This window comes from Citrobacter sp. Cu233 (assembly GCF_030332225.1).
Classification (GTDB): domain Bacteria; phylum Pseudomonadota; class Gammaproteobacteria; order Enterobacterales; family Enterobacteriaceae; genus Citrobacter.
Genome location: NZ_JAOWIF010000035.1, coordinates 115,344 through 230,686 on the forward strand (window position 1 = coordinate 115,344; position 115,343 = coordinate 230,686).

Annotated in this window: 108 protein-coding genes, 1 tRNA gene and 1 other RNA gene (2 of these 110 cut by a window edge); 62 read left to right on the forward strand and 48 right to left on the reverse strand. The window is 52.6% G+C overall.

All coding sequences use genetic code 11. The features are described from left to right. On the reverse strand, positions 1 to 625 hold the 5' portion of the coding sequence (gene ftsE, locus OGX95_RS14085; RefSeq protein WP_137381973.1) for a cell division ATP-binding protein FtsE. Its footprint begins 44 nt before the window's first position; only the first 625 of its 669 coding nucleotides appear in the window; its start codon is at positions 623 to 625; the stop codon falls past the left edge of the window. 2 nt (positions 626 to 627) lie between these two features. Continuing rightward, positions 628 to 2,160, reverse strand: coding sequence for a signal recognition particle-docking protein FtsY (gene ftsY / locus OGX95_RS14090; RefSeq protein WP_286629871.1), 1,533 nt, complete (start codon positions 2,158 to 2,160; stop codon positions 628 to 630). A 275-nt stretch (positions 2,161 to 2,435) separates the two neighbouring features. On the opposite strand from ftsY, the gene rsmD reads away from it, so the two are divergent. Together rsmD and OGX95_RS14100 are read left to right on the forward strand one after the other, a co-directional pair. Continuing rightward, the gene (rsmD, locus tag OGX95_RS14095; RefSeq protein ID WP_271455556.1) at positions 2,436 to 3,032 is read left to right on the forward strand and encodes a 16S rRNA (guanine(966)-N(2))-methyltransferase; all 597 of its coding nucleotides are present in this window, start codon (positions 2,436 to 2,438) and stop codon (positions 3,030 to 3,032) included. Next, positions 3,022 to 3,297, forward strand: a complete 276-nt coding sequence (locus OGX95_RS14100; protein ID WP_286629873.1) for a DUF1145 family protein — start codon at positions 3,022 to 3,024, stop codon at positions 3,295 to 3,297. The genes rsmD and OGX95_RS14100 overlap by 11 nt, the downstream gene beginning before the upstream one ends. A gap of 84 nt (positions 3,298 to 3,381) precedes the next feature. On the opposite strand, the gene OGX95_RS14105 is transcribed toward OGX95_RS14100, so the two are convergent. Further along, positions 3,382 to 3,741 (reverse strand): DUF2500 domain-containing protein, encoded by a 360-nt coding sequence (locus OGX95_RS14105; RefSeq protein WP_286629874.1) that lies wholly within the window; start codon positions 3,739 to 3,741, stop codon positions 3,382 to 3,384. Between the two features lie 141 nt (positions 3,742 to 3,882). On the opposite strand from OGX95_RS14105, the gene OGX95_RS14110 reads away from it, so the two are divergent. Next, positions 3,883 to 4,509 carry a lysoplasmalogenase gene (locus OGX95_RS14110; protein WP_286629875.1) on the forward strand — a complete coding sequence of 209 codons (627 nt, stop codon included), beginning with the start codon at positions 3,883 to 3,885 and terminating at the stop codon, positions 4,507 to 4,509. Positions 4,510 to 4,584: 75 nt separating this feature from the next. Further along, complete coding sequence (zntA, locus tag OGX95_RS14115; protein ID WP_286629876.1) at positions 4,585 to 6,783, forward strand: Zn(II)/Cd(II)/Pb(II) translocating P-type ATPase ZntA; 2,199 nt, start codon at positions 4,585 to 4,587, stop codon at positions 6,781 to 6,783. 94 nt (positions 6,784 to 6,877) lie between these two features. Here the strand turns inward: zntA and tusA are convergent, their stop codons facing one another. Next, entirely contained in the window at positions 6,878 to 7,123 is a 246-nt protein-coding gene (gene tusA / locus OGX95_RS14120) for a sulfurtransferase TusA (RefSeq protein ID WP_003827551.1), read from the reverse strand. A gap of 168 nt (positions 7,124 to 7,291) precedes the next feature. Here tusA and OGX95_RS14125 point away from each other — a divergent pair, with 168 nt between their 5' ends. Beyond that, positions 7,292 to 7,957, forward strand: coding sequence for a 7-cyano-7-deazaguanine/7-aminomethyl-7-deazaguanine transporter (locus tag OGX95_RS14125; RefSeq protein ID WP_005121575.1), 666 nt, complete (start codon positions 7,292 to 7,294; stop codon positions 7,955 to 7,957). A 72-nt stretch (positions 7,958 to 8,029) separates the two neighbouring features. After that, positions 8,030 to 8,587 (forward strand): DcrB family lipoprotein, encoded by a 558-nt coding sequence (locus OGX95_RS14130; protein ID WP_286629878.1) that lies wholly within the window; start codon positions 8,030 to 8,032, stop codon positions 8,585 to 8,587. 3 nt (positions 8,588 to 8,590) lie between these two features. On the opposite strand, the gene OGX95_RS14135 is transcribed toward OGX95_RS14130, so the two are convergent. Next, positions 8,591 to 9,808 (reverse strand): MFS transporter, encoded by a 1,218-nt coding sequence (locus tag OGX95_RS14135; protein ID WP_286629880.1) that lies wholly within the window; start codon positions 9,806 to 9,808, stop codon positions 8,591 to 8,593. Positions 9,809 to 9,941: 133 nt separating this feature from the next. On the opposite strand from OGX95_RS14135, the gene OGX95_RS14140 reads away from it, so the two are divergent. The 21 genes from OGX95_RS14140 to nikR all read left to right on the forward strand — a co-directional run bounded on the left by OGX95_RS14140 (position 9,942) and on the right by nikR (position 27,601). Continuing rightward, a complete protein-coding gene (locus OGX95_RS14140) occupies positions 9,942 to 10,988 on the forward strand; it encodes an AI-2E family transporter (protein WP_202037518.1) in 1,047 nt (348 codons plus the stop codon). Between the two features lie 451 nt (positions 10,989 to 11,439). After that, positions 11,440 to 11,817: a hypothetical protein gene (locus OGX95_RS14145; RefSeq protein ID WP_122973906.1), complete on the forward strand. Its 378-nt coding sequence runs from the start codon at positions 11,440 to 11,442 to the stop codon at positions 11,815 to 11,817. Between the two features lie 68 nt (positions 11,818 to 11,885). Beyond that, positions 11,886 to 12,947: a methyltransferase gene (locus OGX95_RS14150; protein WP_286629882.1), complete on the forward strand. Its 1,062-nt coding sequence runs from the start codon at positions 11,886 to 11,888 to the stop codon at positions 12,945 to 12,947. A gap of 40 nt (positions 12,948 to 12,987) precedes the next feature. Then, entirely contained in the window at positions 12,988 to 13,710 is a 723-nt protein-coding gene (locus OGX95_RS14155; protein WP_286629883.1) for a beta-ketoacyl synthase chain length factor, read from the forward strand. After that, positions 13,707 to 14,522, forward strand: coding sequence for a lysophospholipid acyltransferase family protein (locus tag OGX95_RS14160; protein ID WP_286629884.1), 816 nt, complete (start codon positions 13,707 to 13,709; stop codon positions 14,520 to 14,522). The genes OGX95_RS14155 and OGX95_RS14160 overlap by 4 nt, the downstream gene beginning before the upstream one ends. Further along, positions 14,503 to 14,760, forward strand: coding sequence for a phosphopantetheine-binding protein (locus OGX95_RS14165; protein WP_048213596.1), 258 nt, complete (start codon positions 14,503 to 14,505; stop codon positions 14,758 to 14,760). The genes OGX95_RS14160 and OGX95_RS14165 overlap by 20 nt, the downstream gene beginning before the upstream one ends. Before the next feature lie 12 nt (positions 14,761 to 14,772). Next, positions 14,773 to 15,024, forward strand: coding sequence for an acyl carrier protein (locus tag OGX95_RS14170; RefSeq protein WP_005121566.1), 252 nt, complete (start codon positions 14,773 to 14,775; stop codon positions 15,022 to 15,024). Between the two features lie 6 nt (positions 15,025 to 15,030). Continuing rightward, positions 15,031 to 15,612 (forward strand): COG4648 family protein, encoded by a 582-nt coding sequence (locus OGX95_RS14175; RefSeq protein WP_040231686.1) that lies wholly within the window; start codon positions 15,031 to 15,033, stop codon positions 15,610 to 15,612. Then, positions 15,609 to 16,970, forward strand: coding sequence for an AMP-binding protein (locus OGX95_RS14180; RefSeq protein WP_286629885.1), 1,362 nt, complete (start codon positions 15,609 to 15,611; stop codon positions 16,968 to 16,970). Before OGX95_RS14175 ends, OGX95_RS14180 begins: the two co-directional genes overlap by 4 nt. Then, positions 16,957 to 17,310: an ApeI family dehydratase gene (locus OGX95_RS14185; RefSeq protein WP_286629886.1), complete on the forward strand. Its 354-nt coding sequence runs from the start codon at positions 16,957 to 16,959 to the stop codon at positions 17,308 to 17,310. The genes OGX95_RS14180 and OGX95_RS14185 overlap by 14 nt, the downstream gene beginning before the upstream one ends. Further along, positions 17,301 to 18,992, forward strand: coding sequence for a glycosyltransferase family 2 protein (locus OGX95_RS14190; RefSeq protein ID WP_286629887.1), 1,692 nt, complete (start codon positions 17,301 to 17,303; stop codon positions 18,990 to 18,992). The genes OGX95_RS14185 and OGX95_RS14190 overlap by 10 nt, the downstream gene beginning before the upstream one ends. 3 nt (positions 18,993 to 18,995) lie before the next feature. Beyond that, complete coding sequence (locus OGX95_RS14195; protein WP_045448568.1) at positions 18,996 to 19,418, forward strand: acyl-CoA thioesterase; 423 nt, start codon at positions 18,996 to 18,998, stop codon at positions 19,416 to 19,418. Continuing rightward, positions 19,415 to 20,020, forward strand: coding sequence for a LolA family protein (locus OGX95_RS14200; RefSeq protein ID WP_286629888.1), 606 nt, complete (start codon positions 19,415 to 19,417; stop codon positions 20,018 to 20,020). The genes OGX95_RS14195 and OGX95_RS14200 overlap by 4 nt, the downstream gene beginning before the upstream one ends. Further along, a complete protein-coding gene (locus OGX95_RS14205; protein WP_286629889.1) occupies positions 19,989 to 22,307 on the forward strand; it encodes an MMPL family transporter in 2,319 nt (772 codons plus the stop codon). Before OGX95_RS14200 ends, OGX95_RS14205 begins: the two co-directional genes overlap by 32 nt. Continuing rightward, the gene (locus tag OGX95_RS14210; protein WP_286629890.1) at positions 22,304 to 22,972 is read left to right on the forward strand and encodes a DUF3261 domain-containing protein; all 669 of its coding nucleotides are present in this window, start codon (positions 22,304 to 22,306) and stop codon (positions 22,970 to 22,972) included. Before OGX95_RS14205 ends, OGX95_RS14210 begins: the two co-directional genes overlap by 4 nt. Position 22,973: 1 nt before the next feature. Continuing rightward, complete coding sequence (locus OGX95_RS14215) at positions 22,974 to 24,143, forward strand: beta-ketoacyl-[acyl-carrier-protein] synthase family protein (RefSeq protein ID WP_286629892.1); 1,170 nt, start codon at positions 22,974 to 22,976, stop codon at positions 24,141 to 24,143. Beyond that, complete coding sequence (locus tag OGX95_RS14220; protein WP_286629894.1) at positions 24,140 to 24,616, forward strand: hotdog family protein; 477 nt, start codon at positions 24,140 to 24,142, stop codon at positions 24,614 to 24,616. The genes OGX95_RS14215 and OGX95_RS14220 overlap by 4 nt, the downstream gene beginning before the upstream one ends. Continuing rightward, positions 24,613 to 25,344, forward strand: coding sequence for a 3-ketoacyl-ACP reductase FabG2 (locus OGX95_RS14225; protein ID WP_286629895.1), 732 nt, complete (start codon positions 24,613 to 24,615; stop codon positions 25,342 to 25,344). The genes OGX95_RS14220 and OGX95_RS14225 overlap by 4 nt, the downstream gene beginning before the upstream one ends. Continuing rightward, entirely contained in the window at positions 25,341 to 26,570 is a 1,230-nt protein-coding gene (locus OGX95_RS14230; protein WP_048213607.1) for a beta-ketoacyl-ACP synthase, read from the forward strand. The genes OGX95_RS14225 and OGX95_RS14230 overlap by 4 nt, the downstream gene beginning before the upstream one ends. A gap of 1 nt (position 26,571) precedes the next feature. Further along, positions 26,572 to 27,150 (forward strand): 4'-phosphopantetheinyl transferase AcpT, encoded by a 579-nt coding sequence (acpT, locus tag OGX95_RS14235; RefSeq protein ID WP_286629897.1) that lies wholly within the window; start codon positions 26,572 to 26,574, stop codon positions 27,148 to 27,150. 49 nt (positions 27,151 to 27,199) lie between these two features. Next, positions 27,200 to 27,601, forward strand: a complete 402-nt coding sequence (gene nikR, locus OGX95_RS14240; protein ID WP_005121550.1) for a nickel-responsive transcriptional regulator NikR — start codon at positions 27,200 to 27,202, stop codon at positions 27,599 to 27,601. Positions 27,602 to 27,616: 15 nt separating this feature from the next. Here nikR and OGX95_RS14245 read toward each other — a convergent pair whose 3' ends face one another. The 5 genes from OGX95_RS14245 to OGX95_RS14265 all read right to left on the reverse strand — a co-directional run bounded on the left by OGX95_RS14245 (position 27,617) and on the right by OGX95_RS14265 (position 33,541). Then, positions 27,617 to 28,741, reverse strand: a complete 1,125-nt coding sequence (locus tag OGX95_RS14245) for an ABC transporter permease (protein ID WP_286630081.1) — start codon at positions 28,739 to 28,741, stop codon at positions 27,617 to 27,619. Next, positions 28,741 to 31,488 (reverse strand): ribosome-associated ATPase/putative transporter RbbA, encoded by a 2,748-nt coding sequence (gene rbbA / locus OGX95_RS14250; RefSeq protein ID WP_286629898.1) that lies wholly within the window; start codon positions 31,486 to 31,488, stop codon positions 28,741 to 28,743. The genes OGX95_RS14245 and rbbA overlap by 1 nt, the downstream gene beginning before the upstream one ends. After that, positions 31,485 to 32,552: an HlyD family secretion protein gene (locus OGX95_RS14255; protein WP_286629899.1), complete on the reverse strand. Its 1,068-nt coding sequence runs from the start codon at positions 32,550 to 32,552 to the stop codon at positions 31,485 to 31,487. Before OGX95_RS14255 ends, rbbA begins: the two co-directional genes overlap by 4 nt. A gap of 351 nt (positions 32,553 to 32,903) precedes the next feature. Beyond that, positions 32,904 to 33,137 carry a hypothetical protein gene (locus OGX95_RS14260; RefSeq protein ID WP_286629901.1) on the reverse strand — a complete coding sequence of 78 codons (234 nt, stop codon included), beginning with the start codon at positions 33,135 to 33,137 and terminating at the stop codon, positions 32,904 to 32,906. A 185-nt stretch (positions 33,138 to 33,322) separates the two neighbouring features. After that, positions 33,323 to 33,541, reverse strand: coding sequence for a putative quinol monooxygenase (locus OGX95_RS14265; protein ID WP_286629902.1), 219 nt, complete (start codon positions 33,539 to 33,541; stop codon positions 33,323 to 33,325). A gap of 304 nt (positions 33,542 to 33,845) precedes the next feature. Here OGX95_RS14265 and OGX95_RS14270 point away from each other — a divergent pair, with 304 nt between their 5' ends. The 4 genes from OGX95_RS14270 to OGX95_RS14285 all read left to right on the forward strand — a co-directional run bounded on the left by OGX95_RS14270 (position 33,846) and on the right by OGX95_RS14285 (position 38,915). Then, positions 33,846 to 35,135 carry an MFS transporter gene (locus OGX95_RS14270; RefSeq protein ID WP_048213619.1) on the forward strand — a complete coding sequence of 430 codons (1,290 nt, stop codon included), beginning with the start codon at positions 33,846 to 33,848 and terminating at the stop codon, positions 35,133 to 35,135. Continuing rightward, the gene (locus OGX95_RS14275) at positions 35,107 to 36,132 is read left to right on the forward strand and encodes a zinc-binding dehydrogenase (protein WP_286629903.1); all 1,026 of its coding nucleotides are present in this window, start codon (positions 35,107 to 35,109) and stop codon (positions 36,130 to 36,132) included. The genes OGX95_RS14270 and OGX95_RS14275 overlap by 29 nt, the downstream gene beginning before the upstream one ends. Before the next feature lie 20 nt (positions 36,133 to 36,152). Then, entirely contained in the window at positions 36,153 to 37,337 is a 1,185-nt protein-coding gene (uxuA, locus tag OGX95_RS14280; RefSeq protein ID WP_286629904.1) for a mannonate dehydratase, read from the forward strand. 105 nt (positions 37,338 to 37,442) lie between these two features. Further along, positions 37,443 to 38,915 (forward strand): fructuronate reductase, encoded by a 1,473-nt coding sequence (locus tag OGX95_RS14285; RefSeq protein WP_286629905.1) that lies wholly within the window; start codon positions 37,443 to 37,445, stop codon positions 38,913 to 38,915. Positions 38,916 to 38,925: 10 nt separating this feature from the next. Here OGX95_RS14285 and OGX95_RS14290 read toward each other — a convergent pair whose 3' ends face one another. Beyond that, positions 38,926 to 39,597, reverse strand: a complete 672-nt coding sequence (locus tag OGX95_RS14290) for a FadR/GntR family transcriptional regulator (RefSeq protein WP_286629906.1) — start codon at positions 39,595 to 39,597, stop codon at positions 38,926 to 38,928. A 143-nt stretch (positions 39,598 to 39,740) separates the two neighbouring features. After that, positions 39,741 to 40,934 (reverse strand): BaiN/RdsA family NAD(P)/FAD-dependent oxidoreductase, encoded by a 1,194-nt coding sequence (locus tag OGX95_RS14295; protein ID WP_286629907.1) that lies wholly within the window; start codon positions 40,932 to 40,934, stop codon positions 39,741 to 39,743. Between the two features lie 229 nt (positions 40,935 to 41,163). Here OGX95_RS14295 and pitA point away from each other — a divergent pair, with 229 nt between their 5' ends. Then, on the forward strand, positions 41,164 to 42,663 hold the full coding sequence (pitA, locus tag OGX95_RS14300; protein ID WP_286629908.1) for an inorganic phosphate transporter PitA: 1,500 nt from the start codon (positions 41,164 to 41,166) through the stop codon (positions 42,661 to 42,663). Positions 42,664 to 42,727: 64 nt separating this feature from the next. On the opposite strand, the gene uspB is transcribed toward pitA, so the two are convergent. Then, entirely contained in the window at positions 42,728 to 43,063 is a 336-nt protein-coding gene (uspB, locus tag OGX95_RS14305; protein WP_003023371.1) for a universal stress protein UspB, read from the reverse strand. Positions 43,064 to 43,457: 394 nt separating this feature from the next. Here uspB and uspA point away from each other — a divergent pair, with 394 nt between their 5' ends. Together uspA and dtpB are read left to right on the forward strand one after the other, a co-directional pair. After that, complete coding sequence (gene uspA / locus OGX95_RS14310; protein ID WP_003023368.1) at positions 43,458 to 43,895, forward strand: universal stress protein UspA; 438 nt, start codon at positions 43,458 to 43,460, stop codon at positions 43,893 to 43,895. A 281-nt stretch (positions 43,896 to 44,176) separates the two neighbouring features. Next, the gene (gene dtpB, locus OGX95_RS14315) at positions 44,177 to 45,649 is read left to right on the forward strand and encodes a dipeptide/tripeptide permease DtpB (protein WP_286629909.1); all 1,473 of its coding nucleotides are present in this window, start codon (positions 44,177 to 44,179) and stop codon (positions 45,647 to 45,649) included. Positions 45,650 to 45,736: 87 nt separating this feature from the next. Here dtpB and OGX95_RS14320 read toward each other — a convergent pair whose 3' ends face one another. Beyond that, positions 45,737 to 46,240, reverse strand: coding sequence for an RrF2 family transcriptional regulator (locus OGX95_RS14320; protein ID WP_286629910.1), 504 nt, complete (start codon positions 46,238 to 46,240; stop codon positions 45,737 to 45,739). Between the two features lie 231 nt (positions 46,241 to 46,471). Here OGX95_RS14320 and OGX95_RS14325 point away from each other — a divergent pair, with 231 nt between their 5' ends. After that, positions 46,472 to 47,671 (forward strand): NAD(P)/FAD-dependent oxidoreductase, encoded by a 1,200-nt coding sequence (locus tag OGX95_RS14325; RefSeq protein WP_286629912.1) that lies wholly within the window; start codon positions 46,472 to 46,474, stop codon positions 47,669 to 47,671. A gap of 42 nt (positions 47,672 to 47,713) precedes the next feature. Here the strand turns inward: OGX95_RS14325 and rsmJ are convergent, their stop codons facing one another. Next, positions 47,714 to 48,463 carry a 16S rRNA (guanine(1516)-N(2))-methyltransferase RsmJ gene (gene rsmJ, locus OGX95_RS14330; protein WP_286629913.1) on the reverse strand — a complete coding sequence of 250 codons (750 nt, stop codon included), beginning with the start codon at positions 48,461 to 48,463 and terminating at the stop codon, positions 47,714 to 47,716. Positions 48,464 to 48,471: 8 nt separating this feature from the next. Then, entirely contained in the window at positions 48,472 to 50,514 is a 2,043-nt protein-coding gene (gene prlC / locus OGX95_RS14335; RefSeq protein WP_286629915.1) for an oligopeptidase A, read from the reverse strand. 213 nt (positions 50,515 to 50,727) lie between these two features. On the opposite strand from prlC, the gene OGX95_RS14340 reads away from it, so the two are divergent. Continuing rightward, the gene (locus OGX95_RS14340; protein ID WP_286629916.1) at positions 50,728 to 51,570 is read left to right on the forward strand and encodes a 23S rRNA (adenine(2030)-N(6))-methyltransferase RlmJ; all 843 of its coding nucleotides are present in this window, start codon (positions 50,728 to 50,730) and stop codon (positions 51,568 to 51,570) included. Positions 51,571 to 51,674: 104 nt separating this feature from the next. After that, a complete protein-coding gene (gorA, locus tag OGX95_RS14345) occupies positions 51,675 to 53,027 on the forward strand; it encodes a glutathione-disulfide reductase (protein ID WP_137351200.1) in 1,353 nt (450 codons plus the stop codon). Positions 53,028 to 53,123: 96 nt separating this feature from the next. Here gorA and OGX95_RS14350 read toward each other — a convergent pair whose 3' ends face one another. Then, positions 53,124 to 54,287: a mandelate racemase/muconate lactonizing enzyme family protein gene (locus OGX95_RS14350; protein WP_286629917.1), complete on the reverse strand. Its 1,164-nt coding sequence runs from the start codon at positions 54,285 to 54,287 to the stop codon at positions 53,124 to 53,126. A 183-nt stretch (positions 54,288 to 54,470) separates the two neighbouring features. On the opposite strand from OGX95_RS14350, the gene OGX95_RS14355 reads away from it, so the two are divergent. Next, a complete protein-coding gene (locus OGX95_RS14355) occupies positions 54,471 to 55,397 on the forward strand; it encodes a LysR family transcriptional regulator (RefSeq protein WP_286629919.1) in 927 nt (308 codons plus the stop codon). 65 nt (positions 55,398 to 55,462) lie between these two features. On the opposite strand, the gene OGX95_RS14360 is transcribed toward OGX95_RS14355, so the two are convergent. Further along, positions 55,463 to 56,857, reverse strand: coding sequence for a cytochrome-c peroxidase (locus tag OGX95_RS14360; RefSeq protein WP_286629921.1), 1,395 nt, complete (start codon positions 56,855 to 56,857; stop codon positions 55,463 to 55,465). A 426-nt stretch (positions 56,858 to 57,283) separates the two neighbouring features. On the opposite strand from OGX95_RS14360, the gene OGX95_RS14365 reads away from it, so the two are divergent. Continuing rightward, positions 57,284 to 58,933, forward strand: a complete 1,650-nt coding sequence (locus OGX95_RS14365; RefSeq protein ID WP_286629922.1) for an alpha,alpha-trehalase — start codon at positions 57,284 to 57,286, stop codon at positions 58,931 to 58,933. Between the two features lie 38 nt (positions 58,934 to 58,971). Here OGX95_RS14365 and OGX95_RS14370 read toward each other — a convergent pair whose 3' ends face one another. Next, complete coding sequence (locus tag OGX95_RS14370; RefSeq protein WP_286629923.1) at positions 58,972 to 60,561, reverse strand: STY4199 family HEPN domain-containing protein; 1,590 nt, start codon at positions 60,559 to 60,561, stop codon at positions 58,972 to 58,974. Between the two features lie 179 nt (positions 60,562 to 60,740). On the opposite strand from OGX95_RS14370, the gene OGX95_RS14375 reads away from it, so the two are divergent. Together OGX95_RS14375 and OGX95_RS14380 are read left to right on the forward strand one after the other, a co-directional pair. Continuing rightward, complete coding sequence (locus tag OGX95_RS14375) at positions 60,741 to 61,280, forward strand: GNAT family N-acetyltransferase (RefSeq protein WP_286629924.1); 540 nt, start codon at positions 60,741 to 60,743, stop codon at positions 61,278 to 61,280. Positions 61,281 to 61,366: 86 nt separating this feature from the next. Further along, positions 61,367 to 61,717 (forward strand): glycoside hydrolase family protein, encoded by a 351-nt coding sequence (locus OGX95_RS14380; protein ID WP_286629925.1) that lies wholly within the window; start codon positions 61,367 to 61,369, stop codon positions 61,715 to 61,717. Positions 61,718 to 61,735: 18 nt separating this feature from the next. Here OGX95_RS14380 and OGX95_RS14385 read toward each other — a convergent pair whose 3' ends face one another. Together OGX95_RS14385 and OGX95_RS14390 are read right to left on the reverse strand one after the other, a co-directional pair. Beyond that, the gene (locus OGX95_RS14385) at positions 61,736 to 62,338 is read right to left on the reverse strand and encodes a helix-turn-helix transcriptional regulator (RefSeq protein ID WP_286629926.1); all 603 of its coding nucleotides are present in this window, start codon (positions 62,336 to 62,338) and stop codon (positions 61,736 to 61,738) included. 367 nt (positions 62,339 to 62,705) lie between these two features. Next, positions 62,706 to 63,464 (reverse strand): SDR family NAD(P)-dependent oxidoreductase, encoded by a 759-nt coding sequence (locus OGX95_RS14390; protein ID WP_286629927.1) that lies wholly within the window; start codon positions 63,462 to 63,464, stop codon positions 62,706 to 62,708. Between the two features lie 119 nt (positions 63,465 to 63,583). Between OGX95_RS14390 and OGX95_RS14395 the strand changes: the two genes are divergently transcribed. The 3 genes from OGX95_RS14395 to OGX95_RS14405 all read left to right on the forward strand — a co-directional run bounded on the left by OGX95_RS14395 (position 63,584) and on the right by OGX95_RS14405 (position 67,175). Further along, a complete protein-coding gene (locus tag OGX95_RS14395) occupies positions 63,584 to 64,483 on the forward strand; it encodes a LysR family transcriptional regulator (RefSeq protein WP_286629928.1) in 900 nt (299 codons plus the stop codon). Positions 64,484 to 64,553: 70 nt separating this feature from the next. Then, positions 64,554 to 65,555 carry an inner membrane protein YhjD gene (gene yhjD, locus OGX95_RS14400; protein ID WP_286629929.1) on the forward strand — a complete coding sequence of 334 codons (1,002 nt, stop codon included), beginning with the start codon at positions 64,554 to 64,556 and terminating at the stop codon, positions 65,553 to 65,555. Positions 65,556 to 65,852: 297 nt separating this feature from the next. Next, positions 65,853 to 67,175: an MFS transporter gene (locus OGX95_RS14405; RefSeq protein WP_286629930.1), complete on the forward strand. Its 1,323-nt coding sequence runs from the start codon at positions 65,853 to 65,855 to the stop codon at positions 67,173 to 67,175. Between the two features lie 82 nt (positions 67,176 to 67,257). Here OGX95_RS14405 and OGX95_RS14410 read toward each other — a convergent pair whose 3' ends face one another. Both OGX95_RS14410 and pdeH read right to left on the reverse strand, forming a co-directional pair. Then, complete coding sequence (locus tag OGX95_RS14410) at positions 67,258 to 69,318, reverse strand: AsmA family protein (RefSeq protein WP_286629931.1); 2,061 nt, start codon at positions 69,316 to 69,318, stop codon at positions 67,258 to 67,260. A gap of 76 nt (positions 69,319 to 69,394) precedes the next feature. After that, positions 69,395 to 70,162 carry a cyclic-guanylate-specific phosphodiesterase gene (pdeH, locus tag OGX95_RS14415; protein WP_202037473.1) on the reverse strand — a complete coding sequence of 256 codons (768 nt, stop codon included), beginning with the start codon at positions 70,160 to 70,162 and terminating at the stop codon, positions 69,395 to 69,397. A 227-nt stretch (positions 70,163 to 70,389) separates the two neighbouring features. Here pdeH and kdgK point away from each other — a divergent pair, with 227 nt between their 5' ends. Next, a complete protein-coding gene (kdgK, locus tag OGX95_RS14420) occupies positions 70,390 to 71,319 on the forward strand; it encodes a 2-dehydro-3-deoxygluconokinase (RefSeq protein ID WP_286629932.1) in 930 nt (309 codons plus the stop codon). An 87-nt stretch (positions 71,320 to 71,406) separates the two neighbouring features. On the opposite strand, the gene OGX95_RS14425 is transcribed toward kdgK, so the two are convergent. The 3 genes from OGX95_RS14425 to hmsP form a co-directional block, all read right to left on the reverse strand. Further along, on the reverse strand, positions 71,407 to 72,900 hold the full coding sequence (locus OGX95_RS14425) for a M16 family metallopeptidase (RefSeq protein WP_286629933.1): 1,494 nt from the start codon (positions 72,898 to 72,900) through the stop codon (positions 71,407 to 71,409). 222 nt (positions 72,901 to 73,122) lie between these two features. Then, a complete protein-coding gene (gene dctA, locus OGX95_RS14430) occupies positions 73,123 to 74,409 on the reverse strand; it encodes a C4-dicarboxylate transporter DctC (protein ID WP_048213643.1) in 1,287 nt (428 codons plus the stop codon). A 157-nt stretch (positions 74,410 to 74,566) separates the two neighbouring features. Continuing rightward, positions 74,567 to 76,573 (reverse strand): biofilm formation regulator HmsP, encoded by a 2,007-nt coding sequence (gene hmsP / locus OGX95_RS14435; RefSeq protein ID WP_137382034.1) that lies wholly within the window; start codon positions 76,571 to 76,573, stop codon positions 74,567 to 74,569. A gap of 387 nt (positions 76,574 to 76,960) precedes the next feature. Between hmsP and megL the strand changes: the two genes are divergently transcribed. Continuing rightward, the gene (gene megL, locus OGX95_RS14440) at positions 76,961 to 78,157 is read left to right on the forward strand and encodes a methionine gamma-lyase (RefSeq protein WP_286629934.1); all 1,197 of its coding nucleotides are present in this window, start codon (positions 76,961 to 76,963) and stop codon (positions 78,155 to 78,157) included. Between the two features lie 118 nt (positions 78,158 to 78,275). Beyond that, positions 78,276 to 79,574, forward strand: a complete 1,299-nt coding sequence (locus tag OGX95_RS14445; protein WP_271440394.1) for an SLC5/6 family protein — start codon at positions 78,276 to 78,278, stop codon at positions 79,572 to 79,574. 33 nt (positions 79,575 to 79,607) lie between these two features. Here the strand turns inward: OGX95_RS14445 and OGX95_RS14450 are convergent, their stop codons facing one another. From OGX95_RS14450 to dppB, 5 genes are all read right to left on the reverse strand, one after another. Beyond that, positions 79,608 to 80,810: a sigma-54 interaction domain-containing protein gene (locus OGX95_RS14450; protein WP_286629938.1), complete on the reverse strand. Its 1,203-nt coding sequence runs from the start codon at positions 80,808 to 80,810 to the stop codon at positions 79,608 to 79,610. A 176-nt stretch (positions 80,811 to 80,986) separates the two neighbouring features. Then, entirely contained in the window at positions 80,987 to 81,991 is a 1,005-nt protein-coding gene (gene dppF / locus OGX95_RS14455; RefSeq protein ID WP_043018667.1) for a dipeptide ABC transporter ATP-binding subunit DppF, read from the reverse strand. Next, entirely contained in the window at positions 81,988 to 82,971 is a 984-nt protein-coding gene (gene dppD / locus OGX95_RS14460; protein WP_286629939.1) for a dipeptide ABC transporter ATP-binding protein, read from the reverse strand. Before dppD ends, dppF begins: the two co-directional genes overlap by 4 nt. Positions 82,972 to 82,981: 10 nt before the next feature. Beyond that, positions 82,982 to 83,884: a dipeptide ABC transporter permease DppC gene (gene dppC, locus OGX95_RS14465; RefSeq protein WP_137382040.1), complete on the reverse strand. Its 903-nt coding sequence runs from the start codon at positions 83,882 to 83,884 to the stop codon at positions 82,982 to 82,984. Positions 83,885 to 83,893: 9 nt separating this feature from the next. Then, positions 83,894 to 84,913 carry a dipeptide ABC transporter permease DppB gene (dppB, locus tag OGX95_RS14470; RefSeq protein WP_286629940.1) on the reverse strand — a complete coding sequence of 340 codons (1,020 nt, stop codon included), beginning with the start codon at positions 84,911 to 84,913 and terminating at the stop codon, positions 83,894 to 83,896. A 17-nt stretch (positions 84,914 to 84,930) separates the two neighbouring features. Between dppB and OGX95_RS14475 the strand changes: the two genes are divergently transcribed. Continuing rightward, positions 84,931 to 85,080: a hypothetical protein gene (locus OGX95_RS14475; RefSeq protein WP_286629941.1), complete on the forward strand. Its 150-nt coding sequence runs from the start codon at positions 84,931 to 84,933 to the stop codon at positions 85,078 to 85,080. Here OGX95_RS14475 and dppA read toward each other — a convergent pair whose 3' ends face one another. From dppA to OGX95_RS14515, 8 genes are all read right to left on the reverse strand, one after another. Beyond that, on the reverse strand, positions 85,081 to 86,688 hold the full coding sequence (dppA, locus tag OGX95_RS14480) for a dipeptide ABC transporter periplasmic-binding protein DppA (RefSeq protein WP_286629942.1): 1,608 nt from the start codon (positions 86,686 to 86,688) through the stop codon (positions 85,081 to 85,083). Then, positions 86,603 to 86,839 carry a hypothetical protein gene (locus tag OGX95_RS14485; protein ID WP_286630086.1) on the reverse strand — a complete coding sequence of 79 codons (237 nt, stop codon included), beginning with the start codon at positions 86,837 to 86,839 and terminating at the stop codon, positions 86,603 to 86,605. Before OGX95_RS14485 ends, dppA begins: the two co-directional genes overlap by 86 nt. 209 nt (positions 86,840 to 87,048) lie before the next feature. After that, positions 87,049 to 87,348 (reverse strand): hypothetical protein, encoded by a 300-nt coding sequence (locus OGX95_RS14490; protein ID WP_286629943.1) that lies wholly within the window; start codon positions 87,346 to 87,348, stop codon positions 87,049 to 87,051. A 102-nt stretch (positions 87,349 to 87,450) separates the two neighbouring features. Next, positions 87,451 to 87,583: non-coding RNA, RtT sRNA (locus tag OGX95_RS14495), on the reverse strand. Positions 87,584 to 87,617: 34 nt separating this feature from the next. Then, positions 87,618 to 87,694: transfer RNA gene (locus tag OGX95_RS14500), tRNA-Pro, on the reverse strand. Between the two features lie 90 nt (positions 87,695 to 87,784). Beyond that, positions 87,785 to 89,476, reverse strand: coding sequence for a kdo(2)-lipid A phosphoethanolamine 7''-transferase (gene eptB / locus OGX95_RS14505; protein ID WP_286629944.1), 1,692 nt, complete (start codon positions 89,474 to 89,476; stop codon positions 87,785 to 87,787). A gap of 210 nt (positions 89,477 to 89,686) precedes the next feature. Continuing rightward, positions 89,687 to 90,889, reverse strand: a complete 1,203-nt coding sequence (locus OGX95_RS14510; protein ID WP_286629945.1) for an L-lactate MFS transporter — start codon at positions 90,887 to 90,889, stop codon at positions 89,687 to 89,689. Between the two features lie 251 nt (positions 90,890 to 91,140). Then, the gene (locus OGX95_RS14515) at positions 91,141 to 91,842 is read right to left on the reverse strand and encodes an autotransporter outer membrane beta-barrel domain-containing protein (protein WP_286629946.1); all 702 of its coding nucleotides are present in this window, start codon (positions 91,840 to 91,842) and stop codon (positions 91,141 to 91,143) included. A gap of 159 nt (positions 91,843 to 92,001) precedes the next feature. Between OGX95_RS14515 and tag the strand changes: the two genes are divergently transcribed. Beyond that, positions 92,002 to 92,571, forward strand: a complete 570-nt coding sequence (tag, locus tag OGX95_RS14520) for a DNA-3-methyladenine glycosylase I (protein WP_271456073.1) — start codon at positions 92,002 to 92,004, stop codon at positions 92,569 to 92,571. Then, positions 92,561 to 93,001 (forward strand): N-acetyltransferase, encoded by a 441-nt coding sequence (locus OGX95_RS14525; RefSeq protein WP_286629947.1) that lies wholly within the window; start codon positions 92,561 to 92,563, stop codon positions 92,999 to 93,001. Before tag ends, OGX95_RS14525 begins: the two co-directional genes overlap by 11 nt. Here OGX95_RS14525 and OGX95_RS14530 read toward each other — a convergent pair. After that, a complete protein-coding gene (locus OGX95_RS14530; protein ID WP_286629948.1) occupies positions 92,970 to 95,303 on the reverse strand; it encodes a molybdopterin guanine dinucleotide-containing S/N-oxide reductase in 2,334 nt (777 codons plus the stop codon). The genes OGX95_RS14525 and OGX95_RS14530 overlap by 32 nt on opposite strands. A 159-nt stretch (positions 95,304 to 95,462) precedes the next feature. Between OGX95_RS14530 and OGX95_RS14535 the strand changes: the two genes are divergently transcribed. From OGX95_RS14535 to ghrB, 6 genes are all read left to right on the forward strand, one after another. Then, complete coding sequence (locus tag OGX95_RS14535; RefSeq protein WP_003827397.1) at positions 95,463 to 96,125, forward strand: OmpA family lipoprotein; 663 nt, start codon at positions 95,463 to 95,465, stop codon at positions 96,123 to 96,125. Between the two features lie 173 nt (positions 96,126 to 96,298). Then, positions 96,299 to 97,315: a LacI family DNA-binding transcriptional regulator gene (locus OGX95_RS14540; protein WP_286629949.1), complete on the forward strand. Its 1,017-nt coding sequence runs from the start codon at positions 96,299 to 96,301 to the stop codon at positions 97,313 to 97,315. A gap of 100 nt (positions 97,316 to 97,415) precedes the next feature. Further along, entirely contained in the window at positions 97,416 to 98,165 is a 750-nt protein-coding gene (locus OGX95_RS14545) for a sugar phosphate isomerase/epimerase family protein (RefSeq protein WP_286629950.1), read from the forward strand. A gap of 3 nt (positions 98,166 to 98,168) precedes the next feature. Continuing rightward, complete coding sequence (locus OGX95_RS14550; protein WP_286629951.1) at positions 98,169 to 99,107, forward strand: sugar kinase; 939 nt, start codon at positions 98,169 to 98,171, stop codon at positions 99,105 to 99,107. A 63-nt stretch (positions 99,108 to 99,170) separates the two neighbouring features. Continuing rightward, positions 99,171 to 100,451 carry an MFS transporter gene (locus OGX95_RS14555; RefSeq protein WP_040231622.1) on the forward strand — a complete coding sequence of 427 codons (1,281 nt, stop codon included), beginning with the start codon at positions 99,171 to 99,173 and terminating at the stop codon, positions 100,449 to 100,451. A 22-nt stretch (positions 100,452 to 100,473) separates the two neighbouring features. After that, a complete protein-coding gene (gene ghrB, locus OGX95_RS14560) occupies positions 100,474 to 101,448 on the forward strand; it encodes a glyoxylate/hydroxypyruvate reductase GhrB (protein WP_286629952.1) in 975 nt (324 codons plus the stop codon). Positions 101,449 to 101,508: 60 nt separating this feature from the next. On the opposite strand, the gene OGX95_RS14565 is transcribed toward ghrB, so the two are convergent. After that, entirely contained in the window at positions 101,509 to 102,219 is a 711-nt protein-coding gene (locus tag OGX95_RS14565) for a DUF3053 domain-containing protein (protein WP_048213663.1), read from the reverse strand. Positions 102,220 to 102,599: 380 nt separating this feature from the next. On the opposite strand from OGX95_RS14565, the gene OGX95_RS14570 reads away from it, so the two are divergent. From OGX95_RS14570 to cueP, 3 genes are all read left to right on the forward strand, one after another. After that, positions 102,600 to 102,890: an HTH-type transcriptional regulator gene (locus OGX95_RS14570; RefSeq protein ID WP_048213664.1), complete on the forward strand. Its 291-nt coding sequence runs from the start codon at positions 102,600 to 102,602 to the stop codon at positions 102,888 to 102,890. 280 nt (positions 102,891 to 103,170) lie between these two features. Further along, positions 103,171 to 103,383: a transcription antiterminator/RNA stability regulator CspE gene (gene cspE, locus OGX95_RS14575; protein WP_000014594.1), complete on the forward strand. Its 213-nt coding sequence runs from the start codon at positions 103,171 to 103,173 to the stop codon at positions 103,381 to 103,383. Positions 103,384 to 103,567: 184 nt separating this feature from the next. Continuing rightward, the gene (gene cueP, locus OGX95_RS14580) at positions 103,568 to 104,107 is read left to right on the forward strand and encodes a copper-binding periplasmic metallochaperone CueP (protein WP_286629953.1); all 540 of its coding nucleotides are present in this window, start codon (positions 103,568 to 103,570) and stop codon (positions 104,105 to 104,107) included. 66 nt (positions 104,108 to 104,173) lie between these two features. On the opposite strand, the gene glyS is transcribed toward cueP, so the two are convergent. The 3 genes from glyS to OGX95_RS14595 all read right to left on the reverse strand — a co-directional run bounded on the left by glyS (position 104,174) and on the right by OGX95_RS14595 (position 107,568). Next, the gene (gene glyS, locus OGX95_RS14585) at positions 104,174 to 106,243 is read right to left on the reverse strand and encodes a glycine--tRNA ligase subunit beta (RefSeq protein ID WP_286629954.1); all 2,070 of its coding nucleotides are present in this window, start codon (positions 106,241 to 106,243) and stop codon (positions 104,174 to 104,176) included. Positions 106,244 to 106,252: 9 nt separating this feature from the next. Next, entirely contained in the window at positions 106,253 to 107,164 is a 912-nt protein-coding gene (glyQ, locus tag OGX95_RS14590) for a glycine--tRNA ligase subunit alpha (protein WP_001168551.1), read from the reverse strand. Between the two features lie 95 nt (positions 107,165 to 107,259). Next, entirely contained in the window at positions 107,260 to 107,568 is a 309-nt protein-coding gene (locus tag OGX95_RS14595) for a YsaB family lipoprotein (RefSeq protein WP_271448740.1), read from the reverse strand. A 170-nt stretch (positions 107,569 to 107,738) separates the two neighbouring features. Here OGX95_RS14595 and OGX95_RS14600 point away from each other — a divergent pair, with 170 nt between their 5' ends. After that, on the forward strand, positions 107,739 to 108,734 hold the full coding sequence (locus tag OGX95_RS14600; protein WP_286629955.1) for an acyltransferase: 996 nt from the start codon (positions 107,739 to 107,741) through the stop codon (positions 108,732 to 108,734). Here the strand turns inward: OGX95_RS14600 and yiaB are convergent. The 3 genes from yiaB to xylA all read right to left on the reverse strand — a co-directional run bounded on the left by yiaB (position 108,731) and on the right by xylA (position 112,115). Continuing rightward, positions 108,731 to 109,096 (reverse strand): inner membrane protein YiaB, encoded by a 366-nt coding sequence (gene yiaB, locus OGX95_RS14605; RefSeq protein ID WP_286629956.1) that lies wholly within the window; start codon positions 109,094 to 109,096, stop codon positions 108,731 to 108,733. The two genes, OGX95_RS14600 and yiaB, sit on opposite strands and share 4 nt — an antisense overlap. A 169-nt stretch (positions 109,097 to 109,265) precedes the next feature. Beyond that, positions 109,266 to 110,720, reverse strand: coding sequence for a xylulokinase (gene xylB / locus OGX95_RS14610; protein ID WP_286629957.1), 1,455 nt, complete (start codon positions 110,718 to 110,720; stop codon positions 109,266 to 109,268). A gap of 72 nt (positions 110,721 to 110,792) precedes the next feature. Then, positions 110,793 to 112,115 carry a xylose isomerase gene (gene xylA, locus OGX95_RS14615; RefSeq protein ID WP_286629958.1) on the reverse strand — a complete coding sequence of 441 codons (1,323 nt, stop codon included), beginning with the start codon at positions 112,113 to 112,115 and terminating at the stop codon, positions 110,793 to 110,795. Positions 112,116 to 112,473: 358 nt separating this feature from the next. Here xylA and xylR point away from each other — a divergent pair, with 358 nt between their 5' ends. After that, positions 112,474 to 113,652, forward strand: a complete 1,179-nt coding sequence (xylR, locus tag OGX95_RS14620; protein WP_286629959.1) for a D-xylose utilization transcriptional activator XylR — start codon at positions 112,474 to 112,476, stop codon at positions 113,650 to 113,652. A gap of 90 nt (positions 113,653 to 113,742) precedes the next feature. Here the strand turns inward: xylR and OGX95_RS14625 are convergent, their stop codons facing one another. After that, complete coding sequence (locus OGX95_RS14625; protein ID WP_061066797.1) at positions 113,743 to 114,567, reverse strand: protein bax; 825 nt, start codon at positions 114,565 to 114,567, stop codon at positions 113,743 to 113,745. A 316-nt stretch (positions 114,568 to 114,883) separates the two neighbouring features. On the opposite strand from OGX95_RS14625, the gene malS reads away from it, so the two are divergent. Continuing rightward, positions 114,884 to 115,343: the beginning of an alpha-amylase gene (malS, locus tag OGX95_RS14630; RefSeq protein WP_286629960.1), read on the forward strand. Its footprint extends 1,571 nt past the window's final position; the window shows 460 of its 2,031 coding nt (coding positions 1-460); the start codon lies at positions 114,884 to 114,886; its stop codon lies off the right edge, out of view.

Sequence of the window (115,343 nt, forward strand, 5' to 3'; positions counted from 1 at the left end):
CAAGCTGCCGATAAGAACGACGGGAGATCAGCCCAATATCGTGCGTCGCCATTAATACCGTTACCCCGACGCGATTAAACTCTTCGAACAGACGCAGGATCCCTTCTGATAGTGCATCGTCAAGGTTCCCCGTCGGTTCATCCGCCAGCAGTACTGCAGGCTTGTTCACCACCGCGCGGGCGATGCCCACACGCTGCTGTTCACCGCCGGAGAGTTGAATCGGGAAGTTCTTCGCTTTGTCCAACAGTCCGACCTTATCCAGTGCCGCCGACACGCGGCGACGAATATCGTCACCGCTGGCACCCGCAATGATCAGTGGGATTGCCACATTGTCGAAGACGGTTCTGTCCATCAACAGGTGGTGATCCTGAAAAATCATGCCGATCTGGCGACGCAGAAACGGCACTTCACGGTTTTTCAAACGGCTGATGTCGTGCCCGCTGAAGTAGATCTTCCCGGCACTGGGCCGTTCAATTCCACAGATCAGCTTCAGCAGGGTACTTTTACCCGCGCCGGAGTGGCCGGTCAGAAACGCCATCTCGCCAGGCTGCATATGGAATGTGACTCCTTGCAGCGCTTGTCTCCCACCGAGATAGGCCTTGCTGACATGTTCAAAGCGAATCATTGTTAATCCTCTCGGGCAAAAAGTGCCTCTATAAAATCGCCCGCTTTAAACGGACGTAAATCCTCGATACGTTCGCCCACACCGATATAGCGGATAGGGATGCCAAACTGATCGGCAACCGAGAAAATGACCCCGCCTTTCGCCGTTCCGTCCAGCTTGGTCAGGGTGATACCGGTTAAACCCACCGCTTCATGGAACAGTTTGGCCTGGCTTATCGCATTCTGCCCGGTACTGGCATCGATAGTCAGCATAACTTCATGCGGTGCATCAACGTCCAGCTTCTTCATCACACGAACGATTTTTTTCAATTCTTCCATCAGGTGCGATTTGTTCTGCAAGCGACCCGCGGTATCAGCAATCAGTACGTCTACGTTTCGCGCCTTCGCCGCCTGAATAGCGTCAAAGATAACGGAGGCAGAATCCGCACCGGTGTGCTGAGCAATGACCGGAATATTGTTACGCTGACCCCAGACCTGCAACTGCTCTACTGCCGCTGCACGGAAGGTATCGCCCGCTGCCAGCATCACTGATTTACCCTGCTGCTCAAACTGACGCGCCAGCTTGCCAATGGTGGTGGTTTTACCCACGCCGTTAACGCCAACCATTAAGATAACAAATGGCGTTTTACCCTCAACATTCAGCGGTTCATCAACTTTAGCCAGAATCTCGCCCATCTCATCTTTCAGCAGGCCGTACAACGCTTCTGCATCTTTGAGCTGCTTGCGGCTGGCGCCTTCTGTCAGATTTGCAATGATCTTGCGGGTTGTTTCTACGCCCACATCGGCGATCAGCAGTTGCTCTTCCAATTCTTCAAACAGATCATCGTCGATCTTTTTACCGCGGAACAGACTGATAAATCCGGAACCGAGGTTTTCTTTTGTTTTCAGAAGGCTACGTTTCAGGCGCGCAAAGAAACCTTCTTTCGTCGGTTTTTCCTGCTCCTGCACAGCGTCTTCTACTACGGCCTCTTCTGCTGCTGACGTGTCTTCAGCAGGCTCAACAATCGCGGCATCTTCAGCAATTTCGTCCACCGCTTCAGCTGCCAGCGCCTGTGCTTCCAGCTCTTCATCCGTTAGCTGTGGCTCGTTTTCAGCTTCTTCTTCAACTGCCTCAACAATTTCAACGGTTTCCGCTTCAGCCTGCCACTCTTCTGGTGAAACGTCTTCGGCTTTAACCTCTTCCGGCAGCGGTAATTCTTCGTGTTCGGTCACTGCCGCGGGTACCGGTGTTTCCACGATTGATTCAACAACCGGTTCAACGTTCGGTTGCTGTTGCTGAGCAACAGGTTCTTCTTCAGGCTGCAGTTTTTCAATTTCCGCAACCTGTTCAGTGACTTCCACGACTTCGGCAGCAAAGGCTTCCGTTTCCGCCTCGCTATGCGTTTCCTGCGCGCGTGACGGCTCATCAACGACGGTAGCTTCTTCAGTAACCGGTTGTTGCTCTTCGTTTTTTAGTTCTGTCTCGTTTTCCGGTGCCTGCTCTTTTTGACCAAAGCCCAGCCAGGAAAAAAAGCCACGTTTTTTCTCTTTCGCCATTTGCGACTACACTCCCCCGCTGTTGCTTCATGGCACAGCGTCAACGCTATGTACATAGCAGCTAAAAAAATGATGAAATAGTCTATCACTTATACCCAATGAATTTCGAGTTACGTCAAGGCGGCAAGCGTACGAATCCCGATGAGCTTACTTTAGTAAGTGATTCGGGTGAGTAAGTGCAGCCAACGAAGAGGTAACTTGAAAGGCGACGGGTTAACTTAACTCACATCACCGCCTGGAATGACATGCTATAGGCGGATTGAGCAATAATAGAAATGAAAAAACCGAATCACTCAGGCAGCGGTCAGATCCGCATTATTGGCGGACAATGGCGAGGCCGTAAACTCCCGGTTCCGGACAGTCCGGGTCTACGCCCAACGACCGACCGTGTGCGCGAAACGCTGTTTAACTGGTTGGCCCCGGTGATGGTCGATGCCCGTTGCCTTGATTGCTTTGCCGGAAGCGGCGCGTTGGGTCTGGAAGCACTCTCCCGCTATGCGGCAGATGCCACGCTTCTGGAGATGGATCGCGCGGTTTCGCAGCAGTTACAAAAAAATCTTGCCACGCTGAAGGCAACACATGCCCGTGTTATCAACACCAACACCCTGACGTTTTTAGCCCAGACGGGTACACCGCATAACGTGGTGTTTGTTGATCCACCGTTTCGCAAAGGATTACTGGAAGAAACATTAACACTTCTGGAAACTCGTGGCTGGCTGGCAAACGAAGCGTATATTTACGTTGAAAGCGAAGTCGAAAACGGCCTGCCTGCGGTTCCGGTTAACTGGTCGTTGTACCGCGAAAAAGTGGCAGGGCAGGTTGCTTATCGCCTGTATCAACGTGAAGCACAAGGAGAGCAACATGCTGATTAATCTGGGACGTCTGTTAATGCTGTGTGTCTGGGCATTCCTGCTACTGAATATTTTCCAACCGTTCCCACGTCCGCTCAATATCTTCGTCAATGTGGCGCTGGTGTTTATGGTGCTGATGCACGGCATGCAGTTGGCGCTGCTGAAATCAACCATGCCGAAAGATGGCCCACAAATGACCCGCGGCGAGAAAATCCGTATTTTCCTGTTTGGCGTATTTGAACTGCTGGTCTGGCAGAAGAAGATTAAGAACCAGTTGAAGAAATAATTGTGCTCACTTTGCCCGGTATCGCGTAGCGCGCCGGGACGACACAACCTGTAAGCCGCCATCCGGCATCAGCCAAATGAAACCTTAACGTTCAGCCGTAAAATCAACAAAACGCGAACCCTTATAGCTCAGTGTGCCTTTGTCGCCAACCGTTAACGCATGATACTGCTGGGCATCAAGACGAAACGTCTGCTCCAGGCCGCCGCTTTGCGGTCTGAAGCTGGCTTCATAGCGCATACTGGTGCCCGCTGGCGTAACGTCCTGTTGACGTGAACGCCGGTCATTTAGCGGCTTTTCTCGCTTATTACTCACCACCACCCTTTTTTGTACCAACGGTGCAGCATCATTTTCCGCTTTTTCCCGCCGCTGCTGGACAAAGCGAAACGACGCGGCAATAACGATTAAGACAATGATCACAATAAAAAAAAGGGGTGGCTTACTCATATTATTAACCCATCAGAAAATGCGGAAATAAGCATACCTTGCCTGTTATGGTGTTGTCATCTGGCGGTATCGGACTCTACACTGGTCAATAGAGCCGTAAGCACCCCGCTTACGAAAAAATAACGAATTCAAGGAACTAAGATGCTTTGGTCGTTTATCGCTGTTTGTCTTTCCGCATGGTTATTCGTGGATGCTTCCTATCGTGGGCCCGTCTGGCAACGCTGGGTCTTTAAACCCCTGACGTTATTGCTCCTGCTGCTGCTGGCCTGGCAGGCGCCAATGTTTAACGCTATCAGCTATCTGGTACTGGCCGGCTTGCTTGCCTCGCTGCTGGGTGATGCGTTGACGCTATTGCCACGTCAACGTCTGTTGTACGCCATTGGCGCGTTTTTCCTGTCACACCTGCTGTATACCATTTACTTCGCCAGCCAAATGACGCTGTCGTTCTTCTGGCCTTTACCGCTGGTGCTGCTGGTGTTAGGTGCGTTGCTGATCGCCGTGATCTGGACACGTCTGGAAGAACTGCGTATCGCCATATGTACCTTTGTCGGTATTACTCTGATGATGGTCTGGATGGCAGGTGAACTGTGGTTCTTCCGCCCGACGGCTCCGGCGCTGTCAGCATTTTTGGGGGCCTCATTACTGTTCATTGGCAACTTTGTCTGGCTGGGGAGCCATTACCGTTACCGCTTCCGCGCGGATAACGCGATTGCTGCTGCTTGCTACTTCGCCGGGCATTTCCTGATTGTTCGTTCACTGTATCTTTAAAAACCCTTGACTCTGGAGTCGACTCCAGAGTGTATCCTCCGGTTAATACGAAATGATTATCGACCGGAGGATGCCATGTCGACACCAGAGGCCAATGGCAAAAAAGCCCCACAGTTTTCTTCATTCAAGCTCACGCCTGCACCGCAGAAAGCTGATGACTGCTGCTGTGAAGGCAGTTGCTCAACCCCACCCCCCGTTTCTGCAACCGTAATAGGTACTCGCTATTCCTGGAAAGTCGCAGGCATGGATTGTGCGGCCTGTGCGCGTAAAGTCGAAAATGCGGTCCGCCAGGTCAGCGGCGTTAACCAGGTTCAGGTTTTGTTCGCTACCGAAAAGCTGGTGGTGGATGCCGGTTCCGATATCCGCCAGCAAATTGAAAGCGCAGTGCAGAAGGCCGGCTACACCCTGCGTGATGAGCAGGCGCCAGAAGAAGCTCCCGAATCACGGTTTAAAGAAAATCTGCCACTGATTTCATTGATTATCATGATGGCCATCAGTTGGGGACTGGAGCAGTTCAATCACCCCTTCGGCCAGATAGCATTTATCGCCACCACACTGGTGGGTCTGTACCCCATTGCACGTCAGGCGCTGCGCCTGATGAAGACCGGTAGCTACTTTGCCATTGAAACGCTGATGAGCGTCGCCGCCATCGGGGCATTGTTTATCGGTGCAACGGCGGAAGCGGCCATGGTACTATTGTTGTTTTTAATTGGTGAGCGCCTGGAAGGATGGGCTGCCAGCCGTGCCCGCAAAGGGGTCAGTGCGCTAATGGCGCTGAAGCCGGAAACCGCCACGCGCCTGCGTAACGGCGAGCGTGAAGAGGTTGCCATTAACGCCCTCCAGCCAGGCGACATCATTGAAGTTGCCGCCGGAGGACGTTTACCCGCCGACGCTAAACTGGTTTCTGGTTTTGCCAGCTTTGATGAAAGTGCATTGACGGGTGAATCTATTCCTGTTGAGCGGGCATTGGGCGAAAAAGTCCCGGCAGGTGCCACCAGCGTAGACCGCCTGGTCACTCTCGAAGTTCTCTCTGAGCCAGGTGCCAGCGCGATTGACCGGATTTTGAAACTGATTGAAGAGGCCGAAGAGCGTCGCGCCCCTATTGAGCGTTTTATTGATCGCTTCAGCCGGATTTATACCCCGGCCATCATGGCGATTGCCTTGCTGGTCACGCTCGTACCGCCGCTGCTGTTTGCCGCTTCCTGGCAGGAATGGATTTATAAAGGACTAACGCTGCTGCTGATCGGTTGCCCGTGCGCACTGGTTATTTCAACCCCTGCCGCAATCACTTCCGGATTAGCCGCAGCGGCGCGTCGCGGGGCGCTCATCAAAGGCGGTGCCGCACTGGAACAGTTGGGCAGAGTCACACAGGTCGCGTTTGATAAAACCGGCACCCTGACCGTCGGTAAACCGCGCGTCACGGCTATTCATCCGGCAAGTGGGGTAGACGAAGCCGAACTGCTGGCGCTGGCGGCTGCAGTTGAACAAGGCGCAACGCATCCACTGGCCCAGGCCATTGTCCGTGAAGCACAAACGCGTGAACTGAGTATTCCGCTGGCGACAGAACAGCGTGCGCTGGTCGGTTCAGGGATTGAAGCACAGGTAAACGGCGAACGCGTACTGATTTGCGCGGCGGGCAAACAGCCTGCAGAAGCCTTTGCCGGGCAGATAAGCGAACTGGAAAGCGCAGGCCAAACCGTGGTGCTGGTCCTGCGTAACGATGCCGTACTCGGCGTACTGGCCTTACAGGACACACTACGCGACGATGCCCGCACCGCCATCAACGAGCTGAATCAGCTCGGTGTGAAAGGGGTGATCCTGACCGGCGACAATCCCCGTGCGGCAGCCGCTATTGCCGCTGAACTGGGGCTTGAATTCAAAGCGGGGCTATTACCGGAAGACAAGGTACGGGCCGTGACCCAGCTCAACCAACTGTCACCGCTGGCGATGGTTGGCGATGGGATCAACGACGCACCGGCAATGAAAGCCGCCACCATCGGCATTGCCATGGGTAGCGGAACCGATGTTGCACTGGAAACCGCCGATGCTGCCCTGACACATAACCGTCTTCGTGGTCTGGTGCAAATGATCCAACTGGCGCGCGCAACCCACGCCAATATTCGACAAAATATTGCGATTGCGTTGGGTCTGAAAGGGATTTTCCTGGTTACCACGCTGCTGGGGATAACCGGATTGTGGCTGGCAGTACTGGCAGATACGGGGGCAACGGTGCTGGTGACCGCCAACGCGCTACGCTTATTACGTAAAGGATAATGTGTGTGCCGGATGCGGCGTTGCCTTATCCGGCCTACAGGTAACACAGTCTTTGTCGCCCGGATAAGCGCTAGCGCCATCCGGCATGACAAGATTACTGGCCTTTGCGCACCAGATAGCGGTATGGCAAAGAGTCGGTCTCTTTTGCCACCAGCTCATGCTCCATAAAAGTACAGAAGCCGGGAATATCGCGGGTTGTCGCCGGATCGTCTGCAACAATCAGCAGCGTCTCACCGGCCTGCATGCCGCGCACGGTTTTACGCACCATCATGACGGGTTCCGGGCAGCGCAGCCCCTGCGCATCAAGAGTATGGTCGGGAGAAGTAAACAGATCGCTCATCGTAGTCTCATTCATACAAAAACGGCGTTATTTTACGCTCTGTTGTGGCGTAAGCCAATCAGGTTAACGATTGCGTGAAAAACAACCATTGCAATGTGTTTTTAAAGCAGTATCATGCGACGGTTTTTTATTGGGTTCCCTCACCCCATCCAACAAAAAGGTCACAATATGACTCCGTTTACACAAAATCAGCGCGTAAAAGCGTTGTTCTGGCTATCGCTATTTCATCTGCTGGTGATCACCTCCAGCAACTATCTGGTGCAGCTTCCGATCTCCATCTTTGGTTTTCATACCACCTGGGGCGCGTTTAGCTTTCCGTTTATTTTCCTCGCCACCGATCTGACCGTGCGTATCTTTGGCGCACCGCTGGCAAGACGTATCATCTTTGCCGTGATGGTTCCTGCGTTGCTGATCTCGTATGGCGTGTCTTCACTGTTCTATATGGGCTCCTGGCAAGGTTTTGATGCACTGCTGCACTTTAATCTGTTTGTCGCCCGTATCGCCGCCGCCAGTTTTATGGCTTACGCACTAGGACAAATTCTGGATGTGCACGTCTTTAACCGCCTGCGTCAGAACCGTCGCTGGTGGCTCGCGCCTACGGCCTCAACGCTGTTTGGCAACATCAGCGATACGCTGGCATTCTTCTTTATCGCCTTCTGGCGCAGCCCGGATGCCTTTATGGCCGAGCACTGGATGGAAATCGCGCTTGTCGATTACTGTTTCAAAGTGCTGATCAGTATTATTTTCTTCCTGCCAATGTATGGCGTGTTGCTGAATATGTTGCTGAAAAGACTGGCAGATAAATCTGAAATCTCTGCATTGCAGACGAGTTAAAGGTTCATTTTCCGAGTTGTGATAAGATGGACGAATGAGCCGTTATGGCCGTTTATCGAAAGGAAGAAGTCAATGCGCAATCTGGTTAAATATGTCGGTATTGGCCTGCTGGTTATGGGGCTTGCGGCCTGTGATAATAGCGATACAAAAGCGCCAGCCGAAGGTGCTGCTGCAGAAAGTAACGCAGCCGGACAACCGGTCAGCCTGCTGGACGGCAAACTCAGTTTTTCCCTGCCGGCAGACATGACCGATCAGAGCGGCAAGCTGGGCACTCAGGCCAACAACATGCACGTTTATTCTGATGCAACGGGCCAGAAAGCGGTGATTGTGATTGTCGGCGACGATACCAGTGAAGACCTGACCGTGCTTGCAAAACGCCTGGAAGACCAGCAGCGTAGCCGTGACCCGCAGCTGCAGGTGATCACTAACAAGTCAATTGAGCTGAAAGGCCACACGCTTCAGCAGTTAGATAGCATCATTTCAGCGAAAGGCCAGACTGCCTACTCCTCCGTGGTGTTGGGCAAAGTGGACAACCAACTGCTGACGCTGCAAATCACGCTGCCTGCTGACGATCAGCAGAAAGCACAGACAACGGCAGAAAACATCATTAACACGCTGGTTATCCAGTAATCGTTAAGACGATGATACGGCCTCCGCAGATTCCTCCGGGGGCCGTTTTTTTAACCTCCAGGTCAGCAATAACGCCACCGCCACCAGCCCTGCGGCCGCCAGATAGATAACCGGTACACCCGCCCATGTCATCACCAGTCCCGCCAAAGGCCCGGTGACACCCAGCGACAAATCCATAAATACCGTATAGGTTGCCAGTGCCGCGCCCTGATTCTGCTGCGGGACCGCTTTTACCGCTACCACACCCAGCGCCGGGAAGACCAGCGAGAACCCTGCGCCGGCCAGCAGAACGCCAATTTTCGCCATCCACGGCATGGAAGCCATGCCCACCAACAGCAACCCAACAATTTCGACGCTAAAGCAGATCATCGCGACATTCAGCCCGCCTAACCGGTTGATGCCATTTGGGAATAGCAGACGAGTACCGACAAACGTGCAGCTAAATAGCGTCAGCGCAAATGCCGCGCCGTCCCAGCCTTTCGCGTCGTAAAACAGGGTAATAAACGTGGCAATCACCCCAAAGCCGGCAGAGGCCAACGCCAGTGCCATACCGTACAGCCAAACCCGCCCAAGCACCGCGCGAAACGGTAACGGCTTGCCCTTGCCGGCCTTCACTGCCGGACGCGGAAGCGCCAGCAATATTGCCAGCAGCGCCACGGCCATCACGGTCAACGCCAGTCCCTGTAAGCCACCCCAGGCGTAACACAGCACCCCCAACGGCGCACCGATCGCCATCGCCCCATAGGTGACGATACCGTTCCATGAAATCACCCGTCCAATGTGCATTGAGCCAACCACCCCAACGCCCCACAATGTAGAGCCGGTCCCGGCAAAACTTTGCCCGATACCCAGAATCACGCGCCCCAGGCACAGCAGTAATAAACTGGCCAGCGGCCAACCATGAGAGCTCCCTGCCAGCAAATAGCCCAGACCACTCAAAAAACAGCCGCACAGCCCAAATACCACAATCTTCTTCGGCCCCAGTAAATCGGCATATCGACCGGCATGAGGGCGGCTCAACAACGTCGCGAAGTATTGCAGGCTGATAACCAGCCCGGCCCAGAAGGCGCTAAAGCCCATCACATCATGGACATAGCCAGGCAAAACCGCGAGCGGCAGGCCGATGGTCAGATAGCTGGCGAAGTTAAACATCACCACGGAGACAATGCGCAGATTGAGGCGCAATCCGCTTAGCGTCGGTTCAGCGACGGGTTCGGGCATGGAGGGTCACCACATATTCACAACAGTGTTTCATTTCTACCATGTTGCAGCCCAGAAATCAGTAACCAGATTAGGAATATCGGCAGCAAGCCAGCCGCTACACTTAATGCAAAAATGCACACAGGAAGAAGACATGACAACCATCCAGCCTGACAAAACAGGTTTGCACATTTTGCTTAAACTGGCCGCGCTGGTGGTGATCCTCGCGGGTATACACGCCGCAGCCGATATTCTTGTGCAGCTACTGCTGGCCCTGTTTTTCGCCATTGTGTTGAACCCCCTGGTCACCTGGTTTATTCGTCGGGGAATCCGTCGCCCGGTTGCCATTACGCTGGTGGTCGTCGTGATGCTCATCGTCCTTACCGCGCTGGTGGGTGTCCTGGCGTCGTCGATCACAGAATTCATGGCCATGCTGCCCAAGTACAATAAGGAGCTGACGCGCAAAGTCCTGTATCTGCAAGAGATGGTGCCCTTTCTGAATTTGCATATGTCGCCAGAGCGCATCCTGCAACGTATCGATTCCGACAAACTCATGACCTTCACGACCACGCTGATGACCAGCCTTTCCGGTGCGATGGCAAGTGTCGTTTTGCTGGTGATGACGGTGGTCTTTATGCTGTTTGAGGTACGTCACGTCCCCTATAAAATGCGCTTTGCGCTGAACAATCCGCAGATCCATATTGCGGGGCTGCATCGGGCATTAAAGGGCGTATCTCACTATCTGGCACTGAAAACGTTGCTCAGCTTATGGACTGGCGCCATCGTCTGGCTGGGGTTGGCGCTAATGGGCATTCAGTTTGCTCTGATGTGGGGCGTACTGGCCTTCCTGCTCAATTATGTGCCCAATATAGGCTCGGTTATTTCCGCCGTGCCGCCGATGATTCAGGCGTTGCTGTTCAATGGCCTTTACGAATGCGTGCTGGTCGGCGCGCTGTTTTTGGTGGTGCATATGGTAATTGGCAATATCCTTGAGCCGCGTATGATGGGGCATCGCCTGGGATTGTCGACGCTGATAGTTTTCCTCTCCCTGCTGGTATGGGGATGGCTGCTCGGTCCCGTGGGTATGTTGCTCTCCGTACCGTTAACCAGCGTGTGTAAAATCTGGATGGAAACCACCACCGGTGGCAGCAAACTGGCCATTTTGCTTGGTCCCGGCAGACCCAAAAGTCGGCTACCCTGAAAAACTACCAACCGAGGTAGTTCTTACACGACCATTAAACTGGTATAAGCGTAGATATATATGCTGATTTGCCATAAATAAGATAATGAAAATAAGTTCATTATCTTATTTAAGCAAACACATTAATTTCATGAATTAAATATATAAAACAATAATTTTCAAAAATCATTTAACTCAAACTAACCCTCTATATTTAAAGGTCATTTCCATTGATATCGTTTGCCAGACAACCTATACTTATCATCGACGATGGTGACGCAGACTTACCGTTGCAGAAAGTCATAGAATATTATAATCAATTAACTCTATCATCTTGCTATCAACCTTGTGAAATAGACCATAAATTTAGCTTAAATAAAATCACAGGTGATGCAGGGTGATCATTATTTCGCAACTTATTATTAAACACGTATAAACAGTACCTTGAGAGGGAGTTTTAATGAAACAGTATATTAAGTGGTTTGCGGCCATTGCCGTTGTCGGTGCGCTGGCGGGATGTGCACGTACTGCACCGATCGATCAAGTTCACACCAGCGTGAGCGCGGGGCACACTCAGGATCAGGTTAAAACCGCGATTCTGAAAGCGGGCATTCAACGCCAATGGGTCATGTCTGAAGCAGGTCCTGGAGTCATTAAAGCACGCCAACAAACCCGCGATCATGTGGCTGAAGTCCGTATCACTTATACCGCCACCAGCTATGACATTAAATACGACAGCAGCCTTAACCTGCAGGCTTCTGGTGGAAAAATTCATAAAAACTACAACCGCTGGGTACGCAATCTGGATAAAGACATCCAGCTCAATCTGTCAGCCGGTGCCAATCTGTAATTACGCCTAAAGTCGGGCCGAAAAGGCCCGATACTCTTACTTTCTGCCATTTAACAGGTTGTCCCCACATGTACGAACAGGATTCGCTTAGCGCACTGGATGCCATTACTGAAGCACAACGTATCGCATTTGCCCCTATGCTTTTTCAAACCGCGTTGTGTCTGCGAAATGCGGGAGTACTCACCTGGCTGGACAAGCAAGGTAAACGCGGCGCCACGCTCGACGAAATTACCGAGAACAGCACCATCAACGAATATGCCGCCAGCATCCTGTTGGATATGGGGTTAAGTGGGCGAATCATTACCCACAAAGAAGGATATTATTACCTCGCTAAAGTCGGCCACTTCCTTTTACATGACACGATGACGCGTGTGAATATGGATTTCACCCAGGATGTTTGTTATCAGGGACTGTTCTATCTGGAGAATGCGCTGAAAGAAGGAAAACCCGCTGGATTAAAAATTTTTGGCGACTGGCCAACAATCTATCCTGCACTGTCGCAATTACCACTGGCTGCGCGTGAAAGTTGGTTCGCTTTCGATCATTACTATTCAGATGGCGCATTTGATGCCGCATTGCCATATGTATTCGCCAGCGCCCCTGCAACCCTGTACGATGTCGGCGGAAATACCGGGAAATGGGCATTACGTTGTTGTCAACATGATGACAATATTGCAGTCACTCTATTAGATTTGCCGCAACAAATTGCACTTGCCCGCGAAAATATCGAAAATGCGGGATTATCCCATCGCATAAATTTCCATGCTGTGGATATGCTTAGCGACTCGCCTTTACCCGCAGAGGCAGATATCTGGTGGATGAGCCAATTTCTGGACTGTTTTTCCCCGGAACAAATTATCGCCATACTGAGCAACATTGCTCGGGTGATGAAACCGGGCGCGAAGCTGTGCATTATGGAACTGTTTTGGGATGCCCAAAAATTTGAAGCGGCCTCATTTAGCCTGAATGCGTCTTCGCTTTATTTTACCTGTATGGCGAATGGCAACAGCCGCTTCTACAGCGTTGAGAAGTTTTATCACTATCTGAAGCAGGCAGGTTTTCAGGTAGATGAACGCCACGACAACTTAGGTGTTGGGCATACTTTATTGATATGTCAGAAGAAAAAATAAGAAACAATCGGAACAACCGATTTACCGCGGATACGCGTTGATGAAATTTGCACTCAACATTATCGACTGGCAGGCCAAGGCGCCAGGATTAAGCGAAACAGAACAGTGGCATGAATGGTCACGGTTTTCGCACGCCATCGATCCCACCGCGCCATTGGCTAAACTCAGCGAGTTACCGATGATGACGGCTCGCCGCCTCAGCTCCGGTAGCAAACTGGCCGTCGATTGCGGGCTGGCGATGTTACGCCGTCATGATATCGATGCCGTGTTATACACCAGCCGCCATGGTGAACTGGAGCGTAACTACAGGATCCTGCACGCCCTTGCGACTGAGCAGGCACTCTCACCGACCGATTTTGCCCTCTCTGTGCATAACTCTGCTGTGGGAAACCTGACCATCGCCGCGAAAAAACCGATTGTCTCCTCCTCGCTTTCTGCTGGCAGGGATACGTTCCAGCAGGGGCTATGCGAAGTCATGGGGCTGTTGCAGGCGGGATATCAGCGCGTATTGATGGTCGATTTTGACGGTTTTCTGCCCGAGTTTTATCATCCACAGTTGCCGCCTGATATGCCGACATGGCCGTTTGCCGTCGCGCTGGTTATTGAATCCGGTGATCGCTGGCAATGCGAAACCCGTCCATACCGCGCGCAAGGTGAGACGCCATTGCCACAAAGCCTGTTGTTTTTACAACATTATTTGCAAGATACCGAGGCGTTTACCCTACCAGGCGAACGCGTACAGTGGCAGTGGAGTCAGGGATGAATACGATGATCCTGCGGCTTAATTGGGTATGGCGACTGGTGATGACCGGTTTTTGCTTTGCCCTGTTTGGCCTCGGCGGACTACTCCTTTCTACGATCTGGTTTAACGTATTGCTCATCGCAGTATGGGATAAAGCCCGACGTCGGCGTATCGCCAGACGCAGCATTGCTGCCAGTTTTCGCCTCTTTTTAACGGTGGCAAAGCGACTTGGCGTGCTGGATTACCAGATTGAAGGACGAGACATTTTACGCAACGAACAAGGGTGCCTGGTCGTCGCCAATCACCCGACGCTCATCGACTACGTGCTACTGGCTTCGGTCATGCCAGAAACCGACTGTCTGGTGAAAAGCGCATTACTAAAAAACCCGTTTCTCGGCGGCGTAGTCCGGGCAGCAGATTATCTGATTAACAGTCAGGCTGATGCGCTGTTACCCGCGTGCCAGCAACGTCTGGAACAAGGCGACACCATTTTAATTTTCCCCGAGGGAACCCGTACACGCCCCGGAGAGGAAATGACGTTACAGCGTGGTGCGGCGAATATCGCCGTACGCTGCAGCAGCGATTTACGCATCGTAACCATAAACTGCAGCGAACAAATGCTGGATAAAGAAAGCAAATGGTACGACGTCCCATTGATAAAGCCCATGTTTACCATTTCAGTACATGAGCGGGTTAAGATCGACCAATTTTACGACGCAAATTCACAAGAACCGGCGCTGGCAGCAAGGCAGTTGAACCGGCATCTTTTGCTTCAATTACAACCAGGTACTTTACCTTCTTCAGGAATTAATGATGCAAGCGCTTTATCTTGAAATCAAAAATCTCATTATAACGACATTGAATCTCGACGAACTGACAGCTGACGATATTGATACCGAAGCGGCACTCTTTGGCGATGGCTTAGGTCTGGACTCAATCGACGCCCTGGAGCTGGGTCTGGCGGTGAAAAACGAGTATGGCGTGGTCCTCTCAGCAGAGAGCGAAGAAATGCGTCAGCACTTCTTCTCCGTCGCCACACTGGCATCGTTCATTCACGCGCAACGTGCCTGAGGATAGTCCGTTATGACCGAACAAAAAGCCATTTACGAAGAAGTCTCCTCACTGCTGGTCAAGCTGTTTGAAGTCGACCCGCAGGACATTAAGCCTGAGGCGCGCCTGTACGAAGATCTGGAACTCGACAGCATCGACGCCGTCGACATGATCGTGCATCTGCAAAAGAAAACCGGTAAGAAAATCAAGCCGGAAGAGTTCAAAGCAGTACGCACCGTACAAGATGTCGTCGACGCGGTAGAACGTCTTCTCAAAGAAGCGTAATTCACCGTGTCGGGCACTCGCTCGCTGCCAGTCGTACAACTGCTAACAGGCCTACTGTTGTTGGCCTGGCCGTTTTTGATCTGGTTTGGCCTTGCGCATAACAGTCTGCACTGGTTGCTACCGTTGATGGCGCTACTCCTTTTTTTACGCTTTCGCCAGACCCGGCGACAGGCGGGGCCGTTGCGCGTCGTGACACAGGTCGTGGCGGTTGCAGGTATCACTTTGTGCATTGCCAGTTATCTGCTCAAAACGCATCAGCTGCTGCTGTTTTACCCGGTAGTGGTAAACGGCGTCATGCTGTCGGTATTTGGTGGATCTCTGTGGTCCGCGATGCCCATTGTTGAACGCCTGGCGCGGCTGCGCGACCCCAATCTGCCCGAGGCAGGCGTACGCTACACTCGCCGTGTGACACAAATCTGGTGCGCCTTTTTCATCATCAATGGCAGCGTTGCGCTCTTTACCGCACTGAATGGCGATATGACCCTGTGGACGACCTGGAACGGTATGGTTTCCTATCTGCTGATGGGAACATTGATGGCCGGCGAGTGGTTAGTTCGCCAACTGGTGATAAAACGAGATACCCAATGAAGCAGCCCCTCACACTTGCTCAATGGCTCTGTGACCCACGTCCGAACGACGTTCCTGTGGCGTGGCAGGAAGAGCATACCTGGACGCTTGGTCATCTGCGCCACGATGTGGCCCAGTTGATGACGTACCTGCAGCAGCAGGAAGGTGAGCGCTGGGCATTGTGCTTCGAAAACAGCTATTTATTTATCGTCGCGCTACTGGCCACGCTACATGCTGGCAAAACGCCAGTGATCCCAGGACATTGTCGCGTTTCGTTGTTAAACGAGCAGCATAGGCTGTTTGACGGGGTACTGAGCGATAAAGCGCTGGAGTGGCAGGGAACGCTGCGAGTGGTCAGTTCTGCCATGACCCCCGTGACCCACGACATCACGTTTCCGGCAATACGCAGCGACGCCTTTGTGGAGCTGTTCACTTCCGGTTCGACCGGCCAGCCGAAACGCGTGATCAAACCGATCGCTCGCCTGGACAGCGAAGCGGCATTGCTCGCGACGCGCTTTGCCGATCGTCTGGCAGGTTGCCGGGTGGTCGCGTCAGTGGTTCCGCAACATCTGTACGGTCTGACGTTTCGTATCTTCTTGCCGATGGCCTTAGGTCTGCCGCTGCACGCGGCAATGCTTTGGTATGCCGAACAACTGGCGGCATTGAGCCATGAGCATCGGTATGCGTTTATCAGCAGTCCGGCGTTTCTGAAACGCCTCGACCACCACCTGACACCGCCGCCAGTCGAACTGATTCTGTCTGCGGGCGGTATGCTACCCTGGCAGGACGTCACACAGGCTGCTGACTGGCTGAATGTCTGGCCCGATGAGATCTACGGCAGCACTGAAACCGGAATCCTTGCGTGGCGTTATCGCCATCAAGATGATGTGGCATGGCTGCCTTTCCCCGGCGTCAGATTTCAGCCAGAAAATGACGCGTTTCGCGTATTTTCACCGCTAATTGCCGCTGATGATGGCCTGTTGCTGGATGATATTCTGCAATTTACTGAAAACGGTCAGTTTCGCCTGATGGGCAGGCGTGGACGAGTCGTTAAGATTGAAGAGAAACGCATTTCACTCAGCGAAGTGGAGCAACGCTTGCTGGCGCTGGACGGTATCTGTGACGTCGCAGCATTGCCGGTCTCACGCGGGGGGCGCCAGGGCGTTGGCGTCCTGCTGGTACTGGATGACAAAGCCCATCAACGCTGGCTCGAGTGCGGAGGAAAACCGCAAGAACTGACCTGGCGCCGTTCGCTGTTGCCCTGGCTGGAACCGGTCGCCGTTCCCCGCTACTGGCGGGTGATTGATGAGATTCCGGTCAACAGTATGAACAAGCGTGTCTATGCGCAATTACAGGAGTTATTTCATGAAACCCCATGAAATCGAGCGCCATCAGGCACAGCCTCAACAGGCTGAGATTGTTTTACATCTCGACCCTTCGCTGTTTTGGTTCAGCGGGCATTTTGCCGTGCAGCCACTACTGCCAGGCGTTGCACAGCTGGATTGGGCGATGCATTACGCCACCACGTTGCTGGTCCCTGGCTGGCGTTTTCACAGTATTCAGAACGTGAAGTTCCAGTCACCGCTATTGCCCGAAACCACCGTCACCCTGAGTCTGAGCTGGCAGGAAGAACGTCAGATGCTCTCTTTTAGTTACCAGCGCCACGACGGTGACGCGCGCCATACCGCCAGCAGCGGGAAGATTCGGTTATGCCGCTGACATTTTCCCCGTGCGTGTTGATCCCCTGCTATAACCACGGTGCGATGATGTCGGGCGTATTGGATCGTCTTCAGCCGTTCAATCTCCCCTGCATTGTGGTGGACGATGGCAGCGACAAGACCACACGAGATGAACTGGCACGCCTGGCGGCAGAATACTGCAATCTGACGTTAATTCGCCTGCCGGTCAACGCAGGCAAAGGCGCGGCGGTGATTAGCGGAATACAGGCGGCAGCAGATGCCGGGTTCAGTCATGCCGTGCAGGTCGATGCCGACGGGCAGCATGCCATTGAAGATATTCCCAGGCTGCTTGCATTGGCAAAAGAACATCCGACAGCGCTAATTTCCGGGCAACCGATTTACGATGATTCTGTTCCTCGCTCGCGCCTGTACGGACGCTGGGTAACCCACATCTGGGTGTGGATAGAAACACTCTCGTTGCAGCTAAAAGACAGCATGTGCGGCTTCCGGGTGTATCCGGTGGCACCGACACTGCAACTGGCGCAGCGCGTGACGCTCGGCAAACGGATGGATTTTGATACCGAAGTGATGGTGCGCCTCTACTGGCAAGGCAACACCAGCTATTTTATCCCAACGCGAGTCACCTATCCGCAGGACGGGCTATCCCATTTCGACGCGCTCAAAGACAATCTGCGCATTTCATTAATGCACACTCGCCTGTTTTTTGGCATGTTGCCACGCATCCCCTCCCTGCTTTTTCGTCGTTCATCAACACACTGGGCGCAGCAGCAGGAAGTCAAAGGGCTGTGGGGAATGCGTCTGATGCTGCTGGTCTGGCGTTTACTGGGTCGCAAAGCCTTCTCCCTGCTACTGTATCCGGTAGTCGGCGTTTACTGGCTCACCGCATCAACTGCCCGAAAAGCCTCTCAGAGCTGGATTAGCCGCGTACGGGCGCAACTGATCACACGCCGGATGCCAGTACCGTCAAACCTGACCAGTTATCAGCACTTCCTGCGTTTTGGCGGTGCGATGCTGGATAAGATTGCCAGTTGGCGCGGTGAACTGCACGTCGGCCGCGATGTTGTTTTTGCACCAGGCGCAGAAGAGACGCTAAATATCAGCGACCCGCGAGGAAAACTGCTGCTGGCTTCGCATCTGGGCGACGTCGAAGCCTGTCGGGCACTGGCCCAGCTACAGGGCAGTAAAACAATCAATGCGTTGGTATTTAGCGATAACGCCCAACGCTTTAAACAAATCATGGAAGAGATGGCCCCGCAGGCTGGGTTAAACCTGCTTCCGGTGAACGATATCGGCCCGGATACCGCCATTCTGCTCAAAGAGAAACTGGATCGTGGCGAATGGATAGCCATCGTCGGCGATCGCATCGCAGTCAATACCCAACGAGGCGGCGAATGGCGTGTCTGCTGGAGCCGCTTTATGGGGCAAGTTGCGCCATTCCCACAGGGCCCGTTCATTCTTGCGTCTATTTTACACTGCCCGGTGGATCTGATTTTCGCCCTGCGCCAGCAGGAGAAGCTCCATATCCACTGCGAACCGTTTGCTGACCCGTTGCTCTTGCCACGCGCCACCCGACAACAGGCATTACAAAATACCGTCGATCGCTACGCCAAACGCCTTGAGCACTATGCACTTCAGTCGCCACTCGACTGGTTTAACTTTTTCGATTTCTGGCAACTGCCGGACACCAAAGACAAGGAGTAAAGGGTGCTTAACGATCCCCGCTTTACGGCTGAAGTCGAGCTGACTATTCCGTTTCACGACGTCGATATGATGGGTGTAGCGTGGCATGGCAACTACTTCCGCTATTTCGAGATTGCCCGTGAGGCACTGCTGAACCAATTCGATTACGGTTATCGGCAGATGAAAGAATCAGGCTATCTGTGGCCAGTGGTCGACACCCGGGTAAAGTATCGCAATGCCCTGACTTTCGAGCAGCGTATCCGTGTACGCGCCCAAATTAAAGAGTTCGAAAATCGCCTGCGTATCGGCTACGAAATTTTTGATGCTGAAACAGGGAAACGCGCCACAACAGGCTACACCATCCAGGTCGCCGTAGACGAAAAAAGCCGTGAACTGTGCTTTGTCAGCCCCGATATTCTGTTTGAACGGATGGGAGTGACACCATGAGATTATGGCCATTGCTCCTGCTGCTCGTCAGCCCTTTCGTCAGCGCTCTGACGCTCGATGCCCTGCAACAGCGTTTTACCGAACAACCGGTGGTTCGCGCCCACTTCGATCAAACCCGGACGATAAAGGATCTGCCGCAGCCGCTGCGATCTCAGGGCAAAATGTTGATCGCCCGCGACCAGGGTTTGTTATGGGACCAAACAGCTCCGTTCCCGATGCAGTTGCTACTGGACGACAAACGGATGGTTCAGGCGATTAACGGTCAACCACCGCAGACCATCACCGCGGAGAATAACCCGCAAATGTTCCAGTTTAATCATCTGCTACGGGCGCTATTCCAGGCAGATCGTAAGGTGCTGGAACAAAACTTCCGCGTGGCGTTTGCAGACTTAGGGGACGGTCGCTGGACGCTACGCCTGACACCAATCACCACACCGCTGGATAAGATTTTTGCGACGATTGATTTAGCCGGAAAGACCTACCTGGAGAGTATTCAGCTCAATGATAAGCAGGGCGATCGCACCGATATCGCGCTTTCCCAACACCAACTCACGCCAGCGCAACTGACCGATGACGAACGCCAACGCTTTGCCGCCCAGTAAACGCCCCACGCTGTTATGGGGAGCCGCCTGCCTGATTCTGCTGGGCATCTTGCTGGCGCTGCTACCTCAGGCCCGGCTTAACAGCAGCGTGCTGGCAATGTTGCCAAAACAGACACTGGGGGCCATCCCTCCGAGTCTGAACGAGGGTTTTATGCAGCGCCTTGACCGGCAATTGGTCTGGCTGGTGAGCCCCGGTAAACAACCGGACCCGATGGTGGCGCGCGACTGGCTGGCTCTACTGCAAAAATCTCACGCGCTGGCCGAGGTAAAAGGCCCGATGGATGCCAACAGCCAGCAGGCCTGGGGGGCTTTCTTCTGGCAACATCGTAACGGCCTGATAGATAAAGACACCCGCGCCCGTCTGCAAAACGGCGGCGAAGCGCAGGCTCAGTGGATTCTGTCCCAACTTTACTCTGCGTTCTCCGGCGTTAGCGGCAAAGAGCTACAAAACGATCCCCTCATGCTGATGCGCGGCTCGCAGTTGGCCATGGCTAAAAATGGGCAGCGTTTACGCCTGATGGACGGTTGGCTGGTCACTCAGGACGAGCAAGGCAACTACTGGTATCTGTTACATGGCGAGCTGACCGGCTCATCGTTTGATATGCAACAGACGCACCAATTGGTCACCACGCTGAATACGCTGGAAGGTGAGCTCAAAGCCCACTATCCGCAGGCGCAACTGCTGTCTCGCGGGACGCTTTTCTACAGCGATTACGCCAGCCAGCAGGCGAAACAGGATATCTCGACCCTCGGCATAGCGACCGTGATCGGGGTGCTCCTGCTCATCGTGGCCGTGTTTCGTTCGCTACGTCCGCTGCTGCTGTGCCTGATTTCAATTGGTATTGGCGCGCTGGCGGGAACCGTCGTCACGCTGCTGATTTTTGGCGAGCTCCATCTGATGACGCTGGTGATGAGTATGAGCATCATCGGTATTTCCGCCGACTATACGCTCTACTATTTGACCGAGCGGATGGTGCACGGTGCAGAAACATCGCCATGGCAAAGCCTTGCCAAAGTACGCAATGCCCTGCTCCTGGCACTACTGACCACCGTGGCAGCTTATCTGATTATGATGCTGGCCCCCTTCCCCGGTATTCGCCAGATGGCGGTATTCGCGGCGGTGGGTCTGAGTGCCTCGTGTTTGACCGTCATTTTCTGGCACCCATGGCTGTGTCATAAGTTGCCGGTGCGCCCGGTTCCGGCAATGGTACTCATGCTACGCTGGCTTGCTGCCTGGCGGCGGAATAAGAAATTATCCGTTGGCCTGCCGGTGGCTCTGGCGTTGTTCTCACTGGCAGGCATGGCGACGCTACGCGTAGACGATGATATCTCCCAGTTACAGGCGCTGCCGCAGGGCATTCTCGCTCAGGAAAAAGCGATTACCGCTCTGACCGGGCAAAGCGTCGACCAGAAGTGGTTTGTCGTGTACGGAAAATCCGCGCAACAAACGCTGGAGCGACTGGAAGCCTTTACTCCCGCGCTGGAAGAGGCAAAAAAAGACGGCTTACTCAGCGGATATCGCACCATTCCGTTAAATTCGCTCGCCCGGCAGCAGCAGGATCTCACCCTGTTAAAAGATGCCGCGCCCGCCGTCACACAGGCCTTAAACAGCGCCGGACTGGTAACGGTGAAACCCGATCTTAGCGCCATGCCGGTCACCGTCGATGCCTGGCTTGCCAGCCCGGCCAGTGAAGGTTGGCGCTTGCTGTGGCTGTCGCTGGCGGACGGCGAAAGCAGCGTACTGGTTCCCGTTGAAGGAGTGAAACAAAGTGATGCTTTAAACACACTCAGCACGAAATATTCCGGCGTTGCGTGGGTGGATCGTAAGAGCAGCTTTGACAATCTGTTTGCCCTTTATCGCCATATTCTGACTGGCTTGCTGTGTGTTGCACTGACGGTAATTGCCTGTGGTGCCATGATTCGACTTGGCTGGCGTAAGGGCTTAATTAGCCTGGTACCCTCAGTGTTATCTTTAGGTTGTGGTCTGGCGGTACTGGCCCTGAGTGGTCATGCACTCAACTTGTTCTCGCTGCTGGCATTGGTGCTGGTACTGGGGATTGGCATTAACTACACGCTGTTTTTCAGTAATCCACGCGGTACGCCACTGACGTCGCTACTGGCTATCACGCTGGCGATGATGACCACGCTCCTGACGCTCGGCATGCTGGTCTTTAGCGCCACTCAGGCAATCAGCAGTTTTGGCATTGTGTTAGTGAGCGGTATTTTCACTGCATTTATGCTGTCACCGCTGGCGATGCCAACGAAAAGAGAGAAGAAAAAACGATGAGTAAACCGATATTTCGTTGGTTGAGTGGGCTTTTGCCGGATGGCGGCATTGCCGGCCAACCTCAGCACATCAATGGTAGGCCGGATAAGCGCAGCGCCATCCGGCGGGGCCTGCTCGTCGCCACGTTGCTGCTGGCCGGATGCGGCCACTCGCAGCCAGAACAGAAAGGCCGCCCGCAAGCCTGGTTAGAGCCGGGCGCACGTGTGACGCTACCTGCTCCGGGAATTTCTCCCGCAGTGAATTCACAACAGCTGCTGACCGGAAGTTTTAACGGCAAAACTCAGTCGCTGTTGGTCATGCTTAATGCTGATGATAAGAAAATCACACTGGCCGGGTTGTCATCAGTTGGCATTCGCCTGTTCCTCGTGACGTACGATGAAAAAGGATTGCACACCGAACAATCGATCATCGTTCCGCAACTGCCGCCTGCCAGTCAGGTGCTGGCTGACGTGATGCTCAGCCATTGGCCAATTAGCGCCTGGCAACCGCAATTACCTCAAGGCTGGACGCTTGTCGATACGGGTGATACACGTGAACTGCGCAATAGCCGCGGCAAACTGGTCACGGAAATCACGTATCTGAATCGAAAAGGAAAACGCGAACCGATCAGCATTGAGCAGCACGTTTTTAAATACCACATCACCATTCAATACCTGGGTGACTGAGATGATCTACATTTCTGCCGTTGGCATGATTAACGCGTTGGGCAATAACACCGATGAAATCGCAGCCAACCTCACACGTGGCATAGCGCCGGGAATGCGCCCGCGCGCGAACTGGCTGCAAGGACATCCACCCGCCGTATTAGCAGGCGTAGACGGTGAGCTGCCCGCGATCCCTCAGCAATTTAGCGCACATCGTTCGCGCAATAACCAGCTACTGCTGGCAGCACTGGCACAAATCCAGCCACAGGTGGACGACGCTATCGCCCGGTTTGGCCGCGATCGTATTGCTGTCGTTCTCGGTACCAGCACCTCCGGTCTGGATGAAGGTGACGTTCACGTTGATCTGATGCTCAACGACAAAGAGAGCACCGACTGGCGCTACCCGCAGCAGGAACTGGGCGATCCGTCGCGTTTTCTTAGCCACTGGCTGGCGCTGGATGGCCCGGCCTTTACGCTCTCAACCGCCTGCTCGTCCAGTGCACGGGCTATCATGAGCGGGCGTCGCTTAATCGAATCTGGTCTGGTGGATATTGCCATTGTCGGCGGTGCCGATACGCTAAGTCGGATGCCCATCAACGGTTTCCACAGTCTGGAATCGCTCTCCCCAACGCGATGTCAGCCGTTTGGCCGCGACCGCAATGGGATCACTATCGGCGAAGGTGCCGCATTGATGGTATTAACCCGCGAGCCACAGCCCATTGCGCTCCTGGGCGTCGGCGAATCCAGCGATGCGTACCATATTTCGGCTCCCCACCCGCAGGGAGAAGGTGCCATTCGCGCTATAGGCCAGGCGCTTAACGACGCAGGAATGACACCGGAACACGTGGGCTATATCAATCTGCACGGAACGGCCACTCCGCTAAATGATCAGATTGAGTCCAGCGTCGTGAGCACACTATTTGGCGACACGGTCCCATGCAGTTCGACCAAACACCTGACCGGGCACACGCTGGGCGCTGCAGGGATCACCGAAGCAGCGATCAGTATGCTGATTCTGCAACGCAACCTGCCGCTGCCACCGCAGGATTTTAGCCAGTCGCCGCGCGATGAAACATTGCCACCCTGCGGCATCATTGCACAGCCGCAGCCGCTGACTCGTCCGGTAATCTTATCTAACTCGTTCGCCTTCGGCGGTAATAATGCCAGCATCCTGCTCGGGAGAATCTCATGAGCCACTATTTATCTCCGGGCGATTATTTACCGCATGATGCGCCGATGCTGCTCCTTGAAGAGGTCGTCAGTGTGGCGGACGAAACCGCCACCTGCCACGTGACGGTATCAGCAAACAGCGTACTGGCCCCTTTCCTCGACCCTGATGGCAATCTGCCCGGCTGGTTCGCACTGGAATTAATGGCGCAGACCATTGGTGTCTGGTCTGGCTGGCACCGCCAGCAACACGGTCAGGCGAGTATTGCGTTAGGTATGGTGCTGGGCGCACGCGAGTTAGTCTGTGCTGCGGGTGTTCTGCCTGCCGGGAAGATGCTGAGCATTCATGTCAAATTGCTGATGCAGGATGCACGATTCGGTAGCTTTGAATGCGTCATTCAGGCAGACAACAAGACGCTGGCAACCGGTCGCGTCAACACCTTCCAGCCGACAGCAGAAGAAATTAACACGCTATTTCAACAAGGAGCGTCCACATGAGTCGTTCAGTTTTAGTTACGGGTGCCAGCAAAGGTATCGGTCGCGCCATCGCCAGACAACTGGCGGCAGACGGCTTTGTGGTCGGCGTGCACTATCATCGCGATGCGCAAGGTGCACAAGACACGCTGGAGGCTATCCTCGCCGCTGGCGGCGCAGGGCGTCTGTTGACGTTTGACGTTGCCAATCGCGAGCAGTGCCGTGAAGTACTGGAGCACGATATTGAGATTAACGGCGCATGGTACGGCATTGTCAGCAACGCCGGGGTGACGCGTGATGCCGCCTTCCCTGCGCTCAGCGATAACGACTGGGATGCGGTGATCCACACCAACCTCGACAGCTTTTACAACGTCATTCATCCGTGCATTATGCCAATGATTAGTGCACGCCAGGGGGGACGTATCATCACACTGTCTTCGGTTTCCGGCGTGATGGGCAACCGCGGTCAGGTTAATTACAGTGCAGCAAAAGCCGGTATTATTGGCGCCACCAAAGCGCTGGCCATCGAACTGGCAAAACGCAAAATTACCGTAAACTGCATTGCACCGGGACTGATTGATACCGGGATGATCGAGATGGAAGAAGCTGCATTGAAAGAAGCGATGTCGATGATCCCCATGAAACGGATAGGTCAGGCTGAAGAAGTGGCCGGGCTTGCCAGTTATTTAATGTCGGATGTGGCGGGCTATGTCACTCGCCAGGTGATTTCCATCAATGGAGGGATGTTATGACACGTCGCGTCGTGATTACAGGCATGGGCGGCGTCACCGCCTTTGGGGAAAACTGGCAGGATGTCTCCGCCAGGCTATTGGCGTATGAAAATGCGGTACGCAAAATGCCGGAGTGGCAGGTTTATGACGGACTGCACACGCTGTTGGGCGCGCCAATCGACAACTTCACGCTGCCGGAACACTATACCCGCAAACGCATTCGCGCCATGGGCCGCGTGTCGCTGATGTCCACTCGCGCATCAGAACTGGCGTTAGAACAAGCCGGACTGATTGGCGATCGGGTACTGACCAACGGTGAAACCGGAATAGCATACGGTTCCTCCACAGGCAGCACCGGGCCAGTGAGTGAGTTTGCGACCATGCTGACCGAGAAGCATACCAATAACATCACCGGCACGACCTACGTGCAAATGATGCCGCACACCACTGCCGTTAACACTGGATTGTTTTTCGGCCTGCGTGGGCGAGTCATCCCGACCTCCAGCGCCTGCACCTCCGGTAGCCAGGCAATTGGTTACGCATGGGAAGCCATCCGACACGGTTATCAAACGGTGATGGTTGCCGGCGGTGCAGAAGAACTGTGCCCTTCTGAAGCCGCCGTATTTGATACGCTGTTCGCCACCAGCCAACGCAACGACGAACCGAAAACCACCCCCTCCCCATTTGATGAAAAACGCGATGGTCTGGTCATCGGGGAAGGTGCAGGTACGCTGGTGCTGGAAGAGTTGGAACACGCCAAAGCACGCGGAGCAACGATTTACGGTGAAATCGTCGGCTTTGCCACTAACTGCGATGCTGCCCATATCACCCAGCCACAGCGTGAGACAATGCAGATTTGCATGGAAAAATCGCTGAGCATGGCCGGTATTAGCGCCCGGGATATCGGCTATATTTCAGCGCACGGTACCGCAACCGATCGTGGCGATATTGCAGAAAGTCAGGCGACTGCCGCAATTTATGGTGATAATGTGCCGCTATCCTCGCTTAAAAGCTATTTTGGGCATACCCTTGGCGCTTGTGGCGCACTGGAGGCCTGGATGAGTCTGCAAATGATGCGTGAAGGCTGGTTTGCGCCTACGCTGAATTTGAGTCAGCCAGATGCCAATTGTGGCGCGCTGGATTACATTATGGGTGAAGCCCGCAAGATTGATTGCGAGTTTTTGCAGAGCAATAACTTTGCGTTTGGCGGCATCAATACTTCTATCATCATCAAACGTTGGCCGTGATATGTACCGGATCGTTCTGGGGAAAGTTTCTGATTTAAGCACCGGCGTACTGCCTCATGCTCTCTATGAGCAGGCACCGCAGGGTGCTCGCCGCGCACGCTGGCTGGCGGGCCGCGTGCTGCTTTCCCATGCCCTTTCGCCATTGCCTGATATCGTCTACGGTGAGCAAGGAAAACCGGCCTTTTCAGCCGACACGCCGCTGTGGTTCAATCTTAGCCACAGCGGTGATGACATTGCTCTGCTGCTTAGCGACGAAGGGGAAGTGGGCTGTGATATTGAAGTCGTGCGCCCGCGCGAAAACTGGAAGACGCTGGCGAATACGGTGTTCAGTCTTGGGGAACATGCCGAAATCGAAGCAGAACATCCGGACCACCAACTGGCGACTTTCTGGCGCATCTGGACGCGCAAAGAAGCCATCGTTAAGCAGCGTGGCGGCAGTGCCTGGCAAATTGTCAGCGTCGATAGCACTACGCTGACAACCTCGCTCTCTGTCAGCCAGTGCCAGCTCGAAACACTGAGTCTGGCCGTGTGCACGCCAACGCCATTTACCCTGACAGCCGACGCCGTGCAGAGGCTGTAACTCCCGCATTCCCTGTGCGCCGAGGCGCGACATGAAAGGTTAACTGCAGATGCAACGAGTCACCATTACTCTCGATGACGATTTACTGGAAACGTTGGACAGCCTGAGCCAGCGCCGTGGTTACAACAACCGTTCTGAAGCGATTCGCGATATTTTGCGTGGAGCGCTGGCGCAGGAAACGACCCAGGAGCATGGCACTCAGGGCTTCGCGGTACTCTCGTATGTTTATGAACATGAGAAGCGTGATTTGGCCAGCCGCATTGTGTCGACGCAGCACCATCACCATGATTTGTCGGTCGCTACGCTACACGTTCACATCAACCATGACGACTGCCTGGAAATCGCCGTTCTGAAAGGTGATATGGGCGATGTTCAGCATTTTGCCGATGATGTGATTTCCCAGCGCGGCGTACGTCATGGTCATTTGCAGTGCCTGCCGAAAGAAGAGTGAGCCCTGCAATGATGTTTACGCCATGGTACCAATCGTCTTTCTGAAACGCAGCAAGGCTATCAGGAAGAACGCGCTGCCGATCGCCAGTAACGTCAGGAACTGTGGCCAGACAATATCCAACCCGGCGCCGCGATAGAGTATCGCTTGCGCGAGACTGACAAAGTGGGTGGTCGGCATGGTTAGCATGATGTCCTGCACGGCCTGCGGCATACTTTCACGCGGCGTAGAGCCCCCTGAGAGCATCTGTAACGGCAACAGCACCAGAATCATCAGCAATCCCAGTTGCGGCATCGACCGTGCCAGTGTCCCCATAAAAATACCGATCGACGTCGTCGCAAACAGGCTCAGCGCCACACCCAGCATAAATAGTGGTATCGAGCCTTCAATCGGCACGCCGAGTACCCCTTTCACCATCAACATCAGCGACAACCCGGAAACAACCAGCACCACCAGCCCCATCGACCAGATTTTTGCCATCATGATTTCAAACGGTGTCACCGGCATCACCAGCAGGTGCTCTATCGTCCCGTGCTCACGTTCGCGGATCAGCGCCGACCCGGTGAGCACAATCGCCAGCATGGTAATGTTGTTGATAATTGCCATCACCGCCCCGAAGCGGGCAGGCTCCAGATTAGGGTTAAAGCGCATGCGCATTTCCAGTGCCACCGGCGGTTCAGTGTTGTCACGGTAACGCGCCACAAAGCTGTTTACTTCGCCACTGATGATATTCTGGATATAACTGTTGCCAGTAAACGCCTGACTCATTCGCGTGGCGTCCACGTTAACCTGAATATCCGGCTGTCGTCCTGCCAGCACATCGCGCTGAAAATCAGGTGGAATATTCACAGCAAAGGTATAGCGCCCGGCATCCAGACCGGCATCCATTTCATCGGCAGTGATCATCTCCGGCGGTAAAAACCACGGGCGATAAAAGCTGTTCACAATTCGGTTCGACAGCTGCGACTGGTCCATATCGGCGATAGCAATCGGCGCAAGATGCAGCGAACCCGGCAGGACGGTGGCGGAAGAGTAAACTGATACCGTGAAAGCGAAAACAATCAGCGTCAGCATCGCTTTGTCGCCCAGCAGGCTGCGCAACTCTTTGATACCAAGATTATAAATATTGCGTAATCGGCGCATCATCCCTCCTGTTTTTTCAGCAGTAATACGCTCAGACCGATCACCACCGGAATGGCGATTGCCAACGGGATAAACAGCTGCCACAGATCCATCAGATCCAACGCTTTAGAGAACGTTCCACGCGCAATGGTCAGAAAATGACTGGTCGGGTAAATTTCACCAATCCAGCGGCCCGGCCCTTCCAGCGAAGCCACCGGGTCGATCATCCCAGAAAACTGCGTTGCCGGGATCAGCGTGATAATCGCGGTACCAAAAATGGCGGCGATCTGGCTTTTCATAAACGTGGAGATTAACAGCCCCAGTCCGGTAGCAATGGTGACGTACAGCAGCGCGGCCAGCGTCAGGGTTAAAAAACTCCCCTTATGCGGCACGCCGAACACAAACACCGACAACGCGCACAGCAGCAGGAAGTTAAGCATCCCCAGCACGATGTACGGCAACTGTTTGCCGAGTAAAAACTCACTACGGGTGGTAGGAGTAACGTACAGGTTGATAATCGATCCCAGTTCTTTTTCGCGCACCACGCTGAGTGCGCTGAGCATGGAAGGGATCATCATCAACAGCAGCGGGATCACCGCCGGAACAATCGCCGGCAGGCTCTTCACATCCGGGTTATAGCGATAACGCGTTTCAATGGTCATCAGCCCGTTTTGCCCGCTGGCGTTGGGTTGACGCGCCATCACATCCTGCAGCCAGGTCTGGTGCATTGCCTGTACGTAACCCCTTACCGTTTCGGCCCGGCTCGGCATCGCGCCATCAACCCAGACGCCAATCTTAACCGGCGTTCCGCGCGCGATATCGCGGCCAAAGTTGGGTGGGATTTCTATTGCCACCGCCACTTCGCCCGAGCGCATACGCTTGTCCAGCTCGTCATAGCTGGTGAGCGGCGGCTGCTCGATAAAATAGCGCGATCCCGCCAGATTCAGCGTCCACGCCTGGCTGCTGACGGTCTGGTCACGGTCGAGTACGGAGAAACGCAAGTTTTCCACATCCATGCTGATGCCGTAACCCATGATCAGCATCAGGATCACCGTACCCATCAGCGCCAGCGTTGAACGCACCGGGTCGCGCCGCAGCTCCAGCGCTTCACGCCGGCTGTAGCTGAACAAGCGCCGCAGGCTAAAACCCTGGCGTGGCGGCTGACTGTGTTCATGCACCACCGGGGCAGCCGCTTGCGAAAGCGTCGTTTCCGGTGCCGGGCCCGCTGCTTCCTGTAGCCAGGAGATAAACGCCTCTTCCAGGTTGGCTGCGCCACGCTGCTTCACCAGTTCCTGCGGCGTACCGCTGGCGAGCACTTTTCCGGCGTGCATCAGCGACATACGGTCGCAGCGCTCCGCCTCATTCATAAAGTGGGTAGAAATAAAAATGGTCACTTTATCCTGGCGCGACAGATCGACCATCAGTTGCCAGAACATATCTCTCGCCACCGGATCAACACCGGAAGTCGGTTCGTCGAGAATCAACATTTCCGGGCGATGAATCACCGCCACGGCCAGCGACAGGCGCTGACGAATCCCCAGCGGTAAGGCACCAGGCAGCACATCGTCAACATCGGTCAGCGAAAAGCGTTCGCTCATCTCTTGCACGCGCCCGGGGATTTCCGCTTCGGGGATATGGAACAGCCGTGCATGAAGCTCAAGGTTTTGCCGCACGGTCAGCTCGCTGTAAAGCGAAAACGCCTGCGACATATAGCCCACCCGACGGCGGGTATCGATATTCTTCGGGTCAACCGCTTGCCCAAACAACCACGCCTCACCTTCGCTTGCGGGCAGCAGCCCGGTGAGCATCTTCATGGTGGTGGATTTACCGCAGCCGTTGGAGCCGAGAAAACCGAAGATCTCCCCGCGGGGAATGCGAAAGTTAACGTGGTCAACAGCGACGAACTTGCCGAAGCGCATGGTCAGATCTTTCGCCTCAATGGCGACCTCTTCCTGCTCAGCGTGATACGGCGGGATCACCACCGGTTTATGCGCCTGACGCTGGGCTTCGGGTAACAGCGCGATAAACGCCTGCTCCAGCGTATCGCTGGTGGTTTGTTCGCGTAGCTGCTGCGCGCTGCCGGTGGCCAATACCTCACCCGCGTTCATCGCCACCAGCCAGTCGAAGCGCTCGGCTTCTTCCATGTACGCGGTGGCGACCAGCACGCTCATATTGGTCTGACGCTGGCGAATGCTGTTAATCAGATCCCAGAACTGGGCACGTGACAGCGGGTCTACCCCCGTGGTGGGTTCATCAAGAATGAGCAATTCCGGGTCGTGGATCAACGCACAGCACAGCCCCAGTTTTTGTTTCATCCCGCCCGAGAGTTTCCCGGCAGGGCGGTCGCGAAACGGCGCCAGCCCGGTGCTGTTCAGCAGTTCGGTAATCCGTGCTTCACGCTCCGCTTTGTCATGGCCAAACAACCGTGCAAAGAAATCGACGTTCTCATACACCGACAGGGTGTGGTACAGGTTTTTACCCAGCCCTTGCGGCATCCAGGCAATACGCGGGCAGACATCACGACGATGCTTCGGGTCACGCATGTCGCCACCCAGCACCATCACGTTACCCTGTTCAATCACCCGCGCACCGGAAATAAGCGACAGCAGGCTCGATTTTCCGACGCCATCCGGCCCAATCAGCCCCACCATACAGCGGGCGGGGATATCCAGCGTGATATTGTTCAGCGCGACCGTTGTCCCGTAATGCTGACTCACGCCGTCAAGGTGCGCCACGGGAGGAACGGGAACCAGCGCCAGATGCGTCATTGCGGCAACCTCACCACCAGGGAGTCAGGCCAGGCGCGACGTTCATCCAGACGCACCCAGGCCATGCCCGGCAGGCCGGTTTTCACGTACTCCAGGTGCTGCTGTAACAGCTCCGGCGGGATACGCGCTTTCACGCGGAACATCAGTTTTAGCCGCTCATCACTGGTTTCAACCGTTTTCGGCGTAAACTGCGCGACGCTGGCGACAAAGCTGATGGTTGCCGGAATACGCAGATCCGGCGCGGCATCCAGCACCAGTCGCGCTTCACCGCCAATCTTCAGCAGGCCAGCCTGTTCGGTCGGCAAGAAGAACGTCATATAGACATCGCTGAGATCGACCATATTCAGCACGCGCCCGCCTGCTGACAGCACCTCGCCCGGTTCAGCCACGCGGTACTGCACGCGCCCGTCGCGCGGGGCTTTAAGCTCGCTATCATCGATATCTGCTGCAATGCGTCGTTCGGTAGCCTGTGCAGCTTCGACCCGGGTTTGTGCCTGGATAATACTGGTGCGGGCGGCTTCAATCGCAGCTTTCGCGGCAGAGACCTGTGCTTTTGCCGATTCCAGCGCAGCACGCGCGCTTTCAGCAGCGGCCCTGTCGTCATCCAGTTGTTGCTCAGACACCGCACCACGCTGGGACAGTGAACGGGAGCGCAGGTGGCGTTTAGAGACCGACTGCAGCTCTGCTTCACGCTGTTTGACTACCGACTGCGCGGCCCGCATTTCACTTTGCCGTTGTTCCAGCAGCGCCCGTGCCGCCGCCACCGCACTTTCCGCTTCTTTGATTTGCGCGACCGCTTCCAGTCGCTGCTCGTGCAGCACGCGGGTATCCATTTTCGCCAGCACCTCGCCCTGACGGACAAACTGCCCTTCCGACACGAGGATCGTATCAATACGTCCGGCAATTTTGGTGGCGATATCCACTTCAGTGGCTTCAATTCTGCCGTTGCTGGCTGCAAACCCTTCAGGTATCCCCGCAGGACGTAGCATCCACCATGCTATCGCGGCCACCACCACCAGGATGCCCGCTCCCCACCACACCAAATGACGCTTAAACTTATCCATATTCGACCCGCCGTAATCCCTGTTATCAAACGATGCGTGTCACAAAACCCACTGAACAGCTATTCAGTGAGAGATTCCATCCGGGATGAGAAGGAATGAAAAACGATGGCCAAAGAGCGGACAGGCGTTAAGGCAACGCTTACCGCGAAGGAAGTGAATGACGAAAATGCTGTGAAATCGGGTAGTAATGTTGTCATCATCAGCGTTCCTGGCCGGAAATGAAACACGCATACTCATAACTGCTATCTATTGAATACTAACACCTGGATTCGATATGTCTATTCGGTTGTTCTCGCGATGTCATCGACCAAAACAGTGTCCGGCAATCCGCTCGCCGGACACCTATAGTGCTTAAAAAGCTTGCTGATAAAGTCGCAACGCATCGCCTTCAGTAAGCGTCACAGGATTGTTATCCAGTAAACGGGTCTGTTGCATGGCATCCTGAGCCAATATCGCCAGTGTTTCAGCAGGTATATCGACATCGCGCCACCTTTTCAGTGCACCAGATTCAGCAATAATGCGTACCATCGCAGCAATAAATATCGCGGCTGAATAATCTCCCCAGCTCGGGATGCTCCCGCCCACTCGACGATAATTTCCGGTACAGTTGAAAACGTAAAATCCTTCATGACATTGTTCATTGATGTACTCCTGGTAGTAAAAATGGCCAGCGTTTAACTACGCGGTGCATCGGCATGAGTGAGAAAGCTTTTCACCTCTTTACGCTCAAGCAACGGATTGATAATCCCAACGCCAATACGTTGAAAATGCTACGTTTGTCGATGAAGCTCGAGGCCCTCAGGACAACGATAGGTTTCAACAATAACGAAGCGGTCGTCGTCTTCTGTCGAGCGGAAAAACGTATAGGTGATGTTTTCAGGTTCGTTACGCGTCGCCTCTGCCAGCAGTCTGAGCACATCATTGACCTTGTCCCCCGTTCCCTGACGAGAAAAGTAATGTGCAATAACAAAAAGTTGTGAATTCTCCATAGCCGGGCTCCCGGAAGCCTGATGCCACTATCGGCGGCAACACATTTCGGTCAGCCTGTACGACGCTATTGCAATATCCACCCAAAATAGGTGTTGAATACGAAGTTCGCTTTTATCCTAAATTTCACCGTTAACAACAAAAACCTTAAAATTCATAAATATATACCCACTCACATTTGAACATGATTATTTAAAGCGCTAATTTTTCGTTATGTTGATCACATTCACATCAAAATAATGGTGATCTTAAAATAGGTTTTAAATATTGTGGTCAGGCCGCTAGACCACAATAAGAGGATATATCATGAAAAGAAAAACAATGGGATGGCTTATCGTTTTTCTTCTTTTTATAGTTTACATGCTTAACTATATGGATCGTTCAGCATTGTCGATCACCGCTCCACTCATCGAAAAGGAATTAGGATTCAATGCTGCTGAGATGGGTATGATATTCAGCGCATTCTTTGTTGGTTATGCACTATTTAACTTTATCGGTGGCTGGGCCAGTGACCGATTTGGCCCCAAAACAGTATTTCTGGTCGCCGCATTACTCTGGTCAGTATTTTGTGGGATGACCAGTCTGGTTACTGGCTTATGGACTATGCTGGCTGTTCGCGTATTATTCGGCATGGCTGAAGGGCCGGTCAGTGCTGCAGGTAACAAAATTATCAACAACTGGATTTCGCGTAAAGAATCTGCCACTGCTATCGGTATTTTCAGCGCTGGATCGCCGTTGGGTGGCGCAATTTCCGGTCCGGTAGTTGGCCTGCTGGCTCTTTCATTAGGCTGGCGTCCGGCATTCGGTATTATTTTCCTGTTTGGTTTAGCCTGGGTATTACTTTGGTATTTCATTGCCAGTGATAAACCCTCAAAAAGTAAACACCTTGCCCCGGAAGAACGGGTCGATTTTGAAAACCATGATGACATCATTTTAGCGGATGACGGTAAAGCGATGCCTTCTCTCGGCTACTACATGAAGCAGCCGATGGTGTGGGCAACGACGCTGGCCTTCTTCAGCTATAACTACATACTCTTTTTCTTCCTGACCTGGTTCCCAAGCTATCTGAACCACTCGCTACATCTTGATATTAAAGAAATCAGTATTGCAACCGTGATTCCTTGGGTGATTGGTGCAATCGGCATGGTATTGGGTGGCGTATGCTCTGACTTTATCTATCGGGTAACGGGCAATGCCCTGCTTTCTCGCCGTCTCATTCTCGGTGTTTGCCTGGCTGGAGCGGCAATCTGTGTGGCGGTTTCTGGAACGGTTACCACTATCGGCAGTGCCGTTGGACTGATGTCAGTCTCGTTATTCCTGCTGTATTTGACTGGTCCTATTTATTGGGCAGTTATTCAGGATGTCGTGCACAAAGATAAAGTGGGTAGCGTCGGTGGCGCCATGCATGGGCTGGCAAATATATCCGGAATTATTGGCCCTCTGGTCACCGGATTTATTGTTCAGTTCAGCGGTAAATATGATTACGCATTCTATCTGGCTGGTGCTATTGCGATTGTTTCCAGCTGTCTGGTATTCGTATTTGTCAAAAATAAAGGATTAAAAACAAATGAAAGTCAAAGCTGTCTACATCAATAAACCTGGTGAAATTGAAACCCGTTGGGTTGATTATCCAGAAAAGAAAGATAATGAAGTATTAATAAAAGTTGATGCTGCTGGAATATGTGGCTCTGATATAGGTGCATTTCGCGGCACTAATCCCCTGGTGACCTATCCACGTATTATTGGACATGAAGTCACTGGTATTGTTATTAAACAAGGCAATGGCATGCCAGAAAATATTAAGGAAGGTGACCGCGTTATTGTTGATCCTTATATTTATTGTGGTCATTGCTATCCCTGCTCAGTGGGGAGAACAAATTGCTGTGAAAACCTGAAGGTCATTGGCGTACATATTGATGGTGCGATGCAGGAGGTGGTTGCTCACCCCGCGCATTTGATTCACAAAATCCCGGATGACGTCGCCACTGAGATGGCTCCGTTGGCTGAACCACTGACGATCGCACTGCATGCGCTACATCGCGCCAAACTGACGGCCGGGGAGCATATCGCCATTATTGGAGCCGGTGCGATTGGTCTGATGGCAGCATTGAGCGCATTGCGCTACGGTGCGACGCCAATTCTGATCGATATCGTGGACGAACGACTTCAGTACGCAAAATCGCTGGGTGTGCCTTACGTCATCAATCCGTCGAACACCCAGGTTGTTGAGGCGATAAAAGATATCACGCAAGGGACGATGGCGCAGGTTGTCGTCGAAGCATCTGGTGCCAACAGTGCAATTCGCGAAACGCTGGATCTTGCTTCGTTTGCGGGTCGTATTGCTTTCACCGGCTGGCCAAAACAGGAGACATCGTTACCCACTAACCTGATCACGTTTAAAGAGTTGGATCTGCGCGGATCACGTACCAGTGCTGGCGAATTCGAAGAAGCGTTACAGATGCTGGCTACGCTGAACATTAATCCTGCGGATGTCGTCAGCAAGGTGGTGAATATTGATGATGTGCCTGACGCCGTGAAGGAACTCGATCAATACCCGGAACGCTATCTGAAGATCAATGCGACCTTTCATTAATTTTTCCAGGAGATAAAGCGATGGAACAAACCTGGCGTTGGTATGGCCCGAACGATCCCGTGTCGTTGTCCGATGTTCGTCAAGCCGGTGCAACGGGTGTGGTCACTGCGCTGCACCATATTCCAAACGGTGAAGTCTGGTCCGTAGAAGAAATTCTCAAACGCAAAACGATCGTGGAAAAAGCCGGTCTGGTCTGGTCGGTCGTGGAAAGCGTGCCGATCCATGAAGACATCAAGACCCACACGGGCCAGTACGATCTGTGGATCAAGAATTACCAGCAGACGCTGCGCAATCTCGCCCAATGCGGCATCTTTACCGTGTGCTACAACTTTATGCCGGTTCTGGACTGGACCCGTACCGACCTGGAGTATGTGCTACCGGACGGTTCAAAGGCTCTGCGCTTTGACCAGATTGAGTTTGCCGCCTTTGAACTGCATATCCTCAAGCGTCCCGGTGCGGAAGCGGACTACAGCGCGGAGGAAATTGCACAGGCTCACCAGCGTTTTGCGAAGATGAGCGAAGAGGACAAAGCCCGGCTGACGCGAAATATCATTGCAGGTCTGCCTGGTGCCGAGGAAGGCTATACGCTGGACCAATTCCGTCGCCACCTTGCAACCTATAAAGATATCGACAAAACGGCCTTACGGGAAAATTTCGCCAGGTTCCTGAAAGCCATTATCCCGGTAGCGGAAGAAGTGGGTGTACGCATGGCGGTTCATCCGGACGATCCACCGCGCCCAATTCTGGGCCTGCCGCGCATCGTTTCTACTGTAGAAGATATGCAGTGGATGGTGGATACCGTAAACAGTAGCGCCAACGGTTTTACGATGTGTACAGGATCTTACGGCGTACGCGCAGACAACGATCTGGTGGATATGATCAAACAGTTCGGCCCGCGGATTTACTTTACGCACCTGCGTTCCACTCAACGCGAAGAGAATCCCAAAACCTTCCATGAGGCGGCGCATCTTTCCGGGGATGTCGATATGTACAGCGTCGTGAAAGCGATAGTCGAAGAAGAACAGCGACGTAAAGCTGAAGGCAATGCCTCACTCATCCCCATGCGACCAGACCATGGTCATCAAATGCTTGATGATCTGAAAAAGAAAACCAATCCAGGGTATTCCGCTATTGGTCGCCTTAAAGGCCTGGCTGAAGTACGCGGCGTTGAACTGGCTATCCAGCGCGCCTTCTTCAATCAGTAACCACATTGCCGCATGGTATCCCCGCCATGCGGTTTTTCACTTTCAGTCAGGACCGGTCTTTGATAGCGCATTATCAAAGAAGATCATCAATGACAGGAGTTTGTCATGGACAAGAATCTCGCCACCGCCCAGGTTTCCACCCCACGCCCGCGCTGGGATCGTTCACGCCTCGTTTCGCGTATCGTACATCTTGGTTGCGGTGCTTTTCACCGCGCTCATCAGGCACTCTATACACATCATTTGCTGGAGAGCAGTGACAGCGACTGGGGTATCTGTGAGGTCAACCTGATGCCTGGAAATGATGCCACACTGATTCAAAACCTGAAGGCGCAGGATCTGCTGTACACCGTTGCCGAGCGCGGAGCACAAACTACAGAGCTTAAAATTATTGGCTCGATGAAAGAAGCGCTGCATCCTGAATTTGACGGCTGTGAAGCCATTATCCACGCAATGGCACGTCCAGAAACTGCCATCGTTTCGCTGACCATCACCGAAAAAGGATATTGCACAGATGCCGCCAGCGGCGAGCTGGATCTGAATCATCCGTTTATCCAGCACGACATGGCTCACCCACAGTCCCCCAAATCAGCAATTGGTTATATCGTCGAAGCCCTCGCACTACGCCGCCAGCAGGGATTGAAGGCTTTTACTGTGCTGTCCTGCGACAACGTGCGAGAAAATGGCCACGTCGCAAAAACCGCTGTTCTGGGTTTAGCCGCCGGGCGCGATCCGCATCTGGCTGAGTGGATTGCCGAACAGGCAACGTTCCCATGCACGATGGTAGACCGCATCGTTCCGGCAGCAACAGAAGAGACGTTAGCGCAAATCGCTGAACAGCTTGGGGTAGATGATCCCTGTGCCATTGCCTGTGAGCCGTTCCGTCAGTGGGTGATTGAAGATAACTTTGTAAATGGACGCCCGGACTGGGATCGCGTGGGCGCACAGTTTGTAGCAGATGTGGTGCCATTTGAGATGATGAAGTTACGCATGCTCAACGGCAGCCACTCTTTCCTGGCCTACCTTGGTTATCTGGGCGGTTATGAAACGATTGCCGATACGATGACCAACCCGGCGTATCGCAACGCTGCGCTGGCTTTGATGCTCAATGAACAAGCGCCGACGCTGTCGATGCCGGAAGGAACAGACCTTGCGGGTTATGCAGAGCTGCTGATCGCACGCTTTACTAATCCATCACTGAAGCACCGAACCTGGCAAATTGCGATGGATGGCAGCCAGAAATTACCGCAACGCTTGCTGGACCCCATTCGATTCCATCTGAAAAAAGGCGAAGACGCTCGCCATCTGACGTTGGGAGTCGCCGGTTGGATGCGCTACATCAGCGGTGTGGATGAACAAGGTCATCCGATTGAGGTGATAGATCCGCTGTCAGCACAGTATCAGGCTATTTATCAACAGTATCCATCAATAGAAGAACGTGTCCGGGCGCTGTTAGCAATTGACACTATCTTTGGGCGAGACCTTTGCGATAACGCAGACTTTATCGAACGCGTAACCGCTGCCTGTCAGCAATTGCACAGCGTAGGCGCACGTGCAGCGGTAGCCGCGCTAAGCCAATAGCGTGGTGTTATTAAAGACCCACGATCTGTCTGACATAGGCCAGGTGTTCCAGCGATTTTTGGTAAGCACCGTCAGCATCAGCCTGGCGGATCGCATCCACAATCGCTTTATGCTGTGTATTCATGCTGGTTAATACATCCCGATTGCCGGAACGTTTGTCCAGTCCGGCATACGGGATGTTAACGCGCTGTTCCCACAGCATTCGCGACATATCAAGCAGTACACGGTTCTGGCTGGCTTCTGAAACTGTTAGATGGAATTGCTTATCGAGGGAATAAAAACCATGCACATTGTTTTCGCTAATGGCCTTTTCCATGCTGAGATGCAGTGTTTCAAGCTGGCTAATTAGATCCTCTTTCCCGGCCTGCGCAGCAAGACGCGCACAATGGCTGTCGACCAACTCACGCGAATAGAGGATTTCTTCAATCGTATAATCACTGGTGGAATGCTTTTTATCAGCAACAATCACACCATTACCTGACTGGATGGTGATCCATCCGGAAATCTCCAGCACAATCAGCGCTTCTCTGAGCGATGCGCGACTTACACCGAGTTGCTTTGCCAGCTCACGTTCGGGTGGTAAGAAGCTTCCCGGCGGAAAAATACTATCATTGATGAGCTTAATGATGAGATTGGCTATCTTTTGATAGAGCCGCTCCTGTTTTACCTCAGGAATAACCATGTGTCTCCCGTTCTCTTATCTGTGCGATTTTTAACTGATTTATCATATCATTCCTGGAGTTAAGAAACGCACGTCAGAGTCAGTTCATGTATCACACATCACTATGATATTTTTTCTTATCGTGTGCAGACAGCGTCTTTCACTTATTCAGACACCAAATCCTGTGCACATGCCCAGGCGCTCGACCACGCCCACTGGAAGTTATACCCACCCAACCAGCCGGTGACATCCATCACTTCACCAATAAAGTACAGCCCTGGCACTTTGCGGGCTTCCATCGTACGCGAAGACAGTTCGTTGGTATCCACACCCCCCAGCGTGACCTCCGCTGTGCGATACCCTTCGGTACCGTTCGGCTGCACCCGCCATTCAGTAAGCGTCTCCACCAGCGTTTGCTGATCGCGTACGTTAAGTTGTTTCAGCGTCACATCCGGGATTTGCCCTAATTGCTGCAGACATTCCACCAGACGTTTCGGCAACTGCATCGCTAACGTGTTCTTTAAGCTCTGATTTGGATGTACGCTTCGTTGTTCGTCGAGAAAGCTCGCAAGGTCAACATCCGGCAACAAATTAATGCTGACAAATTCGCCGGGCTGCCAAAAACTGGAAATCTGCAAAACGGCCGGGCCTGAGAGCCCACGGTGCGTAAAGAGCAGGTTTTCACGAAATACGGTACCGTCTTCAGCGGTGATAACAGAAGGAACAGACACGCCAGAGAGTACCTGAAGCTGCTCCAACAGTGGCTTATGCAACGTAAAGGGCACCAGGCCTGCGCGCGTCGGCAACACCTTCAGTCCAAACTGCTCGGCAATTTTATAACCAAACGGCGTTGCCCCCAGACCCGGCATAGAAAGTCCACCGGAGGCAATCACCAATTTCTTTGCACCGACCGTCATCCCGTTCAGCTCCAGAATGAAGCCGTCATCATCTCGTGCGACGCTCAGGACTTCGCTACGTAACCGCATCGTAACGTTACCTTTTTCGCACTCGGCAACCAGCATATCGACGATTTGTTGGGCCGAATCATCGCAGAACAGCTGACCGAGCGTTTTTTCGTGCCAGGCAATACCGTGTTTACCTACCAGATCGATAAAGTCCCACTGCGTATAGCGAGCCAGCGCCGATTTGCAAAAATGCGGGTTTTGACTCAAATATGCGGCCGGTTCCACATAAAGATTGGTAAAGTTGCAGCGCCCTCCGCCGGACATGAGGATCTTACGTCCAGGCTTTTTACCATTATCAATCAGCAGTACTTGACTGCCTGCTTGCCCTGCCTGCGCGGCACAGAACATACCCGCTGCGCCAGCGCCTATAATAACGGTATCAAACCTTTCCACGTTGCGATCCTCTCTAAAAAGCGGGCGTGAATTGTAAAGATTCCTCAGTGGTCGCACCAGCACCAAACCACCAATAATAGGTATTTGTCTGAATTCTATAAGATAATTCTTTAGTGGTGTAAAACAAAGCAGGAGACAAATCAAAAAAACTCTATATTTCACTTTGCCCGCGCCGCCAAAGTCACTGATAATGCGCCGCGTTCATGTCCTCAAAATGGCGTAACGTCCTATGCTACATTTGTTTGCTGGCCTGGATTTACATACCGGGCTTTTACTATTGCTTGCTCTGGCTTTTGTGCTGTTCTACGAAGCAATTAACGGCTTCCACGATACAGCCAATGCTGTCGCAACCGTGATCTATACCCGTGCAATGCGTTCGCAATTGGCGGTGGTCATGGCTGCGTTGTTCAACTTCTTTGGTGTTTTGCTGGGTGGTCTCAGCGTAGCGTATGCCATCGTGCATATGCTACCAACGGATCTGCTGCTCAACATGGGTTCTTCACATGGCCTCGCCATGGTGTTCTCTATGCTGCTGGCGGCAATTATCTGGAACCTCGGTACCTGGTACTTTGGTCTGCCTGCATCCAGCTCCCACACGCTGATTGGCGCGATCATCGGTATTGGCTTAACCAATGCGTTGATGAACGGGACCTCAGTGGTGGATGCACTTAACATCCCGAAAGTACTCAATATTTTCGGTTCGCTGATCATTTCCCCTATTGTCGGTCTGGTGTTCGCAGGCGGTCTGATCTTCTTGCTGCGTCGTTACTGGAACGGCACCAAGAAGCGGGCGCGTATTCACCTGACGCCAGCAGAGCGTGAAAAGAAAGACGGTAAGAAAAAGCCGCCGTTCTGGACGCGTATCGCGCTTATCCTCTCCGCTATCGGTGTGGCGTTCTCCCACGGTGCGAACGATGGTCAGAAAGGTATTGGTCTGGTCATGCTGGTACTGATTGGCGTTGCGCCTGCAGGCTTCGTGGTGAATATGAATGCTTCTGGTTACGAAATTACACGTACCCGTGATGCTATCAATAACGTCGAAACCTACTTCCAGCAGCGTCCTGATCTGCTCAAACAGGCGACTGGCGTTGATCAGTTGGTTCCGTCTCCGACGGAAACGGCGACAACGACACCGGCAGAGTTCCATTGTCACCCGGCAAATACCATCAACGCGCTTGAGCGTGCGAAAGGTATGCTGGCGAACCTGGAAACCTACGACAAGTTAAGCGTTGAGCAGCGTAGCCAGCTGCGTCGCATTATGCTGTGCATTTCTGATACGACCGATAAAGTCGTGAAACTGCCTGGCGTAAGCAGCGACGATCAGCGACTGCTGAAGAAACTGAAAACCGACATGCTGAGCACCATTGAGTATGCTCCAGTCTGGATTATCATGGCTGTTGCTCTGGCTCTGGGCTGCGGTACGATGATTGGCTGGCGTCGCGTGGCGACCACTATCGGTGAGAAAATCGGTAAGAAAGGTATGACCTATGCTCAGGGGATGTCGGCACAGATGACTGCCGCAGTCTCTATCGGTCTCGCCAGTTACACCGGTATGCCTGTTTCCACCACTCACGTTCTCTCCTCTTCTGTTGCAGGGACGATGGTTGTTGACGGTGGCGGTTTGCAACGTAAAACGGTAACCAGCATTCTGATGGCCTGGGTCTTCACCCTGCCAGCAGCGATTATCCTTTCCGGGGGGCTGTACTGGCTCTCCCTGAAGCTAATCTAAGCGCATGCACAGTAAAAAAGCGGGTCAGGAAACTGACCCGCTTTTTTTATATCTGTCGTAAAAATCAGTGCCAGATAATCAGCGCGACCATACTGATTAACACCAGCCCACATAACGCGCTGGTAAGGATGAACTGACCGCGAACCCGCTCACAGCGGCGAATAAACTCATCGTCATGATGATCACGGTAACGCTGAGCGTAGATATACCACACCAGACGCATCTGCTTGTTAGGTTGCCCATGCGAGGTAAAAAAACCGCCCCCATCGACATACTGGTAAAGTAATGGATCGCAACCACGAAGTACCACTAACAGTGCGCGTAGCGAAGAAAAATAACGCGCCATATTAACAATGCAAACGACACATAAAGCCCAGAATAACGCAATGGTGCTTATCATATCTCCTCCCCGGCGACCCGCCCACAGAACTCCTTTCCGGGACTACCGCTCCCCGATACCCTGCCAAACCATTCAGTGAAGAGTACAACTGAAACCGCTCGTGTTAGTGTCACGCATCCGAGCGCCTCTCTAAATAGTGTAGGAGATTAGTTAATTTTTTTGCCAGAAGGTTAATCACTATCAATGCAATTAACTAAAAAATTTGTTTAACTACTTGGCAAGCAAGGCGGATTGACGGATTATCCCGGTCGCTATAATGTAAGGATAGTCCTTAAAAGGTACGTTTTTACGACTGGGCTAGCCCCGCGCACAAAGTTCGCAGGACGCGGATGACGCGGCGGCAGAATGAACGCCAGCAGGCTAGTCATCGACAACTTATGGAAGGAGTAACACTATGGCTTATAAACACATTCTTATCGCGGTTGATCTTTCTCCAGAAAGCAAAGTTCTGGTTGAAAAAGCGGTCTCTATGGCGCGGCCTTACAATGCGAAAGTCTCCCTTATCCACGTTGACGTAAACTATTCCGACCTGTACACCGGGCTAATCGACGTGAATCTGGGCGACATGCAGAAACGCATTTCTGAAGAAACCCACCACGCGTTAACCGAGCTGTCCACCAATGCAGGCTACCCTATCACCGAAACCCTGAGCGGTAGCGGCGACCTGGGCCAGGTTCTGGTCGATGCCATCAAAAAATACGACATGGATCTCGTCGTTTGTGGCCACCACCAGGATTTCTGGAGCAAACTGATGTCCTCCGCGCGTCAACTGATCAACACCGTTCACGTCGACATGTTGATTGTTCCGCTGCGTGACGACGAAGAAGCATAAAATGCTTGCTGCCGGGGAATAACCCGGCCCGCTGCAAACATTAAAGCCTGTAAACGCCCGCCTGTGCGGGCGTTTTTGTTTTTGTTATTTGGGCACAATTAGTACATCAATCCAACAAACAAATCATAATTAGTGTGATCAACTAATTGGATCGAAAACTATCTCTATAATAATCTACCCTTACGGCTAATCGCCGCAGTCTATAACAAAATAAGACTTTTTCGGCGCGTTTAACAATACGCGTTCATACTTTTCGGGATGGCTTTGAAAGGCGAAGGAATATGAATACTACTGCACCTACGGGCTTGCTGCAGCAACCTCGTCCGTTCTTCATGATCTTCTTTGTGGAATTATGGGAACGATTTGGCTATTACGGCGTTCAGGGCATCCTGGCGGTATTTTTTGTTAAGCAACTCGGATTCTCTCAGGAACAGGCATTTGTCACCTTTGGCGCGTTTGCTGCATTGGTATACGGCCTGATCTCCATCGGCGGCTATGTCGGCGACCATCTTTTAGGTACCAAACGCACGCTGGTGCTCGGCGCTATCGTGCTGGCACTTGGTTACTTCATGACCGGGATGTCACTGCTCAAGCCCGACCTGATTTTTGTCGCACTGGGTACCATTGCCGTGGGTAACGGACTGTTTAAAGCCAACCCGGCAAGCCTGCTGTCAAAATGCTATCCCCCGAAAGACGCACGTCTGGACGGTGCTTTTACCCTGTTTTATATGTCGATCAACATCGGTTCGTTGTTGTCACTGTCGCTGGCACCGGTGATTGCCGATAAGTTTGGCTACGCCGTTACCTATAACCTGTGCGGTGCCGGGCTTATCGTTGCGCTACTGGTCTACTTTGCCTGCCGTGGAATGGTAAAAAATATCGGCTCTGAACCCGATCATAAGCCGCTGAATTTCCGTAACCTGCTGTACGTGCTGGCCGGTACGGTAGTGATGGTATTCATCTGCGCCTGGCTGATGCACAACGTGCAGGTTGCCAACCTGGTGCTGATCGTCCTGTCGATTGCCGTGACTATCATCTTCTTCCGCCAGGCATTCAAACTGGATAAAACCGGGCGCAACAAGATGTTCGTGGCCTTTATCCTGATGCTGGAAGCGGTGGTATTCTACGTGCTGTATGCACAGATGCCGACATCACTGAACTTCTTTGCCATCAATAACGTGCATCATGAAATTCTCGGTATTACCATCAACCCGGTGAGTTTCCAGGCGCTGAACCCGTTCTGGGTGGTACTGGCAAGCCCGGTGCTGGCCGCGATTTATACCCGTCTGGGTAACAAAGGCAAAGACCTGACCATGCCGATGAAGTTTACGCTTGGCATGTTCCTGTGCTCACTAGGCTTCCTGACTGCCGCCGCAGCCGGAATGTGGTTTGCCGATGCTCAGGGTTTGACGTCTCCGTGGTTTATCGTGCTGGTTTATCTGTTCCAGAGTCTGGGTGAGCTGCTGATTAGCGCCCTGGGACTGGCAATGGTCGCCGCGCTGGTGCCACAACACCTGATGGGCTTTATTCTTGGGATGTGGTTCCTGACACAGGCAGCAGCCTTCCTGATGGGGGGTTACGTCGCAACGTTTACAGCAGTACCGGAAAACATTACCGATCCACTCCAGACGCTGCCTATCTACACCAACGTGTTCAGTAAGATCGGCCTGGTGACCCTGGCAGTAACGGTGGTGATGGCGCTTATGGTGCCATGGCTGAACCGAATGATTAATACGCCAAGTACCGAACAGTAATACACCGTGCCGGATAGCGGCTATTGCCTTATCCGGCCTGCGTTCAATATGCCCGGTACGCCTTGCGCTATCGGGCATTTCCAACCGTTACCCTTTGCGCGCGTTTATCCACTCCTGCACTTCCACCACGAAGGTATCTGGCGCTTTGCGGTACATCTTACGTGCCAAATCCAGAATGGTATGCTGGCCAAGCGCTTCTTCCATGCGCTGTTGCGCCATGTCCATTACCGAACGCACACCGCAAATGCCTTCACAAGCCCACTCCGGCGGATGCTCCTCAAAAACGGCTAAACGCTGGCGAATTTCACGACATTCAAAAATACGCTTCTCACCATCTATGGCATTGACCACATCCAGCACGGTGATGTCTTCCGCGGGTTTGGCCAACTGGAACCCACCGCCCTTACCCTCGATACTGCGCACCAGACCGGCTTTCGACAGACGAGTGAAGATTTTTGCCAGATAGTCATACGGAACGCTTTGTAGTTCGGCGATTTCTCGCACGCTCATATCCCGCGCGTCGCCTTTGCTGTCGACCATACACATCAGGCTATGGATGCCGTACTCAACCCCGGAACTGTAAAATGCCATTTATTATCTCAGCCAAAATGAATCTGAGTTTATTGTAGCTTTTTCATCTAAGGCATTCCAGAGAACAGAGTAATCCCGCATGAGAATAAAAATATAAATAGATACTTATCAAGTAGATAATAAAAAATAACGACACAATAATGAAAAAAGGATCAGGATCGCATTGCAATCCATAACTACGACCAATAAAATCCGAGTAAATACATCGTAGTCACCAGTGAGATAACACTAATGCAAAAACAAATTCTGATCGTGGGTGCCGGTTTTGCCGGTATGTGGGCAGCATTGAGCGCCGCACGCCTGGCGGATAAAAACCAGCAGGCCATTGATATTACGGTGATTGCGCCACAGCCAGAGTTGCGTGTACGCCCGCGTTTTTATGAAAGCGCGGTCAACACGCTGGTCGCCCCGCTGCAACCGTTATTCGACGCCACCGGCGTTAACTTCCTGCAAGGTCACGTTGAGCAGATCCTCCCGGCCTCTAAAGAAGTCAGCTGGAAAGACGTCAACGGTGAAACCCATTTGCGCCATTACGACCGCCTGGTACTCGCCAGCGGTAGCCATGTCGACCGCAATAGGATTACTGGTGCTGCCGAACACGCTTTCGACCTCGATCAGCTGGAAAGCGCTGCTGTACTGGAACAACACCTGAAAGATCTGGCACACCGACCGGAAAGTGACGCGCGCAACACCGTAGTGGTCTGCGGCGGCGGTTTTACCGGTATCGAAATGGCGCTGGAATTACCGGGCCGTCTGCGCGATATTCTCGGCGCCGATGCTAAGACCAGAGTTGTCGTAGTTGAACGCGGTGCACAGCCGGGCGCACGCTGGAGCCAGGAGCTGCGGGATGTCATCGCAGAGGCATCAGCCGAACTTGGCGTTGAATGGCGGGTGAATACGGAAGTGGAGTGCGTGGATGCGTCCGGCGTAACACTAAAAGATGGGCAGATGATTGCATCAGAAACCGTTATCTGGACGGTCGGCGTGCAGGCGAACGGCTTAACGGCACAGATCGACGCCCCACGCGATCGTCAGGGCCGTCTGCATGTGAATGCAAATCTTCAGGTTGTGGGTCATGAGGATATCTATGCGACGGGTGATGTTGCCTACGCCGCCACCGATGACAAAGGCAATCACGCCTTAATGACCTGCCAGCACGCTATTTTATTGGGCAAATTTGCCGGTAACAACGCCGCAGCCAGCTTGCTAAACGTTGCGCCACTGCCGTACCGTCAGGAAAACTACGTCACCTGTCTGGATCTCGGCGCGTGGGGTGCGGTGTATAGCGAAGGCTGGGATCAGCAGGTGAAACTGACGCGTGCAGAGGCGAAAAAGCTGAAGGTATCAATTGTCAGTGAATTGATATATCCACCGAAGGCTGACAAGGCCATAGCGTTTGAGATTGCCGATCCGCTGGCTCCTTTTGTGTAGTCGAATCGCCGGATGTGGCTAACGCCTCATCCGGCCTGGAAACTACGCAGTACCCGCATAAATATCAAACCGGTGCCCTTTGGTCACCACCGCATTGGGCGTCGCCACATCCGCGAGCGGCGGTGCGTAATCCGGGCGTTTCACCACGACACGTTTAGTCGCCAGCTGACGTGCTGGCATCAACAAACCATCGGCGTCTAAATCAGGCCCCACCAGCGACTGAAACACGCGCATCTCTTTTTTCACCAGCGCGCTTTTCTGCTTATGTGGAAACATCGGGTCGAGATACACCACCTGCGGGCGCGGCGTGATATCGGTCAACGCCGTCAGACTGGACGCATGGATCAGTTGTAACCGCTCCTGCAGCCACAGCCCGATTTCCGGATCGGCGTAACCACGGGCCAGACCATCGTCGAGCAGCGCCGCCACCACTGGGTTGCGCTCCAGCATCCGTACGCGGCAGCCAACGGAGGCCAGTACAAACGCATCGCGCCCCAGCCCGGCTGTCGCATCGACTACATCCGGCAGATAATCGCCTTTAATGCCGACAGCCTTTGCCACCGCTTCGCCTCGTCCACCGCCAAACTTACGCCGATGGGCCATCGCCCCGCCGACAAAATCAACGAAAATGCCGCCGAGCTTAGGTTCATCGCGTTTGCGCAGTTCCAGATGCTCCGCTGTCATCACCAGCGCCATCAGATTGTCTTCATCGTGTTCCAGCCCCCAGCGGGCAGCAAGAACAGATAAGGCGCCGTCTCCGGCGCCTGTTTCATCAAGTAAGCAGATTTTCACGCGAATAATCAGCCTTTAATCCCGTAATGCTCCAGCATCGCATCCAGTTGCGGCTCGCGGCCACGGAAGCGTTTGAACAGCGTCATTGGCTCCTCAGAACCCCCACGAGTCAGGATGCTGTCCAGGAACGACTGTCCGGTTTCGCGGTTGAAAATCCCCTCTTCTTCAAAGCGAGAGAACGCGTCAGCCGCCAGCACGTCAGCCCACAGATAGCTGTAGTAACCCGCTGCGTAGCCGCCCGCAAAAATATGGCTGAAGGCATGCGGGAAACGGCCCCATGTCGGCCCTGGCACCACAGCAACCTGCTTTTTAATCTCTGCCAGGGTTTCAAGGATTTTCGCCCCCTGCTGCGGGTTAAACTCAGCGTGCAGACGGAAATCAAACAGGCCGAATTCCAGCTGACGCAGAATAAACAGCGCCGCCTGGTAGTTTTTCGCCGCCAGCATTTTATCCAGCAGTTCTTTCGGCAGCGGTTCACCGGTTTCATAGTGACCGGAGATAAACGCCAGCGCTTGTGGCTCCCAGCACCAGTTCTCCATAAACTGGCTCGGCAGTTCGACGGCATCCCATGGCACACCGTTGATACCGGAAACGCCGGCCGTTTCGATACGGGTCAGCATGTGGTGCAGGCCGTGACCAAACTCATGGAACAGGGTGATCACTTCATCGTGGGTGAACAACGCCGGTTTACCGTTCACCGGACGGTTGAAGTTACAGGTCAGATAAGCGACCGGTTTTTGCAACGTGCCGTCGCTTTTACGCATCTGGCCGACACAGTCGTCCATCCACGCCCCGCCGCGTTTGTTTTCGCGAGCGTAGAGGTCAAGATAGAAGCTGCCACGCAGCTCGTTGTTTTCATCGTACAGTTCAAAGAAGCGAACTTCCGGATGCCAGACGTCTACGTCAGTACGCTCTTTGGCGGTGATGCCGTAAATGCGCTTAACCACTTCAAACAGGCCGTTAACCGCTTTGTTTTCCGGGAAGTAAGGACGCAACTGCTCGTCGCTGATGCTGTAAAGGTGCTGTTTTTGCTTCTCGCTGTAGTACGCGATGTCCCACGGCTGCAGCTCATCAATGCCAAATTCAGCTTTTGCGAAGGCGCGCAACTGAGCCAGCTCTTTTTCGCCCTGCGGACGCGCACGTTTGGCCAGATCCGTCAGGAACTCGAGCACCTGCTGCGGGTTTTCCGCCATTTTCGTGGCGAGAGATTTAAAGGCGTAGCTTTCAAAGCCCAGCAGTTGAGCCAGTTCGTGGCGCAGCGCGAGGATCTCTTCCATTATCGGGCTGTTATCCCATTTGCCCGCGTTTGGCCCCTGGTCAGATGCGCGGGTGGAATAAGCGCGGTACATCTCTTCACGCAGAGCCTGGTTGTCGCAGTAGGTCATCACCGGCAGGTAGCTCGGGATGTCCAGCGTCAGCAGATAACCTTCCTGCTCTTTGGCTTCGGCCTGAGCTTTAGCGGCAGCCAGCGCACTTTCCGGCATCCCGGCAAGCGCAGATTCGTCGGTGACGAGTTTGGTCCAGCCCATGGTCGCATCAAGCACGTTGTTGCTGTACAGGTTACCCAGTTCAGACAGACGGGTCGCGATTTCGCCATAGCGCTGTTGTTTTTCTTTCGGCAAGCCAATGCCAGACAGCTCAAAATCACGCAGTGCGTTATCGACCGCTTTTTTCTGTGCGGTGTTCAGGGTGGCGTAATGATCGCCATCGCGCAGGTCGCGGTAGGCTTTGTACAGCCCCTCATGTTGCCCAACCCAGGTGCTGTATTCAGACAGCAGCGGCAGCGTTTGTTCGTAGGCTTCGCGCAGCTCCGGGCTGTTTTTCACCGAATTCAGGTGGCTGACCGGAGAGAAAATACGTCCCAGGACATCGTCCACTTCCGCCAGTTGCTGGCAGAGATTTTCCCAGGTATACGGCGCGCCCTGCGCAACCACTCGTTCAACGTTTTCGCGGCAATCGTTTAGCGCCTTAGTTACAGCGGGCACGACATGCTCAGGCTGAATTTTAGAAAACGGGGGCAGTTCGAAGGGAGTCAGCAATGGATTGGTCATTAGCGCGGTCCTGTTGAAAAGAGTGAATGAAGCGCGTATCCGGCGCTGTGCATATTATTTGTAGAATGGGGTTAAGTGTAGAGGATTTCAATGCCAGGCGTTGCGCTTTCGCGGCAGTGACGACTTTTCTGTATACTGTGGCGATACGCTCTATTTTCGCCCGATTGCACGCCGCTTTCGGGCCTACGTTTATAACCTGGAACACGTTTACCCATGCTCAGTTATCGCCACAGCTATCACGCTGGCAACCACGCCGACGTCCTCAAACATACGGTTCAGAGCCTGATCATCGAGTCGCTCAAAGAGAAAGAAAAACCGTTTCTCTATCTGGACACCCATGCCGGGGCTGGCCGTTATCAGCTGAGCAGTGAACATGCCGAGCGCACAGGTGAATACCTGGAAGGCATCGCCCGTATCTGGCAACAGGACTCCCTCCCGGCGGAGCTGGAACCCTATATTTCTGTCGTGCAGCATTTCAACCGGAGTGGTCAGTTGCGCTACTACCCGGGTTCTCCGCTGATTGCCCGCCAGTTATTGCGTGAGCAGGACAGCCTGCAATTGACAGAACTGCACCCGAGCGATTTTCCGCTACTGCGTTCCGAGTTCCAGAAAGACGAACGTGCGCGCGTCGCTAAAGCCGACGGTTATCAGCAGTTAAAAGCAAAATTACCGCCGGTTTCCCGTCGCGGATTGATCCTTATCGATCCCCCATACGAAATTAAATCCGACTATCAGGCCGTCGTCACCGGCATCAGCGAAGGTTACAAACGTTTCGCAACCGGTACCTATGCACTGTGGTATCCGGTAGTCCTGCGTCAGCAAATCAAACGTATGATTCATGATCTGGAAGACACCGGCATTCGTCGCATCCTGCAAATTGAGCTGGCGGTTCGCCCGGACAGCGATCAGCGCGGTATGACGGCTTCCGGCATGATTGTGATTAACCCGCCGTGGAAGCTGGAACAGCAGATGAACAACGTCCTGCCGTGGCTACACAGCAAACTGGTTCCGGCAGGAACCGGGCACACTTCCGTCAGCTGGATCGTGCCGGAGTAATCGCAGCCATCGGTGGAACCTTTTAATTTCAGGTATACAATCGCGAATATTTTGGCGGATGGCATAACGCTTCTCCGCCCTACAATGAACATGAAGGAGCGGTCATGACCAAGCACTATGATTACATCGCTATCGGCGGCGGCAGCGGCGGAATTGCCTCCATTAACCGTGCGGCAATGTACGGCCAGAAATGCGCACTGATTGAAGCCAAAGAGCTAGGCGGCACTTGCGTCAACGTTGGCTGCGTACCGAAGAAAGTGATGTGGCATGCCGCGCAGATCCGCGAAGCTATTCATATGTATGGCCCGGATTATGGTTTCGACACTACTATCAATAAGTTCGATTGGGATAAACTGATCGCCAGCCGTACTGCCTATATCGATCGCATTCATACCTCTTACGATAACGTGTTGGGTAAAAATAACGTCGATGTCATTAAAGGCTTTGCCCGCTTCGTTGATGCGAAAACCATTGAAGTGAACGGTGAAACGATCACTGCCGATCATATTTTAATTGCGACCGGCGGCCGCCCAAGCCATCCGAACATTCCGGGTGTGGAATACGGCATCGACTCCGACGGTTTCTTTGAGCTGCCAGCACTGCCGAAACGCGTGGCGGTCGTTGGCGCAGGCTACATCGCCGTTGAACTGGCTGGTGTGATTAACGGCCTGGGTGCAGAAACACATCTCTTTGTGCGTAAACACGCACCGCTGCGTAGCTTTGACCCGATGATTGTCGAAACACTGGTTGAAGTGATGAACACGGAAGGCCCAACTCTGCATACCCACGCTATTCCAAAAGCCGTGGTTAAGAATGCAGACGGCAGCCTGACTCTGCAACTGGAAGATGGTCGTAGCGAAACGGTAGATTGCCTGATCTGGGCGATTGGTCGTGAACCGGCAACCGACAACTTCAACCTGGCTGCAACGGGTGTGAAAACCAACGAAAAAGGGTACATCGTTGTTGATAAATACCAGAATACCAGCGTTCCTGGTATTTATGCGGTCGGCGATAATACCGGTGCCGTTGAACTGACGCCAGTTGCGGTTGCTGCAGGCCGTCGTCTGTCCGAACGTCTGTTTAATAACAAGCCGGACGAGCATCTGGACTACAGCAACATTCCAACCGTAGTCTTCAGTCATCCACCAATTGGTACTGTAGGGTTAACCGAGCAGCAGGCACGCGAACAGCACGGTGATGATCAGGTAAAAGTGTATAAATCATCGTTTACCGCGATGTATACCGCTGTGACCTCTCACCGCCAACCGTGCCGCATGAAGCTGGTCTGCGTGGGGCCAGAAGAGAAGATTGTCGGTATTCACGGCATCGGCTTTGGCATGGACGAAATGCTACAAGGCTTCGCGGTGGCACTGAAAATGGGCGCGACTAAGAAAGATTTCGACAACACCGTAGCGATCCACCCAACTGCGGCTGAAGAATTCGTCACCATGCGTTAAGCGCACACGTGTAGAAAGATTGCGATCGCGACTCACTACACGCTCAAACAACGCCCCTCCGGCAACCAGAGGGGCGTTACATCATCTCAGCCAGCGCTATTCAGCCAACGCACGCATCTCTTTAATCAGGTCTGATTTCCCCTCAAAACCAATGCCCGGCAGTTCAGGCATGACGATATGACCGTCCTCCACCGTCACAGAATCCGGGAAACCGCCGTACGGCTGGAACAGGTCCGGGTAACTTTCATTGCCGCCCAGGCCAAGACCCGCCGCAATGTTCAGCGACATCTGGTGGCCGCCATGGGGTATGCAGCGTGATGGAGACCAGCCAAACTGCGCAAGGACATCCAGCGTGCGCAGGTATTCGACCAGACCGTAGGAAAGCGCGCAGTCAAATTGCAGGTAATCGCGATCCGGGCGCATGCCGCCATAACGCAGCAGGTTACGCGCATCCTGATGAGAAAAGAGGTTTTCACCGGTCGCCATTGAGCCTGGGTAAAATTCAGCCAGTGCAGCCTGCAAGGAATAATCTAGCGGGTCGCCCGCCTCTTCATACCAAAACAACGGGTATTCACGCAGCATTTTGGCGTAGGCAATACTGGTTTCCAGATCAAAACGACCATTGGCGTCGACGGCCAGGCGTGCTTCATCACCAATTTCGGCGAGTACCGCGTCAATTCGCCGGCGGTCTTCATCCAGCGATGCTCCGCCGATTTTCATTTTAACCACGTTATAGCCGCGATTCAGGTAGCCTCGCATTTCCTGACGCAACGCGCTCAAGTCTTTACCCGGATAATAGTAACCGCCCGCTGCGTAAACAAAGACGCGCGGGTTGGCCTCAACGCCCTTCATCTCAGCCAGCAGATGAAACAACGGCTTGTTGGCAATTTTGGCGACAGCATCCCAAATGGCCATATCCAGCGTGCCGACGGCGACCGAACGCTCGCCATGCCCCCCCGGCTTCTCGTTACTCATCATGACGTCCCAGATTTTATGCGGATCCAGGTTATTACCTTTGGTATTCAGCAGGCTTTCTGGAGCAGCTTCCAGAATGCGGTTACGGAAGCGCTCGCGGATCAATCCCCCCTGACCATAACGACCATTAGAGTTAAATCCGTATCCCACAACGCGGCGTCCCTCTATTTCAACATCAGTCACAACAGCCACCAGGCTGGTTGTCATCTTGCTAAAATCGATATAGGCGTTACGAATAGGGGAAGCGATGGGTTTAGTTATTTCTACAACATCGAGGATACGCATGTTTTCTCCGGCGGGTTCTTAGTCAGTTGTGCTCGCACTTACGCGCCTGTAAAAAGTGATAACTCATGCCGGTTTATTATTGGCATAATGCACGCAGGAAGCATTTAAGGACGCCATCGTCCTGTCTTTTTCCATCTTAAGCAGTGCTCATCTGCTGATCTAATGCCAAAGAGGCTGGCTGTAATGCAAAATCGGCATCACCTGGAACTCACCTGGCTTGAAGACTGCATTGCGCTGGCGCAGTCACTCAATTTCTCCCGGGCAGCCGCTTCCCGATATGTGACGCAGCCCGCATTCAGTCGGCGCATTGTCTCGCTGGAAGAGTGGCTTGGAACGCCGATTTTTGAGCGCAACCGCCGTGGCGTCAGCCTGACTCGTGCAGGGGAAGTGTTCGTCGCTCAGGTACCCGAACTGATCCGGGCGCTTTACACCCTGAGAAATGAAACCATTGAAGCAGCAGGAAATACCCGACCAGATGTTATTTTCTCTGCAACACACTCCCTGTCGTTTTCATTTTTTCCGGCGCTGATGCGTAATAACGAAAAAATCGCCCGTTTCGGCTCATTTCGCCTGCTATCCGACACGCTCAGCGCCTGTGAACGGATGATTGAAAAAGGGGATGCTCAGTTTCTGCTGTGTTATTACCACCCTCACATGCACATCAACCTTGAGCAGACGAAATATCTCAGCGTCCGCCTTGGACGAGAAATATTATTGCCCTACTCAAAATGCGCTCCCGGCGCTCCTCAGCCGCTCTGGCAGGCAACGGGGGGCAAAAAATTTCCGTTTCTCTCCTTTTCTGCAGAATCCGGTCTGGGGAGGATCCTCTCGAACACGTCTCCGGTGAATCATGCCCGACGCGGTATGGACATCGCCTTCACCGCCGATCTGGCCGCCACGCTGCTGGCGATGGTCAAAGCCGGGGACGGTATTGCCTGGCTACCGGAAAGTCTGGCGGCTCCGGACGTTCAGGCCGGGACAATCGTCGTTGCGGCCCCGCAACAGAGTGGATTATGGGTACCCATTGATATCAGACTGTTTCGACCTGCGGCCAGGATGTCCAGGGCAGTGGAAGAATTGTGGGAAATATTCGTAGGTGAGCAGATATAACCGACGGCCAGGTAAAGGAAAATTATCCAGCCTGCAAAACGTGTCAGGCTGGATAGGGGGAATTATTATTTACCCTGCATATATGGCGTATACACCCCGTTAAGACTTTCAAGGAATGCCACGATATCGTCGATATCTTTCTGCGGCAGTTCTTTACCCACCTGATAACGCAGCATCAGTTTCACCGCGCCATCGAGCGTAGGCACATCACCCCGGTGGAAATAAGGTGCGGTCAACGCAACGTTACGCAGACCCGGTACTTTCTGGCGCAGTTTGTCACGTAATTCATTCGTGACGTTCATACGACCAATATCTGCCGTGGTGACTTCGCCAAAATTAAAGTCCTTTTTCAGCCCCAGGGGTTCGAATGAGCGTCCACCTAAAATAATACCGCCATGGCAGGTCGCACACTTATTATCCTTAAACAACTGATAGCCTTGTTTTTGCTGAGCCGTTAACGCGCCTTCATCACCACGTAGCCATTTATCAAACGGTGCATTTGGCGTAATGAGCGTTTTCTCAAACTCAGCAATCGCGTCAGTAATATTGTCACCACTGAATCCCTGTGGATAAACGGCGATAAACTCTTGCTTCAAGGCCGGGTCTTTATCCAGTTTCTGGATAATCTCATCCCAGGATTTCGATGCCATTTCAATCGGATTGAGCGGTGGACCACCCGCCTGAGCCTGCAATGTTGGCGCACGACCATCCCAGAACTGTTCAACGTTAAAGACCGAGTTAAAGACCGTCGGCGCATTGATAGGGCCAACGGCACCACCGACACCGATTGACGTTTTTCTGCCATCCACACCGCCCGCATTCAGGGCATGGCAGTGCGCACAAGAAATCGTGCTGTCGCCAGAAATCCGTGGGTCATGATAGAGCGTGAAACCGAGCGCCACTTTACGGGCATCTGTCGGGATACTGTCCGGTATCGGTTGAACCGGTTCGTTGCGATGTTGAGCTGCCGTATCGCTGCTGGCATAGTACTGCTCGCGTTGTTTTGCGATCCAGCCAAGAATCTCTTTGCGCTCAGCATCACTAACCTTACCGGCCCAGTGCAGTGCGGTATAACGCGTTGGCGGCATGGTGTCGTACTGCATCACCCACTCAATTTTATTCAGATCGCTTTGTGAAACGGGTTTATCCGCGACCAGTGCCGCACGCACGGCTTCAAGATTGAAGGATTTATATCCCAGTTGAATATCGTAATTCATCAACTGTTTAGCGACAGGAAAAGAAGAATAGAAAGGTAATTCCGCTGAAGGGGTATGACAATAATCGCATCCTTTTTCGCGTAAAAACCCTAATACTTTATTATTTTCTTCCAGCGTAGAAGCCTGAACATCAGCTTGTTTACTACGTTGATTATCGTGATACCACACATAACCGGATAATCCAAAATAACAAATCACGATGCCTGCTATAGCCATCGCGGTAAGACGGGTAATGATTTTCATTATTTTACCCTCACCGTTGTGAGTTATTGTGACCCAGAAAATTAGAATAATTAATGCACAGTCTTTGTCAGACCTGACCATCATAGGAAATGGGGGGATTACTTTTTTGATAATTATCAATCAATTAGATGGGCGGGAACTATCGATAGAATAGCCTGCGCCTATTATAAGAATGAGCCGTTACCCGGTTCTATTCACACCTCGTTGCAATCGAATGTTCTGAAAATGAAATAGTTTTAGATTGTGAAAAATTATAAATTTCTCATTGTTATCATTGGGATAGTTTTATTTCTTTATTATTGATAAGCATAAAAACGTGATCAACCGCACGCTTTACCCTCCCGGCACCGAAGCGAATGTCTACGCTTAACAGACGACCAGGCAATAGCCTTAGCGTTTCAACAGTTACCGGAGGTCTTTCTCATTATGCTCAACCAGAAACTACCCCACGCCCCTTCAGAAGAACCGTCGATCGATGTCGATCTACTTTATGAAATGGATCCGTGCGAGTTAAAGCTGGATGAAATGATTGAGGCAGAGCCTGAACCGGAGATGATTGAAGGGCTGCCCGCCTCCGATGCGTTAACGCCCGCCGACCGCTACCTTGAACTGTTCGAGCATGTCCAGTCGTCAAAGCTGTTTGCTGACAGCAAAACCTTTCCCGACTGCGCACCCAAAATGGACCCACTGGATATTTTGATTCGCTATCGTAAAGTCAAACGACACCGGGACTTTGACCTGCAACGCTTTGTCGAGAACCATTTCTGGCTGCCGGAAACCCCCACCAGCGAATATGTTTCCGACCCTGAAAGCTCGCTCAAAGAGCATATTGATCAACTGTGGCCAGTGCTGACTCGCGAGCCGCAGGATCATATTCCCTGGTCTTCACTGCTGGCACTACCGCAGTCATACATCGTGCCAGGCGGACGCTTTAGCGAAACCTACTATTGGGACTCCTACTTCACCATGCTGGGTCTTGCGGAGAGTGGCCGGGAAGACTTATTGAAATGTATGGCAGATAACTTTGCCTGGATGATCGAAAACTATGGTCACATCCCGAACGGCAACCGCACCTACTACCTGAGTCGCTCCCAGCCACCGGTCTTTGCGCTAATGGTCGAACTGTTTGAAGAGGATGGCGTACGCGGTGCGCGTCGTTATCTTGATCATCTCAAAATGGAGTACGCGTTTTGGATGGATGGTGCCGACTCGCTGGTGCTTAATCAGGCGTACCGCCACGTTATCAGAATGCCGGACGGTTCTCTGCTCAACCGCTATTGGGACGATCGTGATACCCCGCGCGATGAGTCCTGGCTTGAAGACGTAGAAACGGCTAAGCATTCAGGCCGACCACCTAATGAGGTTTATCGGGATCTGCGCGCAGGTGCGGCCTCCGGCTGGGATTATTCATCACGTTGGTTGCGCGATGCCGGTCGCCTCGCCAGCATCCGCACCACCCAGTTCATCCCGATTGACCTGAACGCATTCCTCTACAAACTGGAAAGTACGATTGCGAACATTTCTGCATTAAAGGGAGAGCGGGATACCGAAGCGCTGTTTCGCCAGAAAGCCAGCGACCGCCGTGCCGCCGTGAACCGCTATTTGTGGGACGACGAAAATGGCTGCTATCGCGATTACGACTGGCGACGTGAGCAAATGGCCCTCTTCTCTGCTGCCAGCATCGTTCCGCTGTATGTCGGCATGGCGACCCATGAACAAGCTGACCGACTCGCCAACGCGGTACGCAGTCGCTTACTCACGCCCGGCGGCATTTTAGCGACCGAGTATGAAACCGGTGAACAGTGGGATAAACCCAACGGCTGGGCACCGTTGCAGTGGATGGCGATTCAGGGGTTTAAACTGTATGGTGATGACCATCTCGGCGATGAGATTGCCCGTAACTGGCTGAAAACGGTTAATATCTTTTATCAGGAACACCACAAGCTAATTGAAAAGTACCATATCGCTGACGGCACGCCGCGCGAAGGCGGCGGTGGGGAATATCCGCTGCAGGACGGATTTGGCTGGACGAATGGCGTGGTGCGCCGATTAATCGGTTTGTACGGTGAACCGTAAATGTCTGACGGCCTGATGCCACGAAATGCATCGGGCCCTTAGTTAATAGCATCGTACAGCGCGGTGTGGATTTTCTGCCATTTCTTGTTCTCTGCATTGGGATCTGCACGCACACGCAGTTGGGCCTGTTCCACATCATACTGCTGACGAGCAATGACCTCCGGTGTAGAGCAGAAACTTTGTAGGTAGCTTTTATGCAGTGACGTCAGTGATGCGCCATTCGACATGGCATGACTGAGCGTATTCATAAACTGCTGGCAGGGTTTAGCCTCATCCATCTGTGAGGGGTATCGCAGCAGCAGCTTCAGAACTGCGGTATTCCCCGCGGAAAATGCCTGCTCCGTCCACGCCAGCTTCCAGTCCATCCCCCCTTGCAGAAACAGTGACGTGACGCGGGTATCGTTGCGATCGATAGCCGCTCGCATATTAAAGGTATCCCATGTAATGCCCATTCGGGTCACCGATTCTCGCGCGGAAGGTGCATCACGCCGCGGCTCCTCCTGTACTATCTCAACAGCTTGCCCTGAAGATGCTTGCGGTGCGGGTGCATTGAATAGCCAGAAAGCACCCAGCGAGACTGCCAGTACCATGACACCGACAGCCCCCCACAGCATGCCGGAAATCAGCTGTTCGCGCTCTTCGGCCGTGCGCTGCGCTCGTTTTTCAGGAGGATCGATACTGTCGGCAATTTCTTTTTTATCGCCTCCGGCCTGCTCGTCTTTTTGCCTTGCCGTTTCCCAGAATTGACGAACTGTCGACTCATCAGAGTCCAGATATGATGCGGGATTGATACGCGTTCGGCGCTCTTCAAATGCCCGCTGCACAGAATGCGTAATTTGCTGGTACTGGTAATTTAACAGCATCAGCTGTACTGACGTCAGCGGTTGCTGAGCAATGACGGCGTTTCGTGCCAGTCGGCAATCATCCAGAAACATCCGTAGCGTTAAGCGCGGTTCGACAAACAGCATCAACACTGACGTATCATTAAAAATCTGCGTAAAGTGACGAACAAATAGCTTCTTATCGACCACCATCAACGCCAGTTCGCTAAATAACATGCCGTCCAGCGCATCACGCCCTTCGCCCAGCTTTAACCAGCGGCGCAACCGTTCGGCGCCAAAGTGCTGCTTCAGGAAACTGTTTAGCGGATGCTGATCTGGCCATACCCGAGCGACGAGGGCTTTGAGCGTTAACTCGATTGCGCGAAGCTGACGCTGCGCCCGCATCTGCGCATCCGTCCCCCCGATTTCGATATCGGTTTGATAGTTCAGGAGCGGCTGTTGCTGGCGTAATTGCTCCAGTGCCGCCACAAAACGCAGCGCGGAAATCAGCTGGTTTTCACTGACATCCTGACCACTTTCATACTGAGGCACACTCTGTTGAAGATGGCGTAAGCGCAACGTGAACTGGCTGAGTTGCGCATCATTCATCTGCAAACGTCTGGCGACAGCCCCCCAACCGCCCAGATTCAACCGGGCCTGATCGAGTTGCTCCAGAAACCAACGCGGATCTTTGCCTTCAGCAACATGCACGCCTAACAGCAGCAGGATTTCCACCGACGCCTGACGAATGATCCCCAAACAGTGTTCAAAGGGCGCACATGTCGCCTGTAACGTGCTATTGGTCATTATCTTCCCTAAAAGAGCCCAGAAAAGGTGCAGCCTCACGATGTATTTCGTTATCTTTTTATAAACGTGGTACTGCGCAGATTTATACCGCAGTAGACCAGAACACATTCATATAACAAATAAATGTGTTTTGCAGTGATAACCACGTAATCATTGAAAATTATTCAGGAGGTAAGCCTGTGCCAGTGTTAAAAACATCACGTCTGACCTGCCGCCCGCTGACGGAGGCCGATTGGGATTTTTTCTTAGCGTTACAGCAGCACTCTGGTGTCATGCACTACGTCTCTGATGCACGCTCTGAAGAGAACGTACGGGCAATATTCAACTCGCGCTTACCTGAATGGTCTCCCGGAAGCCCACACTGGCTATGCCTGGTCGTGTGCGATAATGACTCAGGATCGCGGCTGGGTGTCACTGGATATGTTCACCAAAATAATGAATGTGCCGAAGTGGGTTTTCTGCTCGCGCCCGAAGCGCAAGGTAAAGGTTATGGCGCTGAGTCCTTGTATGCCGTGTGTGATTTTGCGTTTACCACCGGCGGGCTACGTCGTATGACGGCCTGCGTCACCGCAGGTAATTATGCCTCACGACGCCTGCTGGAAAAGGTGGGATTCGTTTACGAAGGTACGCTGCGCGAAAGCTACTGGCTGCATCAAACCTGGCACGATGACTGGATTTTCGGCCTGCTAAGGCAGGAATATCAGCCCCCCATGTCATAAGGCGTTTTACTGAAAAAACGGGCTGCATGGCAACTACCGTAACGGGGTGCTTTCTCTAGAATGGCTCTCTTTGCGGAGAAATCAGTATGTACCGCCATTCATCACATTTTACGTCCGCTTGTATCGCCTTTATTAAACAGGGACAAGGATTGTCACTGGAAAAATATCAGGATGAACGTGGAGTCTGGGTCATTGGCTACGGGCATGAAATCACCGCAGGTGAAACCTTCAACAGCCCTATTTCAGTGGCACAGGCAGAAACACTGCTGCTCACGGATCTTTCCGCCTGCGAGGAATTAATCCATACGAAGTTTCCACAGTTGGAAGATCTGTTTCAGCTGGAAGCGTTAATTGTGTGGGTATTTAGCGTGGGGATAACCCAATTTTGCACATCAGGAATGTGGCCTGCTCATATTTCACAGCCAGAGATGCTCTGACTGTGAAATAAGCGTTGGTTAATGTACTTCGTTTAACATCATTGCCGCCTGGGTACGGTTTTTTACCTCCAGGCGCTGATACAGCGATTCCAGATGCGCTTTTACCGTTCCGGTGCTGATATTTAACATGCGGCCAATTTGCTTATTGGACTCTCCGGCAGCCAGCATGGTCAGGATCTCTCGCTGGCGCGAACTTAATGTTTTAATATTGTGGTTACCACTCTCGATTGGCGTTAAGCAATCTCTGGGGTAAAACATCATGCCCATGGCAACGCTATTAAGCGCCAGTGTGAACGTTTCTGCGTCAGAGTCGCGCGACACAATGGCCAGCACATTTAACCGTGCTACCTCTTGCAGCCATTTTTTACGGCAATCCGTGGCGGTTATCAGTACTTTTACCGTCGAATAGCGCTGCGCAAGTTGTTGGAGCAGTCCACGGCAGAACTCACCGTCAAGATCGCCATCAAGCATGACTAACGCTTCCGGATTTGCTTCCAGTTTTTGCCAAAGGTCATCTGCCTGACTGACACCCTGAACATTCACTCCTGGAATTCGTTGCTGCAAACTTATATTCATTCCATGAATAAATATTGACTGCCTGTCAAACATTATTACCTGCATTATTAACTCTCCGTCTGAAAAATAGTGGCCTTGAGACGTGAAAGGGTATTATTCACGAGGAAAAATAAGAATTCACCATTTGGCAGGGGTCATTCTACCGATAAACGAAGAATAAAGAAGCAGGTGTTATAAATAGTTACAGCTCAAGAAAAAGGATTACACAAAGCGGGCAGAACAGGATAGTTCTCTAAGATATTCCTCATTTATCGCGGGTCATAATTTTTTATTAATATTAATTTTTAAGAGAATACATTTTTAGCTGAAAATAAGACATCCTGAACAAACAATGAATATGTTACAAATGACAATATAGCATTAAGTGCTCATTCAACAGATACTGCGTCTACTGAATAAGCACGTTGCAGAGTTACAGGAACATCCCGCCAGATACCTCAATACGTTGTGCCGTCATCCAGGCAAGCTCATCGCTGAGCAACGCGGCGATGGCGTCCCCAATATCATCCGGCAGCCCAACGCGCCCCAGCGCCGTTTGCGAGGCAATATACGCATTCAGTTGCGCGTTATCCCGTACGTTCCCACCGCCAAAATCGGTCTCAATCGCGCCGGGCGCAATAATATTTGCCGTAATACCGCGTTCCCCCAACTCTTTAGCCTGATAACGGGTGAGCACTTCCATCGCCCCTTTCATGGCGGCATAGGCGCTGTAGCCCGGTAGAGCAAAACGCGCCAGACCGGTCGAGACATTGAGGATCCTTCCCCCCTTGTTCATCAGCGGAAGAAGACTCTGCGTCAGGAAAAATGGCCCCTTAAACTGAATGTTCAACAGTTGGTCAAATTGCGCTTCGGTGAATGCAGAGTACGGCGCATTAATGCCGATCCCGGCATTGTTCAATAAATAATCAAACCCTTCGCTGTGCCACTGTGTCTTTAAGGTGTGCTTCATCTGTTCAACGAAGGATGGGAAAGTTGAAATATCGCCGACATTTAACGGTAATGCTGCTGCTTTTCCACCAGATTGCCGAATTTCATCCACAACCTGCTGCGCCTCTTTTTCATTGCTGTTCCACGTCAGGACGATACCTATTCCTTTGTTCGCCAGCTTAAGTGCCGCGTTTTTACCGAGCCCACGACCGCCACCGGTCACTAATGCGATACGTTGCGTCATAAGAAACCTCATTTCAGGTGTTGTGATGATTGAGACAAAGCTTATTAGGTGGTAGAAGAACAATAAATATCGCTAATTGCGCATTACTGTTTCATTAAGAACAACAATAGGGCATGAGAATGGATAAAATTCACGCAATGCAGTTGTTCATCCGCGTCGCGGAACTGGAGAGTTTTTCGCGTGCGGCAGATACCCTTGGACTTCCTAAAGGTAGCGTATCGCGCCAAATTCAGGCCCTGGAAAATCATCTGGGTACGCAACTTCTGCACCGCACTACCCGGCGCGTTCAGCTGACGCAGGACGGCATGATCTATTACGAACGTGCAAAAGATCTGTTGAGCAATCTGGATGAACTGGATGGGTTGTTCCATCACGATCCAGCCAGTATCAGCGGTAAGCTGCGAGTCGATATGCCTATTGGTGTCGCAAAAAATCTGGTCATGCCCCGCCTGCCCGCCTTTTTGCATCAGTATCCGGGGCTGGAGCTTGAACTCAGCAGCAGTGACCGCCTGGTAGACTTAATTCGTGAGGGTTTCGACTGCGTCGTACGCGTTGGCACACTGAAAGATTCGGGGTTGATTGCCCGACCGCTGGGGAAACTCACGCAGATTAACTGTGCCAGCCCACAATATCTGGCCCGCTTTGGTTATCCGGAAAGCCTGGAGGATTTGGCCTCACATGCCGTGGTGCATTACTCGGTGAATTTGGGTACGCGCGCACAGGGTTTCGAGGTGGCGACAGACAATGGGGCTGCATGGGTAAAAACAGGCGGCATGCTGACGGTGAACAGCACCGAAACCTATCATGCAGCATGCCTTGCCGGGCTGGGCATTATTCAGGTACCACGCGTCGGGGTGCGTGAAGCCCTTCGCACCGGTATGCTGGTTGAAGTGTTGCCGCAATATCGGGCTGAGCCCATGCCCGTTTCTTTGCTGTATCCACATCGCCGTAACCTTTCCCGCCGGGTACATCTGTTCATGGAATGGTTGACCGGTGTGATGAAAGACTATGTGGATTAGCCCATTTTTCGGGAAGTGGGTCTGAGCGGCTATAATGTCATGAGTAAACAAAATAAGGACTACCGATCGGATGACGCAGGAACACGACGCAAAGCACCCTACGCCTGAACAACAGCAAGCCACCACAACGCCGGTGAAAAACGCCAAAGCGAACCAGGCGCTGAAAACAGCCATAACCTTCGCAGATAAAATTCAACGTCAACCTGTTATCGCCCACCTGCTCCGTGCTGCAGAGCGTTTTAATGACCGAATGGGGAATCAGTTTGGCGCAGCCATCACGTATTTCTCGTTCCTGTCGATGATCCCTATACTGATGGTGTCGTTTGCGGCGGCCGGTTTTATTCTCGCCTCACACCCCACGTTATTACAGGATATCTTCAGTAAAATATTGCTCAACGTTAGCGATCCGACGCTGGCCTCGACGCTGAAAAACACCATCAATACTGCCGTTCAGCAACGTACCACCGTGGGCCTGGTGGGGCTTGGCATCGCCCTCTACTCTGGTATCAACTGGATGGGAAACCTGCGTGAAGCTATTCGTGCACAGTCGCGGGACGTCTGGGAACGCACACCGCAGGATCAGGAAAAAATATGGGTTAAATACCTGCGTGATTTTGTCTCCTTGATTGGATTGCTGATTGCGCTGATCGTGACGTTGTCGATTACCTCCATTGCCGGTTCTGCCCAGCAAATGATCATCTCGGCACTGTATCTCGATGGTATTGAATGGCTGAAACCCGCATGGCGGTTGATTGGCCTGGCGATCTCCATTTTCGCCAACTATTTGCTGTTCTTCTGGATTTTCTGGCGTCTGCCGCGCCATCGCCCACGCAAGAGAGCGTTGATTCGTGGCACATTTATCGCCGCGCTGGGCTTTGAAGCGATCAAAATGATTATGACGTATACGCTGCCATCGTTGGTGCAATCACCGTCGGGTGCGGCATTTGGCTCGGTACTTGGACTGATGGCATTTTTCTACTTCTTCGCCCGTCTGACCTTGTTCTGCGCGGCCTGGATTGCCACCGCAGAATACAAAGATGACCCGCGCATGCCGGGGAAAACGCACCGCTAATCTACCCTTGGAAGCCGGGTGGCGCTGTGCTTCTCCGGCCTACCATACGTACTTGCTTCGTCATCCAACGCATTATCAGAACATAAATCCAACCTGTAACTTTTATTTAACCAAAAACCAGTTTTATCAACTAAGTTTTAAATTGTGTGAAGCATTTCATAGAAGTGAAAACGCCAGCCTAAAAATTATCCACTTTTTGACTTTATTTTGACCACATTCAGCGTTTGTTACAGATTGAAATGTCTCTTTTGCTGTGCGTAATATGACCTTTCGTTCGACCCAAAATAAGAAAATATTATGCAAGCAACCGCCACAACACTCGATAACGAACAGGAACACGCCCCGGTCAACTCGCGCAATAAAGTCGTCGTCGCTTCGCTCATCGGCACCGCTATTGAGTTCTTCGACTTCTATATTTACGCGACCGCAGCGGTGATCGTGTTCCCCCACATCTTCTTCCCGCAGGGTGACCCCGCGGCGGCAACGCTACAGTCGCTGGCTACCTTTGCTATCGCCTTTGTAGCCCGTCCGATCGGCTCTGCCGTGTTCGGCCATTTCGGCGATCGTGTTGGACGTAAAGTCACGCTGGTTGCTTCACTGCTCACCATGGGGATTTCAACGGTCGTCATCGGTCTGCTGCCGGGTTATGAAACCATCGGCATTTTCGCCCCGTTGCTGCTGGCGCTGGCGCGTTTTGGCCAGGGTTTAGGCTTGGGAGGTGAATGGGGCGGCGCTGCACTGTTGGCAACGGAAAACGCGCCACCACGTAAACGTGCACTGTACGGCTCATTCCCGCAGTTGGGTGCGCCTATCGGTTTCTTCTTCGCCAACGGCACGTTCCTGTTGCTCTCCTGGCTGTTGACCGATGAGCAATTTATGAGCTGGGGATGGCGCGTACCGTTTATATCCTCTGCGGTACTGGTGATTATCGGACTGTACGTCCGTGTTTCGCTCCACGAATCGCCGGTATTTGCCAAAGTCGCCGCAGCGAAAAAGCAGGTAAAAATCCCGCTGGGCACTCTGCTGACAAAGCATGTTCGCGTGACCATCCTCGGCACGTTTATCATGCTGGCGACCTATACGCTGTTCTATATCATGACCGTCTACTCGATGACGTTCAGTACCGCCGCAGCACCTGTGGGTCTTGGCTTACCGCGTAATGACGTATTGTGGATGCTGATGATGGCGGTGATTGGCTTCGGCGTGATGGTACCGGTGGCAGGTCTGCTGGCCGATGCGTTTGGTCGTCGCAAAAGCATGCTCATCATCACCACGCTTATCATTCTGTTTGCACTGTTTGCCTTTAAGCCGTTGCTGGGTTCCGGTAACCCGGTGCTGGTGTTCGCTTTCCTGTTGTTGGGGTTGAGCCTGATGGGGCTGACATTCGGCCCGATGGGGGCACTGCTGCCGGAGTTGTTCCCGACCGAAGTTCGCTACACGGGCGCATCATTCTCGTATAACGTCTCGTCGATTCTCGGTGCCTCTGTTGCCCCTTATATTGCCGCATGGCTGCAGGGGAACTACGGTCTGGCGGCGGTAGGAACCTATCTGGCATCAATGGCAGCGTTAACCCTGGTAGCACTGTTGTTAACCCATGAGACACGGCATCAGTCATTGTAATTTTTTGCCGGATGGCGGTGCCCCCCCTTCTCCGGCCCGGGTTGAGCATAAAATCCAGGCCGGATAAACATCCGGCCAGACATCACGGCTTCATCTGCGACAAAATCGCCCGGCACTGATTCGTTTCGTTTTCAGACGGAGAAATCAGCGCCAACAGCGCCGCCGCTGGCGTAACCAGCGTTGCCAGCGCGGCAGCCACCGCACCACGTGCAATCAACGGCCCAGCTTTTACCCCGGCCTGTGGGTTCTTAAATGTCCCGCGAACATACAGTGGTGAACGCAGGGTAATAATACGAATGCCTTTGCTCTCCGGGTCGATGGTTAAATCCAGTTGCTCCGATGCAAAGCTTGCAGTCCCGGTCACGTTGATCACCGCGTTTTCCGTGTCGAACGCGAAAATTTGTGGGCGCGCGATGCCATTGACGATATCCAGATTTGCCGCTGCGCAGTTCACCCGTACTTCATCATCACCGAATATTTGCCCGACGAGATAGTTACCCAGATTCAGCCCAACGATTTCCATCAGATTGCGACTGACCAATCCATCATTCATCAACAGCTTCAGGTTACCGTTGCTGTTACCCAGCAGTGCAGCCACTGAATTTCCGCTACCGCTCAACCTGGCGTCACCGTTCATCTCACCGAGCGTTTTCTGCATCAGCGCCACATCCGGCATCAGTGCTTTTAGCTTAAGCCGCCGCGCCTGAATATCCGCCTGCCCCCGCATCGGCTTTTTATCACCTTCCAGATGGATGCTGGAAACAATGCTGCCCCCTGCCAGGCCAAATTTCAGTGGCTGCAGGCGCAGGTCGGCATTTTTCAGGAGGATATGGGTGGAGAGATCGCTGATGGGCAAGCGGCTACCGTGCTCAATCCGTTGCCCTTTGAAACGCACGTCAGCATCCATCACGTTCCATTTATCGGTTTCAAAACGGTCATACGGCAAGACTTTGCCTGCGGGTTGCACGCTGTTCTCACCTTTACGTCGTTCAGATTGTTTTGCCCGCCCGGCCCCTTTACCAGAATCAACGCCAATCAGAGGTCCTAAATCCGCCAGTCGCAGCTGGCGTGATTCAACGTCGCCTTTCAGCATCGGGCGTGGCTTGCCGGTGGTATAGGCAAGCGTTCCGTGAATATCGCTATCGCCAATGCGACCATTAAAATGACGGTATTCAAAAAGAGAGGGCTTTTCCGGATCGATTTTCGCCACCAGACGCCCGTCCGTTTCAAACGATGGCGTATCCGGTAACAGCACACCGGTCAAATCGTATAAATCCCCGAGTGAATCACCAGAGAATTTAAGCCGTAGATCGACACCGCCCATATTCATCGGATCATTAATCGTGCCGCTAAATACCACGCGCGTGTTGCCCGAGCGAAAGTCAGCCTGTATCGGAAAAGGGGTACCTTCGCCGCGTAACGCCAGCATCCCGCCTATTTTCCCCGTTCCGGTTAGCGGTTCACCGTTGTAGCGGCCCTGGGCTTTCAGACCAAAAACGTAATCCTCAACGCTGGCGCCCCCTTCTTTGCTGTTGGTGCCTGTCACTTCGCTAAACGGTAGCGGCTTGCCTAACGGATCGACCAGGATCTCCAGCTCAGATTGCGTCACCTTATCGTTAACAACGATATGCCCTTGATCGAACAGAATACTGTCCAGGCGAAATGACCAGGCAGAGGAAGTGGCGCTCGGATCGCGGTTTTTATCCCCAGCGAGCGTAAAGGTCCAGTTGTTGTTTTCCTTCGACAGCCGAATGAGCCGCGCATCAGGTTTCACCAGCTTGACCCACGGTAGCCAGATGGTTTTTGTCAGCAGCGCCAACGGGGCAAGCGTCGCTTCAACGCGGGGGAGGTGTACCATTGTGATGTCGGGAATATCTGGCGGGTTGCCGAGGATAATATCTTCAGCATGAACCTGCGGCCACGGAACCCAACTGCGCCAGCCGGTTTCCTGCTTCTGGCGTTCCCAGACGACGCCCAGGTCACCGCGTATGGCGAATGGACGGTGGAGTTCAGTAGAGACTTTCTGGTTGATGGTCGGTTTGAGCCGGTTCCAGTCAAATGTCGCAATCACAATGATGAGCACGACGATCAACAACAAGAAAACCCCTGCTATGGATATGGCTATTTTGCTTGTTTTCGTCACTTTTCCTCCTGACTTCCTCCCTTGCCTGACCTAAAGATAGTCCAGCAGGGCGAAAAGGAGGCACGCTACATCCACATCAAAGCGACAGAATCACCTCTTCAAGGGTGCTTAGTGGCACCGGACGAGAGAGGAAATAGCCCTGTGCAGCAAAAGCCGGTGAGTTTTGCACATCGCGCCACTCTTCCAGGGTTTCAACACCTTCAACAATCACGCCACGGCAATAGCGGTTCATAAGCTGGAGCAGCAAAGTGAAGAGATTACGGCCTTCCGGCGTCTGACGCAGCATCACAAACAGATCCCGCGCCACTTTGATGTAGTCGTAGCTCACCTCGCTAAGGGCCGAGAAATTGGCCATCCCGGTACCAAAATCATCCAGCCAGAGCGGGCCGAATTCGCACATCGAGGCAAACGACGACCCCTTCGGTAAGCGGATATGCTCGACCAACTCAAAGCGCAACCAGGGCAGACATTCAATGATTTTCAGGATCTCGGGGTCCTGGCGCATCGCAATGAGCGTCGGGCCATCGACATTGACGGAGGCCAGCAGATCGTGGGCTCTGAAAAAATCACTTTTCAGTTCAAGTTGTTCAAGTTGCTCTTTCACTACCTCAACGCGATGCCGAACAGCAACTTCGGCAAAATAACGGTCTGGCGCAATGCGTTGAGAAGGGTTATCAGGATGGCTCACGACGGTTAGCAGCTCAACGGCCATCAGCCGACCATTGGTCTGGTAAATGGGCTGATAAGTGTAAGCACGCTCGCACTGCAGCCAATAGCGTCGCTCCTGCAAGCATTCGATACTCGCATCTGGCGTAATTAGCTGCTGGGTGACCTGCTTTATCATCTGAGGTGTCCTGTAAATAAGAGTGTGACTGACCGGACTCGTCAAAGGTTATCGGCGCTCAGGCGCAGAACTTTACGTTCAGCAGTACGCAAAATAAAAACAGCAGCAAAAACGACACAGAACACGTTCTGGCTCAAAAAAATAATGGAACGTTGTTTTAATATAGTTGACCACTTAACACCCACAGCGCACACTAACGCTAATTTTTTTCAGAGCAGGTTACGACTATGTCCAGGAAGATTGCCGTGATTGGCGAATGCATGATTGAGCTGTCACAGAAAGGCGCTGACGTTCAGCGCGGATTCGGTGGCGACACGTTGAATACATCCGTTTATATTGCCCGTCAGGTCGATTCTGCGGCCCTTTCCGTACATTACGTCACGGCGCTGGGCACTGACAGTTTCAGCCAGCAAATGCTGGAATCCTGGCAGGGCGAAAACGTCGATACGTCATTAACCCAGCGTATGGAAAACCGCCTGCCGGGTCTCTATTACATTGAGACTGACAGTACTGGCGAGCGCACCTTCTATTACTGGCGTAATGAAGCAGCGGCGAAATTCTGGCTGGAGAGTGAACAATCCGACGCCATTTGCAAAACGTTGGCGACATTCGACTACCTGTACCTGAGCGGAATCAGCCTGGCGATTTTAAGCCCGGCCAGCCGTGACAAACTGCTGTCGCTGCTGCGCGAGTGCCGCGCCAACGGCGGCAAGGTCATTTTTGACAACAACTACCGCCCGCGTCTGTGGAGCAGCAAAGAAGAAACTCAGCAGGTGTATCAGCAGATGCTGGAGTGCACCAATATTGCGTTCCTGACGCTGGACGATGAAGACGCGCTGTGGGGTGAAAAACCCGTAGAGGACGTGATTGCCCGGACTCACGCAGCTGGCGTACAGGAAGTGGTTGTGAAGCGCGGCGCAGACTCTTGCCTGGTGTCCATCGAGGGTGAAGAACTTATCGATGTACCGGCTGTAAAATTACCGAAAGAGAAAGTGATCGATACCACAGCGGCAGGAGACTCCTTCAGTGCCGGGTATCTGGCAGTACGTTTAACCGGTGGCGATGCCGCAGAAGCCGCTAAACGCGGCCACCTGACGGCAAGCACAGTTATTCAGCATCGCGGGGCGATTATCCCACGCGACGCCATGCCGCAATAACGTGTTGTTCTTCCAGGCCGGATAAGGCGTTAACACCGCATCCGGCATTGGGTACGCCGGGAGCGCTTCGCTTGCCCGGCTTACCCTTTACTGTACTGCCGGAATATCCGTCACTTCTGGGTGAGATTCATCCGTTTCAACCGGCGTTGCCACAGCAGTCGCTGGCACCATGATGCTATCCCATGTCGCCTGCAGATCCTTCATGTTGAACTCAGGTTCCCCTTTCGGCTGAAGCAGAATGAGAGCCATATCCTGCGATAGCTGTTGACGCAAATCCTGATTCAACATCTCAACGGTCAGACCATTAAGGAAGTTCTGCCGTAAACGCTGATACTGTTCTGGCGCGATATCCACCACCTGGTTTTGCAACGAGCGCAAACGCTGGCTGATCAAAATATCGGTATCGGTGCGGCCGTAGGTGGCAAACAGTTTCTGCAACTCCAGATTTTTTTGCGCCACCAGCGCATTGAACTCTTCTTCCGGCAGACCCTTGTCCCGCACTTTCGCCAGTTCGCGTGCCACCGTGCCCAGGTTCGCATTTAGCTTATCGTTCGGCGATTCAACGTTAATGGCGCACTGTGCACGCAGGAACAGCACCCGACAGTCAAAGCCGAGGCCGATGTCTTTCGCGTTGTTCCTGGATAACGTCTGCTGAATATGCCAGAACAGCGCTTCACGGGCTAAATCGGCACGCCAGTAGCGTAACAACGCGGCGGATTCACGAATAGGTTGCCACGGCGCGTCCCACATGATGGAAAGACGATCCTGTCGTACCGCATCGGTCATAATGCTTACCGCTTCCGCACGCAGTGGAGAGAGCGTAGGCACCGGTGCCGGCGTTTCACGTTTTCCTTTTAACTCACCGAAGGTTTTATTGATTTGCTCAGCCACGCTGCGCGCGTCAACGTTACCGACGATAATTAGCGTCATTGCGTCCGGGGTATACCATTTCTGGTAGAACGACTGAATTTTTGCTGCATCAATCGGCTTTTTCAGCGGATCGGCGGGATCGTGTCCTAACAGCGTGGAGCCTTTCAGACGATAACGCCACCACCCTTCTTTGGTATCCGTCGGCCATGTTGCCACCATATCTTCGCTGCTCAGCGCATGGTTAACCGTTTCAGGGGTAATGGTCAGCTTGCCGGAGATATTCGCCAGATATGAGAGCGACTCTTTCAGCAGGTCATTCCGGTTATTGGGCAAGCTAAGGTTATACAGCGTGGAATCATAGGAAACGATAACGGGCGGCATGGGGCGTTTAGGATCAAACCCCTGCTGCCACAGAGAACGGGCTTGCGTGGCATCAAGGCCACCGCTTTGCGTCAGCGCGATACGTGGGATCGCATGGCTAAAACCACTCTGTTGCGTACTTTCGGTGAGTGAACCGGTATTTACCAGCAGGCGAACCTCAATACGGTCGCTGGGACGCTGGGGGGTGGCTAACACTTGCCACTGGAGGCCATTCGCCAGCGTGCCCTGTTGCCACGCCGGGTCAGGCTGGAGCGCATCTGCCTGCACATAGCCGGCAGAGGCCATCATCAGCAAGCCGCCCGCTAAAAGTCGAATTTTTGTGCCCTGCATGTGAACCCCTGATCAACTATCCTGGTAATAAAAAGACAGCCCTGAGAAGGGCCCTCTGAATATGACGTTAAAAACACTTCGTGTTAGACCGCAAGAACATAAAAATGTCACGGAAGAAGTGAAAAAATCCCGAAACCGTCGAACAGACAGTTTCAGGCACAGGGGGTAATTATGCGCAAACGCCCGCAGTCCTGGAAGGGACTACGGGCATAAGTGACGAGATTAAGAGGATAAATCGTGCGTTTTGCCATCCGGCGCACGATTATTCAGCACATCATCAAGCTTTTTGTGGTCCAGTTCTTTCACCCACTTAGCCACAACGACCGTTGCCACACCGTTACCGACCAGGTTAGTCAGCGCACGCGCTTCAGACATAAAGCGGTCAATACCCAGGATGAGCGCCAGACCCGCTACCGGCAGATGCCCGACTGCAGAAATCGTCGCGGCCAGCACGATAAAGCCACTTCCGGTCACGCCCGCTGCACCTTTCGAGGAGAGCAGCAGCACCACCAACAGGGTTATCTGATGGAAGATATCCATATGACTATTGGTGGCCTGTGCGATAAACACCGCCGCCATCGTCAGATATATCGATGTTCCATCAAGGTTAAACGAGTAGCCGGTGGGAATAACCAGACCAACGACGGACTTCCGGCAACCCAGTTTTTCCATCTTATCAAGCATACGCGGCAGCGCTGACTCGGAAGAAGAGGTCCCCAGAACGATCAGCAGTTCTTCACGGATATAGCGGATAAACTTAAAGATGCTGAAGCCGGTTGCGCGGGCAATCGAGCCCAGCACCACGACCACAAACAGGATACAAGTGATGTAGAAGCAGATAATCAACTGACCCAGCTGCACCAGCGTTCCGACGCCATATTTACCGATGGTAAAGGCCATGGCACCGAAAGCACCGATCGGCGCCAGGCGCATGATCATGTTGATAATGCCGAAAATAACCTGCGAGAAACTTTCAATGACGTTGAAAATCATCTGGCCTTTGCTGCCCAGACGGTGCAGAGCAAAACCAAACATCACCGCGAACAACAATACCTGCAGGATGTTGCCGCTGGCGAACGCGCCGATAACGCTACCCGGGATAATATCCATCAGGAAGCCCACGATCCCCTGGTCTTTTGCCTGCTCGGCGTAAATCGCTACCGCTTTGGCATCCAGCGTTGCCGGGTCGACGTTCATCCCGGCACCGGGTTGCACCACGTTGACGATGATAAGACCAATGATCAGCGCAATCGTACTAACCACTTCAAAATAAAGCAGTGCAACCGCACCTGTGCGGCCTACTGCTTTCATACTTTCCATACCTGCAATGCCGGTAACGACAGTACAGAAGATAACAGGTGCGATGACCATCTTAATGAGCTTAACGAACGCGTCGCCAAGCGGTTTCATTTGGGCGCCTAATTCAGGGTAGTAATGGCCAAGGAGGATACCAATGGCAATTGCTGTCAGGACCTGAAAGTAAAGGCTTTTGAAGATAGAGGTTTTCATAGGGTGTCCTTAAAGTAAAAACCACAGGTCTTGTAAGGTTTTGTTTAACCTGCGGCCTTAAAGTAACACCCACACAACATGACAGAAATGCACCTGGATCATAATTGATACAAATTTGTTAAAAATTTTGAACTGGCTCGCACAAGCGCTACCTTTTTTAACTTTTGTAATCAGCGGATTCCTTCGCTAAATAGCGTTCTTCGAAGATATCTGCCGGAACCGGGCGGGCAAACAAGAATCCTTGCGCGACTTCCACCCCTGCCTGTGATAACCAGTCGCGTTGTGCTTCGGTTTCAACGCCTTCCGCAATCATTTGCAAATTGAGGCTATGAGCCAGCTGAATAATGGCAGAAATCATACTGCTATCCTCTGGTAAGCCTTCAACAAACATCTTATCGATTTTGAGCACATCAACTGGCAGTGACTTCATGTGCTGCAACTGTCGCAGACCCGCATAGCCCATACCAAAGTCATCCAACGCAATTCGTACCCCCGCATTGCGCAGAGGACGCAGGATAGCGACAGCGGCGTTTGGATCATCGATATGCCGGCTTTCGGTCACTTCAAGAATCAAGGTACCGGGCTTAATGCGATATCGGTTTAACAACTCCAGCAGATCCGACACCATACTCGGGTGCATCAGTTGTAGCGCAGACAGATTCACCGACAGCGGTAACATCAAACCACGTTCCTGCCAGGCCGCAAGCTGGCGACAAGACTCCTCCAGCACCCAATATCCAACCGTCACCATCAGACCACAGGATTCAATCCTGTCGATTAACCCTTCCGGTAATTCCCAGCTTCCGTCTGCCTGCTGCATCCGCAATAAAGCTTCAGCACTCAACATCTTGCCGCTGGCGATCTCTACCTGCGGCTGCATCCACAGCGCAAATTGCTGGTGATCAAGCGCGGTCAGAATGTCGTTCTCTTCGGTCAAACGCTGCTGTGCTTCTTCCATTTGTTGCGGATCAAAGAATTGGATCTGGTTTTTGCCCTTGCGACGCGAGGTTAACACTGCCGATAGCGCACGGCTGTATAGCTGTTCCGCCGTCAAATCGCCGTAGTACATCGCCACCCCAATATTGCAGCTCGGGCGTAGCTGGATACCCTGAATGGGCAACCGTTCATTCATAATAGTGAGTACTTGCTGACCTAATGTGATTGCATGCCAGGGTTCCTTCACACCGTGCGCTATAATCGCGAAGTCATAGCCGCTCACCTGAGTAAGCACCATTCTGGGTGCCAGCACCGATCTCAGTTTCTCGACCAGCGTCAACAGCAGAATTTCCCGCTGGGTCTCGGTCAATACACCGGCGGTATCACGCAGGGTTTCGCAGGTGACAATCATCAGCGCAGTTGTTTGCGGGCCAGTAACAATCTGCTCAAGTAGTCCCATTAAGAACGTCTTATTTGGCAGTTCAGAGACCGGAAAACGCATCGAATTGTCGTTCTGCTCTTCACTGTGGCGCAGGACCAGTTGCTGATTCAGATTGTAGCTACGCACCAACATCCCAATCTCATCATCCTGATGCATAGGCGGTAATGCCAGTTGATAGCCGATCAGTTCCTGCTGCGGAATATCGTTCAGTTCGCGAGCAATTTTGCGTAACGGGTGCACAATCAGGCGGTTAATACACCAGGAAATGGCTACCGACAGGATTAACGACAAAAGTAAGTAAATGGTCACTAACGTTGAAAGCGTGCTCGTCACGAATTTGTACATGCGGTATGAATCCGCCTGTAGCACCAGATACGCCAGCGGCTGTGGGTTGGCGGAGCGCTCAAGAGAATAGACCGGGAGCGAAATCTGCACCGGCAGTTCAAACAGTCGAGTCACTGTAACCGGAACGGGGCGTTCAGGGATAAAGCTCATCCGCAATGCCTGAAACTGGTTGGGCAGTACCACATCCGCGCGACTGACCACGCCAGCAGGCTGGATACGGCTTAAAATCATTTCCGCTTCGGGGATATCTCCCTTCAGAATGGCGGCCGACAGAGGTTCACGGACGGAGCGAGCGATGCTTTCCAGTTGCGTAGCCGTGTTGTAGCGGTTCTGCTGGACCAAATGGAACAACAAAACGGTGCAAAAAATAAAAACAAACACCATGACAACGGCCGCAACCATCGCCATCTGCTTAATTGTTAACGAGCGACTGACACGCAAACTGACTCTCCACGGATAGACAAAAACTGCCGTCAGAGTATACCCCATCGTAGCGGTATTAAGAGAGGCGGTATCTGAAAACTTCCCAGCGTGCATTATCGCGGCAGGATAGGCACCTGGCGACGAGATTTATCTGCAATTAAGGCGAAAAAGGCCGCAAGATTAAATCCTGCAGCCTGGTTCGGGCACCATCCACTCTGCGTGAAGTCTCGCAATCACGGCGCTACAAATCCGATATGGCTGGAAAGATTGTTGCCAGTTGGCAATTTTCCTGACGCTCCCCTGAAACAAAAAACGCATAATTAATTGATATTTAAACCTTAATTTTCTGGCACAGCAATTGCTATTTGAGTGTGAGCTGTTCTGTTCCGAATTAAAGGAGATATCATGTCTGACTGTCGTACTTACGGATTCAATACCCAGATCGTTCACGCGGGACAACAACCCGACCCTTCAACCGGCGCGCTCAGTACGCCTATCTTCCAGACTTCAACGTTTGTTTTTGACAGTGCCGAACAGGGTGCCGCCCGCTTTGCGCTCGAAGAGTCCGGGTACATTTATACCCGTTTGGGTAACCCGACCACCGATGCGCTGGAGAAAAAGCTGGCAGTTCTGGAAAGGGGTGAAGCCGCGCTGGCAACTGCATCCGGCATTTCCGCCATCACCACGACGCTGCTGACGCTGTGTCAACAAGGTGACCATATCGTTTCTGCCAGTGCAATTTATGGTTGTACTCACGCATTTCTGTCGCACAGCATGCCGAAGTTCGGCATTAACGTGAGTTTTGTCGACGCCGCGAAACCGGAAGAAATCCGCGCCGCGATGCGGCCGGAAACGAAAGTGGTGTATATCGAAACGCCCGCCAACCCGACGCTCTCATTGGTCGATATCGAAACAGTGGCGGGTATTGCCCACCAGCAGGGCGCTTTGCTGGTCGTGGATAACACCTTTATGTCGCCATATTGTCAGCAGCCTCTGCAATTGGGCGCAGACATCGTGGTCCACAGTGTAACCAAGTACATTAACGGACACGGTGATGTGATTGGCGGCATCATTGTCGGGAAGCAGGCGTTTATCGACCAGGCGCGGTTTGTCGGTTTGAAAGATATTACCGGTGGCTGTATGAGCCCTTTCAACGCCTGGCTAACCCTACGCGGCGTGAAAACATTGGGCATTCGTATGGAACGTCACTGTGAAAACGCGCTGAAAATTGCCCGTTTCCTGGAAGGACATCCCTCCATTACCCGCGTGTATTATCCAGGTCTGACTTCGCACCCACAGTATGAGTTGGGTCAACGGCAGATGAGCCTGTCCGGGGGAATTATCAGCTTTGAAATTGCCGGCGGCCTCGATGCTGGCAGACGGATGATCAATTCTGTAGAATTGTGCCTCCTCGCGGTCAGTCTCGGTGATACCGAAACCCTCATTCAGCACCCAGCGTCTATGACACATTCGCCCGTTGCGCCAGAGGAGCGGCTTAAAGCAGGTATTACCGACGGACTTATCCGTCTTTCTGTAGGTCTTGAAGATCCAGAAGATATTATTAACGACCTTGAACACGCCATCAGAAAGGCAACATTCTGACCATTACGACCTGAACCGACGACGTTCGGTTCAGGCCGTTGAGAATCAAGGCACAACAGTCTGGCTATACGCGCACTCCTTTTTTTGGGGAGAACGGGTATTTTGGGCAGGGGGTTCTATGCAGGACAACACATTACAATTAAGCAACAATACAGCAACCGCCGTACCATTCTCAAAGAAAATACCGTTCACAAAATACGATTTTGGCTGGGTATTACTCTGTATCGGCATGGCAATTGGTGCTGGTACAGTTCTGATGCCGGTACAAATTGGCTTAACCGGCATTTGGGTTTTTATTGTCGCCTTTATTATCGCTTACCCGGCAACGTATATTGTGCAGGACATTTATTTAAAAACATTGTCCGAAAGTGAAACCTGCAATGACTACACTGATATTATAAGTCATTATCTTGGGAAAAACTGGGGTGTATTCCTCGGTGTAATTTACTTTTTGATGATTATTCATGGAATATTCATTTATTCATTATCCGTTGTTTTTGACAGTGCCTCATATATAAAAACATTCGGGCTAACCGATACCGACCTTTCGCAATCAATCATCTATAAAGTGGCTATTTTTGCGGTACTGGTCGCCATTGCTTCCGGTGGAGAAAAGCTGCTGTTCAAAATCTCCGGTCCGATGGTGGTGGTAAAAGTCGGCATTATCATCATCTTCGGCTTTGCGATGGTCCCACACTGGAACTTCAGCAATATCAGCGCCTTTCCTGAAGCATCGGTATTCTTTCGTGATGTACTGTTGACCATCCCATTCTGCTTCTTCTCTGCGGTGTTTATTCAGGTGCTGAACCCCATGAATATCGCCTACCGCAAACGGGTGGCTGACCGGGTGCTGGCGACGCGCATGGCCATTCGTACCCACCGCATCAGCTACATTACGTTGATTGCAGTAATCCTGTTTTTCTCATTCTCATTTACCTTTTCGATTAGCCACGAAGAGGCGGTTTCAGCCTTCGAACAGAATATTTCTGCACTGGCTCTGGCGGCGCAGGTCATTCCAGGTCAGATTATTCACATCACCTCCACGATATTGAATATCTTTGCTGTCCTAACCGCATTCTTCGGTATTTACCTGGGCTTTCATGAAGCGATTAAAGGTATTATCCTTAACGTCCTTAGCCGCGTAATTGATGTTGAGAAAATAAACCCATTAGTGCTTACATTGGGTATTTGCACGTTTATCGTTATTACGCTGGTTATTTGGGTTTCGTTCCGTGTCTCAGTGCTGGTATTCTTCCAGTTAGGCAGTCCGCTCTATGGAATTGTGTCGTGTATTATTCCGTTTTTCTTGATCTATAAAGTGGCGCAACTGGAAAAACTGCGCGGGCTAAAAACCTGGCTAATCCTGATCTACGGGATTTTGCTGTGCCTGTCTCCACTGCTAAAACTGATTGAATAATCCAATTGCAGCGCCGTCAATGTCTGGCGGCGCTTAACTCACGCTCTCAAGCTGGTAGCTACGAATTTTGTTCAATACCGTGGTATGCGATACGCCCAGCGCCTTTGCAATATGCCGCGACGACACATTCTCTTCCACCATCTGCTCAATTATCTGACGCTCAGCGCACTGGACCTGTTCTTTAAACGGACGTTGGGTGTGGCGCAATCCGCCTGCCGACAGATTCGCCATCCCCAGCTCCTCCTGGGTAATAACATCAGATTCGGCCATCAGCATCAGACGAATAATCGTGTTTTCCAGCTCGCGTACGTTACCCGGCCAACTGTGCTGATGCAAAGCGTCAAAACAGGCTTTATCCAGAATAATTCGCCGTTGGAACTCCTTCGCGTATTTCTGCACAAAGTGGCGGATCAGCAGACTGATATCCTGTGGGCGCTCGCGTAAAGGTGGAATGGTGAGTGAAAGTACGTTGATGCGGTAATAGAGATCGGCGCGCAGCAGACGTTGCTCCACCATCTCTTCCAGATTCGCGTTAGTCGCCACAATAATACGCGCATTAACCGGAATGGTTTGCGCCCCGCCAACGCGACGGATCCCCCCATCCTGAAGGACACGCAACAATTTGGCCTGTAAGCTCAGCGACATTTCACCAAACTCATCCAGAAAAAGGGTGCCTTTATCAGCCATTTCAAACAGCCCTTTTTTGCCTTTACAGTCCGCGCCACTGAAGGCCCCTTTCTCATAGCCAAAAAATTCACTTTCCATCAGCGACTCGGGAAGTGCTGAACAGTTAACCGGAATAAACGGATAAAAACGCCGTGGCCCGGAATTATGGATGGCCCGGGCAAGAAGTTCCTTACCGGTTCCGGTTTCACCACGAACCAAAACGGTATATTTGCTATCCGCTATTCTGATCGCTTTTTCTATCAGCAGTTGCATGCTCTGGCTGCTGCAAATAATGTCAGAAAAATAACGCGGACGTTCCGGTTCAGACATCGACAGTTCGGTTATCTCTTCGCACAGATAAGCAACGTTAATAATATCAGCACGCTGGCTTAAGCAGGATTGTACGCAGGAAATATCCTGCAACTGGCGACACCAGGATTTAATCAGAATGCGTCCAGGCGTAACTTTCATGGAGATGATATTGATATCACAGCAGGAGAATTCCTTCAGGACATCCTCAACCATCGACAGACGGTCAATTGTTTTAATATCCCAGCGTATCGTGACCACATTTGCTCCTGGTAGTTAGCAACTGCGAAGTAGATATTTCTGTGACAAAAGCCAACCTGACTACATTCTAAACACTATGGAATAATGTTCTGCCAATGGACTCACATTGTGGGAGTAAAAACGAATTATAAAAAAACCGGAGCACAAGGCTCCGGTTATTGGGTCATAACCCACGTTTATTGCTGCGGATTTTCATCCTGATCAACGGCAAAGCACGCAACCAGTTGGCCGCCGTAGTCTTTCAGCTGTGGCTGTAGTTGGGTACAAGGGCCAAAGCGACGACGGCAACGGGCGTTAAACGCACAGCCCGGTGGCGGATTCAGCGGGCTTGGCAGCTCACCAGTCAGCTTAATACGCTCGCGGCGGTCATCCGGGTTCAGGCGTGGTGTCGCAGAAAGTAGCGCCTGCGTATACGGATGGCGCGGATTATTGAAGATCTGATCCTTGGTGCCCTTCTCCACACAACGACCCAGATACATCACCATCACTTCATCCGCAATATGTTCCACTACCGACAGATCGTGCGAGATAAAGACGTAAGACAGCCCCAGTTCCTGCTGCAGATCCATCATCAGGTTCAACACCTGCGCGCGCACGGATACATCCAGCGCGGAAACGGGTTCGTCGGCAATCACTACGTCCGGGTCAAGCATCAGGCCACGGGCAATCGCAATACGCTGACGCTGGCCACCGGAGAACATATGTGGATAGCGGTCGTAGTGCTCGGTTTTCAGACCCACTTTCGCCATCATCGCCAGCGCTTTTTCACGGCGCTGCTCTTTGCTGAGCGTGGAGTTGATCAGCAACGGCTCTTCCAGAATCTGCCCCACTTTCTTACGCGGGTTCAGCGAGCCATACGGGTTCTGGAACACAATCTGGATTTTCTGTCGACGCAGTTTCTGCGCCTGCGGGTCGTGCTTGAGCAGATCCTGTCCCTGGTAATACAGTTCACCGCCGGTCGGGACTTCAATCATCGTCAGCAGGCGTCCAAGTGTGGATTTCCCGCAGCCCGACTCACCGACTACCGCCAGTGTTTTACCGCGCTCTAAGGTAAACGAAACGCCATCCAGCGCTTTCACCAGGCGTTCCGGGGCAAACATCCCCTTCTTCACCGGATAGTGTTTTTTCAGATCAATGGCCTGCAACAGCGGCTGTGGCAAAGCGGCCTTTTGCGTACTCATAGCCCAGGCCTCCCGGCATCATCAAGTGGGTAGTGACATTTCGACTGACGACCGCCTTCCAGCTGGTTCAGTTCGGGCTCAACGCTGCGACATTTGTCGGTGGCATAGGGGCAGCGAGGATTCAACAGACAACCGTTCGGGCGGTCATATTTCCCCGGAACCACACCCGGCAACGATGCCAGACGCGCTTTATCCTGAGCAAACTCTGGCAACGCACGTAACAACGCCTGGGTATACGGATGACGCGGCGCGCGGAAAATGTCGTGCGCGGCTCCGGTTTCCACCACCTGACCGGCATACATCACAATAATTTTATGCGCAGCCTCCGCCACCAGCGCCAGATCATGAGTGATCAGAACCAGCGCCATGTTCTCTTTCTGTTGCAGTTCCAACAGCAGTTCAATGATCTGTGCCTGAATGGTCACGTCCAGCGCCGTTGTCGGTTCGTCGGCAATTAGCAGCTTCGGACGACAGGCAATCGCCATCGCGATCATCACACGCTGGCTCATCCCACCAGACAGCTGGTGCGGATACACATCCAGACGCGAGGCCGGGTCAGGGATACCCACCAGCGTTAGCAGGTCAATTGCCCGCTGAACACGCGTTTTTTTATTTCCGCCCTGGTGCACCTTAATGGCTTCCATGATCTGGTAACCCACGGTATAGCACGGGTTAAGACTGGTCATCGGGTCCTGGAAGATCATTGCCACTTCCGCGCCTACCAACTGACGACGCTCTTTCTCAGAGATACGCTTCAGATCGCGACCGTTAAACTCCAGATTTTCAGCCATCACGCGGCCGGGGTAGTCAATCAGCCCCATAATCGCCAGCGAACTGACCGATTTACCGGAGCCGGATTCGCCCACAATGCCAACCACTTCACCCTGGTTCACACTGTAACTGATACGGTCTACGGCGCGAAATTCGGAACCAACATCGCCGAAGTGCACCGATAATTTATCTACATTTAATAACGCCATCTCGAACCTCTTACTGCTTCAGTTTGGGATCGAGCGCGTCACGCAGACCGTCACCCATCAGGTTAAATGCCAGCACCGTCAGCAGGATCGCCAGACCCGGGAAGGTCACGACCCACCAGGCACTCTGCGCAAACTGCAACACGTCGGAGAGCATGGTTCCCCATTCCGGTGTTGGTGGTTGCGCACCCATACCCAGGAAGCCAAGCGCGGCCATATCGAGAATAGCGTTAGAGAAACCGAGCGACGCCTGAACGATCAGCGGCGCAAGACAGTTAGGAAGAATATTAACGAACATCTGACGCATCGCACCTGCACCCGCTACGCGGGAAGCGGTAACGTAATCACGGTTAACTTCCACCAGGACTGCGGCACGCGTCAGACGGACATAGTGCGGCAATGCCACGAACGTCAGCGCCAGCGCGGCGTTACCAATAGAAGGACCAAATACGGCAACCAGCACCAGAGCCAACAACAGGCTCGGCAGCGCCAGCATAATATCGACCACACGCATGATGACGTTATCGACGATACCGCCAAAGTAACCGGCAACCAGACCGAGCACCACGCCCATCAACAGGGACAGTACCACCACCAGGCAACCGACCAGCAGCGATAAACGCGCGCCATACATCAGACGCGACAGCACATCGCGGCCTACATCATCAGTACCGAACAGATGCGCCATTGTGCCGCCTTCCTGCCACGCAGGTGGGGCCAACAGCGTATCGCGGAACTGATCAGCTGGATTGTACGGTGCGAGAACGTTGGCAAAGACCGCAATCAGGATCATCACCACCACATACACCAGCCCGACAACCGCGCCTTTGTTGCGTTTAAAATAGTGCCAGAACTCCTGCAACGGGGTCATCGGCACCGGTGCAGCAATAACTTTATTTTCAGTAACCTGTGACATGATGGCCCCTTACTTCTTATGCCGAATACGCGGGTTCACCACGCCGTACAGTAGGTCTACCAGCAGGTTGACGAGAATAATCATCGTCGCCACCAGTAATACCCCGCCCTGCACTACCGGATAATCACGGCGTTGCAGCGCATCAATCAGCCAGCGCCCCAGACCCGGCCACGAGAAGATGGTTTCGGTCAGGATCGCCCCCGCCAGCAGCGTACCGACCTGAAGACCAATAACGGTCACAACAGGCAGCATGGCGTTGCGCAGAGCATGAATGATGATGACACGCATACGGGTCAACCCTTTGGCGCGCGCGGTACGAATGTAGTCTTCGCCCAGCACTTCCAACATCGATGAACGGGTCATACGCACAATCACCGCCAGGGGAATGGTGCCAAGCACCATCGCCGGCAGGATCATATGCACCAGCGCATCAATGAAATTGCCTTCTTCACCCCAGATGGCGGTGTCGATCAGCATAAATCCGGTCAGTGGATTGGAATCATCAAGGAACACCATGTCGCTCACGCGCCCGGAAACCGGCGTCAGATTCCACTGCACAGAAACCAACATGATCAGCATCATGCCCCACCAGAAGATAGGCATTGAGTAACCGGTCAGCGCCAGGCCAACAGCGGTGTGATCAAAAATAGAACCACGCTTAACGGCGGCCAGTACACCGACTGGAATACCGACTGCGGTGGCGAAAATCATGGCGCAGACACCGAGTTCCAGCGTCGCTTTAAAGCGAGGCACGAACTCTTCCCACACCGGTAAGCGGCTTTTCAGCGAGATACCGAGATCACCATGCATAACCCCCCAAATATAATGGAGGTACTGCTGCCACATCGGCTTATCCAGACCAAGTTCAGCCAGCAATTGAGCGTGACGCTCAGGGGAGATCCCACGTTCACCCGCCATGATCATGACCGGATCGCCGGGGATCATATGGACGAAGGCAAAGGTGAGAAGAGTGATACCGATAAACGTGGGGATGACGAGTCCCAAACGTCGGAGAATGAACTGCAACATAACCCGGATTCTCTCTAATGACGCGCAGCCTGGTGACAGTGCGTCTGTATTGCTCACAAATCTTATCCCACGCAAACTGCATCGCGGGTAAAGCATTACGCCAGATGGCGCTGCGCTTATCCGGCCTACACAATACCGGGGCGCAGCGCTTCCTTAATTGCTTTTAATTATTCGACAGAAACGTTTTCGAAGTGGTGTTTGCCTAATGGATCAACCACATAGCCTTTGACTTCTTTACGCACTGGCTCGTACACGGTGGAGTGAGCAATGATCAGCGCAGGTGCCTGGTCATGCATCACAACCTGAGCCTGTTTGTAGAGCTCAATACGCTTGTTGTGGTCATCGGTTGCACGTGCCGGCTGAATCAGATCTTCAAACGGCTTGTAGCACCAGCGGGAGTAGTTAGAGCCATCTTTCGCCGCAGCACAGCTAAACAGCGTGGCGAAGAAGTTATCCGGATCCCCGTTATCACCGGTCCAGCCCATCATTACAGCCTGATGTTCACCAGACTTGGCACGCTTGAGGTACTCACCCCATTCGTAGGTAACAATCTTGGCCTGAACACCAATTTTCGCCCAGTCAGCCTGGATCATTTCAGCCATACGGCGCGCGTTCGGGTTATACGGACGCTGTACCGGCATTGCCCACAGCTCAACGGTAAAGCCTTTATCCTGACCGGCTTCTTTCAGCAGTGCTTTCGCTTTCTCAGGATCGTAGTTGTAATCTTTAACGTCGTCGTTATAGCCCCACATGGTCGGTGGGATCAGGTTCTTCGCGGCAACCCCAGCTCCCTGATAAACAGCCTTGATGATCGCTTCTTTGTTCACCGCATAGGTCAACGCCTGACGAACTTTCACGTCATCAAACGGTTTCTTCTCGGTGTTGAAAGAGAGATAGCCGACGTTCAGACCGGCCTGCTCCATCAGATTGATATTTTTGTCCTGCTTCATGCGCGCGATGTCTGCCGGATTCGGATACGGCATCACCTGGCATTCATTCTTCTGCAACTTGGCATAACGCACGGAAGCGTCAGGCGTAATGGAGAAGACCAGACGGTCAATCTGCGGCTTGGTGCCCCAGAAGCCGTCGAACGCTTTATACAGAATACGAGAATCTTTCTGGTACTGTTGCAGCTGGAACGGGCCGGTACCGATTGGGTTCAGGTCAACTTTCTCCGGCGAACCGGCTTTCAGCATGTTGTCCGCATATTCTTTAGAAAGAATAGAGGCGAAGTCCATGGCCAGGTCAGCCAGGAACGGTGCTTCCGGACGGGTCAGTACGAACTGGACGGTTTTATCGTCCACTTTCTTCACTTCGCTGATCAGGTCTGGCAGACCCATCCCTTCGAAGTATTCGTAGCTGCCGCCAGAAACTTTATGGTATGGGTTCTGCGCATTTTTCTGACGATCGAAAGAGAACACCACGTCATCAGCGTTGAAATCACGCGTCGGCTTGAATTCTTTATTGTCCTGCCACTTCACGCCAGGGCGAAGGTGGAAGGTATAGGTTTTACCGTCTTCGCTGATTTCCCACTTCTCAGCAAGGCCGGGGATCACTTCGGTTGTACCGGTTTTGAATTCAACCAGCCGGTTATAGATCGGTACGGAGCTGGCATCATAGGTAGTACCAGAGGTGAAAAGCTGTGGGTTAAAGCCTTCAGGAGATCCTTCTGAACAATAAACCAGAGTTTTAGCCTGTACGCTTGCGGCAACGGTCATAGCCACCAGGCTCAGACCAAGCTTCAGCATCCCTGACTTCTTCAAGGAAATACTCATTCTTCTGCTCCAAATGTGATGTTTGTTGTTTTACCCTTTGCAGTGGGTTTACACCGCCTGGCCTTTTTTGTTTTTTACCCGGCCGGGTCGGCGTTAAGAGGATGGGGATTCCGTTCACATAAGCGACTGAGTTGCAGTGCGGATTCTCCATGAAATGCCCCTCATGCCCTACAATCTGTCAACAGAATGTGAAAACGTCAATACAGGTAACCATGATTTACACCAACGGTGAGAATTGGCAAACAAAGATTAAAAAAAGTGCAGGCGGGTATTTTCAGCAGGGAAATTTGTGCTACGCGCACTATGCCAGAATAAATATCTTCATATTCAGAAACATTTGGTGATTAACATTTATGCAAATTATGAAAATTTTCTCAACACATGCTGCATATCTGAGCGATTAATACCATGAACGTTAAAACGCACAGCGGAAAATGCTGGGTTCAGCCATAAGTAACGCAAAAAAAGATTCAAGCAAATATAAAAAAAGGCAATGGAATATGTCACAGAATCGTTAACAGTCAGTGGGAAGTGATGCACAATTTTTGCAGATAAAATGAAGGTCAAACGTGGGGTCGGAAAAACACAAAAAGCATCCTGCCAGCGCTTCGCCTGTAGGCCGGATAAGGCGCTTGTGCCGCCCTCCGGCGATGCCGACACCCACGCGCTTTAATTGCCTGATGGCGCTGCGCTTATCAGCGCCTACAAATCTTCGTCGACTATAAAGCAAAAAACCCGCTCAAAGAGCGGGCTTTTCTAATTTGGTCGGTGATAGAGGATTACTCGCCACTTCGTGGCTCGCCCTGCGGGCCGTTGCTGACGCAACGTTCTCTCGCTCCGCTCGAGTCGAACCTCTTGCCCCCGGAGGTTCTCATCCTTGTGGATTCCGGAAAGCAAAAAGCCCGCTCAAAGAGCGGGCTTTTCTAATTTGGTCGGTGATAGAGGATTCGAACCTCCGACCCCTTCGTCCCGAACGAAGTGCGCTACCAGGCTGCGCCAATCACCGAATGCGGGGCGCATCTTACTGCTCAGGTGCGCGCCCGTCAATCCCTTAGTATCAAAATGCCATTCGATCGGCGAGAAAGTCAGCAGCCCATTACCGGGCTACAACCTTCTTGTCGTCCGGGACATGACACCAGTTGTTATTCTCATTTATACCGCCGTTTGGCGAGGTATATCCAAGGCAACCGAGAATGGTGTCGTACAGTTCAACATGGCGACGCGGAACCTTCATATCAGCCTCCTGCTTAAGGTGGGCGAAGGCTTTTGCATGATCGGGATCTTCCAGATACTTATCAGACATCCACACCAACATTGGAACGCGGAACTGCTCTGGCGGTGCCATTTTACGTGGCGTACCGTGCAGGTGTTCACGCTCGTTGATCGACTCACCGTGATCGGCAGCGTAGAACACGATCGCTTTCTTATCGCGCAGTTGGTCAAACACTTTGGTGATAAAGTGGTCAACATAGGTCACCGAGTTATCAAATGAGTTAATCATCTGCGCTTTCGAACAACCGCTATCAACATTGACACACTCCGGCTTCCACTGGGCATACTCACGGGTATAGCGCTGCGTGTAGTTAAAGTGCGAACCTTTGGTATGCAGGATAATCAGGTGCTTACCAGCATCGTCCGGTTTGATTGATTGCTGCATCTCAGAAATCAGCAGCATATCGTCAACCGTTTTGCCACGGTTACGCTGCTCAGCGCCAATCTGCTCACGATATGCAATGTTCTCCGCCATCGTGTTGCTGTAGAACCACATCTCACTTTGCATCGCGTAGAGATCGGCATTAAAACCTAGCTGGCTGAGTACGGAAAAGACATTTTGTTCTTTCAGTGTACGCTGCGGGTTTTCCTCTGCTCCGCCTTCACGAACAAACATACAGCGTAGCGAAAGTTTGGTTGCCGTATCACACGAATATCCGCGGAAAGCGGCCAGGTTTTTTTCCTGAGCCAGCCTTGGCGTGGTATTTCTCTCGTAGCCAAAAATACCCATATGATCCCAACGGGTCGTTTCACCGATAATAAACACGACGTAGGTATCATCAATATTTCTGGGGGCGACGTAGGTAAATTTCTTCGCCGGATTCATCAGCGACTTGTTATCTGAAGACTCATCAACCTGCGCCCAGGCATACAGACCCAGCGCGGACAGCCAGTTTGAAGGCAAATATGAATTTGCCACTACGCCACCGTAGCTGGGCAAATCAATACCCGTTTCCCGTTCAACCGATTTCTGCTGTATTCCAAGTAACCGAATCGGCGCCCACACCATCAAGCCAGCCAACAGAACAACAGCCACGCTACGCCATCTCACACCTGGCGTACGTATTTGTTTTAACAGAGTATAGCGGCAGCGGTTACTCCAGATAAGCAGCAGTGGCAAGATGCTGACCGAGACCAGCCACACAATAAAATGCCAGCCCACAACTTCCTTTGATAAATCAATATCGGTTGTCATGACCGAGGCAATAATGCCGTAGCCAATGACCACATTCAGGAAGGTCATGTAATAGCTGGCACCAGCGGAACACAGCACCACAAAGGTAGCCAGTACACGCCAGGCCCGCCGACCAAACAGAGACAGAAGACGAAGTAAAAAGAAGGTCACCAGCACGGTGCCGGCTAATTCAACAACCGCAGAGATTCCTTTCAGCGCGGTAAATTCCTGCACATAGCTGCCGAAGCGGCGATAAAAAACTGCGCAGTTCATAAACAGACCGATATAGAGCGCAAGCAAGAAGCTAATCTTTTGCTGCGTCATCGATTTAATGTATCTCATGCAAAAAAACCCTGGGGATCGGGATAAAAACACCCTGTGAAGTGGTCAATCGAACCAAACAGGGAAAAATGCGACAACAGCAGAGATGAAATGTCTACGGGCGCGGCTAAGTAGACCACAGGAGGGGAGAAAAGTGCTTATGGAGAATGCAAACGGCGCATATATTTTTGTAAATATATGCGCCGTGTATAAATCAGACAAAGAGTAAAATCAGGCGTGTGCCTCAGTAAATACACTACGCTGCGGCTGGCGAATGGTCGTGGACAGCGCCAGCGAGATGATTAACAGCGCAAAGATAACGCAGAAGGTCACATAGAAACCGCCGAACAGCGAGGCGATAATTGACCCGCAGATGCTGCCAATCCCGAAGCCCAGGTAGATAACCCCATAGTTTTTCGCCAGGTTATTCAGGCCGAAGAACTCACTCACCAGTGACGGGAAGACCGTAATGGTGCCACCGAAGTTGAAGGCGACACAGGCAATGGCTGCGAAGAATGTCACTTCATTCAGCGGAGCAAAAAGCAGCGCCGCCATACCCACCAGCGAAACAACCTGACCAATGGTGATAACGCGAATACGGGACATTTTGTCGGACAGAATACCCAGAACCAGACGACCTGACAGGTTCGCGATAGAAATAACGGTTACCGCATTCGCCGCTGTCGCCACATCCATTTTTGCCAGGCTTTGGGCGATATCTTTCGCTACACCAATCACGTAAAGCCCGCTCATACACGCTGTCAGGAACATCACTGCCAGCATCCAGTACTGTGGTTTACGCATGGATTGTGCCAGCGTGTAGTCGTTCTCTACCACGCCATTTACGGCTTTAACTTCCTGGTTTGGCGCATCTTTCATCAGCGTGGAGCCAAAGACAATCATCACCAGTACAATCGCGCCCCAAATCATAAAGGTCTTTTCCAGACCCACAGTGCTCAGCAGTTGGCTGTCGATAAATTTAAAACCGAGGCTACCCAGGCCGTAAGAACCGATCGCAAAGGCGGAAATCAGCCCTTTACGCTCAGGGAACCATTTCACGCAGTTGGACAGGGTTAACAGGTATCCAGCACCGTCAGCCAGGCCAACCAGTACACCGGCACTTAGCCACAGCATAATCAGGCTGTCAGAATGCGCGGTTAAGAAGAAGCCCACACCCAATAAGATACCGGATGCCATGGTGACACGTTTCACGCCGAAACGTTCCTGAAGCTTCCCGGCGATGGAAGAAGAGATCGCCAGACCCAGACTCAGCAAACCAAAGGAAAATGCAACCTGACTAACCGGTGCATCGAGTTTTGAAGAGAGTGCGCCATTGAACAGGCTCCAGGTATAAACAGAACCTAATGCAAATTGGGTAATGATGGTGCCGATCAGTGTCAGCCACCGGGTACGCTGATAATCAGAAGTTTTCATGGCAGTCTTCCTGCATAAACAAAATGGGAAATTCTCTGCCAACAACCATACCGAAACGCTTTTATGACCTGGGGAAAACGGCATGAAATGCCATCAGGACGGAATGAAATGCCTGGATTGCGGAATGAATGACGAGACAAAAAGTCGGGTTACTGAATTTTATTGCAGGAGTTAGTGCACGCTATCGCTGGAATGCGTGTGATTATTGAGCCCAATATGTAACACAGATGTTTTAGCCAGGCTTTTTTTCGTTAAAATTTGGCACTCACTCCCATGGTGTACAGATAATCGCTGTTATTCGTACTGTTTTCTGCCTGAGAAAGTGCCGCATAGGCCGCCATATGCTGATTCAGCAGCATATCTGCACCAACTGTGACATCGACCCAGTTACCATCCTGACTCGCCGCCGCCATACGATTGAGACCCGATTGCGCCTTCCAGATATTCTCGCCAAATTGCTGGTTATAACTGATTTGCGCCCATGGCCGCACATCACCAAACTGCGAGTCGACCCGCCAGCCCAGGGTACTGACGCTGGCATGCCACATCGGATCGGTCAGCGTTAGCGAAGTCACAGTGTCGCCAAATTCGTTGTAGGTAGATGTCGTTGAACCATCATAATGCAGGGCTGCGACGGGCCCCGTCGTCACCTTACGGGAAAGGGGGAAATTCCAGCCCACACTCATACCGCTGGTCACATCCAGAGCCGTTTGGTCCGCAAGATTCACCACCGGCCCCGCCACGTTCTGGGTGGAGCGAATGCGCTCTTCCAGGATGTCGTTATAACGTGGTTGGTGATCGCTGTCCCATGTATAACGTTCCGACGTATGACCGGACAGCGCATCAACGATATATTCTTGTTGCCAGCCATATGCCGTATTGGCAAACAGCGCACAGACGATGACGTTCGCCAGGATTAACCTCTGACGACCACTACTGTTTCTTATAATCATCAACACGACTCCAGAAAAGAGCCGAATTCGGCGATATTATTGTCATTGTTTAAAGGATATCGGGCACATGAGACCCTGTATTAAATATTGTCTTTTTAGCGGGCGCGTCAAGGCGGGCCGAATGAAATTTTTACGCCAGTAAAAACAGCGAGGAAGAGTATGCAGCGTTGCGGCTGGGTCAGTCAGGATCCACTATACATTGCCTATCATGACAAGGAATGGGGCGTCCCGGAAACCGATGGTAAAAAGCTGTTCGAAATGATCTGCCTTGAAGGCCAGCAGGCTGGGCTGTCGTGGATAACGGTGCTGAAGAAACGGGAAAACTATCGCCAGGCATTCCACCACTTCGATCCTGCAACCGTTGCGGCGATGACCGAAGAGGATGTAGAAAGGCTGGTACTGGATGCCGGTATTATTCGCCATCGAGGAAAGATCCAGGCCATTATCGGCAACGCCCGTGCCTGGCTGGCAATGGAGCAAAACGGCGAGCCGTTTAGCGAGTTCGTCTGGTCATTCGTCGATAACCAACCACAGTTAACCCGTGCCGCCAGTCTGAGCGATATCCCGACTTCAACACCCGCTTCTGACGCACTTTCTAAAGCGTTAAAAAAACGTGGATTTAAGTTTGTTGGCACCACCATCTGTTACTCCTTTATGCAGGCGTGCGGCCTGGTCAACGACCATGTCATCGGCTGCATGTGCTACCCGGGAGAACAACATGATTCGTGAATCCAACGCTGACGATCTGGCACCCATTCTGGCACTGTGGATGGAAAGCACCATTTTTGCCCATCCTTTTATCGAAGAACGCTACTGGCGCGAGAGTGAGCCTATCGTACGTGATGTCTACCTGCCCGCTGCGCAAACCTGGGTGTGGGAAGAAAACGGTGCGCTCAAAGGTTTTGCCAGCGTGATGGAAGAGCGCTTTTTAGGCGCGCTGTTTGTAGAGCCTGCCGCCATCAGAAGCGGCATCGGCAAAGCGCTGGTGCAACATGTGCAGCAGCGCTTTTCGTGGCTCAGCCTGGAGGTCTACCAGAAGAATCAATCAGCGGTAAACTTCTACCACGCAATGGGCTTTCGCATTGAAGACAGCGCATGGCAGGAAGAGACTCACCATCCAACCTGGATTATGGGCTGGCAGGTGGATCAAACGCGGTAAGAGTCAGCGTGGGCCCACTGTACTTCTCCAGCCACGCCAGCGCGGTATTGCCCGCACAGCCGTTCCCCAGCTTCGAGCTGGGGAGATCTTTTGTCAGCACGTTAACAGCACCATTTTTACAAATACCGTCGGCGGCCGGGTCCAAATCAGGCCAGGCCCCCTCGTGAATACAAATCACGCCAGGTTTGATCCCTGTCGTCACGACAGCACCTGCCAGGATATGCCCGCGGTGGTTCCACACCCTGACCGTATCGCCATCTACAATCCCCCGCGCTTGTGCATCCTGCGGGTGAATCGTCACCGGCTCCCGATCCGCCACCGCATACTGTTCGCGTAACGCACTGTAGTTGAGCTGGCTGTGCAAACGGTGAGCCGGATGGGCGGAGAGCACCTGCAGTTGGTCAGGTTCGGCATTGCCGAACCACTCGTCAGGCTCCAGCCACATCGGGTGTCCTGCACAATCCGCATAGCCGTAACCTGCAATTTTTGCAGAATAGATTTCAATTTTTCCACTGTCCGTTTTCAGCGGATGCGCCTGTGGATCGCGGCGAAAATCAGCAAAACGGATGAACTGCGTATTTGCGGCGTTTTCCGGCATTTCGATCAATGCATTCTTTTGCCAGAACTCAGTAAAGGGCGGCAGTGTAACCTGCTGGCTGGCACCACGCTGAGCGGCAATGTCGTAAAAAGTTTCCAGCCACGCCAGTTCGCTTTTCCCCTCAGTGAATCGGGTATACCCGCCCTGTTCCCAGCGCTCGCTAAGCTCGGCAAAAACATCAAAATCGTTGCGCGCTTCAGCCTGTGGCGGCACGACCTGCTTCATCGGCACCAGATGCTGGTTGCTGTAGTCTCCGGTCATGGTCAAATCGTTACGTTCAAAAGAGGTCGTCGCGGGTAACACGATATCGGCATGCTTCGCCGCAGCGGTCCAGAAACACTCCGAGATAACCACCAGCTCCGGCTTTTGCCAGGCACGGATCAAACGATTGGTATCCTGGTGATGCGTAAAGTTTGCGCCCCCGGCCCACCAGAGCATGCGGATGTCCGGGAAATGGCGATCCATACCGTTGTGCTGATAGAAACCGCCGGGGTTTTCCAGCGCTTCAACGATACGCGCCACCGGGATTTTATCCACCGCGTCAGTGCCGCCTTTGAGGCTCCCTTGCATCGAAGCCAGTACCGCCGCACGACGCGTCGGGTTCCCACCGTTCGCAAAATGATACGACAGTCCAAAACCACCACCGGGCGTGCCAATTTGACCAAGCATGGCGGCCAGCGTGACGATCATCCAGTGTTTTTGCTCGCCATACTGCTGACGCTGCATACCCCAACCGGCCATCAGCATGGTGGTATTTTGGTGAAATATTGCCGCAAGCTCGCGTATTTTCGCTGCCGGAATACCACAAATTTCCGCAGCCCATTCTGCCGTTTTCGCTATCCCATCGGATTCACCCAGCAGGTAGTCGGCGAACGCATCATATCCGGTTGTACAACGGGCGAGAAAATCCTCGTCGTGCCAGTCGTTTTCCACCAGCGTGTGCGCAATCCCCAACATCAGCGCAACATCAGTCCCCATATGCGGGGCGATCCATTCCATCTTATCGCCAAAGAACGCCACGCTTTCCGATCGCATTGGATCGATGCAGATCAGTCGCTTACCGCTATCCCGCAGCGCTTCAAAGTAAGCAATACCCTGCTCGTCAGAAGCATTCCAGGCAATTTTCAGCGTATTCAGCGGGTTAGCACTCCACAGCACCACCACATCGCTATGCTCCAGCACCATTGGCCAGCTGGTCTGCTGCTGGTAAACTTCGTTGCCACCTACCACATACGGCATGATGGCCTGTGCAGCCCCCGTAGAATAATCCCCCAAGTGCCCGGTATAACCCCCCGCCAGCGCCATATAGCGCTGCAGCAGGGTCGCCGCTTTGTGTAATACACCGTTCGACCGCCAGCCGTACGAGCCGGCAAAAATCGCGGCAGGACCGTAACTGTCACGGATGCGTTTATGCTGCACATCGATAAGATTCAGTGCATCGTCCCAGCTAACACGAACAAACTCATCCTGCCCGCGCACGCCTTGTGGATTATCCGGCGAGGCAAGGAATCCTTTACGCACCATGGGAAAACGTACCCGTGTTTTACTGTGTACCTGATCGCGTACCACGGTTTGCAACGAGTTGGGTTGTGAGGTGGGTAATGCCCCCCGGGATGAAAAAACAGTCTCGCCATCGGTTTCGACAAGAATGGGCCCCCAGTGTGCGGCAGTTAACACCGGGTAATGTGCAGGTGAATTAGCCAAGATGGCGCTCCTGAATGCGATGTGACGGCTTATTGTTATGCCGTTCAATGTTACTTACAAATTTCAGAGTCTTCCCTGGAATTTTCTTCATGTTCACACGTCATAATCAACCGCCACGGTCGCTGTGGTAAAGAAGAAAAAAGTCATTAAGGAATTAAGATGAAGAAACGTGTATTTGTTATTGCTGCCATCGTGAGCGGCGCCCTGGCGGTATCTGGCTGCACAACAAACCCTTACACCGGCGAGCGAGAAGCAGGGAAATCCGGCATCGGCGCGGGTATCGGTTCTCTGGTTGGTGCGGGTATTGGCGCCCTCTCGTCTTCGAAAAAAGATCGCGGCAAAGGCGCGCTGATTGGTGCAGCGGCAGGTGCGGCTGTGGGTGGCGGTATCGGTTATTACATGGATGTGCAGGAAGCAAAACTGCGCGAGAAAATGCAGGGAACAGGGGTAAGCGTGACGCGTAGTGGTGATAACATCATTCTGAACATGCCAAACAATGTCACCTTCGACAGCAGCAGCGCCAACCTGAAACCGGCAGGCGCAAACACGCTGACCGGCGTGGCAATGGTACTGAAAGAGTACAATAAAACAGCCGTGAACGTGTTGGGCTTCACCGACAGCACTGGCAGCCAGGATTTGAACATGCGTCTGTCACAGCAGCGTGCCGACTCCGTCGCCAGTGCATTGATTACCCAGGGCGTAGCAGCGAACCGCATTCGCACTCAGGGTATGGGCCCGGCGAACCCCATCGCCAGCAACAGCACAGCTGAAGGTAAAGCGCAGAACCGTCGCGTAGAGATCACCCTAAGCCCGATTCAGTAACATTTTATGCCGAATGGAGACAAACCGTCTCCATCCCGTAGGCCCGGTAAGCAACCACGCCGCCGGGCACATCGCCGGATGGCGGCTTCGCCTTACCCGGCCTACGTTATGAAGCACTTGCCATCGTTGATTTTCACGTTAAGGTGTTCACACTAAATCCAGGGAAATCAGCGATGAGCAAATCAACACGGGCAACCATCAGCGATGTAGCAAAGGCCGCAAAAACCGGCAAGACCAGCATTTCACGTTATCTCAACGGTGAAAAGCATCTGCTATCCGACGCGCTGTTAGCCCGCATTGAAAAAGCCATTGCCGAACTCGACTACCGTCCCAGCCTGATGGCCAGAGGCCTGAAGCATGGGCGTACCCGCCTGATTGGCCTGATTATCGCGGATATAACCAACCCCTACTCCGTCAACGTGTTAAGCGGTATTGAAGCCGCCTGCCGTGACAAAGGTTTTACCCCGCTGGTCTGTAACACTAACAACGAAGTGGATCAGGAGCTGCATTATCTCGACTTGCTGCGCAGCTACCAGGTCGAAGGGATCGTGGTGAATGCCGTCGGGATGCGTGAAGAAGGTTTGAACCGTCTGCAACAGTCTGCACTGCCAATGGTACTGATTGACCGTAAGATCCCGGATTTCGCCTGCGATATGGTCGGGCTGGATAATACCCAGGCCGCGACCGTCGCCACCGAACACCTGCTTGAACAAGGTTTTGAAGCCATTCTGTTCCTTAGCGAGCCGCTGGGGATGGTGAATACTCGCCGCGAGCGCCTGAGCGCCTTTCGCGCAACGCTCGCACAATACCCTGGTGTCATCGCACAAAATGCGGAAGTCCCGCTAACGGACAATACGCAACTTGATGACACACTGCGTCAGTTTCACCAACAGCATCGTGGGATGCGCAAAGCCGTTATCTCTGCCAATGGCGCCCTGACGTTGCAGGTTGCCCGTGCGTTAAAGCGTATTGGCCTCAACTGGGGCAGCGACATCGGTCTGCTCGGGTTTGACGAGCTGGAATGGGCCGAGCTGGCTGGCGTCGGTATCACCACGCTAAAACAACCCACCTGGCAGATTGGCTACACAGCCGTCGAGCAGGTAGTACGCCGAATCGATGGCGACTCAGACGCAATCCAGGAACAGGTTTTTTCCGGCGAACTGATCGTTCGTGGCTCAACCGCTCGCTAAATTTCCTTCGTGATGGTGATCATAAATTCAACATCACAAGCTTTTCTTTGGAACCGGTTCCATCTAGCGTTATAGCAAGAACGCTAGTTTTGGAGTTTCCATGAAAAGAAAAATTATGGTGGTCACAGCCGCTTACGGTTACGACCAGGTACGCGCCGCAGGCGGGCAAACGGCCCTGCTGCCCATCATTGCCGAAGCCGGTGCTGACGGGGTTGAAATCCGCCGCGAGATGCTGACCGACGCTGAGCTAAAAACACTGCCAACACTGGCCTCTGCCATTGAAATTTTCGGCCTGCTGGCATGCTACTCCGCCCCCGAACCGCTGTTCACCGAAGACGGAAACCTTAATCCTCGCCTTCCGGAACTACTCCTGGAAGCGCAAGCCCTGCAAGCACTGTGGTTAAAAGTTTCCCTCGGCCATTTCGCCCATAGCGAACAGTTCGACGTGTTGCGCGAATGGCTGGACAACAGCGGAATGGAACTGGTTGTCGAAAACGATCAAACGTCCTGTGGACGCCTGCAACCAATGAAGCGCTTTAACGATGCCTGTCAGGCATTCAACCTGCCCATTTCTCTGACCTTCGATATGGGTAACTGGCTGTGGGTAGGTGATTCTCCGGAAGAGGCTGCACAGCAGTTGGCCTCAAGCGTTGGATATATCCATGTGAAAGCCGCCACACCACATCGTGACAGTTACCGTGCAGTGCCGCCTGATCACGCAGAACCACGCTGGCTGGCGTTGCTAGACACGTTGCCCGCAGATGTTCCGCGCGGCATTGAATTCCCCCTGGAAGGGCAAGACTTAACGGCGGTTACCCGTCACTACGTCGCTCTGTTACGCAAGGAGTAACACATGAAAAAATCACTGGACGTTGTCACCATTGGTGAAGCGATGGCGATGTTTGTCGCCACGCAAACCGGTGATTTGGCGGACGTGGAGCAGTTTATTAAACGCGTTGCAGGCGCTGAACTGAATGTGGCAACCGGCCTTGCTCGCCTGGGTCTGAACGTAGGCTGGGTAAGCCGCGTGGGTAACGACAGTTTTGGCCGTTTTATTATTAAGTCGCTGGAGAAAGAAGGGATTGATGCGCAGGGAGTCACTCTGGACGGGCGCTACGCTACCGGCTTTCAGCTTAAATCTAAAGTCGAAAATGGAACCGATCCCATAGTGGAATATTTCCGCAAAGGTTCTGCTGCCAGCCATCTCAGCGTTGAGGATTATCACGATGAGTATTTCTCCAGCGCACGCCACCTGCACCTGAGCGGCGTTGCGGCTGCGCTGTCTGCCAGTTCATATGAACTACTGGCACACACCGCCCGCACCATGAAAGCCCTGGGCAGGACCATTTCGTTCGATCCAAATTTGCGTCCGGTACTGTGGAAAAGCGAAGGCGAGATGGTGGAAAAACTCAACCGACTGGCATTCCAGGCTGACTGGGTACTGCCGGGGTTAAAAGAGGGCATGATTTTAACCGGACAACAGACACCAGAAGCCATTGCCGACTTTTATCTGCGTCATGGCGTGAAGGCCGTCATCGTGAAAACCGGGGCTGATGGGGCCTGGTACAAAGCAGCTAGCGGCGAGCAGGGCTGCGTCGCGCCGGTAAAAGTCGACAACGTGGTCGATACCGTCGGTGCAGGTGATGGCTTTGCCGTCGGCGTTATCAGCGCACTGCTGGAAGGCCGAACGCTGTATCAGGCAGTGACCCGGGGCAATAAAATTGGCGCTCTGGCCATTCAGGTCCAGGGCGACAGCGAAGGATTACCCACACGTGAACAATTAGGGGAATAAACCCCGGCCCACTCTGTACCCTACATACAGAGGCGGCGTAACAGCATAACCAGAGGGCAGTCTATGAATAGCTCAACCAATGCAGCAAAACGCTGGTGGTACATCATGCCAATCGTGTTTATCACGTACAGCCTGGCGTATCTCGACCGCGCAAACTTCAGCTTCGCTTCCGCAGCCGGTATCAACGAGGACCTCGGTATTACCAAAGGGATCTCCTCTCTGCTGGGGGCTCTGTTTTTTCTCGGCTATTTCTTCTTCCAGATCCCAGGAGCAATCTACGCCGAACGCCGCAGCGTACGTAAACTGATTTTTATCTGCCTGATTCTATGGGGCGCCTGCGCGTCACTGACCGGGATGGTCAGCAACATCCCTATGCTCGCCGCCATTCGCTTTATTCTTGGCGTCGTTGAAGCCGCGGTCATGCCCGCAATGCTGATTTATATCAGTAACTGGTTTACGAAGTCCGAGCGTTCGCGTGCTAATACCTTCCTGATCCTCGGTAACCCCGTCACCGTCCTGTGGATGTCCGTCGTGTCCGGATACCTGATTCAGGCGCTGGGCTGGCGTGAAATGTTCATCATTGAAGGTTTTCCGGCCATCATCTGGGCGTTCTGCTGGTGGGTTCTGGTAAAAGATAAACCGTCGCAGGTAGGCTGGTTGTCAGAATCCGAAAAAGCCGCGCTGCAGGCCCAGTTAGAAAAAGAACAGCAGGGTATCAAAGCCGTGCGTAACTACGGCGAAGCGTTCCGTTCACGTAACGTTATTCTGCTGTGCATGCAGTACTTTGCCTGGAGTATTGGCGTCTACGGTTTTGTCCTGTGGTTGCCGTCAATTATCCGCAGCGGCGGTGCCAACCTGGGTATGGTAGAGGTCGGTTGGCTTTCGTCCGTTCCGTATCTGGCCGCAACGGCTGCGATGATCCTGGTTTCATGGGCTTCCGATAAACTGCAAAACCGTAAGCTGTTTGTCTGGCCACTGCTGCTGATTGCCGCTTTCGCCTTTATTGGCTCCTGGGCCGTTGGCGCAGACCACTTCTGGATTTCTTACACACTGCTGGTTATCGCCGGCGCGGCCATGTACGCCCCTTATGGCCCCTTCTTCGCCATTATTCCTGAGATGTTGCCGCGCAACGTCGCCGGGGGAGCAATGGCATTGATCAACAGCATGGGCGCATTAGGCTCATTCTTTGGTTCCTGGTTTGTCGGCTACCTCAATGGCACCACCGGCAGCCCGTCCGCCTCATACATTTTTATGGGGGTAGCGCTTTTTGTCTCAGTATGGCTAACTTTGATCGTTAAGCCTGCTAATAATCAACAGCTACCTATTGGCGCACGCCACGCTTAAATTTTAACTTACGGAGATTCGCATGAAGCCGTCCATTATTCTCTATAAAGCGTTACCTGACGATTTACTGCATCGCCTGGAAGAGCATTTTACTGTCACTCAGGTGCCTAACCTGCGTTCGGAAACCGTAGCACAGCACGCCGTAGCCTTTGCCAGCGCGGAAGGCCTGCTGGGCTCCAGTGAAGCCGTCAATACCGCCCTGCTGGAGAAAATGCCCAAACTGCGTGCGACCTCCACCATTTCCGTAGGCTATGACAATTTCGATGTTGAGGCCTTAAACGCACGTAAGGTGCTGCTGATGCACACGCCAACGGTGCTGACAGAAACAGTGGCGGACACGGTAATGGCGCTGGTGTTAAGTACGGCGCGACGCGTGGTGGACGTCGCTGAACGCGTGAAGGCAGGCGAATGGACAAAAAGCATCGGGGCCGACTGGTTTGGTACCGATGTTCACCATAAGACGTTGGGCATTGTCGGCATGGGACGCATTGGGCTGGCGCTGGCACAACGCGCGCATTTCGGCTTTAGCATGCCGATTCTCTACAATGCACGTCGTCACCATCAGGAAGCGGAAGAACGTTTCAACGCGCGCTACTGCGATCTGGATACACTGTTGCAGGAATCGGACTTTGTTTGCCTGATTCTGCCGTTAACAGACGAAACCCACCATCTGTTCAGTACCGAACAGTTTGCCAAAATGAAGTCTTCTGCCATTTTCATTAACGCCGGGCGTGGCCCGGTGGTGGATGAAAACGCACTGATCGCCGCTCTGCAAAGCGGGGAGATTCATGCCGCGGGCCTGGATGTGTTTGAACAAGAGCCGTTGCCGTCAGACTCACCGCTGCTGTCACTGCCGAATGTGGTGGCGTTACCGCATATTGGTTCTGCCACGCATGAAACACGCTATAACATGGCGGCTTGTGCTGTGGATAACTTAATTGACGCACTGCAGGGAAACGTTGAGAAGAACTGCGTGAATCCGCAAGTGGCCAAATAACACAAAAGGCCGGGTAGCATTGTGCTCACCCGGCCTTTAATGTGTCTTACCGTACGACTATTACTGCGCGGCATTCACCGCAGCAGTCCATGCCTGATTAAATGCCTGATGCTGAGCCGCCAGTGGGCCAATCAGCGTATTGTACTGACTAGCCTGTTGTGAGGTTGGGAACTGGATGCCGTTCGCAACAAAGCTCACCTGCGTATCCTGCTGCGCGATAAAATCGCCTACCTGCACCAACTGCTGCGTGAAAACTTGCGCGGCTGGGATCAGCGGCTGTAACGCCTCTGCCGGTGCGGTCACGACTTTGCTGTAAACCTGATCAAAGACAGGTTTCAGGTCATCACCCTGCTTCAGCGCGCCATGGGCAGCATCTGCCTGTAGCTTCGCATTCTGCAACTGTTGTCCTAACACGCCCAGCGCGCCATTTGCCTGACGCAGCGGTTCACGCTGAGTCATATAATCCTGAGGAACACGGATTGCGTTTACGCTATCAACCACCGGGCGCAGACCGGAGTCCATTGCCTGATTAACCTGCTGTGAATAGCCATAAAGAATCGCGTAATCGGACACAAACGGGCCAAACTGTTTTTTCTGATCGGCAGTAAGCGTCGGTAAACGCTCTCCGCTACGCATTGCAGTATTCTGCAGAAAATCGATAAACGCTTTGCGTTGATCGCCTTCTTTATCAAAACACCCACTCAGGCCAACTACCATTAAGAGCGCCAAAACAGGCGCAAACCAGCGAGAGCAGGACTTACCTGTCGCCATTTTAATACTCCTTTCACCCAAAAATGCGCACAACGACACCCGCGTGCCTGACGTTGACAAGGATAGTCCAGGTCAGCCCCGCAAGATACCCTTTCCGCGTAATCTTGTTGGGGAAAATAACGGTTTCCGCCGCCCTGTGTTTTGCTCAACAATGCTCCATTCACATAGCGGCGCTCTATTTTAGTCATCTTTACAATTGGAATTGTTCGATCGGAGATCCCGACCTTTATCAGTTCGTTAGCCAACTAAAGGTTGTCACCCGCGATTCGCTGAAACGAATCCACAACGCATACCTTAAATTCGTCTTCATTTTTTCCGACTACGCTTAATGAGCTTCGATGAAATTCACGATCCCGCTGTGTGATTTATAGGAGTTCTCAATGGAATACAAAGATCCTATGTTTGAACTGCTAAGCAGTCTGGAGCAGATTGTTTTTAAAGATGTATCGCAGACAGTTACTCAGACGCAAAAAACCAACCCTTTCGCTGAATTTGAACAACTACGACGAGGGACAGGTTTAAAAACAGATGATTTCGCCCGGGTGATGGGCGTGACGGTTGCGATGGTTCATGAATGGGAGTCTAAACGGGTGAAGCCATCCAGTACCGAATTGAAGTTGATGCGCCTGATTCAGGCAGACCCACGATTAAGTAAGCAGTTGATGGATTAGGTTATTTTCAAGTTTGATATAAGAGCGGTCCTGCAGAAGGGCCGTTCCTCCACTACTGATATCCACAAAAAAGAAAATAGTAGTTGCATCCATCTGCGTAAAATGAGTTAATGCGCTCAACGGTTTGACGTACAGACCATTACAGCAGTTTAGTAAGGCAAGTCCCTTCAAGAGTTATCGTTGATACCCTTCGTAGTGAGCATTTCCTTTACTGTTAAAAAATCTGTAAAGCACGCCATATCGCCGAAAGGCACACTTATTTTTTAAAAGGTAATACACTATGTCCGGTAAAATGACTGGTATCGTAAAATGGTTCAACGCTGACAAAGGCTTCGGCTTCATCACTCCTGACGATGGCTCTAAAGACGTGTTCGTACACTTCTCTGCTATCCAGAACGATGGCTACAAATCCCTGGACGAAGGTCAGAAAGTTTCCTTCACCATCGAAAGCGGCGCTAAAGGCCCGGCAGCTGGTAACGTAACCAGCCTGTAAGCTTAAAAAGCTCAGAATTCAGGATCCCTGCCAAACGGCGGGGATTTTTTTTATTTGTTCTCCACGCCCCTCCCCCGAACGCGTCTTTGCATTACTTTACCCATCACACCTTTGACCTTTCCCTAAGGGCAAGCTTTATAGTGAGCGAGTTTATATTCCACAATTTTCACAAGGAATTGAAGCTATGTCGAAATCCTCACGGCTGTTATTTTTAAGTTTGCTCACAACCGGTACCGCCTTCGCGGCAACACCGGAAGCCAATTTTCTGGCTGAACACGGACTCAGCGGGAAATCCGTCGAGCAAATAGTCGAGACCATTGACCAATCACCTCAGAGCCGCCCGCTGCCTTACTCAGCCTCTGTCACCAGTACCGCGCTGAAACTGTCTTCGGGCGACCAGGTGTATACGATGCCGCTCGGCGATAAGTTTTATCTGTCGTTTGCCCCCTATGAGTGGCAAACGCACCCTTGCTTCAACCACAGCCTTTCCGGTTGTCAGGGAGAAATGCCTGGGAAAAAATTCAACGTCAAAGTGACGGATAGCAAAGGGGATGTGGTTGTACAAAAAGAGATGAAAAGTGGTCAAAATGGCTTCGTCGGGGTTTGGCTACCGCGCAATATGACAGGCACCATCGCGGTAAGCTACAACGGTAAAACAGCAAAGTATCCCATTAAGACGATGGAAGATAGCCAGACCTGCCTGACAAAATTACAACTGCGCTGACAGCATAAAAAAATGCCGGATAAGGCGGAGCCGCCATCCGGCATTTTCTAAGTCAGCTCAGAACCGTTACTGCAGCAGCGAAATATCCGCAACGCGCAGGAACAGCTCGCGCAGTTTTTCGAGCATAGAAAGACGGTTAATACGCAGGTCTTTATCCTCTACGTTCACCATCACTTTCTCGAAGAACGCATCGACCGGCGCACGCAGCTCAGCTAATTCAACCAGCGCTTCCTGATAGTTCCCCGCGGCAAAGACAGGCTCCAGCTTGTCACGCAGCACAACCACCTGCATCGCCAGCGCAATTTCTTCTGGCTCTTTCAGCGTTGCCGCATTGACACGCTCATTCAGCGTTTCTTCGGACTTCGCCAGAATATTCGATACACGCTTGTTCGCGGCAGCCAGTGCAGAAGCGGCTTCCAGTGTACGGAAGTGCGAGACTGCCTTCATACGCGCGTCGAAATCAGCCGGACGAGTCGGACGACGCGCCAGCACGGCCTGAATGGTATCTACGGTATAGCCTTCATCCTGATACCAGGCGCGGAAGCGTCCCAGCATGAAGTCGATAACGTCATCCACCACGTTGGCGTTGGTCAGCTTGTCGCCATACAGACGTACCGCTTCTTCCGTCAGCGTTTGCAGATCCAGATTCAGGTTTTTCTCAACGATGATACGCAGCACACCCAGCGCGGCACGACGCAGTGCAAACGGGTCTTTGTCACCTTTCGGATGCTGACCGATACCGAAGATACCCGCCAGGGTGTCCATCTTATCGGCAATCGCAACCGCACAGGCAACCGGGTTAGACGGCAGGTCATCACCGGCGAAGCGCGGCTGATACTGCTCGTTCAACGCAACGGCCACATCTTCCGCTTCGCCATCATGACGCGCGTAGTGCATGCCCATTACGCCCTGAGTGTCAGTGAACTCGAAGACCATGTTGGTCATCAGGTCGCACTTGGACAGCAGGCCAGCACGCGTTGCATGGTTAACATCAGCACCAATCTGTTCGGCAATCCAACCCGCCAGCGCCTGAATACGGTCAGTCTTGTCACGCAGCGTACCCAGCTGTTGTTGGAACAGCACGGTTTGCAGGCGCGGCAGATTGTCTTCCAGACGTTTTTTGCGGTCAGTATTGAAGAAGAACTCGGCATCCGCCAGACGCGGACGCACGACTTTCTCGTTACCAGAGATAATTTGCTGCGGATCTTTCGATTCGATGTTGGCAACGAAGATAAAGTTCGGCAGCAGTTTGCCGTCGTTGGCATACACCGGGAAGTATTTCTGGTCACCCTTCATGGTGTAAACCAGTGCTTCAGACGGTACAGCGAGGAATTTCTCTTCGAATTTAGCGGTCAGCACCACCGGCCATTCCACCAGCGAGGTGACTTCTTCCAGCAAGCTTTCGCTTAAGTCAGCGTTACCGCCGATCTTACGTGCAGCCTCTTCAGCATCGGCTTTGATTTTGGCTTTACGCTCAGCGTAATCCGCGATCACTTTGCCACGCTGGCGCAGGATTTCTGGGTACTGATCGGCAGTATCAATAGTGAATTCAGGCTCGCCCATAAAGCGATGGCCACGGATCACCCGATCGGACTGAATCCCCAGAATCGTTGCCGGAATCACTTTGTCGCCCAACAGCAGAGTCACAGTGTGAACCGGACGCACGAAATGGACGTCAGACGCCCCCCAACGCATCAGTTTCGGGATCGGCAGCTTCGCCAGCGAAGTCGCAATCATGTTCGGCAGCAGCGTTTCTGCGCTTTCGCCTTTCACGTGCGCACGGTACAGCAGCCACTCACCTTTATCAGTGGTCAGACGTTCAGCCTGATCAACGGTGATACCACAACCACGTGCCCAACCTTCTGCCGCTTTGCTCGGGTGACCGCTAGCATCAAACGCCTGGGCAATTGCCGGTCCGCGCTTCTCAACTTCACGATCGGGTTGAGATTCCGCCAGAGCAGCGACTTTCAGCGCCAGACGACGCGGAGCAGCAAACCACTCAACATTGCCGTGCGCGAGGCCAGCATTATCCAGCTCCGCGGTGAAGTTCGCAGCAAAGGACTCAGCCAGGCTGCGCAGTGCTTTTGGTGGCAGCTCTTCAGTGCCGATTTCCACCAGAAAAGTTTTCTCAGACATGGCCGCCTCTTATTTGTCTTTGTTGCACATCGGGAAGCCAAGGGCCTCACGGGAAGCGTAGTAAGCTTCTGCCACTGCTTTGGTCAGCGTGCGAATGCGCAGGATATAGCGCTGGCGCTCGGTGACGGAGATGGCTTTACGCGCATCCAGCAGGTTGAAGCTATGGGCGGCTTTCAGAATACGTTCATACGCAGGCAGTGGCAGCGGGTTTTCCAGCGCCAGCAGCTGCTGGGCTTCTTTCTCGTACTGCTCGAAGCAGGTGAACAGGAAGTCCACATCGGCGTATTCAAAGTTGTACGTGGATTGCTCCACTTCGTTCTGATGGAACACGTCGCCGTAGGTTGTTTTGCCCAGCGGACCGTCGCTCCAGACCAGGTCATAAACGCTGTCTACGCCCTGAATGTACATCGCCAGACGTTCCAGACCGTAGGTGATTTCCCCGGTAACTGGCTTACATTCCAGACCACCAACCTGCTGGAAGTAGGTGAACTGCGTGACTTCCATGCCGTTCAGCCACACTTCCCAACCGAGACCCCAGGCACCCAGCGTCGGGTTCTCCCAGTTATCTTCCACGAAACGGATATCGTGAATGGTCGGGTCCATACCCAGCTCTTTCAGAGAACCCAGGTACAATTCCTGAATATTATCCGGTGACGGCTTAATCACTACCTGAAACTGATAGTAGTGCTGTAAGCGGTTCGGGTTTTCGCCATAGCGCCCGTCGGTCGGACGACGAGAAGGCTGCACATAAGCAGTCGCCATCGGTTCCGGCCCCAGTGCACGCAGGCAGGTCATTGGGTGAGATGTTCCCGCGCCGACTTCCATGTCCAATGGTTGAACGATGGTACAGCCCTGGCGAGCCCAGTAATCCTGTAAGGTCAGGATCAAGCCCTGGAAGGTCCTGGTATCAAACTTTTGCATATTATTTCGTGCTGGATACGTGTGGATTTAAAGGAAGCGATCAGTATACCCGCTGGCTGCAAGATATACAGTACGAAACGGGAAAAAGGGGGAACTTAGCGCATGGAAAGGTGCAAAAACTGCCCGTCTGCGTCAAATGAGCAGACAAAACTCTCTTTACGGAAGGTAGAACCGCGCATCTCATAGCTACCCTGGAATTGCTCAAGACCGGTGATAGCAATTTTCTGGGCACCCGTATTATAAAGCTCCGATGCTTCACTTTTGCACAATGACTCCATATCCAGCGAACGCGTGGCAGTAATTTTGACCTTTTGCGCTTTCTGCACGGGTGCTGACGATTGTGGATCGGCACACCCCGCCAGCAGCAGCGTGAGGATTGCTGGAAAGAAATACTTCATCATCATTTTATTACCGCCTGGTTTGCTGGTCAGTCTTATTATTAGTGTCGGGAAACAGATCCTATTGTGAGAATCTCCCCAGACCCTCACAAGCTTTAGCGTAATAACTCGGATTAATCCAGTGAGCGACGTTCGCAAATACCGGTCAGACTTTTTTAATGAAAACAGAGGAACTGATGCAGCCCAAGATTTTCTGGATTGATAACTTACGCGGGATAGCCTGTTTAATGGTTGTGATGATTCACACCACGACCTGGTACATCACCAATGCGCAAAGCGTCAGCCCGGTAACCTGGGATCTTGCCAATGTGCTAAATTCAGCTTCTCGCGTTAGCGTCCCGCTGTTTTTTATGATCTCGGGCTATCTCTTTTTTGGCGAACGCAGCGCCAGACCGCGACATTTCATCCGCATTGCGTTGTGCATTCTGTTTTACAGCACCGTGGCACTGGCCTACATCCTGCTGTTCACCTCGATCAACGCTGAGCTATCGTTGAAAAACCTGCTGCAAAAACCGGTGTTCTACCACCTGTGGTTTTTCTTCGCTATTACCGTTATCTACCTGGTATCCCCATTGATTCAGGTGAAAAATGTCAGCGGAAAAATGCTGCTGGCATTGATGGTCGTGATTGGCGTTATTGCCAATCCCAATACCGTATCGCAAAAATTGGGCGGCTTTGAGTGGCTACCCATCAACCTGTACATCAGTGGCGATACGTTCTACTACATTCTGTACGGCATGCTGGGCCGGGCAATTGGCATGATGGAGACACAAAAGCGCTCACTCACCGGGCTCTGCGCAGCGTTGTGTATCGTCGCCGTGTTTGTGATTTCCCGCGGGACGCTGCATGAGCTCCAGTGGCGAGGTAATTTTGCCGATACCTGGTATCTCTATTGTGGCCCGGCAGTATTTATCTTTGCTGCATCGCTCCTGACGCTGGTCAAAAACACGCTCAGCACACGCACACTGCCCATACTGGGGCTTATTTCCCGTCACTCGTTAGGTATTTACGGTTTCCACGCGCTGATCATTCATGCACTGCGCACGAATGGCATCGAATTTAAGAACTGGCCTCTGCTGGATATGCTGTGGATTTTTAGCGTTGCGCTGGCAGGCAGCCTGCTGCTTTCCATGCTGCTACAGCGCATCGATACGCGCAGACTGGTAAGTTAGAGTTTATCAGAATGTGCCTCTTCCGTTGGGCACATCAGCAAAATCAGCCCTGATATACACACACAGAACGCTGCCGGGTACAGCCCCATTTCGAGGGGGGCTAACGGGGCATTCCACACCCCCACGAGCAGTAACCCGACCGTTATGAGCGCGACCATCTGACACACAGAAGCAAAGCGCTCATCACTCTGATTACGGTTTTCAGCTCGCTGGTAAGCGTACATCACGAACAATCCGGTCATCAGAACACCTAAAAAGTAACCTTTTCCGCTGAGTAAGGGGCATGACCACCCCAGGCCTGTGCAGTAAATGAGTGCGCCGGAAAGAAACAATAGCCATGGCAATAGCCGCGTCGTCTTCATTGGGATCTCCTTATCCTCTACCACGGATACATTATGAATACCCCACTCAAGACAACACAGAAAAACGCTATTTCACTGAAATTTCAGAATACATTCATGCACACGAATTATTGATTCAATGGAAACATATGTGTGGGAAATCCCCTCTGCTCATCAGAGGGGAACACGATCAGGACATCAAGGGCAGCAATTGCTGATAGATACGACGGAAGGTTTCCCGACGTTGTTGATAACGAGCATGATGCTCTGCATCAGGATAATGCGCCTGTTCCAGCCCCAGTTGAGGCAGTAAGTCAGAGAGTGGTTGTTGTGGATTCATCGCAATTTGTGCCAGCCGTGCTGCGCCCAGGGCAGGACCGACATCTCCGCCGGTACGGTAATCCAGCTGCAGCCCGCTGATATCGGACAACATCTGCCGCCAGTATTCGCTACGCGCCCCACCACCAATGAGCGTAATGCTGGCCGGTGTAACGCCACAGGCATGTACCACATCCATACCATCAGCTAAAGCAAATCCCACACCTTCAAGTACCGCTCGCGCCAGTTCTGCCGACCCATGCTGATGCGTCAGGCCAAAAAAGACGCCTTTCGCCTGCGGGTTATTGTGCGGCGTACGTTCACCTGACAGATAGGGCAAGAACCAGACCGGTTCAGCCTGCTCATTTGCCTGCTGTGCGGCATCAATCAGCGCAGGTACGCTTATCAACCCGGTTAATTTTGCCGCCCAGTCGAGGCAGGATGCGGCGCTCAGCATCACTGACATCAGATGCCACCGTTCAGGCAACGCGTGGCAGAAGCTGTGTACCGCACTTTCTGGTTTACTGAGAAAGCCGTCGCTTACAGCAAAGTAGACGCCGGATGTCCCCAATGACAGCATTGCCTGGCCTGCATTCATCATCCCTACGCCAACCGCACCCGCCGCGTTATCGCCACCACCCGCAACGACCGCAACCTCTGACATGCCCCAGGATTGCGCGACACCAGGCAACAGAGTTCCGGTAATCGCACTGCCCTCATACAAGGTCGGCATATGTGCGCGAGTCAGTTGACACGCAGACAACATGACGTCACTCCAGTCACGTTTCGCGACATCCAGCCACATCGTACCTGCGGCATCCGACATATCGCTGGCAAACTCTCCGGTCATACGCAGACGCAGGTAATCTTTCGGCAGCAGGACTTTATCAACCTGGCTGAAAATGTCCGGTTCATGGCGCTGAACCCACAGCAATTTAGGGGCGGTAAAGCCAGGCATCATCAGATTGCCGGTAATCATACGAGATTGCGGCACCTGATTTTCCAGCATCACGCATTCTTCAGCGCAGCGACCGTCGTTCCACAGGATTGCCGGACGCAGAACCTTCTGCTGCTTATCAAGCAGCGTCGCGCCGTGCATCTGCCCGGCAATACCTAACGCCTTTACCTCGCTGAGAGAATGTTGTTGACCCAACGCTTTTACAGCACGATCCGTCGCCAGCCACCACTGTTCAGGATCCTGCTCTGACCATAATGGATGAGGCCGGGAGACGGTCAGTTTCTCCGTGTACGAGGCCACCACATCGCCCTGCTCGTTCAGCAGAATGGCCTTTACGCCTGATGTACCAAGATCTATCCCGATATACATAGGGTATCGTTCCTTAAAGAAAGGCCCGGTAGCGAATCGCTATCCGGGCTTACGGACGTACTCAGCAGTCCGTTATTTGTCGAACAAATAATGGGTTACCAGATTTTCCAGCTGTTCCTGATGGCCGCTCTGATGCACCGGAGCCAGGTTATGTTGTTCAGCGTACTGCGCAATTTCCGTCAGCGTCATCTGACCTTTCAGAATTTGCTGGCCCAGCTCACCATTCCAACCGGCATAACGTTTTGCCACGCGCTGATCCAGACCACCGTCCTCAATCATACGGGCCGCAATTTTCAGCGACAGCGCCATAGTATCCATCGCACCAATATGACCATAGAACAGATCGTATTTATCAGTACTCTGACGACGGACTTTGGCATCAAAGTTCAGGCCACCAGTGGTAAAACCGCCCGCTTTCAGGATTTCGTACATGACCAGCGCATTCTCTTCTACGCTGTTCGGGAATTGGTCAGTATCCCAGCCCAGTTGTGCGTCGCCACGGTTCGCATCGACGGAACCAAATAGCCCCAGGGCAATCGCCGTAGCGATTTCGTGGTGGAACGAATGGCCTGCCAGCGTGGCATGGTTTGCTTCAATATTCAGTTTGATCTCTTTTTCCAGACCGAACTGCTTCAGGAATCCGTAAACGGTCGCAGCATCGTAGTCATACTGGTGTTTAGTGGGTTCTTGCGGCTTCGGTTCGATCAATAAGGTGCCCTGGAAACCAGTTTTGTGTTTATGCTCGACCACCAGTTGCATAAAGCGGCCAATCTGCTCACGTTCCTGACGCAGGTCGGTATTAAGCAGCGTTTCATAACCTTCACGGCCGCCCCACAAAACGTAGTTCTCACCACCTAATCTATGTGTGGCATCCATGGCAGTCACGACCTGTGTAGCCGCCCAGCTGAAAACTTCCGGGTCCGGGTTAGTCGCTGCACCTGCGCCATAACGTGGGTTAGTAAAGCAGTTTGCCGTACCCCACAGCAGTTTCACGCCGCTCTGTTCCTGTTTTGCCGCCAGCACATCCACCATCTGGGCAAAGTTATTTTTATACTCTTTCAGTGACGCGCCTTCAGGCGAGACGTCAACATCATGGAAACAGTAGTAAGGCACATTCAGCTTATGGAAAAACTCAAAAGCCACATCCGCTTTACGTTTTGCCAGCGCCAATGCTTCACCCGGCTGTTGCCACGGACGGTCGAAGGCTCCCATACCGAACATATCCGCGCCGTTCCAACAGAAAGTGTGCCAGTAGCAGGCGGCAAAGCGCAGATGATCTTCCATACGCTTGCCCAGCACGATTTCATCAGGGTTGTAATGGCGAAATGCGAGTGGGTTAGTGGATTTTGTACCTTCAAAACGAACGCGATCGAGTTGGTCAAAATAAGCTTGCATAATAAGCTCCATAATCAGGTAATACGGCAAGTAAACTGCGATACAGTCATACTGGAATTTCCTGATTTATTGCTCAATTACGTTATTTCACACCGCCATTAAGAGAATACCCAAATGTGCGCTGGCTCCCAAAAATGCACACTGAATAAGCAATTAAAAAAGCGATCGCGATCGGCTCTTCATCAATAAACAAAAAACCGTAATACGCAGATAAGAAATGACAATTGTCTTCCTGGTCGTGGTGTGTGAATTTTGCGTAGTGTTACCCAAATAAGAAATTTGTCACGCTTCATCAAGTAGTCGCACCTGCGGTTTGGTAGTATCGACAGGCCACGTTAACCTTTCAGGATAGGCTCTTATGTTTGATAAACGACACCGCATCACCCTATTATTTAATGCTAATAAAGCCTATGACCGCCAGGTGGTAGAGGGCGTAGGTGAATATTTACAAGCATCGCAATCTGAATGGGATATATTCATTGAGGAAGATTTCCGTGCCCGTATTGATAATATCAAAGACTGGTTAGGCGACGGTGTTATTGCTGATTATGACGATGATGACATTGCACAATTACTTGCCGATGTCGATGTTCCCATCATCGGTGTCGGCGGTTCCTACCATCTTGAAAGCGATTATCCACCCGTCCATTACATTGCGACTGATAACCATGCACTGGTGGAAAGCGCTTTTCTGCATCTGAAAGAAAAAGGGATTAACCGATTTGCGTTTTATGGCCTCCCCGTCTCCAGCGGCAAGCGCTGGGCCGCAGAACGAGAGTATGCATTTTGCCAGTTGGTGGCAGAAGAAAAATACCGTGGCGTCGTGTATCAGGGTCTCGAAACCGCGCCGGAATACTGGCAGCACGCGCAAAATCGACTGGCGGACTGGCTGCAAACTTTACCCCCGCAAACCGGTATTATCGCCGTGACCGATGCACGTGCGCGGCATGTTCTGCAGGCCTGCGAGCATTTGCATATCCCGGTGCCGGAAAAACTGTGTGTTATTGGGATTGATAACGAAGAACTCACCCGTTACCTGTCCCGGGTCGCTCTGTCATCCGTTGCTCAGGGCGCGCGACAGATGGGCTATCAGGCAGCAAAACTTCTGCACCGCTTACTGGCGAATGAAGAACTGCCGCTGCAACGCATTCTGGTGCCTCCGGTACGCGTCGTGAATCGTCGTTCAACCGACTATCGCTCACTGACCGATCCCGCTGTCATTCAGGCAATGCACTTTATCCGCAACCATGCCTGTAAAGGCATTAAAGTCGAGCAGGTGCTGGATGCAGTAGGGATTTCACGTTCAAATCTCGAGAAGCGCTTTAAAGACGAGGTCGGGGAGACCATCCACGCCGTGATTCATGCCGAAAAACTGGAAAAAGCGCGTAGCCTGTTGATCTCCACAACGCTCGCGATAAACGAAATTTCACAAATGTGCGGCTACCCGTCGTTGCAGTATTTCTATTCCGTTTTCAAGAAAGAATACGACACGACGCCAAAAGAGTACCGTGACATGAACAGTGAGGTGATGCTGTAAGGGGAATGGTGCCGGATGGCGGCTTCGCCTTATCCGGCCTACAGAGTGACTCACAGGCCCGATAAGCGTCGCGCCATCAGGCCTGTGGGATTACATATGCGCGGCGATTAAACGCTGGTTATCCTGGTACATCGCGAACAGATAGTTATTGTAACTCTGTCCTTTGGTGGAGTACCCCTTCAGCTTATGGATCATCGCGGTCGCTGTCACTTCCTGATCGGCTTTACGCAACTGCGCGCGCGATTTACGGAAGGAAGAGTATGCCGGGTGCGTGTTCAGGTTAATGACATAGGCATTCACCGACTCTTTTACCGATTCAAACTGTGAGTAGCCTTTCACCTTACCGGGTGCATTGTTGCAGCGGCCTTTGACACATTTCATGCCAAACAGGTTGTTATTGCTACGCGCCAGTTTCGATGTGCCCCAACCGCTTTCAGCCGCAGCCATAGTCGCCACCATACTGGTAGGAATGATGTCTACGCGCTCAAGCAGCGTATTCCATGGAATTTTACGCGTGTTACCAGACCAGCTCACCTTGTAGCGTTTCGCGATGTCTTTCATACGCGTACGCTCAGTCGGTGACCAGCGATTCTGGTACTGCTTTGAGATCAGCCAGTTACGGTCCGCCGTAATGGCAGCATTTTGACTGGTAATATAAGGCATAACCGTCCGGAGAAACGCTTTTTTCCTTGGTGTTCCGGAAGGGTATTTTCGCAAATCAGGAAGTGAACTACTCTTTGCACTATTGCGAGAATACTCTTGTTTACTGCTTACCTGTGTATTACTTGCCTTGATTACCTGGGGCTTATGACTCGTTGTCGCCGTGTGTGTCTTTGCCAGCACCTCACCCGAAAATGCAATGGTGAGTAACATAAGAATCATTGCCCCATATCGTCGAATGGGAGTCAATATCATTAGGTCTCCTGGTCGGATTTAAACATTCCAACACCTTATATTTTTCACAAAAATGAGAGATGAATCTCAAATCATATCAAAAATAGCCGTCAAGAGCACCCAAAGGAATAGTCCAATTCTGAAACTATGTCACGTACAAACCGTTCCGGGTGCTGTTAATTCGAAGGAAATGTGGAGGTTATCGCAAAATCAGGTCGTTTTTTGCGCGTGATCGCTCACCCTCATCTCTCATCCTGGCAGAATCAACGCTAAGGATGAGTTTCCGGTCTGATTTCACTGGCAAACTGGCGTAAATCGCAGCATCAAGGACAGCATTATGAAACTTGCCGCCGTTGCGCTGGTATTACTGCCCGGCATTGCCATCGCCTCATCATGGACTTCTCAGGGTTTCCCTACTTTCGAAGTGGAAGGTACGGGTAAATTTGTCAGCCATGCAGCGTTGACGAAGGGTACTCGCCCTTTGACCCTGAATTTTGACCAACAGTGCTGGCAGCCTACAGATGCCATTAAACTCAATCAGATGCTGTCGCTAAAACCCTGTGAAGGCACACCGCCGCAGTGGCGTTTATTTAAAGACGGCGATTACACATTGGAAGTCGATACCCGCTCCGGTACACCGACGCTAATGCTGTCAGTAAAAAACGTGGCTGATGCCGTCACCGCCCAGATCCGCCAGTGTCCAAAATGGGATGGCTCGCCGCTGACGCTGGATGTGAGCCAGACATTCCCGGAAGGCACCGTGGTACGCGATTACTATAGCCAGCAAACGGCAACGG

Bases quoted from the DNA above. Each gene is read 5' to 3' on its own strand.
- ftsY (WP_286629871.1), bottom strand. From the start codon at position 2,160: ATGGCGAAAGAGAAAAAACGTGGCTTTTTTTCCTGGCTGGGCTTTGGT.
- rsmD (WP_271455556.1), top strand. From the start codon at position 2,436: ATGAAAAAACCGAATCACTCAGGCAGCGGTCAGATCCGCATTATTGGC.
- OGX95_RS14100 (WP_286629873.1), top strand. From the start codon at position 3,022: ATGCTGATTAATCTGGGACGTCTGTTAATGCTGTGTGTCTGGGCATTC.
- OGX95_RS14105 (WP_286629874.1), bottom strand. From the start codon at position 3,741: ATGAGTAAGCCACCCCTTTTTTTTATTGTGATCATTGTCTTAATCGTT.
- OGX95_RS14110 (WP_286629875.1), top strand. From the start codon at position 3,883: ATGCTTTGGTCGTTTATCGCTGTTTGTCTTTCCGCATGGTTATTCGTG.
- zntA (WP_286629876.1), top strand. From the start codon at position 4,585: ATGTCGACACCAGAGGCCAATGGCAAAAAAGCCCCACAGTTTTCTTCA.
- tusA (WP_003827551.1), bottom strand. From the start codon at position 7,123: ATGAGCGATCTGTTTACTTCTCCCGACCATACTCTTGATGCGCAGGGG.
- OGX95_RS14125 (WP_005121575.1), top strand. From the start codon at position 7,292: ATGACTCCGTTTACACAAAATCAGCGCGTAAAAGCGTTGTTCTGGCTA.
- OGX95_RS14130 (WP_286629878.1), top strand. From the start codon at position 8,030: ATGCGCAATCTGGTTAAATATGTCGGTATTGGCCTGCTGGTTATGGGG.
- OGX95_RS14135 (WP_286629880.1), bottom strand. From the start codon at position 9,808: ATGCCCGAACCCGTCGCTGAACCGACGCTAAGCGGATTGCGCCTCAAT.
- OGX95_RS14140 (WP_202037518.1), top strand. From the start codon at position 9,942: ATGACAACCATCCAGCCTGACAAAACAGGTTTGCACATTTTGCTTAAA.
- OGX95_RS14150 (WP_286629882.1), top strand. From the start codon at position 11,886: ATGTACGAACAGGATTCGCTTAGCGCACTGGATGCCATTACTGAAGCA.
- OGX95_RS14155 (WP_286629883.1), top strand. From the start codon at position 12,988: ATGAAATTTGCACTCAACATTATCGACTGGCAGGCCAAGGCGCCAGGA.
- OGX95_RS14160 (WP_286629884.1), top strand. From the start codon at position 13,707: ATGAATACGATGATCCTGCGGCTTAATTGGGTATGGCGACTGGTGATG.
- OGX95_RS14165 (WP_048213596.1), top strand. From the start codon at position 14,503: ATGCAAGCGCTTTATCTTGAAATCAAAAATCTCATTATAACGACATTG.
- OGX95_RS14170 (WP_005121566.1), top strand. From the start codon at position 14,773: ATGACCGAACAAAAAGCCATTTACGAAGAAGTCTCCTCACTGCTGGTC.
- OGX95_RS14180 (WP_286629885.1), top strand. From the start codon at position 15,609: ATGAAGCAGCCCCTCACACTTGCTCAATGGCTCTGTGACCCACGTCCG.
- OGX95_RS14185 (WP_286629886.1), top strand. From the start codon at position 16,957: ATGAAACCCCATGAAATCGAGCGCCATCAGGCACAGCCTCAACAGGCT.
- OGX95_RS14190 (WP_286629887.1), top strand. From the start codon at position 17,301: ATGCCGCTGACATTTTCCCCGTGCGTGTTGATCCCCTGCTATAACCAC.
- OGX95_RS14200 (WP_286629888.1), top strand. From the start codon at position 19,415: ATGAGATTATGGCCATTGCTCCTGCTGCTCGTCAGCCCTTTCGTCAGC.
- OGX95_RS14205 (WP_286629889.1), top strand. From the start codon at position 19,989: ATGACGAACGCCAACGCTTTGCCGCCCAGTAAACGCCCCACGCTGTTA.
- OGX95_RS14210 (WP_286629890.1), top strand. From the start codon at position 22,304: ATGAGTAAACCGATATTTCGTTGGTTGAGTGGGCTTTTGCCGGATGGC.
- OGX95_RS14215 (WP_286629892.1), top strand. From the start codon at position 22,974: ATGATCTACATTTCTGCCGTTGGCATGATTAACGCGTTGGGCAATAAC.
- OGX95_RS14220 (WP_286629894.1), top strand. From the start codon at position 24,140: ATGAGCCACTATTTATCTCCGGGCGATTATTTACCGCATGATGCGCCG.
- OGX95_RS14225 (WP_286629895.1), top strand. From the start codon at position 24,613: ATGAGTCGTTCAGTTTTAGTTACGGGTGCCAGCAAAGGTATCGGTCGC.
- OGX95_RS14230 (WP_048213607.1), top strand. From the start codon at position 25,341: ATGACACGTCGCGTCGTGATTACAGGCATGGGCGGCGTCACCGCCTTT.
- acpT (WP_286629897.1), top strand. From the start codon at position 26,572: ATGTACCGGATCGTTCTGGGGAAAGTTTCTGATTTAAGCACCGGCGTA.
- nikR (WP_005121550.1), top strand. From the start codon at position 27,200: ATGCAACGAGTCACCATTACTCTCGATGACGATTTACTGGAAACGTTG.
- OGX95_RS14245 (WP_286630081.1), bottom strand. From the start codon at position 28,741: ATGCGCCGATTACGCAATATTTATAATCTTGGTATCAAAGAGTTGCGC.
- rbbA (WP_286629898.1), bottom strand. From the start codon at position 31,488: ATGACGCATCTGGCGCTGGTTCCCGTTCCTCCCGTGGCGCACCTTGAC.
- OGX95_RS14255 (WP_286629899.1), bottom strand. From the start codon at position 32,552: ATGGATAAGTTTAAGCGTCATTTGGTGTGGTGGGGAGCGGGCATCCTG.
- OGX95_RS14265 (WP_286629902.1), bottom strand. From the start codon at position 33,541: ATGGAGAATTCACAACTTTTTGTTATTGCACATTACTTTTCTCGTCAG.
- OGX95_RS14270 (WP_048213619.1), top strand. From the start codon at position 33,846: ATGAAAAGAAAAACAATGGGATGGCTTATCGTTTTTCTTCTTTTTATA.
- OGX95_RS14275 (WP_286629903.1), top strand. From the start codon at position 35,107: ATGAAAGTCAAAGCTGTCTACATCAATAAACCTGGTGAAATTGAAACC.
- uxuA (WP_286629904.1), top strand. From the start codon at position 36,153: ATGGAACAAACCTGGCGTTGGTATGGCCCGAACGATCCCGTGTCGTTG.
- OGX95_RS14285 (WP_286629905.1), top strand. From the start codon at position 37,443: ATGGACAAGAATCTCGCCACCGCCCAGGTTTCCACCCCACGCCCGCGC.
- OGX95_RS14290 (WP_286629906.1), bottom strand. From the start codon at position 39,597: ATGGTTATTCCTGAGGTAAAACAGGAGCGGCTCTATCAAAAGATAGCC.
- pitA (WP_286629908.1), top strand. From the start codon at position 41,164: ATGCTACATTTGTTTGCTGGCCTGGATTTACATACCGGGCTTTTACTA.
- uspB (WP_003023371.1), bottom strand. From the start codon at position 43,063: ATGATAAGCACCATTGCGTTATTCTGGGCTTTATGTGTCGTTTGCATT.
- uspA (WP_003023368.1), top strand. From the start codon at position 43,458: ATGGCTTATAAACACATTCTTATCGCGGTTGATCTTTCTCCAGAAAGC.
- dtpB (WP_286629909.1), top strand. From the start codon at position 44,177: ATGAATACTACTGCACCTACGGGCTTGCTGCAGCAACCTCGTCCGTTC.
- OGX95_RS14320 (WP_286629910.1), bottom strand. From the start codon at position 46,240: ATGGCATTTTACAGTTCCGGGGTTGAGTACGGCATCCATAGCCTGATG.
- OGX95_RS14325 (WP_286629912.1), top strand. From the start codon at position 46,472: ATGCAAAAACAAATTCTGATCGTGGGTGCCGGTTTTGCCGGTATGTGG.
- prlC (WP_286629915.1), bottom strand. From the start codon at position 50,514: ATGACCAATCCATTGCTGACTCCCTTCGAACTGCCCCCGTTTTCTAAA.
- OGX95_RS14340 (WP_286629916.1), top strand. From the start codon at position 50,728: ATGCTCAGTTATCGCCACAGCTATCACGCTGGCAACCACGCCGACGTC.
- gorA (WP_137351200.1), top strand. From the start codon at position 51,675: ATGACCAAGCACTATGATTACATCGCTATCGGCGGCGGCAGCGGCGGA.
- OGX95_RS14350 (WP_286629917.1), bottom strand. From the start codon at position 54,287: ATGCGTATCCTCGATGTTGTAGAAATAACTAAACCCATCGCTTCCCCT.
- OGX95_RS14355 (WP_286629919.1), top strand. From the start codon at position 54,471: ATGCAAAATCGGCATCACCTGGAACTCACCTGGCTTGAAGACTGCATT.
- OGX95_RS14360 (WP_286629921.1), bottom strand. From the start codon at position 56,857: ATGAAAATCATTACCCGTCTTACCGCGATGGCTATAGCAGGCATCGTG.
- OGX95_RS14365 (WP_286629922.1), top strand. From the start codon at position 57,284: ATGCTCAACCAGAAACTACCCCACGCCCCTTCAGAAGAACCGTCGATC.
- OGX95_RS14370 (WP_286629923.1), bottom strand. From the start codon at position 60,561: ATGACCAATAGCACGTTACAGGCGACATGTGCGCCCTTTGAACACTGT.
- OGX95_RS14380 (WP_286629925.1), top strand. From the start codon at position 61,367: ATGTACCGCCATTCATCACATTTTACGTCCGCTTGTATCGCCTTTATT.
- OGX95_RS14385 (WP_286629926.1), bottom strand. From the start codon at position 62,338: ATGCAGGTAATAATGTTTGACAGGCAGTCAATATTTATTCATGGAATG.
- OGX95_RS14390 (WP_286629927.1), bottom strand. From the start codon at position 63,464: ATGACGCAACGTATCGCATTAGTGACCGGTGGCGGTCGTGGGCTCGGT.
- OGX95_RS14395 (WP_286629928.1), top strand. From the start codon at position 63,584: ATGGATAAAATTCACGCAATGCAGTTGTTCATCCGCGTCGCGGAACTG.
- yhjD (WP_286629929.1), top strand. From the start codon at position 64,554: ATGACGCAGGAACACGACGCAAAGCACCCTACGCCTGAACAACAGCAA.
- OGX95_RS14405 (WP_286629930.1), top strand. From the start codon at position 65,853: ATGCAAGCAACCGCCACAACACTCGATAACGAACAGGAACACGCCCCG.
- pdeH (WP_202037473.1), bottom strand. From the start codon at position 70,162: ATGATAAAGCAGGTCACCCAGCAGCTAATTACGCCAGATGCGAGTATC.
- kdgK (WP_286629932.1), top strand. From the start codon at position 70,390: ATGTCCAGGAAGATTGCCGTGATTGGCGAATGCATGATTGAGCTGTCA.
- OGX95_RS14425 (WP_286629933.1), bottom strand. From the start codon at position 72,900: ATGCAGGGCACAAAAATTCGACTTTTAGCGGGCGGCTTGCTGATGATG.
- dctA (WP_048213643.1), bottom strand. From the start codon at position 74,409: ATGAAAACCTCTATCTTCAAAAGCCTTTACTTTCAGGTCCTGACAGCA.
- megL (WP_286629934.1), top strand. From the start codon at position 76,961: ATGTCTGACTGTCGTACTTACGGATTCAATACCCAGATCGTTCACGCG.
- OGX95_RS14445 (WP_271440394.1), top strand. From the start codon at position 78,276: ATGCAGGACAACACATTACAATTAAGCAACAATACAGCAACCGCCGTA.
- dppF (WP_043018667.1), bottom strand. From the start codon at position 81,991: ATGAGTACGCAAAAGGCCGCTTTGCCACAGCCGCTGTTGCAGGCCATT.
- dppD (WP_286629939.1), bottom strand. From the start codon at position 82,971: ATGGCGTTATTAAATGTAGATAAATTATCGGTGCACTTCGGCGATGTT.
- dppC (WP_137382040.1), bottom strand. From the start codon at position 83,884: ATGTCACAGGTTACTGAAAATAAAGTTATTGCTGCACCGGTGCCGATG.
- dppB (WP_286629940.1), bottom strand. From the start codon at position 84,913: ATGTTGCAGTTCATTCTCCGACGTTTGGGACTCGTCATCCCCACGTTT.
- OGX95_RS14475 (WP_286629941.1), top strand. From the start codon at position 84,931: ATGACGCGCAGCCTGGTGACAGTGCGTCTGTATTGCTCACAAATCTTA.
- dppA (WP_286629942.1), bottom strand. From the start codon at position 86,688: ATGAGTATTTCCTTGAAGAAGTCAGGGATGCTGAAGCTTGGTCTGAGC.
- OGX95_RS14485 (WP_286630086.1), bottom strand. From the start codon at position 86,839: ATGGAGAATCCGCACTGCAACTCAGTCGCTTATGTGAACGGAATCCCC.
- eptB (WP_286629944.1), bottom strand. From the start codon at position 89,476: ATGAGATACATTAAATCGATGACGCAGCAAAAGATTAGCTTCTTGCTT.
- OGX95_RS14510 (WP_286629945.1), bottom strand. From the start codon at position 90,889: ATGAAAACTTCTGATTATCAGCGTACCCGGTGGCTGACACTGATCGGC.
- OGX95_RS14515 (WP_286629946.1), bottom strand. From the start codon at position 91,842: ATGATTATAAGAAACAGTAGTGGTCGTCAGAGGTTAATCCTGGCGAAC.
- tag (WP_271456073.1), top strand. From the start codon at position 92,002: ATGCAGCGTTGCGGCTGGGTCAGTCAGGATCCACTATACATTGCCTAT.
- OGX95_RS14525 (WP_286629947.1), top strand. From the start codon at position 92,561: ATGATTCGTGAATCCAACGCTGACGATCTGGCACCCATTCTGGCACTG.
- OGX95_RS14535 (WP_003827397.1), top strand. From the start codon at position 95,463: ATGAAGAAACGTGTATTTGTTATTGCTGCCATCGTGAGCGGCGCCCTG.
- OGX95_RS14540 (WP_286629949.1), top strand. From the start codon at position 96,299: ATGAGCAAATCAACACGGGCAACCATCAGCGATGTAGCAAAGGCCGCA.
- OGX95_RS14545 (WP_286629950.1), top strand. From the start codon at position 97,416: ATGAAAAGAAAAATTATGGTGGTCACAGCCGCTTACGGTTACGACCAG.
- OGX95_RS14550 (WP_286629951.1), top strand. From the start codon at position 98,169: ATGAAAAAATCACTGGACGTTGTCACCATTGGTGAAGCGATGGCGATG.
- OGX95_RS14555 (WP_040231622.1), top strand. From the start codon at position 99,171: ATGAATAGCTCAACCAATGCAGCAAAACGCTGGTGGTACATCATGCCA.
- ghrB (WP_286629952.1), top strand. From the start codon at position 100,474: ATGAAGCCGTCCATTATTCTCTATAAAGCGTTACCTGACGATTTACTG.
- OGX95_RS14565 (WP_048213663.1), bottom strand. From the start codon at position 102,219: ATGGCGACAGGTAAGTCCTGCTCTCGCTGGTTTGCGCCTGTTTTGGCG.
- OGX95_RS14570 (WP_048213664.1), top strand. From the start codon at position 102,600: ATGGAATACAAAGATCCTATGTTTGAACTGCTAAGCAGTCTGGAGCAG.
- cspE (WP_000014594.1), top strand. From the start codon at position 103,171: ATGTCCGGTAAAATGACTGGTATCGTAAAATGGTTCAACGCTGACAAA.
- cueP (WP_286629953.1), top strand. From the start codon at position 103,568: ATGTCGAAATCCTCACGGCTGTTATTTTTAAGTTTGCTCACAACCGGT.
- glyS (WP_286629954.1), bottom strand. From the start codon at position 106,243: ATGTCTGAGAAAACTTTTCTGGTGGAAATCGGCACTGAAGAGCTGCCA.
- glyQ (WP_001168551.1), bottom strand. From the start codon at position 107,164: ATGCAAAAGTTTGATACCAGGACCTTCCAGGGCTTGATCCTGACCTTA.
- OGX95_RS14595 (WP_271448740.1), bottom strand. From the start codon at position 107,568: ATGATGATGAAGTATTTCTTTCCAGCAATCCTCACGCTGCTGCTGGCG.
- OGX95_RS14600 (WP_286629955.1), top strand. From the start codon at position 107,739: ATGCAGCCCAAGATTTTCTGGATTGATAACTTACGCGGGATAGCCTGT.
- yiaB (WP_286629956.1), bottom strand. From the start codon at position 109,096: ATGAAGACGACGCGGCTATTGCCATGGCTATTGTTTCTTTCCGGCGCA.
- xylB (WP_286629957.1), bottom strand. From the start codon at position 110,720: ATGTATATCGGGATAGATCTTGGTACATCAGGCGTAAAGGCCATTCTG.
- xylA (WP_286629958.1), bottom strand. From the start codon at position 112,115: ATGCAAGCTTATTTTGACCAACTCGATCGCGTTCGTTTTGAAGGTACA.
- xylR (WP_286629959.1), top strand. From the start codon at position 112,474: ATGTTTGATAAACGACACCGCATCACCCTATTATTTAATGCTAATAAA.
- OGX95_RS14625 (WP_061066797.1), bottom strand. From the start codon at position 114,567: ATGATATTGACTCCCATTCGACGATATGGGGCAATGATTCTTATGTTA.